A 115343-nucleotide genomic window follows, 5' to 3' on the forward strand; every position below is an offset into this window, starting at 1 on the left:
AAAAAAAGCCCCGTAAAGAGGCTTATATGAATCCGTTCCGTGGAGAATCAACGGCTTGTGCAACGGTTACTTTTGTTATCATTAGTTATTTTTTCTTTACGAGCAATGGATAGACTTCTCCAGAATCATGTTTATCAATTATAAACATGAAATTATCTTTGTAGTTAAGAGATTCAAATCCATTATTCTCATCTATTTTTACTAGAACATCATGAATTGCAATCATCCCTTCACACTTATGTAGTTCAATGATTTCATCATATCCATCAATGGATTCGATATCATTGAATTCATTCATTTCTATGATATCTCCATCTTTCAATCCATCAAAGTCAATATGGTCGTTTGTATATTCTTTAGGTAGGTTATCATGATTTAAACTTTCAAGACTATCAAAAAAATTTAGTCCAATACCTGGGCACGCATAAAAATCTGTTGTGAAGTCATAATCGAATCCCATGTCGAACTTATCAAACTTAACTTGGAAGTCTTTCCATTCCCCAATTCCGAATGCGGTAGCTTCTACATTCTTTTGAAAAAAGTAATCATACTCAAAAAGTATGGCGTATAATTCTTCCTCTTTTTTTATTCCTTTTTCAGGATTTGACCACCAGTCATTTAAATTTTTAAGAATTTCAATCTCCAATTTCTGTTTGTAATCTTCAAAATTGAACTCTTTTAAATTTAAGAGAATAGTTTTTAGTAGTTTGTCTAGATTTGAATTTGACTCAAGAGTAGATAAGTAGCTGTTTCTCTTCTTGACTAAATTTTGCCTGATTGTTTCGTTGTTCATTTTTTGAGCATAATTAATGCTAACGTTTTGCCTAAGCGTAGTGCGGATGTAAGGAAACTTTTAGTTTCCGTCTGCGCACGAAGCTAAAGCTTATTGTTTTGCTTTTTCTTTTTTGTTCCAAAGGCTAAATTTGAATATTTCGCTATCGCGTAATTTTCAATTTAGCGACATTTTAAACATACACAGATCTTTCGGTTTTGCCTTAAAGTCCGTTTTCGTATAGGCTTTGTTGTGATGTTGTTTTTTTATTCTGTTTCACTTTTAATTGCAGGGGGTGGCGGTATATGCGGCACAACTTCCCAAAACGAAATATTTAAAACAATATTAGTTTTCAATGAATCATATTTCATGGCCAACGTATTTACAAAACTTTCAATCCCATCCGTTTTTCCGTCCCGCATAGATTCAATAATTACAAAAAAGTTGTCAGGCTTGTCAGTTGAATTGGATGAATAATAATATGAGAATTCCGTTCGTAACATCGCAGAAAGCGAGTCCAGATTAATTTCCGGTAACATACCTTGGTGATATATTTTGCCCCTGTCGAAAGTCACATAATGTTTTCCTTCAGGGTCAAATATGAACGGTTCACAATATACGGTAGGATAAATATGCCTAACATTTTTTTGTGTTTCAATTACAATTCTAGGGATACTATCATCACAAGTTATTTCATGAATTCGGTCAATAAAATCTCCATATGTAATAAAATCTCCAAGTCTAAGCGACACTTTTGAACTATCATTTTCTTTTTTCGCATAGCCATATTCCTTTAATTCCCTTTTTTGATTTGTACAGGAAGAAATCAGTAATATTAAAATCAATAATTTGACAATATTTAGTTTCATTTCAGGATTTTGTAAATGCACCACAACGCTTGAGCCATGAACAATACGGAAGCAAACTAGAGTTTGTTTTCCGCCACGCACATAGCGAAATCTTTTGGTTTTCTTTTTTCCTTGTCCCGCTAAAAAGCAAAATCCAAAAGATTTTGCGGACTTCATAAAAGTACGCAAACCTTCGCAGTTAAGCCCGAAACCCGTATTGTTTATAGGTTGTGTTGTAAGCAGTTATTTTACGTTCAGATTTATGTTTTTAGGATAAATTTCATCGTACAAAATTGGTATGGAATCTCCAGTTGAAAAAATCATGTAGTTCTCTTTACTCACTCCTATTTGGGTTTGTTTTTCAATTCCATCTTTTAGCTCGTATTTTAATGTAAAATAATAAGAGTAGTGCAATGGCTTACCTCCAAATATTTCCTCTTTCTCCACAATAATTGAATAGGTTTCTATACCCCCAGCTTTAATTCTTGAATTCAAAACATATATGTAAATCGGATAGATTAATGCAAAAAAAACTAGGAGACCAAGTACACCCAATTTTAATTTCCCAGATAGGTCGATTTCTGATTTCTTGACTAGATTCTCTTTCTTTAAATTGTCTATTTGGTCGTTTCTTTTAGCAGGAATAGAATTGTCAGCTTTTTCCTCAACTCGTTCTAAAATTGGAACTGAACTACGAATAGAAATACCAGAACGAAGATACGTACCGCATGAGCATCGAAAGTTGTGATAAAAAGCATACTTCTCTTCATTTTCAACTTTTTCTTCGATACTTTCCAAAGGGCAATCACCACCCAAATATTCCATGATGCCATGGTTGACGTAATTACGCCAGATAGCTATTTTATCAAAGTAATCTTCGGTGTTTAGCACCCTGTTTGGAATTTCACAATAAGTGCAATTACCTTTATCTGACATTTGGTTTATTATAATTGCTTACAACAATTGTATATAGCAACTAGTTGCTATATACCTCTCTATATAAATACAAAGCAACTAAGATACACCCATTAATAAATAGTATCTTACAGCTTAGCGTAAGGTTTTTAACAAAAACGTTAACAGCAATACTTTAGAAATAGGAAACCAAAATTAACAAAGTCTTTGCTCAGGAGTTTTTTCTGTTATATTTTATTGGTTTAATTTTCGTCCTTAAATAAGCGTTTGCCAGTGGTTTTCAATCCACAGGAAAGGCTTAACGGATAATTAAATCTTATGAAAACAGGTATCTCTATTCTATTTCTAACAATAACCTTAATATTTACTTCCTGTTCCACAACTAAAAAAGTTGCAGACACCCCATTGTATAGCTCCCTTTGGGAACTGGAATACCTTTCCGGGCCACGCATTGCGTTTCAAGGGCTCTACCCTGACCGGAAACCACAAATTACTTTTATGGAGGAGACAGGCCGTGTACAGGGTACGAACAGTTGCAATGGCTACTCGGCGCCGTTTACCGTAAAAGGTAACGGAATTTCTTTTGGAGAGCCCGGCCCTACTACCCTAATGTTCTGTGGCCAAGGCGAAAAGTTCTTTTTGAATACGATTCAAAGAATAGACGCCTATAAAATAGATGAGGACGGCAAGCTGGTGCTTTTAATGGACGGTGTTGCCATGATGCGTTTTAAAGCCATAAAAACAGTGGGTCAGAGCAATTAAATTTAAGAATGCTAAAAGAATGGTATATAGTTCTAATATGCCCTTAAGAGGACGTATCCCCAAATAGTGCTTTTCAACTGTTGCGTAGCTTTATGCTCTTTTGCTAAAATAGCCCAATGAGAACTTAGAGCATTTTTCGGGCAGTTACATCATCCTTTTGATAAACCTCCTTAACAATTTGGTACAAATCAGGAATGACGGTCTTGGCCACGGGAGACATATTGTTCAGCAATACACAAATACCTAGATCCGCTTCCGGATAAATGGCTATTTCGTTTCGGTAATTGTTAACGCTTCCACCATGGTGCCAGATGGTTTTCTCAAAATTGCTATCGTCTTCCGTAAACTTATGAATGCGCCATCCAAAGCCGTAATAGGATCGGGTGTGGCCCGGCCAGCGCTGGTAGTATTTGCTGTGCCCGGAAATTTCAATAAACGGGTTAAACGCTTCGTTAATAGCGGAGCTCTCCATAATCTCTGGGTTGTGGCCCAATAGAAACCGCATCCAACGGCCCATGTCATGCGCATTTGAACTGATTCCGCCCGCCGCAACAGCGTTGTAATAGTTATCACGAATATGTGCCGCTCTCCAGCCGTTTCTGATTCTAACGTGGGGCATGGCAATATTCAATTCGTGGGTCAAGGTTTCAAAGTCCGTTGTAGTCGTACACATTTCCAAAGGCTTAAAAAACCGGTCGTCCAAAAGTGTATTTATCTTTTTTCCGGTTGCTTTTTTCATCATCTCACCACAAAGTGCGAACATGGCATTTTGGTAGCTGTACATGATTCCAGGTTTGCTAATGGGCATAACCTCTTTAAAACGTTTGGCTATATCCGTTAGGGGAATTCCCGCTTCTACCAAATTGGTGTAGCTGTGGTAAGGCGTTCCAGAAGTGTGCGAAAGAATATTGGCCAGGGTTACATTTTTTGTATTGGTACCGTCGCCCAACTCAAACTCGGGAAGGTAATCACTTACCCTATCCGTCCAATCTAACTTTCCTTCATCCTTGATATTGGCGGCCAACATTCCAGCAAATCCTTTGGAGAGGGAACCTAACCTAAATACAGTTTCACCATTTACAGTACTGCTCTCCACACTATTTTTTCTCCCGAACCCTTCAGAAATCATAATAGAATCGCCTTTAACGATACTTACACCGGCCCCAACTACATCTCCCTTGGCAATAGCTTTCTTAAAATAGGCGTTTAATGCAGCGTGTAATTCTTTTTGTCTTGAAGCGTACAGATGCGCTTCTTTTTTGTTTCGGGGAGTTTTTTCTACGTTGGTAACAGCGGTTTCCGCTTTTTGGGGAGTATCGGTAGTTTCAGAATGAAATACCCGGGAAGTAAGCGCTGATAAGGTAAAAACGATAAGCGCAGATGCGATCAGTATTTTATATCTCTGCATTGATGAAAGGGTTCTTGGTTGTTTGAGATGAACGAAAATAGGATGAATTGCTTAAATAACGGATGAAATACACTTTTTCTTATGTTTTTTGAGCTCTTTTTATAATGTTTTTAACATTATTCATTAAATGGGCTACTTTTTAAGCATATCTAATGGTCTTTGCCCTAAAAAATAGTAGAGATGTTAGTATTTTTACTTTCTTATCAAAGCTGGCCCTGAATTATTTAGATGAATTTAGAAAAAGAAAAACTTTCACTTCGCGAAGCCCAAAAACTAGTCTTATTATCTCAGCGACTACCGGGCACAAAAGCAACAGGTTCTTCCGTAAATGCAACACTGGAAGCTATAGAGCATTTAGGTTATGTTCAGATTGATACCATTTCGGTAATAGAACGGGCACATCACCATACCTTATATAATCGGAATCCACGCTACCAATCCTCACATTTAGATGCGTTGGTAGTCGATAAAAAAGTTTTTGAATATTGGTCCCATGCCGCTGCCTACCTTCCCATGGAAGAATATCGTTTTAGCCTACCCCGTAAGCACGCCATTTCTACGGGGAAACAAAAACACTGGTTTAAACAGGATACTGCCGTTATGCAATGGGTTTTGGACCGTATTAAAGCCGAAGGTCCGCTAATGGCCAAAGATTTTGATAAAAAGGGAGTGAAACATGGGGAATGGAAAACGGCTCCCAAAAAGCAAGCGTTGGAAAATTTATTTATGCAGGGCGATTTAATGATTTCCGAACGGGTGAATTTTCATAAAGTGTACGACCTAACCGAAAGGGTACTGCCGCTAACCGTAAACACTACCCTTCCAACAGAAATGGAACATGCCCGTTTCCTTGTGAAAAAATATTTGCAGACCAATGGATTGGGAAGACTTTCCGAGATGACGTACCTACTTAAGAATGTGAAAGGTACAGTTGCCAAAGCGTTGGACCTAATGTTTAAGGATGGCGAAATACAAAAAGTACAGGTTTCCAAGACCGATTATTTTGTTTTACCGGAGTCGCTTGAATTATTGAACAGACCGTTAGCTCGAAAAAAACTCAAAATTTTATCACCCTTCGATAATTTGCTTATTCAACGAAAACGAACGCAGGAGATTTTTGGATTTGATTACCTGCTGGAATGTTATGTACCCCAGCACAAACGAAAACATGGTTATTTTACCCTGCCTATTTTATGGAATGGAAAGCTAGTGGCCCGGATGGACAGCAAAGCCGATAGAAAGAAAGGTATATTGAATATCCTTCAGCTGACCTTGGAACCCGATTTAAAAAAAATAGAGGAATTCTCCAGTGCTTTGAACAAAGAGTTACAAGCATTCATGAAATTCAATAATTGCAAAAGTATCCGCCTACATAATACAATACCATCAGGCTTTAAAAAGGAATTTGAGCATAGTTATCCAACCCTGTTTAGGGTCTAATTTTTTGTGATATTCCATTTATAACAATCTCTTTTATTACATATACAAGGTGCCATTTATTTTAACTAACTTGTAAATCCTATCCTTAGATGGGAAACTAAGAGAGTTAAATGTCATGTACAAAAGAGTGATGTTAGCTTTCTTATTAAGAAATTAGAATTTTAAATGGACAACCTTCTTACCTTTTCAATTACTGTGTTCACTGGTTTTTTCGCCATAATGAATCCACTTTCCAACATGCCTATTTTTTTATCCTTAGTTGAAGGAGCGGATAGAAAAACACAACGGAACATTAGCAAAAGAGCCACATTTACGGCTTTTATTATTGTAACCGTATTTCTTGTTTTGGGAAAGTTTATCTTTCTTCTTTTCGGTATTACCATACCTGCATTTAAAATTACAGGAGGTATTTTGGTTTTTGTTGTTGGGTTTGATATGCTGCAATCCAAAAAATCCAATGTAAAGCATTTAAAAGAAACCAATATTGATGAAAACATTGCCATTTCACCTCTTGCGATACCCATACTGGCAGGCCCCGGTACTATAGTGACCGGCATGAACTTTGTTTCTAACGCGGGCTACATTAAAATAGGAATGGTCATACTTATTTTCGGACTCTTATGTTTTATGACCTATTTTACTTTTATGTTAAGTGAATGGTTTATCAAAAAAATCGGGAACAACGTTATATCCGTAATCGGGAAAATCATGGGGCTAATTATTGCCATTATTGGAACGGATATGATTATCCAAGGTATTAAAATATCGTTCTCCCTCTAGCTAAGGGTTATATGCTTTTCAACTTAAATTTTGGGGAATATGAATACTAAAAGGAACAAACAAAATGCCATAGCTTTTTATAAGATGGCCTACGAAGGAAACCCCAAAGCTGCAATTGAAACTTATTGCGGGGGTACTTATATTCAACACAATCCGCATGTTGCCAATGGCCCACAGGGGTTCATTGATTATTTTGAAAGAATGCAACGGGAATACCCTGAAAAATCCATTGAATTTGTACGGGCCGTTGCCGAAGGAAATTTAGTAGCCCTGCACACTCACCAAATTTGGCCGGATAATGATCAGTACGTCACCATGGATTTTTTTCGTTTTGACGATTACGGAAAAATATGTGAACACTGGGATTCCATTCAGCAAATTCCAAAAACATCGGCCAACCCTAACACCATGTATTAATACAGAGCTCTATTGAAACGAGCTTATTTTGTGTCAATTTTAAGAATAGTGAATACCTTTATCACCAATATATTCTTAGTTTTATCTTACCAAAAACACTACAACACATGACCATTGAAATATTACACAAATACAACCTTAACGACCAAGTACAAGTTGAAATTCAAAATTTGTATAAACAACTGAATGACAAGAACAAACAAAGGCCATTGCATCAAATACTTCAAGATGACAATCATGTGATTTTAGCTGCCTGTAAAGACGAAGGTCATATTGTGGGCATTGCTTTATTGGCTACCTATAAGGTAATTTCCGGTTATCGCGGATTGGTTGAAGATGTAGTTGTGGACAGTGAATACCGTGGAAAAGGCATTGGTAGAAAATTGATGGAAAAACTATTGGGCGAAGCCAAGCATCTGAATCTTGATGAGATTATTTTGTTTTCCGGCCACCATAGAACCCCGGCAATTTCGCTCTATAAAAGTCTTGGTTTTACGTTAAGAAATAGCGGTGTTTACAATCTTAAAATAGCAGAATCTTAGATTTGCTTACACTTTTTTAACATGGCGAAGTTGGCTTTTTAGTTCGTCCATAGATTCTTGCAATTGTCTTAATAGTCCTTTTTCCGTTGTAGCATCTTCGCCAAAAGTAATTCTACTGCTTACTTCCCAAATTTCCTGAATTTGAAACGGTTTAATATCGTAAGGTGGATAAGTTTCATTGAGCGAAACCAAGGTTACATTATTAGAATTAGGTCTCCTTTCTACTTTTTTAACCAAGACGGCGTCTTCTAGCACCACAACATACATTTTATTTTGACTCACATCATCTATGTGCTCTACGGCCTTGGCCAATACCCACTCCCCTGACCTAAGATTGGGCAGCATACTATCTCCGTCTACCTGAAACCCGCGATATGTAGCATTTCTAAATTCCGGAATGGGTAAATCAAACGCAGGAAGCTGTTCGTACCAACTTGTATCTTGAATGTTTTGTGGATAACCTGCTGCAGCTTTCGCATTGACCAAAACCATATTATCGTTTCCGGCATTATCTACGGTTACCACTTTTGGAATTACACTTACCTTGGAAGTCTCCAAATATTGGTTTTCGCTATCACCGAACAACCATAGCGGATTAATTTTGAACTGTTTTAGAAGTTCCATCACTACTTTTCCTGAAAGTTTGGTCCGCCCACGTTCAATATCCGCCGTGGTACTGGACACCCCCAAAAGTTTGGCAAACTCGGCTTGCGTATAACCTAGTTCTCGTCTAACATCGGTAAAACGCTTTAAAGTGATTTCATTTTCCATACAATTCTGAATTATCAATGATTGAAGAAAAGATTAGAACTAGGCCATAACCTTTCCTCTTCAAATATACACAATTTGGACATACTCCAAAATATTATTTGGATTATATCCATAATATGGAATTTTTCCATAAATTTGGATTAAATACAAAATTCATATATGTCTTTATCTTTTGACAGAATCAAGGAAAAATTGAACATCCTGGCCGATGCAGCCAAATACGATGTTTCCTGCTCTAGTAGTGGGAGTGTCCGCAAAAACAACATCCAAGGCCTTGGAGATAGCAGTGGTATGGGTATATGTCACAGCTATACCGAAGATGGCCGCTGTGTTTCATTATTGAAAATATTACTTACCAATCACTGTATTTTTGACTGTGCCTATTGCGTGACTCGTAAAAGCAATGATGTTAAGCGGGCCGCTTTCAAAATTCAAGAGGTGGTAGATTTGACCATCAATTTTTATAGACGCAATTATATAGAAGGTCTTTTTCTTAGCTCGGGCATTTTCAAAAGCCCGGATTATACTATGGAAAGATTGGTTGCCGTGGCCAAAAAATTAAGATTGGAGGAGAATTTTAATGGGTACATCCACTTAAAATCCATTCCCGGTGCTAGTGATGAACTTATGCGGGAAGCCGGTCTGTATGCAGATAGACTCTCCGTAAATATTGAGGTCCCTACCATTTCAGGGTTAAAACTATTGGCTCCCGACAAGAAGCACGAAGACTTCACAAAACCTATGCTAAAGGTCAAAAATGAGATTATTCAATATAAATCTGAGAAGAAAATAATTAAAAGCACGCCCAAATATGCTCCTGCAGGACAAAGCACCCAAATGATTGTTGGTGCAACCGGGGAATCGGATAAGGATATCATGTACTCTGCTACCCATTATTATAAAAACTACAATATGAAGCGGGTCTACTATTCCGGTTATGTTCCCGTTGCCGAGGATAGCAGGCTTCCGGCTATTGGAACCCAAGTGCCCATGCTCCGTGAAAACCGCTTATACCAAACCGATTGGCTTTTGCGCTTTTACGGATTTGGTGTTCAGGAAATCCTAAATAACGACCACCCTAATCTAGATATGGATGTAGACCCCAAATTGGGCTGGGCCCTACGTAATATGCAATATTTTCCTGTTGATATAAATAAAGCCGATAAGAGTGTATTGGCCCGTGTGCCTGGCTTAGGAATGAAATCGGTACATAAAATTATTCATGCACGTCGTTTCAGAAAGCTAAACTGGGACCATTTAAAGAAAATAGGTGTGGCCTTGAACAGGGCGAAATACTTTATTGTTTGTGACTCTAATAGATGGGAACACAAGGATATGGAAGGAGCTAAAATAAAAGGACTTATACTTCAAAACTCCGTTGGAAAATTTAGAAAGGAATATAGTAATCAATTGCAGTTATTCAGTTGATTTTTGGTTGACAGAAACAGTTTACGAACAGAACAAAATATAGAACTATGAATGCTACAAAAACTTTAATTTACGATGGAAGTTTCAACGGATTTTTGACAGCTATTTTTGTAGCTTTTGATGAAAAAGTTCAAATAGCGGATATTCAAAAGAACACAGCTTCACAAAGCGGACTCTTTTCTGAAACTGAGACTATTTTTACCCAAATGGACAAAGCAAAACGTGTCTGGAACGGTATTGACAAAAAGAGCCATACCGCCATTAAAGATGTCTATTTTGCTTTCTTAAGCGAAACCAAGGGAATTGAGCTGTTATTGTACCGTTATATTCAAAAGTTATTTGCTTCCGATAGTTCTGTAGCGTCTGATTATTCGGATGGGGTTGTTTTAAAAATTAGCCAGATTGCAAGGTCTGTTGGTCGCGAAAAGCATCGCATGGAAGCTTTCGTTCGGTTTCAGTTGACAAAGGATGATATCTATTTCTCCAACATAGAACCGGATTTTGATGTATTGCCATTAATCTCAAAACACTTCCGGTCCCGTTACGCTGATCAACAATGGTTAATTTATGATGTAAAGCGTAAGTATGGTATTTTTTATGATTTGAACAAAGTAGAAGTTGTGTCTTTGGATTTAGAGGACATCTACACGAATAGCCTAAAAAAGAGTGTTCATTTTACTGATAGTGAGTATGATTACCAAGACCTTTGGAATAATTACTTCAAGAGTACAAATATTAAATCACGCATCAATTTAAAGCTGCACAAACAACATGTTCCCAAGCGTTACTGGAAATATTTAAGCGAGAAAAAAGCGGTCTAATTACACGTTCCAATTTCTCAAATGGGAGTAGCTATTGAAATTGGATTCTATCCAATAAAATTTTACTCCATTTACCCATTATCACCTGCAACCGCACGTTCTTCAATGGTTTCCTTAACATAGATATAAGTAACGGGACTTTCTTTGTTAAAGGTCAAAAACGTACCTTTGCAACTTTGCTATAGAAAATGATAGATTACGAAGAAAATATTGAGGTTCAGGGCGCTCGGGTCCATAACCTTAAAAATATAGATGTTACCATACCTAGGGAGAAACTGGTAGTTATAACCGGTCTTTCAGGAAGTGGGAAGTCCTCACTTGCTTTTGATACGATTTATGCCGAAGGGCAACGGCGTTACATTGAAACGTTCTCGGCCTACGCCAGACAGTTTCTAGGTGGCCTGGAAAGACCCGATGTGGATAAAATTGATGGTCTATCTCCCGTTATCGCCATTGAACAGAAGACCACATCAAAATCTCCCCGTTCCACAGTAGGTACAATTACCGAAATTTACGATTTCCTCCGCTTACTTTTTGCACGTGCCGGAGATGCTTACAGCTATAACACCGGAGAAAAAATGGTGAGTTATAGTGATGAGCAGATAAAGGAACTTATCAAAAAAGATTACAACGGGAAAAAGATAAATGTGCTAGCTCCGGTCATTAAATCCAGAAAAGGGCATTATAGAGAGCTCTTTGAGCAGATTGCCAAGCAAGGTTTTGTAAAGGTTAGAATTGATGGTGAAGTAAAGGATATTACCAAAGGGATGAAAGTGGACCGGTACAAGACCCACGACATTGAAATTGTCATAGACCGCCTTAAAGTAACGGATTCCGAAGAGATGGATAAACGTCTCTCCGAAACCCTAAACACCGCCATGTATAGCGGTGACAATGTTCTTATGGTACTGGAAGAAGGAGAATCTGTGGCACGGTATTTCAGCAGGGACCTCATGTGCCCTTCAACCGGTATATCCTATCCAGTTCCTGAACCGAACACTTTTTCTTTTAACTCCCCAAAAGGTATGTGCCCCAACTGCAACGGATTGGGTCATGTCTACGAAGTAAACGAGAAAAAGATTTTCCCCAATAAGAAGTTATCCATAAAGTCCGGGGGAATTGCTCCGTTAGGGGATTATAAAAAATCATGGGCCTTTAAACAAATAGAGACCATTGCCCAACGGTACGGATTTGAACTTACGGATCCCATTTCCAAAATTTCGGATGAAGCTATTAATATATTGCTTCATGGAGGGCATGAAAGTTTTGAGGTAGACTCCAAGACGTTGGGAGTTAAACGAAACTATAAAATTGACTACGAAGGTATTGCCAATTTTATCAAAAACCAATATGAAGAGGCCGGTACAACAGCTCTAAAGCGTTGGGCCAAGGAATATATGGATAAAGTTTCTTGTCCTGTATGCGAAGGTACCCGCTTGCGTAAGGAATCACTTTATTTTAAAGTTGATGAAAAGAATATAGCGCAATTGGCCCATTTGGATATTGCCGAACTAGCCCTTTTCTTTAAAGGGTTGGAGAAAAAACTGGAAGGCAACCAACTGAAAATTGCCGAAGAGATCATCAAGGAAATCAAAACCCGAATTCAGTTTCTTTTAGATGTAGGCCTAGATTATCTTTCCTTGAACCGAAGTTCAAAATCCCTTTCCGGAGGGGAAGCACAACGAATACGATTGGCTACTCAGATTGGCTCCCAATTGGTGGGCGTCCTCTATATTTTAGACGAACCTAGTATTGGTCTGCATCAACGGGACAATACCCGTTTGATTCAATCGCTGGAAGCACTAAGGGATATTGGCAACTCGGTAATTGTTGTGGAACATGACCGTGATATGATAGAGTGTGCCGATCATGTTATAGATATTGGCCCAAGGGCTGGAAAACATGGAGGGGAGATTATATCCCAAGGTACCCCGGAAGGCCTAAAAAACGAAAATACACTCACAGCGGACTATATAACTGGAAAAAAACAGATTGCTGTTCCCGAAAAACGCAGAAAAGGAAACGGAAAGAAAATTACACTTTCCGGATGCACGGGGAACAACCTTAAGAATGTATCCATATCGCTACCGCTAGGGCAAATGATAGGTGTTACCGGAGTCTCGGGCAGTGGAAAATCCACTTTAATAAACGAAACGCTCTACCCTATTATGAACGCCCACTATTTTAACGGGGTAAAAAAACCTATGCCCTATAAAAAAATAACGGGCCTAGAACATATAGACAAGGTAATTGACATTAACCAGTCGCCAATAGGAAGGACTCCTAGATCAAACCCAGCCACCTATACAGGTGTATTCGGTGAAATCAGGTCCTTGTTTGCGAAAACATCCGAAGCTGCCATACGAGGTTATAAACCTGGTAGGTTTAGTTTTAACGTAAAAGGTGGTAGATGCGAAACATGTCAAGGTGGTGGCCTACGGGTAATTGAAATGAATTTTTTACCGGACGTTTATGTAGAATGCGAAACCTGTAACGGGAAACGTTTCAATAGGGAAACCTTAGAAATACGTTACAAAGGCAAGTCCATAGCAGACGTTTTGGAAATGACCATCAACGAAGCCGTTGATTTTTTTGAGCTCATTCCAAAAATTCATAGAAAATTAAAAACCATTCAAGACGTGGGTCTTGGTTACATCTCTTTAGGCCAGCAATCCACTACACTTTCAGGGGGTGAGGCGCAACGGATTAAGTTGGCTACGGAGCTCTCAAAACGGGACACCGGTAACACATTTTATATTTTGGATGAGCCTACTACAGGTCTTCATTTTGAAGATATTCGTGTTTTAATGGAAGTTTTGACCAAATTAGTAGACAAAGGAAATACCATATTGGTAATTGAGCACAATATGGATGTCATTAAAATGGCCGATTACATTATCGATATTGGTTACGAAGGTGGTCGCGGCGGCGGAAAAGTCGTAGCAAAGGGAACTCCTGAAGAAGTGGCACAAGACAAAAAAAGCTACACGGCAAAATACTTAAGGCCCGAGTTAAACATCCCCGATTGAGGGAAGATTCAATTATAATTGAGCCTAGTTTACGTAGAATGAAATAAAAGCAATAAATTCATTCGCTGTAATAAAAAGAAGAAATAAAAATAACATACACTTAAATCTCTATCAAAACCGTTAGCTGTTTTGTGAAGTGGATTATTTTGGATAAATAATAGGAATTATACATGAGAAAAGAACAACACCATAAAGGTTGGAACGAAATAAAAACTAACGATTCTTGGGCCATTTTTAAGATAATGGGCGAGTTTGTAATGGGATTTGAAAAGATGGGGAACATAGGTCCCTGTGTTTCCATTTTTGGTTCCGCTCGTACCAAGGAAGGCGATAAATATTATGAATTGGCCGTCAGTATTGCTAAAAGTATAGCCGAAGCCGGATATGGTGTAATTACTGGAGGTGGTCCCGGTATTATGGAAGCAGGGAACAAAGGAGCCCATTTGGCAGGAGGTACTTCAGTAGGTTTGAACATAGACCTTCCTTTTGAACAGCATGACAACCCATTTATTGATTCTGACAAGAGTCTGGATTTTGACTATTTTTTTGTTAGAAAGGTCATGTTCGTAAAATACTCACAAGGCTTCGTGGTCATGCCCGGTGGTTTTGGAACCTTAGATGAGCTGTTTGAGGCCATAACACTTATCCAAACCAATAAAATTGAAAAGTTCCCTATTATTCTTGTTGGAAGTGAATTTTGGACGGGTCTTATGGACTGGATTAAAAACACAATGTTGGAAGTAAAAAACATAAGTGCCCATGACCTGGACCTTATTAAAATTGCCGACACTGAAGATGAAGTTGTAGATATTATTGATGCATTCTACAAGGGCCGAAACTTGAGTCCTAATTTTTAATAGTATACTTGAAAATCAAATCCCTCATATTTTATTTTTGCCTTGGAACCGTTTTGTTTAATGGTTGTCAACAATTGGCTGCACAGCATGAAAATGTCCTGACCGCCACTCTTGACGGAGAAAGCAAGGAAATACAAATTCAACAGGAATTTACGTATAAGAACAATTCCAATGTAACGTTGAGCACCTTGTATTTTAATGACTGGGCCCATGCTTATGCCAGTAAAAATACAGGCTTGGCCAAACGCTTTTCGGAGGAATTCAAGAAAAGCCTTCACTTAGCCAAAAAAGAGGAAAGAGGATACACGAGCATCATGAGTGCTGTGGACGATGAATACAGAGGTCTTCATTGGAAACGAACCACTGGTGAGGACATTTTAAAAATTGATTTAAACAGCCCGCTACCTCCCGGTGAATCTGCAAAACTCTTCTTAACGTATACGATTAAACTTCCTGAAAACAAGTTTACGCCCTACGGATATGACAAGAGGAAAAACAGTTACTACTTAAAAGACTGGTATTTAACACCAGCCTATTTTGATGGAGCTTGGCATCTGTACTCCAATAAAAATTTAGAGGACCTATATACCGGTGTAACAGAAACCACGGTAAATTTTGTCTACCCAAGAAACTTGAACTTGGCTTCTAATTTTACCGTATTGGGCAACAACTCCATTTCAAACGGACAAATGGCCCAATTGACTGCAGAACAGCAAAAAAACTGCGAAATTTTGCTTAGCCCGGAGAAGCGATTTATGACTCACGTTACTCCACAAATAACTGTAATTACCGATATTGAAGCGGTCAAGTACGAGGATGTTTTTAAGGGGTTGTCCATTAACAGGGTTACTGAGTTTATAGAGAATAATTTAGGACAATACCCTCATCGTCAGCTTTTGGTAAGCCAGCTTGATTATGAGAAAAATCCACTTTACGGTATCAATCAATTACCGTCGTTTATTCGCCCTTATGAAGAGCAGTTTCAATTTGAAATGAAGTTCTTAAAAACGGCGCTTATCAACATTTTGGAAGAGACTCTTTTCTTAGACCCAAGAAAAGAGCAATGGTTAAGTGATGCTATTGCCAACTATCTTATGATAGAATTTGTAGAGCAGTATTACCCGGACCAAAAATTACTGGGAAAATTATCCAAAATTTGGGGCATACGGAGCTTCAATCTGGCTAAAATGGATTTCAACGAGCAGTATCCGTTCTTATACATGCTTACCGCACGTACCAATTTAGACCAACCGTTAAGTACTAGTAACGATTCCCTTATCAAATTCAATCAAAAAATAGCTAATAAATATAAAGCTGGGCTTGGTCTCGCCTATTTGGCTAGTTATATAGGAAAAGATAAAGTAGATAAGAGTATAAAGACTTTTTACAAGCACTATAGGCTTAGCCAAGTAAAAACGTTGGATTTTGAATCCATCCTAAAAAGGGCCTCGGAAAAAGATATTGACTGGTTTTTTAAGGATTATGTAACCACGGACCGTAAAATAGACTTTAAGATTAAAAAAGTAGAGAAAACCGAAGACTCTTTGCGCATAACCATAAAGAATAAAAAGGGCACCAATGTACCAATTTCCCTGTTCGGGCTTAAGAACGATTCTGTAGTGTCTAAATATTGGTTTTCCGATATTGGCGATATCAAGACCGTTACCATTCCTAAAAATGAGGAAAAGCGTCTTGTTCTAAACTACGACCAGAAAATTCCGGAGTTCAACCAGAGGGATAACTGGAAATCTTTAGGAGGCTTTTTCTCGGGGAATAAAAAGCTGAAGTTTACTTTCTTTAGGGATTCTGAAAACCCGTATTACAATCAGGTTTTTTATGTCCCAATTCTAAACTTCAATATTTATGATGGCTGGACTCCAGGGATGCGCCTGTATAACAAAACATTACTGGAACGCCCTTTCATATACGATTTTGCCCCCTCCTATTCTTTTAGGGAAAAGTCTTTTGTAGGTTCGGGAAGAGTTTCATACCGTAAATATCTTAGCAAAAGCGGGCTTTATCTAGCCAATTACAGCCTAGGAGGTTCAACGTATCATTTTCAAGAAAACTCCAGGTATTCTACCATAACCCCTTCCATCACTTTTGGATGGAGGCCGGCAAACTTGATTTCCAATAAGCGGGAGTTTCTACGTTTTAGATATGTGAATGTTCTGCGGGATAAGGCCGAAGAATTAGGTGACTTTGAAACTCCGCCGGATTATAGCATTCTTAACGTAAGGTACACCAATAGAAACCCTGGGATTATTGACTATGTTTCTTGGTTTGCAGATGCCCAGCATGCAAGTGATTTTACAAAAGTAGCCTTTGAGTTAGAGTACCGTAAGCTGTTTGAAAACAACCGACAGTTCAACTTTCGTTTTTATGCCGGTAAATTTATACGTAATAAAACAACGGATTATGCAGACCCTAATTACTACAGTTTTGCGCTAGACCGTCCTACGGATTATTTATTCGATTATGGTTATTTGGGCCGATCGGAAGACTCAGGAATCTATAGCCAGCAAATAATTATTGCCGAGGGAGGTTTTAAATCCTTTCTCCCTGAAGAATATAGGTTTGCCAATGACTATCTAACCACCATAAACACCAGTGTTAATCTTTGGAAATGGATTGAGGTTTATGGAGATTTAGGTTATGTTAAAAACAAAGGCCTTAGCGGAAAGTTCGTTTATGATTCAGGGGTTCGTTTAAACCTTCTAACCGATTATTTTGAACTTTACTTCCCTTTATATTCCAATAATGGCTGGGAAGTATCCCAACCATTGTATGGCGAGAAAATTAGATTTATTGTTACCGTAAGTCCAAAAACTCTTATTGGCCTATTTACCCGAAAATGGTTTTAGTATTTGATTGTTGAATTCATAATATAATCTCAATTTATCAAACTTCAATTATCAATATACTATTGGTTTCCTTCCTTTTTTAAATATATTTTGATCAACTAAGTTGTGCAAGCATTGTAAAAATGCTAGCAGTTTGCTATTTTTGTAAAAACTCATACAGCTTAATGGATACATCGCCTAAAACCAGTAATGATATTACGTTTGATGATTTCAAGACCCAAATTATAAGCGATTACAAAATTGCTGTTCTTAGTAGAACATGTAGCTTATTGGGTAGGAAAGAAGTTTTGACCGGAAAAGCAAAATTCGGAATCTTTGGAGATGGCAAGGAACTACCACAGTTGGCCATGGCCCGATCTTTCAAGGACGGAGATTTTAGAAGCGGCTATTACCGTGACCAGACGTTTATGATGGCACTGGGCCTTCTTACCCCAAAAGACATTTTTCACGGACTTTACGCCACTACGGATATTGAAAAGGAACCTATGAGTGCCGGTAGGCAAATGGGTGGGCATTATGTAACGCATAGCCTTAATGAGGATGGAAGCTGGAAAAATCTAACCGAACAGAAAAATAGTAGTGCAGATATTTCCTGTACGGCAGGACAAATGCCCAGATTACTTGGCCTAGCACAAGCTTCTAAAATGTATAGGAACCTGAACAATGTAGACGCCACTAACTTTTCCAACAACGGCAATGAAGTAGCTTGGGGCACCATTGGAAACGCAAGTACCAGTGAAGGAATGTTTCTAGAGACCATTAATGCCGCAGGAGTGCTTCAAGTACCTATGGTAATCAGCATTTGGGACGATGATTATGGTATTTCCGTACCTGCGGAATACCACACTACAAAAGAGGATATTTCCGAAATCCTAAGTGGTTTTAAACGAACCGAAGAACAGGAAGGCTATGAGCTATTAAAAGTTAAAGGGTGGGATTACACTGCCCTGATGCATGCCTATGAAAATGCTTCGGATATAGCACGAGAGGAACATGTACCCGTTATTATTCATGTAACCGAGCTTACCCAACCGCAGGGACATTCTTCTTCCGGTTCTCACGAACGTTACAAAGACAAAGCCCGACTGGAATGGGAAAAAGAGAATGATTGCAACAAGCGTTTCCGCGAATGGATTTTAGAAACAGGCATTACTACGGATGATGAGCTTAAGGCTATTGAAAAAACCATTGTACGAGAAGTTAGGTCTGCTAAAAGAGAAGCCTGGTCAGAATACTTGGAAAGTCATAAGACTCTTAAAAAACAATTGGTAGCTATACTCGACAGGGCATCGGCAAAAAGTCAGAATAAAAACTTTATCGCCAAAGTAAAGAATGACCTCATAGCGATAGAAGAGCCCATTAAAAAGGATTTAGCCGTTAGTTCAAGAAAAGCGCTTAGATATCTCATAGGCGAGTCTTTTCCAGAGAAACAAGAACTTGTAGAATGGACGAATACCTTTCTTGCCGAAACACAACCCTTATATAGTGCCGACCTTTATAATGATGGGGCTACAGGGGCGTTAAGCGTAGCCGAAGTAAAACCTAAGTATGCGGACAACACCGAAAATGTTGATGGCCGTATTATTCTCCGGGACAATTTTGATAAAATATTTGAGAAATACCCAAATACCATAGTTTTTGGTGAGGACAGCGGAGCCATTGGAGACGTAAACCAAGGTCTTGAAGGGCTACAGGAAAAATATGGTAAGTTCCGCGTTGCGGATACCGGTATACGGGAAACAACTATTATAGGACAAGGTACAGGCATGGCCCTAAGAGGACTTCGCCCTATTGCTGAGATTCAATATTTGGATTACATATTTTATGCACTGGCAACCTTAACGGATGATGTGGCCTGCTTGCGCTACAGAACCTTTGGAAAGCAAAAGGCACCTTTAATTGTACGTACAAGAGGGCATCGCTTAGAAGGTATTTGGCATTCGGGCTCTCCTATGGGAACATTGATACATTCACTTCGCGGTATGTACATCTTGTCTCCTAGAAACATGACCCAAGCGGCCGGTTTCTATAATACGTTGTTAAAGACCGATGAGCCTGCTCTAGTAATTGAAAGTCTTAACGGCTATAGGCTTAAAGAACCAAAACCGATTAATTTAGGGGAATTCTATACGCCAATAGGAAAAGTTGAAACCATAAAACAAGGAACCGATATTACCATTGTTTCCTATGGCTCTACGCTAAGACTTGTGCTAAAAGCTGCAGAAGAACTAAAAGAAGTTGGGATTGATGCAGAGGTTATAGACGCACAAACATTGTTACCTTTTGATGTGCATCACGATACTCTAGACAGTATAAAGAAGACCAATAGGGTTCTAGTGGTAGACGAGGATGTACCAGGAGGATGTTCCGCTTATATACTCAATGAAATCATAGAAAAACAAGGGGCATATGCTTATTTGGATTCTGCACCACAAACGCTTAGCGCGCAGGCTCACAGACCCGCTTATGGTACGGACGGCGACTATTTTTCAAAACCCAATATAGAGGACATTTTTGAAAAAGTATACGCCATAATGAATGAACTGGACCCTGAAAGCTTTCCTAAATTACGCTAACCTATTCGTAATCAACAGAATTCAAATGTGACGTGTTTTGACAAAAATATTTGTTGCAAATGTATTTGGGCTAATTCATAAAAAAGAATACTTTTATCTTTAATGTAAACTCAAAACAACATGTCAAATTCACTTTTGAAAGATATTGGCTTAGCTCTATTACGAATTGCAGCGTCTGCCATGATGGCTGTTCACGGATATGGAAAATTGCAAATGTTGATCAACGGTGTGGAATTTGGCGATCCAATAGGAATGGGCTCCACTCCTTCTTTATTTTTAGCTGTACTAGCGGAATTGGTTTGCCCTATATTAATCATTTTTGGTTTTAAGACCAGATGGGCTGCAATTCCAACGGCAATTACTATGGCTGTTGCCGCATTTATCGTACACGGTGCGGACCCTTTCCAAAAGAAAGAGCTGGCCCTTATTTATTTTGTAATCTTTGTGGCCATTATCTTATTAGGCCCTGGAAAATACAGTGTAGACAAAAGATAATTTAGATAATCTTTACCAGAAGTTCTTTCAGCAAGTCTTCCTGAGAGTTAACATTGGCCCCTACCCCTTTGGCCTTTAAGTCCATTTCTCTTAAAGCTGAAACGATACCGCTCACCTTTTTCATAGGATAGTTACGTGCGGCTGTCTGAAATTCCCCCACGAAATAAGGATTTATACGTAAGGCACTTGCCACACTTTTGGGCGAATGATCCTTTAACCCGTGATACTGTAAAAGCTGAGAGAAAAAAGTATGTAACAAAGTAACGGTCAACACAAAAGGGTTGTCTTTTGGATTTTGAGCAAAGTAATTTATAATACGTGTTGCCTTAAGTACATTTCTTTCGCCAATGGCTTTTTTTAGCTCAAAATTATTGTAGTCCTTGCTAATACCAATATGAGCTTCAATTTCGGCAGGCGTAATTTCACTCTGCTTTGGTAATACCAACTGTAACTTTTCTATTTCGTTGTTTATTCTACTTAAATCCGTTCCTAGATATTCAGTAAGTAATATGGCCGCTTTGTGAGAAATACTGTATCCCCTGCCCTGCAAGTTTTTCCTTATCCAATCGGAAACTTGGTTTTCATACAGCTTCTTGCTTTCAAAAAGAACACCTGCCTTTTGCACGGATTTATATAATTTTTTCCGCTTGTCCAGTTTCTTATATTTATAACAAACCACCAATACCGTTGTCATTTGGGGGTTGTCTACATAAGCCGTTAAATTCTCTATGGTGCGCACAAGATGCTGTGCTTCCTTAACGATAACGACTTGCCGCTCCGCCATCATAGGATACCGCTTTGCATTTGAAACAATATCGTCTATAGTAACGTCCTTACCGTACAGGACCATTTGGTTAAAACCTTTTTCTTCTTCAGCTAGAACATTTTTCTCAATGTACGAGGCAATGGCATCAATATAATAGGGTTCTTCCCCAAATAAAAAATAAATGGGTTTGATTGTACCGTTCTTAATATCGCTAACTATTTGTTTTGCTTCATCCATCCAAAAAAAATCATCAAATTTGCTATATGGAACCCCTTAATTTTCCGGAGTATAAATTCCGTTTCAAAAGTAGCGAAAATAACGTGCTTATTTTTGACAGTATACGCAAAAAATTTGTTGTGCTACAACCAGAAGAATGGGTAAGGCAACACGTTGTTAATCATTTGCTCTTTGAGAAAAAGTATCCTATCAGCCTTATAAACGTTGAAAAACAACTCATTATTAATAATATTAAGAAGAGGTATGACATTGTTGTTTTTAACTCTGACGGAAGTATTCACATTTTAGTGGAATGCAAAGCGCCTAAAATTACCATAGACCAAACTACCTTTGATCAAATAGCGCGCTATAACCTGCATCTTAAAGCAGATTACCTAATGGTAACCAACGGGCTGGACCATTTTTATTGCAAAATGGATTTTACTTCAGAAAAATATTCGTTTCTCAGGGATATTCCTGATTTTAGCCGTTAATTTGCCATCGTTTTGCGCATTGCTATAGTCATATTAAACTGGAACGGAGAGGTACTTCTTGAAAGATACCTTCCCTCTGTTGTACAGTATTCCCAAGGTGCTGAAATTTACGTTGTAGATAACGCTTCTACAGATGATTCCGTGGCGTTTATAAAAGCAAACTATCCTACTATACAAATTGTTCAGAACAAAGAAAATGGTGGGTTTACCAAAGGGTATAACATTGGACTAAAAAATATAGATGCCGATGTTTATTGCCTTCTAAACTCCGATGTAGAGGTAACCGAAAATTGGTTGCCCCCAATATTGGAAGTTTTTTCGAAAAACAAGGAAGCTGCAATCATACAACCCAAAATTTTGGACATGATGCGTCCGGAATATTTTGAATACGCCGGAGCGGCAGGGGGCTTTATAGATAAATTGGGATACCCTTTTTGCAGGGGGCGCATATTTCAGGAATTGGAAAAAGACAATGGGCAGTATGATGATGTTCTAGAAATATTTTGGGCCACAGGGGCATGTATGTTCATTAGAAAAGAGGTCTTTTGGTCCGTTAACGGGTTTGATGAACACTATTTTGCCCACCAAGAAGAAATAGATCTATGTTGGAGAGCCAAAAACAAAGGTCACAAGGTATTTTATGTTGGTGCTTCTAAAGTTTATCATTTGGGCGGATCTACTTTAAGTAATATGAACCCAAAAAAAACCTATCTGAACTTTAGAAACTCCCTTTTTTCCATAACAAAGAATTTACCCCGGAAAAAAGCCCTGACAATTGTTGGTTTTCGTCTCTTACTGGACGGAATTGCAGCATTACGTTTCATTTTTCAGTTTAAGTTTAACCACTGCTTTGCAATTCTAAGAGCTCATTTAAGTTTCTATAGGAATTTTGGAAAGATGTATAAAGTGAGGGAAAAAGCTAATTTTATCCCAAAGTATTACCTTACGAAGTCCATAGTATGGCAGCATTTCGTACATCATGTAAAGAATTTTAACGATTTAGTAAAACATTAACTAATTTTACAAATACTAAATTTGGCGATTATCTAATTTTGTCGCTTATTGACACTAATTAAAATCAAATAACAATCATTAAATACTTAGTAACTCTCATTATGAAAAAATTAATTTTAGGCTGTTTAGGAGTGACCTTGTTGTTGTCTTCATGCGTATCACAAAAGAAGTATTCGGATTTAGAATCAAAACATAAAGAAGCACAAGATCTTTTGAATTCCGCAACGGTTAAATTGAACGATTGTTTAGAGGAAAAGGCAACTGCCAGTTCTCGTCTAAAAACATTACAAGACCAGAATTCATTCTTAAAAGCTAACAACCAAGAGTTGATCAATAATATGGGCAACTTAACTACTCTGACTTCAAAAGGTGCAGAGAACCTTGAGAAGTCTTTGGAAAGCTTAAAAGAAAAGGATCTTACTATTCGTAAATTACAAGACGCAATCACTAGAAGAGATTCTGTAAACCTTTCATTGGTTCAGAGCTTAAAAGGTGTGTTGGGTAACTTAGATGACGAAGACATTGAAATTAGCGTTGAAAAAGGCGTTGTCTTTGTTTCTATCTCAGATAAGTTATTATTCAGCAGCGGTAGCTACAATGTTACTAGCAGAGCTAAGGAAATCCTTGGTAAAGTTGCACAGGTTGTGAACAACAAGCCAGATTTTGAATTTATGGTAGAAGGTCATACTGATGATGTACCTTACGGAAGACACGGTGTTCTTTTAGACAACTGGGATTTAAGTGTTAAGCGTGCTACAGCAGTTGTAAGAATTCTTCAAAATGATTACAATGTTGATCCTAAGCGTATGACAGCGGCCGGTAGATCAGAATATGTTCCTGTTTCTACTACTGAAAAATCAAAGAACAGAAGAACTCGTATTGTTGTTCTTCCTAAAATTGATCAGTTCTACAGCATGATCGAAGAAGGCATGAACGATCCTGCCATCAATAACTAAACAGTTAATATTAGAGATACAAAAACCGCAACTTTAGAAGTTGCGGTTTTTTTTATATCCTTTTTGTAGTTTCGATTAAATATTTAGAAGATATCCAAACTTCCTTTTCCCTCCCTTAAAACAGTAGGTTCCCCGTCTGACAAGTCTATTACCGTAGATGCCACGTTATCTCCATAACCACCGTCAATTACTACATCAACTAAATTATCCCATTTCTCATAAATAAGTTCTGGATCCGTAGTATATTCCAACAAATCGTCATCATCCCTAATAGATGTAGATACAATGGGGTTACCTAGACCTTCTACGAGCGCTTTTGCTATTGAATTATCTGGAACCCTTATACCTACCGTTTTTTTCTTTTTAAAGTCTTTAGGCAGATTAGTATTTCCAGGCAGAATAAATGTGTAGGGGCCCGGAAGCGCTCTTTTCAAAATTTTAAAGGTGGCCGTATCTATTTGTCTGACATAATCGGATAGATTGCTTAAATCAGCACAGATAAAGGACCAATTGGCCTTAGCAAGTTTAATACCTTTAATACGTGCAATTTTCTCCAAGGCCCTAGAATTGGTAATATCACACCCAAGACCGTATACTGTATCCGTAGGGTAAATGACCAACCCTCCTTTACGCAAAACATCAACAACCCTCTGTATTTCCTTTGGATTGGGATTTTCCTCATATATTCTTATAAATTCCGCCATAGTCTATCACCTTTCGTTCACTCCGAAATTAATACATTTTTTTTTATCCTATTAGCTATCCTGCTTTACATGAGCGCTCTATTAAAAAGCAGCCAAAATACAGAAAACCGTTGGTCTAATTATTTCAATAAAATCTTTATAACATCGTTCAGGGATTTGACAGATTTACATAAAAAACATAAGTGTATGAAATTTTCCTCCCTAATTGCCCTATCTGCATGTTTTCTGCTATTTTTTGTTTCCTGTTCCAAAGATTCCGATGAGACCGAAGAAACACAATCAAAAAGCGACAAGAATGAACTTCTAGAATTTAGCATAAGTATTCAAGACACAAAAAATCAACTGATAATCAATTCTAACGAAATTCGTCACGCATTCCCTTCTACTGTTGACCTTACGAGTTTAACTCCTGAGATCACCATTTCTGAAAAAGCCACAATTTCTCCAAAATCAGGTGTTGCTCAAGATTTTTCCAAGGAAGTAGTTTATACGGTTACCGCCGAAGACGGGTCTACTAACAGATATAAGGTTAATCTTAAGAATGAAGACGAAGCAGCAGAAAATGCACATGTAGCTTTTAGTTTCACGAATCTGCCTGAAGGTAGAAGTAATTTTAATCATGTTAAACAACCGGAAGCTGAGGCTGACTCTATTCAATTTCGTATTCCGTACCTAAGCAATATTCCTGCGTTGAAGCTTCACCTTAATCTGCCTAAAGGAGCTACTAGTGTTCCTGAGTCTGATGAAACCTTAGATTTTACCAAACCAGTTACTTATACCGTTACTTTTAACTCAGGAGACACTAAAAAATATATTGTTAGCGTAGACAATCGTCTTGACCAGGTTGAATTGCCTCCTTTTAGTATAAATATGTTTGCCGATAAAGCACCTGGCGAAACCATTACTTTTAACGCCTATCCTACTAATCCAGTTTTGGACAGTGTTAAGGTCAATTTGATAAACAGCCATACCCGTGAAAGCATACCATTAATTGTTGAAAAAATTGAAAATGTATCCTATAAAAGTGATGCCGTCACAGCAAGGTTGCCGGAATCATATTTAAATGGGAGGTATGAAATTGAGATTTTTATTGAGCATGATAATAGCACAGAAACTAATGATAGTGATCTTCGTTTTACCAAAGGAACACCTAATTTTAGCTATGCTAGTGTTAACGGCAAATTGGACAGGGTTATAAGCCGACCTGGCGCTCATATTTCTGCAAATTTATACTTAGATCATTCTCGTTTAGAAGAATACACTTTTAGCCTCAAAAAAGATGGTATAGTATATGAATTTACGAACGCAACCTATAGCTCTGGGTCTGGTAATGAGAGTTTTGTTCTTACCCTTCCTGACTTAGATTCTGCAGATGCTCCCAATGATATGGATTACAAATTTGCTATTCATCTAGATGGAGAAACATATGAGTACGATCTTATTGACTACTGGGGAGAAGCTATACCAGTGGTTTCCGGAGGAAATCCAAAAAATACATCCATTAATAAAACCATTTACACAAAAGGTGATATGCTAACCGTTACCGGTGAAAACCTATATTTTGAGAATAAGGGGGAATATATATTTAGAGAACTATCTGAAATTGTTTTAATATCTACAGAAGCTAGCGGAAAAGACCTTTTGTATCGCTTAGGAACAGAATCAACTAGCGAAAATAGCCTGAGCGTTCGGATTCCAGACGAAGTTCAAAGTGGTAGTTATGAACTTAGATTAAGAAATAATCTAATTGGATATAATAACAATAACGATGCTGAGACCGGTATAGAAATTGAAGTATTACAACCTGCATCAACACATCCAACTCTAGTTATTACCGAAGCTATAATAGGAATTAAATCCGATAAAGCATTCTACAAACAAGCAAATATAACGTTCAACCAAAATATTGAAGGGCTCCAGGTTAATGAAATTCTTTTTGTAGAAAACTCATTGAGCGTCAAAAACTTCCTTACCCACCCCAACTCAATAGTTACTGGTCAAATAGAAGATCAATACCTAAGTCAAATGGACGATAAAAGTGATGGCAAGGTCTTGGTTACGGATAATGGAGTAACCTATGAAATCCCTTTCTCAATTGTTTTTCAACATTAACATACCCCATTCACATATACATCTATAACAAATAGAAAAGCCCTAAGAATTGACTTTTAGGCTTTTTATTTATTCTAAAATACCTCAAGGCATTTAATCTCAATTATCGAAAAATGATTAAGAATTAACCTACCACCTCCAACTTAGCAAAGCGAAGCAACAATTTTTTTATATCTCCTTTTACAAACTGTATTTCAGCTTTTCGGTCATTACCCATTCCTTCAATCTTTAACACTTTACCTTGACCAAAACGCGTATGGTTAACAATACTGCCTTCGGCTAAATTAGGATCTACCGAATTTGTATTGCCAACAGGCGTAGCTAGTTCTGGTTTTAGCTTTCTTAACTTCCTAAGCTGACTTTCATTAGGCCCTTTCCGGCTAGGAGGTGTACCCCCCACAGGTTTAACCTGCCGTAACTTACTTTTGTCAACTTCACCAAAAATATCACTGTCCACCAGAGGTTTATACCTATAACCCGTATCTATTGGAGTAAGGTTTTCTACATATTTCTCATCAATCTCCTCAAGAAAACGGCTTGGTTCCGCATCTATTAATTTCCCCCATCTATATCGGTTCTGTGTATAGGTTAGGTAGGCTTGCTTTTCGGCACGCGTAAGTGCTACATAAAACAACCTTCGCTCCTCCTCTAGCTCACTACGGGTATTCATACTCATACCGGAAGGAAAAAGGTCCTCTTCCATCCCAACTATATATACATACGGGAACTCAAGCCCCTTAGCTAGGTGAATTGTCATTAGGGCCACACGGTCATCATCACCTTTATCATTGTCCAAATCTGTAGCCAAGGCTACATCCTCTAGAAACTCACTTATACTTCCCGTGGCATCGGCAATTTCTTTTTGCCCTTCAACAAAATCCTTTATACCGTTCAAAAGCTCTTCTATATTCTCCATCTTACCAATACCTTCCGGTGTCCCGTCCTTTTTAAACTCCAAAAGGAGACCGGACTTTTTGGCAACATGTTCGGCCAGAACGAAAGCATCGGTGGTTTCGTTCATGATCTGAAAACTTTGAATCATGGTCGTAAAATCCTGAAGCTTTCTTTGCGTACCCGCGTTGATTTTTAAATTAATTTTGTCCAAATTCTGGATTACCTCAAAAATAGACCGGTTGTAATGATTGGCGGCAACGGTCAACTTGTCCAAAGTGGTTTGCCCAATACCTCTTGCCGGAAAATTAATGATTCGCTTAAGAGCTTCCTCATCTTTAGGGTTTATGACTAAACGCAGATAACTTAATACATCCTTGATTTCTTTTCTTTGATAGAATGACAGTCCGCCATAGATACGGTACGGAATATCCCGTTTTCTCAAAGCATCTTCAATAGCCCTGGATTGGGAGTTGGTACGGTAAAGTACCGCAAATTCACCATTACCCAATTGTTCGTTCATCTTATGGTCCCAAATGGAACCTGCCACGAACCTGCCTTCTTCGGCATCCGTAGTACTCCTATGTATTTTTATGCTACCCCCATCGTCATTGGAAGTCCAAACCACTTTTTCTAACTGCTCTTTATTGTTGGCAATAATGGAGTTGGCAGCGTTTACAATATTTCGGGTAGAGCGGTAATTTTGCTCAAGACGGTACATACCCACATTATCATAATCTTTCTGAAAATTAAGGATGTTGCTAATGTTCGCTCCGCGGAAAGAATAAATACTCTGCGCATCATCCCCTACCACACAGATATTATGATAGCGATCTGCAAGAGCCTTTACAATTAAATATTGCGAATGGTTGGTATCTTGGTACTCATCTACCAAAATATACCTGAAACGGTCTTGGTACTTGGCCAAAACCTCTGGAAAACGGTTTAGAAGTTCATTGGTACGGAGTAAAAGGTCATCAAAATCCATTGCGCCGGCCTTAAAACACCGGTCTACATAATTTTGATATATCTCCCCCATTCTTGGGCGTTTGGCCATAGCATCGGCCTCTACCAAATCTGGGTCGTTTAGATATGCCTTAACCGTAATCAAGCTATTTTTAAAGGAAGATATACGGTTCTGTACTTGTTTGTATTTATAAATATCCTTGTCTAGTCCCATTTCCTTAATAATGGAAGCCAACAAACGCTGTGAATCCTGAGTATCATAGATAGTGAAGTTACTTGGAAAGCCAAGTTTGTCCCCATCATACCGCAGTAATTTGGCAAAAACGGAATGAAACGTTCCCATCCAAAGGTTCTTGGTCTCCGATCTACCTGCAATTTTAGCAATACGCTCCTTCATTTCACGTGCCGCCTTATTGGTAAAGGTAAGCGCCAAAATATTAAAGGGGTCTACCCCTTGCTGCATTAAATAAGCAATCCTAAAGGTAAGCACCCTGGTTTTACCGGACCCAGCTCCTGCAATAACCATTAACGGCCCATCTTTATGTAGAACCGGTGCTCTTTGGGCATCGTTCAATTCATCTATAAAATTCTTCAATGTACTAGAGTGTTTTTTAGAGTCGTGAATTTAACCATAAATAGGCTTATCCTAAAATGATGTTGATTTCTTTTATAAACAAGAAGTTCTGTTATATTCTAAAATTGATAAAGACCACATAAGGCATACCCATGTGGTCTTAAAATCATTGCTGCCCCTAAAGGATTGGCAACATTATTTCTTAATGTCCTAAAACTATACGTTGAACCTAAAGTGCATGACATCCCCATCTTTAACGATGTACTCCTTACCTTCAACACGCATTTTACCGGCTTCTTTTACCTTTGCTTCACTACCATACTGCACGTAGTCATTATACGCAATAACTTCCGCACGAATAAATCCTTTTTCAAAATCGGTATGAATAACACCAGCGGCCTGTGGAGCGGTTGCGCCAACAGGAATGGTCCATGCACGGACTTCCTTAACACCAGCGGTAAAATAAGTTTCCAAATTCAGTAACTTATAAGCTCCACGTATTAACTTGGCAGAACCTGGCTCGTCCAACCCAAGGTCTTCTAAAAACATTTGGCGCTCTTCATAGGTTTCCAATTCGGTAATATCCGCCTCTGTTCCTACGGCCAACACAATTACCTCTGCATTTTCTTGGGCAACGGCAGCTTTTACTTTTTCCACATAATCATTTCCTGTAGCGGCAGCACCCTCGTCTACGTTACAAACGTACATTACGGGCTTGTCCGTTATGAACTGTAATGGTTTTACAAATTCATCCCTTTCATCATCAGATATATTTATGGCCCGTACAGAAGTTCCGGCTTCTAAGCCTTCTTTTAACTTTAAAAGAACGGCTTCTTCCTTTTGTGCTTCTTTATTTCCGGTTTTTGCAGCGCGTTTTACCTTATCTAATTTCTTTTCAACAGTTTCAAGGTCTTTTAACTGCAGTTCCATATCTATGGTTTCTTTATCCCTAATAGGGTCTACGGAACCATCTACATGAACAATATTATCATCGTTAAAACAACGTAATACATGAAGAATAGCATCGGTTTCACGAATGTTTCCCAGAAACTGGTTTCCCAACCCTTCACCTTTACTTGCTCCTTTTACCAAACCGGCAATATCAACAATTTCTACAGTTGCCGGTAGAACTCGCTCTGGATCTACTAAGGACTCTAATTTCTGTAATCTAGAGTCGGGTACATTTACAACACCTATATTAGGCTCTATAGTACAAAAGGGGAAATTGGCACTTTGTGCCTTGGCGTTGGAGAGACAATTAAAAAGGGTTGATTTTCCTACGTTTGGCAACCCTACTATACCTGCTTTCATGTATTTTAACGTTAAATTTTAGACGCTATGGATTTGTTCGGTCTTTTATTTTTTCTTTTTCAGGATGCAAAGATAACGTATAAAGCCATATATAGACCTCAAAAGTTAAGAAACAAAAAACCCGGACTATGTCCGGGTTTTCATTTACAATCCTAAGACCAATACGTTTTTACATATTAACCATCTGGGTGCATGAATTTTTGCTTGGCCAAAAGGGTCTCTTCAGACTCTACATGGTCCTCATCCGGCACACAACAATCTACAGGACATACTGCGGCACATTGAGGTTCTTCATGAAAGCCCATGCATTCCGTACATTTATCAGGTGCAATGTAATATATCTCATCACTGATCGGTTCTTGAACTTCATCAGCGTTTACCGCTTTCCCATCAGGAAGCACTACATCGCCCTCTAGAGAAGTCCCGTCATTATAGCGCCATTCATCGGCTCCTTCATAAATTGCAGTATTCGGACATTCCGGCTCGCAAGCTCCACAATTAATACATTCATCCGTTATAACTATTGCCATATTATTCAATTTAAGCTGAACAGGTCTAAAAGCTGTTCGTTATATTTTCATTTCGTATTCAAAAAGAAAAATCAATTCAGTATTCTTACTTTTGCACAAAGGTACTTCGGAATACAATTTTGAACAAATATATGAACGACCATCATAAAACTTTTATTGCATTTGTTAAACTGGGCCACTTTCTTAGAGAGTTTGTTACATTGGAAACACCAAATGACGAATGGTCTCAAAAATTAGAGGACGCCATTGCGCTGTCCAAACATAAAAATGGTTGGTTTACCCGCGAGAACGTAATCCATGCGTTGGAAAGCTGGGGGCAACTCTTAACGGAAGAAAAACTTTCCGATTGGCTAAAGCCTTACGACCTGGACAAAAACAAGCCTAAAAAAGTAGCGCTTATTATGGCAGGTAATATTCCAATGGTTGGTTTTCATGATTTTCTGTCCGTTCTAATTACCGGTAATAAAGTCCTTGCTAAATTATCTTCAAATGATAATGCACTTATTTTATTTATAAAAGATTATCTTATTTCAATTGAACCTTTACTTAAAGATACGATTGAAATTTCAGATGGTAAAATGGAAGACTTTGATGCCGTTATAGCCACAGGTAGCAACAACACTTCTCGCTATTTTGAGCACTACTTTAGCAAAGTGCCCAATATTATTAGAAAAAACAGAAACTCCATAGCCGTTCTGACAGGAAGGGAATCAAAAGAACAAATCAACGCCCTAGGTGAAGATATTTTTAGGTATTACGGGTTGGGATGCCGCAGTGTTAGCAAAGTTTTTGTGCCCGAAAATTATGATTTTGCTACGCTCTTTGAGGCTGTTTATTCCTATCATCCGATCATAGAGCACGTAAAATATGCCAATAATTATGATTACAATAAAGCAGTTTACCTGATGTCCGAATTTAAAATACTGGACAATGGTTTCCTCATTTTAAAAGAGGATAAGAGTTATAGCTCCCCTATTGCCTCCTTATTTTATGAGCGTTATGACAGTCTAGACAATTTAAAAGAACGGTTATCACAAGACACGAACGAGTTACAATGTATTGTAGGCGAAGGTGTTATTGACACTGAAATTGCTTTCGGAAACACTCAACAACCTTCTTTGACAGACTATGCGGACAATGTAGATACTGTTGATTTCTTGTTGAGAACGTAATAGAATTTTTTGTTAATAGGGAGTTACGTTTCCCTTAAATTCAAGACCTTTATCTCTTAATTTTTTACAAACCTTATGAAAAAACATAATTTTAGTGCCGGCCCCTGTATATTACCTCAAGAAGTATTGTTGAAATCTTCTGAAGCATTAATGGATTTTAATGGTTCCGGTCTTTCCCTTATTGAGATATCTCATAGAAGCAAAGACTTTGTAGAAGTAATGGAAAAGGCGCGCAGCTTGGCCCTTGAACTTTTAGGTCTAGAAGGAAAAGGTTATTCCGCTCTTTTTCTTCAAGGAGGTGCCAGTATGGAATTTCTTATGGTTGCCTATAACTTTCTAGAGAACAAAGCGGGATACCTGAATACAGGTACTTGGAGTGAAAAGGCTATTAAGGAAGCTAAAATATTTGGCGATGTTATTGAAGTTGGCTCTTCAAAGGATAAAAACTTTAATTACATTCCCAAAGGATATACGGTGCCTAACGACTTGGATTACCTTCACCTTACCTCCAACAATACCATTTTTGGAACCCAGGTAAAGGAATTTCCAAGAACCAATGTACCGTTGATATGTGATATGAGTTCCGATATCTTTTCTCGTCAACTTGATTTTTCTCAGTTTGATTTGATTTATGCCGGAGCACAAAAAAATATGGGCCCTGCCGGAACAACCCTTGTGGTCGTAAAAGATGATGTACTTGGAAAGGTATCCAGAAAGATTCCTAGCATGCTAGATTACCAAGTGCATATTTCAAAGGATAGTATGTTCAATACCCCACCTGTATTTGCCGTTTACACCTCTATGTTAACATTGGAGTGGCTTAAAAATTTAGGAGGGATATCCGCTATTGAAGAAATTAACGAAAAGAAAGCTCGGTTACTGTATTCTGAGATTGATTTAAACCCTGTTTTCAACGGGTTTGCCAACAAGGAGGATCGTTCTAACATGAATGCTACCTTCAATTTAGCCGATGATCGATTAAAAGATACTTTTGACGCACTTTGGAAAGAAGCGGGTATTAACGGCCTTAACGGTCACCGTTCAGTTGGTGGGTACAGAGCATCCATGTACAATGCCCTTTCATTGGAAAGCGTAGGCGTGCTTGTAGATGTAATGAGCGAAATGGAAAGAAAAGGGTAACCTGCCCAATTCATTAAACATAAGAATTCGTCCGTTGGCCAACCGCTAACGGACGCTATTTTAATATACTATAGTACTAAATAAATTTTCCGAATAGAATGAAAATACTTGCAAATGACGGATTGGCCCAATCAGGAATAAAAGCGCTTGAAAACTCTGGTTTTGAAGTGATAACTACACGGGTTGCCCAAGAACAGTTACAAAATTTCATAAACGAAAACGGAATAACCGGATTATTAGTAAGAAGTGCTACCCAGGTAAGAAAGGAACTTATTGACAATTGCCCTAGCCTTAAACTCATTGGAAGAGGCGGTGTTGGCATGGATAACATAGATGTGGTACATGCCAAAGAAAAAGGTTTACACGTAATAAATACCCCTGCAGCCTCATCATCTTCAGTGGCCGAACTGGTTTTTGCACACCTTTTTGGAGGGGTTCGCTATTTACATGATGCCAACAGAAATATGCCACTTGAAGGGGATAGCAATTTTAAACAACTAAAAAAATCATACGGGTCGGGGACCGAGCTTCGCGGCAAGACTTTAGGTATAATCGGTTTTGGAAGAATTGGCCAAGCTACCGCAAAAATAGCACTAGGTGTTGGTATGAAAGTTATTTACCACGACCCCAACCTAGATAAAGCTTCAATTGAAGTTCCTTTTTTTGATGGACGATCCATAACTTTTGATTTTGAATCAGAAAGCAAAGAAACGTTGGTTTCCACATCGGACTTTATTACGCTGCACGTGCCCTCACAAAAGAACTATATTTTAGGAAAAGATGAGTTTGAAATGATGAAACCGGGTGTAGGCATCATAAATGCTGCCCGTGGCGGTGTTCTTGATGAAGTTGCCCTAGTTGATGCCCTAGAGAACGGAAACGTAATTTTTGCAGGGCTTGATGTATACGAATCCGAGCCTAAACCGGAAATTAGAATTCTTATGCACCCCAATATTTCATTAACTCCACATATTGGCGCAGCTACCGGTGAAGCACAAAACCGCATAGGAACGGAATTAGCGGAACAGATTATCACACTTTTAAAGTAGCCTTACTTTATAACCATATCAAAACCTCGTTGAACAGATAGTTGCACAACGAGGTTTTTTGTTTTTTATATCTGTGCACAAACTCGTTTAGTTTTAATTAAAAAATTTAGATAAAAATACATAACAAGCTGTAATTTAACAACATAACAGTAAATCAATTTGTTTTTTTTATTGCGCTATTAAGCGGTTCTTTTTTAATAGCTTCACCGTTTTGACCGAATCTTTTTTGTAAATTGTTGTCCAATTATAAAACACTAAACATTATGTCAGGATTATTAGACCTACTAGGCAGCCCAATGGGCAAACAATTAATAAGTGGTGTAGCTGGCCAGACCGGTAATTCTACCGATCAAACCGGAAGCGTATTAAGCATGGCCTTGCCTATCTTAATGGGTGCAATGAAGAAAAATGCAGCAACACCAGAAGGAGCCCAAGGGTTAATGAGTGCTTTATCAGGAAAACATGACGGTAGCATCTTGGATAACCTAGGCGGACTTTTTAACGGAGGAGTTGACCAATCCGTTATGGATGACGGCGCTGGAATACTAGGTCACGTTTTAGGCGGAAAACAGGCTACCGTAGAAAATGCACTAAGTCAGAAATCAGGAATGGATGCAGGTTCTATTTCTACCATATTAAAAGTAGCGGCCCCTATTCTTTTAGGATATTTGGGCAAGCAAACCAAAGAACAAAATGTTAGCGACTCTAACGGAATAGGTAATCTTCTTGGCGGTCTTATGGGTGGCGGCGATTCCGGCAACCAACAACAATCCCTTATAGAATCTTTCTTGGATTCAGATGGAGACGGCAGCATTCTTGATGATGTAGCCTCTATGGCCCTTGGCGGTAACAAAGGAGGTATTGGCGGTCTTCTAGGGGGCTTATTTGGCAAATAGAATCCTGATTACAAAATAGTATACCTAAGCCGCTTGTTGATTCAAGCGGCTTTTTTTTGTAAATTGGAATAACAGGTCTCAATAGCTATATAAATGAAAAGAATATATACCATATGCAGTGCAATCGTGCTTGTAGCAACTGTAATAGCCAGTAGTTGTTCCAGTACAAAAGAAACGGTTACTATTTCGGAAGATGAAAAATCAGCTTTTCATCAAAAAGAGGGCGATACCGTAAAAATTTCGAGTGAAGAAACGGAGTACGAAATAATAATTATTGAGCCAGGCTTTAATTTTTGGCTCCAAAGCATAGCCAGACCCCGTAATTTCTATTCGCAATCGTATATGGAGAACCGAAATCAAATTTTTGTCACCAATTATAACCAAAGAGTGATGCAACCTTTAAGATATAACCCCGACCTTTATGAACTGCAAATTAACTATGACCCCCACACGGACTATGGTTATGAGTTAAATTACAAACTTTACAACTACTTCATTTATTTTCAACGAAAATACAATCAACGCTTAGGACCTTTTGTACCCCGCATATAAAAAGTATATTTGCCGAATTCAATAATTACCATGCAGAAATTAAAAGAGCGCTGGGACGTTACCAGCAATTTTCAGTTGATTATCATCTTTATCGTTTTCGCCATTACCGGCTCTTCTTCCGTATATGTAGCAAAACCCTTTTTAAATTTAATTGGCTTACATCAAGCAAATTTCTCCGATTCTTGGTGGGGAAGCACACTTTATTGGATTTTACGAATTCTACTTATTTTCCCCTTTTATCAAGTGTTATTGGTAATTTATGGCTGGTTGTTCGGGCAATTTAAGTTTTTTTGGGCCTTTGAAAAAAAGATGCTTAAGAGAATTGGGCTTGGTTTTCTATTTTAAATAGTTTTGTTAGGTCTTATTTAACACTCAGTTCTACTTCTTTTAGTATTTTTGCGCCGTGAAGAGTTCAATATTTAAATATTTCTCTGTACTTGTATTGTTTAGCCTTATACTTGTTAAGGTTACTTCTTTTCACGTCTACATTCACCAAGATGACCCGGCCGATACTATAGAAAACTGTAGTATTTGCGATGTGGCCATTCAGAATCAAAATTCTGAATTCACTTTCGCCCCCACTTTCTTGGTATTGATTCTTTTACCCCTCATCATTCTTACGGATAAAAAAATTTCGTCTTTAGTTTCTTCTAAGACTTCTTCATTTTACGTTCCGTATACCAGTTTTGGCAGGCCTCCTCCTTGTCAAAATTAGAACGCCACATCCTTAAAAAATAAATCGATTTATAGTCTTAATCGATATCTTTTTCGTGCAAAACTTATATATGAAGTATTATTTATTTGTTTTTGCAATCTTTTGCAGTTGTATTATTTACGCACAAGATTGCAATTCAATATTACTAGGAGAAATAGTTGATTTCCATGACAACAGTCCGCTGAGTGGCGCAACTATTTCTATCACTGGAAAAAACGTTTCCACTGTATCCAGAGAGAACGGAAAGTTCAGCTTTAAAAATCTCTGTGATGGTGTGTTGGAATTGGAAATATCTCACCCAGAATGTACCACAAAATTTCATGTGGTTACCGTAAATGGCGATACCTATTCAGAGATTAGACTTGAACATCATTTAGAGGAGCTAAAGGAAGTAAAAGTGGTAGGCAATGTACACAAAAACACAAACTCCGGTCAAGAAAACACCCTTTCCCAAAAAGATGTTGAACGTAACAGTGGTAATAGTTTAGGTGATGCCCTAAAAAAGATTTCCGGGGTATCTACCTTAAATACCGGTGGTAACATTGTTAAACCCGTTATACAGGGGTTAAATGGTAGTAGAATCTTGATTCTGAACAACAACGTTAGAATGCAGGATATGGAATGGGGAGAAGAACATGCTCCCAATGTAGATGTAAACGCAAACCAGAACATCAGTGTAATTAAAGGTGCTGCCGCCATTGAGTATGGTGGTGATGCCATTGGTGGGGTTATTGTTTTAGAACCCTTACCCATTATTAGAACCGATTCTTTATTTGGAAAAACACAACTGAACCTTTTCTCCAATGGTCGTGGCGGTAATATCACATCATCCATTACAAAGTCTTTTGAATCCGGTCTCTACATAAAAGCACAGGGCTCTTACAAAAAACTGGGAGACTTAGAAGCTCCGGAATACCTTTTATCCAATACGGGCATAAGGGAAAGTGGATTCTCCTTAAACATTGGAAAACGAGATTTTGTACAGGGCTGGGAAGGATATTACTCCTATTTTAATTCTGAAATAGGAATCTTAAGAGCTTCCCATATTGGTAATGTAGATGATTTAATATTATCCATAAATAGCCAGAAACCCAGTATTGTAAACGATTTCACTTATAATATAATCCACCCCAACCAAGAGGTAAGCCATCATTTGGCAAAACTAAATTACTATAGAAGGTTTGAAGGTTTTGGAAAATGGACCATTCAATATGATTTTCAAAAAAACAGAAGATTTGAGTATGACATTCGCGTAGGAGACGATGCGGACAAAGCTTCGTTAGACCTCCAACTAACCACACATTCTGTTTTATCCAACTTAAAGTTGGATGCAAAACAAGGCTTAGATGTAAAAGTTGGGGTCATGGGAAGGATTCAATCCAATTTTGCAAATCCGGATACCGGAGTTAGAAGATTGATTCCTGATTATGATAAATATGATTTTGGATTATTTGCCATTGGAAGCTATGAACTAAATACCGATTGGACCTTAGATGCGGGAGCACGCTACGATTTTAGTCGGATTGATGCAAAAAAATTCTATAGGGAATCTCGCTGGCAAGAAAGAAGTTATGATTTGGATTTTGCCGATATAGTACTAGAAGATCTAGGAACCCAGTTGCTTACCAATCCGGTATTTGATTATCATAATTTTTCGGGTACGGCAGGTTTTCACTATGAAATTAACCAAAAGAACCATTTACGGTTTAATTACGCTTTTTCACAAAGAGCTCCTAACCCATCCGAACTATTTAGTGATGGCCTGCATCATTCCGCTGCTCGTATAGAACTTGGCGACCTTAGAATCAAAAGTGAAACATCATCCAAGCTCTCAGCCTCTTTGGAAAGAAACACGGACAAATGGGGGTACACTTTAGCACCTTACTTGAATAACATTAGTGATTTTATATTATTAGAGCCTACAGGGGTTGAATTCACAATTAGAGGAGCATTCCCTGTATGGAGTTATCGGCAAACCAATGCCGTATTGGTAGGAATTGATGCGTCCTTATACAACAATTGGTCGTCCCATATAAGAACGGACCATAAATTTGCCTGGGTAAAGGGTACGGATAAAGAAAAGGACATCCCCCTAATAAACATACCTGCTGCCAATTTTACTAACAGTATTAGCTATACGAATCCTAAATGGAACAATTTTTTGGTGAGCTTAGAGAGCCAATTTGTATTTGAGCAAACTAGGTTCCCACCTAACATAGAGGTGTTTTCACCACAACAACAAGAAAATGTGGTTTTAGATATAAACACCCCTCCAAATGCTTATCATCTATTGTCTTTAAATACAGAGGCATCTTTTACTCTTAAAAACACAAACGATTTAACCGTAGGCTTAAGTACCGCCAACCTGTTGAATACCAAGTATCGTGATTACTTAAATCGCCAACGATATTTTGTGGACGATATGGGCAGAAACATAAGCCTGCGCCTAATTTTCAACTATTAATATAATTAAACCAAAAAGTAACAACTATGAAAAGTAACAACGTATTAAAAACAGTTCTAGCACTAAGCTTAATGGCATCAGTAATGACATCATGTTCTAGTGATGACAACAACCCGGATGCCGTAGATGAAGAAGAGGTAATTACCACAATAAAGGTGGCCCTTTCAAGTGAAGGTGGAGACACTGCTTCACTTCAATCTCAAGATTTAGACGGAGACGGCCCAAACCCTCCAGTAATTACAGTGGATAATCTAATGGCAAACACCACTTACACCGGTACCATAGAATTATTGAACGAAACGGAAACACCTGCAGAGGATATTACCGCTGAAGTAAATGAAGAGGCAGATGACCATCAGTTTTTCTTTGATGTAGATGGATCTATTACATCAACTTCATATGGAGATACTGACGAAGATGGAAACCCACTTGGCCTTTCCTTTACCCTAATGACTGGTGATGCCGGCGAAGGAACCTTACAGATTACATTGCGCCACGAGCCTAAAAAACCAAACGATGGTACTTTGGCCGATGCTGGTGGGGAAACTGATATTGCACAAACCTTTACTGTAACGGTAGAGTAAAACACTTTTATCAAAACAAAAAAAGCCTTTAGATCAATCAATCTAAAGGCTTTTTCTCTTTGTATCTAAAACCATGAACCATTTGCCCTAGAAAGGTTTTAGGCATTTTAGTATCACCTTCATACCCCAGTGGAACAAGACCGCTATCTTCAGGAATATAGTCGGTTTTAAAAAGGTAATCCCACATACTGAGACTAATACCATAATTTACCCCGTTCTTTCTGTCTTCAGGAAGCTCATAGGCATGATGGTACAAATGCATTACAGGATTGTTGAAAATATATTTTAATGGTCCCCAAGTTAATTTGATGTTGGCATGATTTAAATGACCAATGGCAATTGCGAAAAAATGGACAATATAAGCCTGCTCAGGCTCAAATCCTCCTAAAACCATTACAGCAAATGTTTTTAGCGGTTTGTAAAAAATATTTTCCATCCAATGGTATCGCATGTGAGCGGCAAAACCCATTTCCTTTACACTGTGGTGCACTTTATGAAACTCCCATAAAAACGCATACCTATGAAGTAACATATGGGTAAACCACTGTACAAAATCCAAGACCACAAAAAACACGAACAATTGTAAAATAGATGGCCATTCCGATAGGTTTATAAGAGCTAAAGAATGTATTGCAACATTAAACTCTAAAAACAACAATTCCAAACACTTATAAAATCCACTTATAGCAATTGTGAACAAGAAAAAATTAAAAAATATATAGAACGCATCCAACCAAAAATCTTTTCTAAAAATAGCTTGATTTTTACGCCACGGGAACGCTATTTCCAAAAACCATACTATTAGTGAAAGTAGAATTATTCCGTAAAAATAATTGGTATACCAAGGAACTTCAAACACTATAGATTTATGGGTCCAACTTAATGTACCCATAAAGGAATTTACAAATGCATCAAAGTATTTTTCCATTACTCTCTGGCTTGCCAAACATTGGTCGGCAAAAAGTACTTAATCTTTCAACTCATACCAATCAATATCGGTCAGAACTTCCCTTCTACCCTTCTTCTTTGGAGGATAATTGGTAACGAGATAGTCAATAATGACATCTTCGTTCGCTCCCAAATCCCAAAGGTTTTGGGTTTCTTGCATCCATTTTATGGTAGTCTTCCACCTTTCTTTGTTCATACGGTTCTGCATAACCAATTTAGCGGAATGACAATTGGTGCAGTTTTGAACGGTTTCCATCATCCCTGGAGCATCAATAAAACCGGTACGTATGTGAATCCCATTTTCTACTTTATCATAGTTATCATCATCAACTGGCACAGCAACCAGTCCCGTATCCGTTTTTTTACTTTTAAAAGAAGTTAAATTAGGGTCTACCATTAGGTAAACCATGGCTACGGAAAAAAGAGCTACGATTACACAGGAAAGGACCAGTATTCTGTAGAACCCCCGAAACTCATGCTTCAGTTTGTCGTGATTTTCCTTTTTCATCTATGCAATTTTTACGGCTATCCTATGACATGCATTGTTTAAATATCCTTTAGGGTTCCAACCGGGCAATAACATAGGCTGAGCAAACCCGTTGGAATCCGTGGCCTTTGCCCAAACCTCGTAATAACCTTCTTGAGGAAAGTCTACTTCTGCAGAAAAATGCTGCCATGCCAAGCGATTTACTGGCTTTTCTAGTTTACAGGTTTTCCAAGTGGAACCAAAATCTATGGAATACTCCATTTTAACTACTTCCAACTCACCTGCCCAAGCGTGTCCTCTAATGTTTAATTTTTTTCCTTTGGGAATCGTTGCTCCGGATTTTGGATAAGTAATAAGGGATTTTACCGGCATAGACTCTATAATGCACATATCTTCGTCGGCCACTTTTTCACCAGGAGCTACAGGTTTACAAGGCACCCTGTAGGCAGTACCCGTCATTTTAGTGCCGTCGTGCACTATATTTCTAATACTTATGCGTTGCAACCACTTACCGGATACCGAAGCAGGCCAGCCACCAGCAATTACACGAAGCGGATAACCATGTGCCAAAGGAATATCTTCTCCGTTCATCTTAAACGCCAATATCGTTTCATCTTGAAGCGCTTTTGCCATTGGAGCTCCCCTGGATATAGGTTCTTTAGAAGGGTCCCTACTCAAATGAATATCTGCCGCGTGGTAACCAAAATAAACGGCATCATCCTCTATTCCCACATCTTCTAGAACATCCCTAAGTCGTATCCCTGTCCAAGTTGCACAATATACCGCACCAACCGTCCACTGGTTTCCTTTTGCAGGTGGATCAAACTCACTTCTGCCGTTGCCACCACATTCCAACGTTAACTGGTATGTATGTTGTTTAAACTTTGATTTAAGCTCTTCTAAAGTATAGGTCTTTTTTTGTTTAACGGATTCACCATCTATGGTAAGCGTCCAGTTTTTTACATCTATTTCTTCCGGTATGAGTCCATTGTTACGAACAAAAATGTATTTGTTGGGCGTAACCTTATCATCCAATAAATGAGCTTGGGCCTCCATATTCCATGGCTTGTCATTTAAGACAACCATTTCCTTGTCCTTATTGAACAATTTAAATGGATCAGGGTCTTGTAGAGCTAACGGAATATAATTAGCTGACATTTTGGAGCCATAAACAATATCAGCTCCTACAATACTGGCCAGAGAGGCAAGTGCAGCTTTTCCAATAAACTTTCTTCTTTGCATAAAATTTTGGTCTGGGTTTAAACCAAAGTTAGAGATATTTGATGTACTCCTCTATGCTATTTTATGAATTTAATTTTTTTTTAAGGGTTTGGTTGGTGTATTTACAATAAAGCTTAAACAAAATTAAGAAGTAAGGCCAAGCCCTTTAAACAAAGGGTTTCCCAGCATCGCCATGGTGCTTCAACTTAAACTACTAGAAATGAGATTTGTAGAAAATCCCTACTAATTCTATAGATTTTTAAGACCATTCTTGTTCCGTTAAATCAAGGCCCTTATTTATCTTTTAAGATAAATTAAACATTTACCTCTATGGTTTCCGTTTCACTGGATTTTTTAAAAACATAGGTATACAACCACATTAAAGTAAAAGTGGGTATTATATCTAATCCAGGCACAATTTCCTCCAAAAAAGTAATAAGTCCGGCGCCCTGCCCAATTTTGCCCTTATACATACGGGTCATAAGCCAACCGGCCAGTGGTGCCCACACAATATCCGAAAATTCACCTACAAACGGAATAGCAAAAGAAAGCATGCCTATTCCATCAAAAAGCAAACCTAGAAGTAGTTTTTTATATTTATCGTCTTTAGTTTTTGACATAATGAAAAGTATTTATTCCTACTATCAAAAGCAATAAGAATGCCAAAAAACAATCCAAAAAGTACCGTTTTGCAGAAGCCGATAAAAAGAAGCCTCTTACGATAGGTCCGAACTGATTAACTTAAGGAATTCATTCCTAGTTTCCTGTTTCTCAAACTGCCCCCTAAATCCAGAGGTTGTTGTAACCGAATTCTGCTTTTGAACCCCACGCATCATCATGCACATGTGCGACGCTTCAATGACCACAGCAACACCTTTTGGTTTTAACGTATTATTGATACATTCCAAAATATCATGTGTTAAACGCTCCTGTACCTGTAAACGACGAGCAAAAACATCTACCACACGCGGAATTTTACTTAACCCTACAATATGCCCATTGGGAATATAAGCTACGTGGGCTTTTCCAAAAAACGGCAACATATGATGTTCACAAAGCGAATACAGTTCAATATCCTTTATGATAACCATATCATCATAATCTTCCTTGAACATGGCTCCTTTAAGTATCTCTACCGCATCTTGCTGATAGCCCTGTGTAAGAAAGAGCATAGCCTTGGCCGCTCTCTCAGGTGTTTTTACCAACCCTTCGCGAGTAACGTCCTCCCCTATTCCATCAATAATTTTTGAAAACCGGTCTTTTACCTCTGTGGTAATTTCCAAATTGTACTCTTCTAAATTTCTATAGGGTGCCATAAAGCTATCTTGTTTATTGTAATGGTAAAAATAGTGAACAAAAGTACGGTTTTCTGTACCAAACTGCCAATTTAATCTTTTTGGGCCAGAAAATGGTTTTTCCTTCTATCGGTTCGTAAACATCAATTTTCATTACTTTTACGATTCATAAATTTCCTGAACAAGATTCGATATATGATCAAAGCCAATAATATTAAAAAGTTTTACGGTGATTTGGAGGTGCTTAAAGGTGTTGATCTTCATATTAAAAAAGGCGAGGTCATTTCAATCGTGGGTGCTTCCGGAGCGGGAAAAACCACTTTACTGCAAATATTGGGAACGTTAGATGTGCAATCCAACCCATCCGATAGTAGTCTTTTGATAAATGATACCGAAGTAACGCAATTGTCCGATAAAAACTTGGCCAAGTTCAGAAATGAACATATTGGTTTTATTTTTCAGTTCCATCAACTACTACCGGAATTTACAGCTCTGGAAAATGTATGTATTCCTGCTTTTATTAAAAATACACCAAAGGCCCAAGCTGAAACAAAGGCTAAAAAATTATTGGACTTTTTAGGGCTTTCTGCCCGTTATAACCATAAGCCCAGTGAACTTTCCGGTGGAGAGCAACAACGTGTGGCCGTAGCCAGGGCTCTTGTAAACGACCCATCAATTATTTTTGCCGATGAGCCCAGTGGAAATTTAGATTCCGAAAGTGCGGATAATCTTCATAAATTATTTTTTGAGCTTCGGGATGAATTTGGACAGACCTTTGTTATCGTTACCCACAACGAGCAATTGGCCGATATGGCAGACCGTAAACTAACCATGGTAGACGGTCTTATAGTTAACAAAGAAGTAGTTATTGATACTTTGGAACACTAAGAATTTATTTTTCAATCCATATTTGATGAATCGCACAGAACTAAAGCAGTTTTTAGACGCCAAGGTATTGGAATATGAACACCCAAAATTCTTGGAAACCGACCCGATTCAGATTCCTCATAAATTTTCCCGAAAAGAAGATGTTGAAATCAGTGCTTTTCTTACGGCAACCATTGCTTGGGGCAACAGAAAGAGTATCATTAACAACGCCAATAAGTTAATGGGCCTCCTGGGCAACTCACCTTATGATTACGTTTTGGAGTATACTGAGGATAATAATGAAGAGCTCTCAACCTTCGTACACCGGACATTTAATGGTGAAGATCTAAACTATTTTATACGAAGCTTGCAAAATATTTATGTTAACCATGGAGGATTGGAAGCTGTTTTTGCAAAGCATGCCCAAGAGCAATCTATGCAACTTGCTATATCGGCCTTTAAAAAAGTTTTTTTTGAGCTTTCCCACCCATCACGCACGCAAAAGCATGTAAGTGATCCTTTAAAAGGTTCTGCTGCAAAGCGTATAAATATGTTCTTGCGATGGATGGTCCGCTCCAACGCTACTTCAGTAGATTTTGGCCTCTGGGAGCGAATTTCCCCCAGTCAATTATCCTGCCCTCTGGATGTGCATTCCGGAAATGTGGGTAGAAAATTAAAATTACTTTCTAGAAAACAGAACGACGCAAAGGCACTGGCCGAACTGGATAAAAATTTACGGAAACTAGACCCCAACGACCCGGTAAAATATGATTTTGCCTTATTTGGCCTTGGCGTTTTTGAAAAGTTTTAGGCTTCTCTTTTTATCAACCTTAAACTCCCTATAAATAGCGTTCCTTAAACTCTAAAGGGGTGGTTTGGTTCTTTGCCTTAAATACCCTTGAAAAATAGGCGTAATCTTCATAACCCAATGATTCCGCAACTCGGGACAAGGGATTTTCTGAGTGTACAATAAGTCGTTTTGCTTCTAAAAGAATACGTTCCGTTATCAGTTCAGTAGTAGTTTTTCCTAAGGTTGTTTGTGTTACGCGGTTTAAATGTTTTGTTGTAACATTCAGTTTATCTGCATAAAAATGTGCTTTTTTTTCAGTTTTATAATAGCGTTCAATAGCATGTTCCAAATCTGAAAGGATTTTTAAATAGGTAGACGAAAGTGTACTTTCAGAGACATCAAAAGCGTACAGCCTACTCAAATCAATGTAAGTCAGATTGATAAGACTGGCAAGCTTTTGCTTTTTGTAAACCCCACTACCTTGGTATTCTACATTAATTTCCTTAAACCTAGTTGCTACTCTCTCCTGTTCCGAAGTTGATAAATTTAGATGCGGAGGGTTCTTATAGGAGTAATAGAATGGAAATTGATTCAACTTTACATCAGCAACACTTAATTCAAAAAATGATTGGGTATGAAAGAAAATATAACCTTGCGGCGGAGCATTGAATGACCAACTATGGGTTTGTCCCGGTTTAAGGAAAAACAGACTTCCATCATTTATAGGATACGAACTGAAATCTATTTCATGAGTGCCATTTCCCTTTTCAAACAATACACAAAGAAAAAAGTCGTGCTTATGTGGCCTGTGCACTATTTTTCTGTTTGTTTCTAGATGCTTGGACAAATTATTACTATAAAACTCAACCAAAGCATTTTCTTCTTTGAATTGCTCTATATGTAATACCGGTACAATTTGCATAAGACTTAATTATGTCCTAAAAGTACAAAAACCTGCGATAATTTAGCATGGATATAACATGGGGAAGTCTTTAAATTTGTGCAGTGACAGAACAATCTCTATCACAAGTGACAATTATAAGGTTTTAAAAGTGCAATAAAACCTTTTAAACTAATTACAAATAAATTAAGAAAGAGCATATGGAACTTTTAAAAGGCACTAAAGTGTATAGCATATTTACGGGAACCTGTCCCGTTTGCCAAAATGAAAGCATGTATCTGGAAGCCAATCCTTATAAAATATCCAAAACTCTAAAAATGAAGGAGCGTTGCAGCCATTGTCACACCAAATACAAAATAGAACCTTCATTTTTTTATGGAGCTATGTATGTTAGTTATCCTGTGGGTCTCATTTTTGCCAGCGTAGCCTTGTTTCTTTGCTTCTTTATCTTTGATATGGGCCTACTGAACACCTTTTTTGTTATTGTAATAGAAATGATATTGGTTCTACCCATAGTACTACGTTTATCCAGAAATATCTGGATAAATTTTTTCATGCATTACGGCGAACACCTAAAAACTAAGCAAAGGGCTTAAAAGTTAGGAGAGACGCTATTCAAGAAGTAAATTTTCCAGTATTTCCCTAGTGTTCTTAGAATTCCAGTCAGTTGAGCCTGTTTCTTTAACCACTATAGTACCCTCTTTATCAATAATATAATTAGTAGGTATGCTTTTTTCAAAAAGTGCTTCTGGAGCACTCATTTTGGGAATATACACAGGTAAATTGAACTCCTTCTTATGTAGAAATTTTGTTATAACCTCTGGCTCTTCGTTAGTTAACAGTATAAAGTTGACCTTATCTCCATAATCATTATACAACTTCTGAATACTGGACATTTCCGCAATGCAAGGCGGACACCAAGTTGCCCAATAACTTATAAAGGTTACTTTATTTTTTCCTATACCCAAAGTAATATTCTTTCCATTCAAAGTTCTTACCGAGTAGTTAAAAGGCTGTATAACTTTCCTATCTTCCTTTTCTAATACAGATGGAGAAAAAAACTGTAATTTAATTTGGTTCAATGCAACTTGGATGGGCTTTCTAGTCTGCGGGATAAGCAATAGCAATAAAAAAACCAGTAGCAGAACATCACCAAAACTTAATTTTCTTTTTTTCATTTGAACTACTTCTGAAGGGAAAAATGAAATTCTGCGGACACTAATTTAAACTATGGCTATTATTATTGATTGGATTCGTTCAACTTTTTGAACTGCCTATAAATCCACTGTTTTTCCTTTAGCGAAAATTCCTTGTTCTCAAACCAATCGTGAGCTGCTATTTTCTCATTTTCTATTTGCGCCTTTCGTATGGCCTCAATGGAAACCAAGTGCCAATGTACCCCTTTTTGACGATTGACCGAATAACCAATGCTCTCGGTTATGTACGATATTTTTGGTCGATTAATCAGCTTTACGCCATTCCTTAAAACGGCTAAAGTTTTAGTGAGCTTAACGACTTCCGAAAAGGAATATCGCACAAAATCGTTAAAACCTTCTTGCTTAGTGTTATATAGTTTGTCGCCTACTTTAAGTTCTTCCATGGTCTAAAAAGCAAGTAAAATTAATGGCTTCAAATGGTTTTCAAAGAATTAGAATGTCAGAAATTATCAACAATTCCTGCTGAGAGAAATTTTAACATTTACCCAATAACATGCCACAAAAAAAACCACCGTCAAATGACAGTGGTTCTATAAATAAAGTATGTGTTTTTCTAATGGAAACCAAATTTTTTCAAGCCCTTGCGGCTTACTTTAATAGCCTCCAAAGGTTCCATTTTAAAGGTTTTATCCTGCTCTACCATATAGTACTTCATACCCGAAAGCTTCTTTTGTGCTAGAATCCGAGCGAAATCAATACTGCCCGTTCCTACGGGTGCAAACCACCCCTCCTCGTTCATGTCTTTAACATGCCAAATCTTAAACCTTTTTGGATACTTTTTAAAGTAAGCTACTGGGTCTGCTCCCGCTTTTGTAACCCAAAATAAATCCATTTGAAAATTCACCAACTTAGGGTTACAATTTTCTAAAAGATAATCAATTACCACTACTCCATCATCATCTGCCTTAAACTCAAAATCATGGTTATGATAAAGAAGTTTTAACCCTGCTTTTTTACATTTAGCACCTAATTCATCAAGAATGTTCGCTAAGTTTTCAGCTCCTCCGGTCATTCCCATTTTCATACCTTCTTCTTCAAAAGTAAAAAGTCCCATTGGAGGGATAGGAATAACAAAATATTTAAAACCTGCCGCTTTTACATCTGCTATCATAGCATCTGCATTCTCAAGAGTTACTGTTGATTGATGACTGCTTATTGGCTTTAAACCCATTTCTTTAAGAGTGCTCTTGAATTCCGCAGGGGTCATTCCATAGAACTTTCCGTCATTATAACCTGCGGCTTCAATGTATTTATAGCCTGCATCCGCTACGGCCTTAAGCGTAGTTTTTGCGTCTGAGGCCATATCATCCCTTAAGGTATATAAAGCCAAGCCTCCATAAGTGTCTTGAGCATTGATAATCGTAGTCGCCCCCATAAGAAGACAAAAAAGTAATAACTTAATTTTTTTCATTATTGTTTGTGTTTTGTGTAGCCGACTAATATACTATATCTCTTCAAAAATTTAATGGCTAGGGATGCTAAAATGTTTTAGGTCCTAATTAATTTAAGAAATTGTATGTAAGTCTAATTATATTAGCTCCTAAAAGGCAAAACCCATAGCCTTAAAGAAGCTACAAATGAAATGTCCTTGCAACCCTAATGTAATGTACAGTGTTTGCTGTCAAAAAGCTCACGCAAATATTAGCAGTGTGGCTACTGCCGAAACCCTTATGCGATCGCGCTATAGTGCCTTTGTACTTGCTAATATAGATTACTTGCAAAAAAGTCACCATAGTCTAACGCGTCCCAGTAAATCCGAAAAGCGTAAGATTGAGGCTTGGGCAAAATCCGTTAACTGGGTGAAATTAGAAATCTTACATACGTCAAAAGGAACGAATAGCGATACAGAAGGTACTGTAGAGTTTAAAGCGTATTATATAGAAAACGTACAAATGGGAGTCATTCACGAAAACTCAAATTTTAAAAAAGAAAATGGGCGTTGGACCTATATAGACGGCTTGCATAAACCGTAGTAATTCTAGAGCTTAAAAGTTTACATAGCGCTGCCTACCTTAAATCTATGTATTTTTTCATTAAACAGAGTTATACATCTTCTATACAACACCGTATTTGACCAATATAGACTATCAAAAACTAACCACATCTCCTAATTTTAAAAGACCAATAAATTTGTCTCTTTTAAAATGAAAAAGTTCATCTATTGCATTCTATTCTTACAACTGTTCCCTACGGGCATTTTAGCACAAGAAGCCCCCAATATCTTATGGATTATAACGGACGATCATCGGCCAGACGCCATTGAAACGTACAACCAAGCTACAACTGGTAAAAGTGAAAGCCCTTTGGGCTATGTATCCTCACCCAACATAGATAAATTAGCAGAGGAGGGTACAATGTTTGTAAACGCTTTTTGTAATTCCCCCGCTTGCGGCCCTTCTAGAGGTTCGATAATTAGTGGAAGATATCCATTTAGAAATGGGCATTATGCATTTGAACAAACACATCAAAACCCAGATTTTGTAAAGCCCACCTTCCCACAAACACTTCAAAAGGAAGGTTACAATACAGCCGTTTTTGGAAAAACCGGTTCCTACATTTACAAATGGGGACCAGGGCAGGGTTTTAGGGATGCAGGTCACTACAATTATATGATGCACTTTAAACATAGTTTGCAAAAAAATGGCGTTGGAGACCTTTGGACCGTTAGCCCCTATAAAGTGGTTAATGGTAAAGGAGTGTACCAAGGTGTGCATGAGCATGTGAAATTTGCAGATGGAAGAACAGAGCGTTACTACCTTTCCAAAAAGGAGGGTGCTATTACCAATGAAGATATTGCCAAACGTAAAGCAGTAGAAAAAGAACTTGGCATTTTACGTTCATACACTAGGTATAACAAAAACCTTATTATTGGCGGGCAGAATCCTATGCCTGCCGGACAAACGGTTGATGCGAAAATTGTGGGAGAATTCAAAAAATATCTTTCTAATAGCAACTCAAATTATATTACCAGCTATGGGGAACAAGTAAAAGGTGCAAACAATCAGAAACCCCTTATGGTCAATTTAGGATTTCATCTGCCACATACCCCAATTTTGCCACCAAAAAGCTATCGTGATGAATTTCGTCAAAAAACCTACAAGGTGCCTGAATTTGATGAAAATGAGCTGGAAAAATTTACTCCACAGCTAAAGCAGTTACATAGAAATTTAAATATGTCACAAATGACCGATGCCGAAAAGCAACAGGCCATTCAAGATTACTATGCATTTTGTGCTTATGGCGATGCTCTGATCGGTGAAGCGGTTGAAGCCTTTAAAGAATATTGCAAGAAGAATAGTCAGGAATACTTAATCGTCTTTACCGTAGGTGACCATGGTTGGCAGTTGGGCGAACAAGGTATAGAGGCCAAATTTGGGCCTTGGAAACAATCTACCAATGGAGCCATAATTATGGTATCATCAGACAAAAACAAGGTTCCAGCAGGAAAAATCAGTCAGCAGTTAATAGAATATGTTGATATTGCCCCAACCCTACTTTCTACCGCCGGAATAGACATTCATAAAAGCGAATACGATTATCTAGATGGACTAAACCTTCTTGATTTTATTAAAGACCCTAAAGAAAAGCGAGATTATAGTGTGGGAGAAATTAATTTAGTTGCCGGACCAAGAGCATATATGAGAAGTGAAAATTTCTCATTTTCTATGCGAACTAGACCAACGAACAGAATAGACCTAAACAAAGACATAAAATGGGCATTAGAGTGCCCTGCCGAAAAAGCCGAACTTGCTTTGTACGACCTTAGAGTAGACCCATTGGAGCGGAATAACATAGCTATGAATGGAGATTACCGGAAATTGGCTAACTGGTTTAGAAACAAATTAGGAAGTATTGTACTAGGAGACGGTCGTGTGGAGTGCGATTGGTCTAAAGCCAATACTTACGACATAAGCAACTTTGCAAAAGGAGCACATGACCGCCGTCTAAACATACCCAAAAAGTTGATTCCGAAATTGTAGATGACCAGTATTCAACAACTTAATCCTTTTGCAATAAACTAACGTTTGCAAAAACCAGTTTTCTACATAATAAAGAAAACCCCGTAAACGTGAGTTTACGGGGTTCTTTATGCGGAGAAAGAGGGATTCGAACCCCCGGAGGTGTGACCCTCAACAGTTTTCAAGACTGCCGCATTCGACCACTCTGCCATTTCTCCTGAGTGCCTCATCAGGTATTCCCTGAATGCGGGTGCAAATATAGCAACCTTTTTCTAGTTGGTAAAATGTTTTTTTATTTTTTATTCTGAACAATCAAAAATGGGCATCAATTTTCCTAAATTGCCACCTATGCAACAGCCCCTTGTTAGTATTCTTATCCCTTTTAAAAACACGGAATCATTTCTAAGTCAGTGTCTTAACTCCATAGTAGAACAGGAATACAGGAATTGGGAGGTGCTAGCGGTAAATGATAAAAGTTCAGACGGCAGTCGTAATTTGGTGAATTCGTACGCAAAAAATGACCAGCGCATACAGCTCTTTGATAATGAGGGAAGTGGCATCATTGAAGCGCTAAGAACAGCATACAAACATAGTAAAGGAGAGTTTATTACTCGCATGGATTCTGATGATATTATGACAGCGGAAAAGCTAAAAGTCATGGTAGAAGCGCTTTTAAATCACGGGGAAGGACACGTAGCTCTGGGGCAGGTACGCTATTTTTCTCATAGGGGTATTAGCAACGGATACGAACGTTATGAAAAATGGTTAAACAGCTTAACTGAAACGGGTAACAATTATTCCGAAATATATAAAGAGTGTGTTATCCCCTCCCCTTGCTGGATGGTTCATAAAGATGACTTGGACCTGTGTGGTGCCTTTAGACCCAATCTCTACCCTGAAGATTATGATCTTACTTTTCGGTTCTATGCGAACGGCCTTAAGTGCATACCTTCTTCTAGACTATTGCATCTATGGCGTGATTATGACACCAGAACTTCTAGGACCAGTGAACATTACGCTCAGAATTATTTTCTACAAATTAAACTTCATTATTTTTTAAAACTTAATTATGACCCCAAACGACCATTGACGGTATGGGGAGCCGGTGCCAAGGGAAAAGAAATTGCAAGGGCATTACTGGAACAGAATATAAATTTTTATTGGGTTTGCGACAATCCTAGGAAAATTGGGAAACATATTTACGATAAAGAAATGTTTCATTTTAGTAAATTAAAAGAGCTTCCTAACGCCCAGAGCATTATTAGTGTTGCAAATGCAGATGCACAGACCTATATAAAAAAGTTCTTCACGGGCCTTGACCATAAACCAATGAAGGACTATTTCTTTTTTTGCTAAAAACTGAGTATCAGGCTTAATTTATCGTTTCTAAAAATGAAGTAAAATATCTTTTTGACTACCGTAGCAATAAAGTATGAAATGCCTATCTTTGGCAACACAATTCAGGAAATGCAGTTTAAATATCCAGAACTCTTTTGGGCCCTTTTTCTTCTCCTGATTCCTATTTTCATTCATTTATTTCAATTACGTAGGTTTAAGAAAACACCTTTTACGAACGTTAAGTTCCTAAAAAAGGTCGTCTCGGAATCCAGACAAAGCAATACGTTAAAAAAATGGTTGCTTCTTTTTACAAGAATGCTTCTACTCGCTGCATTTATTTTTGCTTTTGCACAGCCATTTTTTGCTAAAGAAACAGCATTGAAGTCAAAGGAAACGGTTATCTATCTAGATAACTCGTTTAGCATGGAACTAAAGGACGATGGTGCTACACTTTTAGAAAACGCCGTTCAAGAACTGATTAAGACCCTACCCAAAACGGAGCGTTTCACACTTTTTACAAATACCAAAACATTCAGAAATACTACTTTATCAGAAGTTCAGAATGAATTTTTAGCTCTTGCCGCGAGCAATAATCAGTTGCAACTAAACGAAATTTACTTAAAGGGAAACACCTTATTTTCTACGGATAATTCTACCGAAAAAAATCTGATAGTGCTATCGGATTTTCAGCAAAACATGGTCGGTTCACAGTTAGATAGCCTGCAAAATGTGAACGTCCATTGGGTAACCTTACGTGCTGAAGAAACAACAAACGTTGCCGTTGATTCCGCTTATATAGAATCTGAATCTTCTGAAAACTTGAATCTTTCGGTTAAGCTCTCCGGGTCTGGAAAGATAACCAACATTCCGGTTTCTTTGTTTAATGGCGATAAGCTTGTTGCCAAAACATCTACATCCTTCAACGAGTTCAAAAAAGGAACGGCCAATTTTTCCATTCCTAAAAACGAAGCTTTTGACGGTAAGATTGAAATAACAGATTCCGGATTAACATATGATAACTCGCTTTATTTTACGATTGCTGAAAAGGAAAAAATTAAAGTACTCGCTATAGGTGACACCCAAAACACTTTCCTTAACCGAATTTTTACAGAAGATGAGTTTGTTTACACTGCGAGCGAATTGAAAAGCCTCAATTACAGCAACCTGCCAACTCAAAATTTCATTGTCCTCAATAATTTGGAACAAATTCCCTCATCATTGACTACTAGTTTAAAAGCGTTTACTGATAACGGTGGCCATTTGACAATTATTCCATCTACAATTAGTAATATAGACTCCTATAATGCACTGACTAGCAACTACGGCGCAACCGCTTTTTTACAAAATATACGGGATGAGCGAGAAATAACCAACATCTCATTTTCTCACCCTCTGTATCGGAATGTTTTTGAAAAAAACGTAACCAATTTTCAGTATCCAAAGGTTTCAGCATATTACAAAATTAAAACCGTTGCCCCTACCGCACTGGCTTTTCAGGATAATGAACCCTTCTTAATAGGTAACAATACGTTTTATTTGTTCACCTCGTCCCTATCAACTGAAAACTCCAACTTTATTAATTCCCCAATAGTAGTCCCAACCTTCTATAATATGGCTTCGGGAAGTCTTAATTTACCCCCTTTATATTCGGTTTTAGGACAGTCTGTTTCAGTAGATGTCCCTACCTCCTTAGCTCAGGATGATATTCTTAAATTAAAGAAAGGGTCTTATGAGTTTATTCCACAGCAACAATCGCTCAGTAACAAGGTTTCACTTTCATTTAACGAGAGTTTGCAGGAAGATGGTACTTATGAAATACGGCAAGACGAAAAAACTATAAAGAATATCAGCTTTAATTACGATAGAAACGAGAGCAATCTCACTTATTTAAACATTCAGGACCAAAAAACCGCATCTACATCAACTTCTATTTCTTCCTTGTTCCAAACCATTGAAAAAAACAGCACGGTAACCGAGCTTTGGAAATGGTTTGTTATTTTAGCGTTGGTGTTGCTGTTTATTGAAGTACTTATTCAAAAATATCTTAAATGAACATTCTCTTAAAATCGGCAAAAATAATTGATAAGCATAACGAATCGCTTCATTTAAAGACTCGTGACATTCTTATTAAAGACGGAGTAATAGCTAAAATAGCTGCAAAAATAGAGCCCGATAGTAAAACCCAGGTGGTAAAACACAAAAACTTACATGTTTCCATTGGTTGGTTTGATAGTAGCGTTTCTTTTGGCGAGCCGGGTTACGAGGAAAGGGAAACCATAGAAAATGGATTACGCACTGCAGCCTTGAGTGGCTTTACGGATGTTGTACTTAATCCAAGTACGCACCCCTGTCCGGATAGCAGTTCGGATATTGTATACCTTAAAAATGCAGCAGCTGGGCAACTCACCAATCTTTATCCACTAGGTACTTTAACGATGAAAGCGGATGGTAACGATTTGGCCGAGTTGTACGACATGAAAAATGCTGGAGCAGTGGGCTTTTATGATTACAAACTTCCCATGACCAATGCCAACCTCCTAAAGGTTGCCTTGCAATATGTACAAAATTTTAGTGGATTGGTTTATTCCTTTCCCTTGGATACCAAAATTGCGGGAAAAGGCATTGTAAACGAAGGAGCGGTCTCTACCCAATTGGGATTAAAGGGAATTCCGGCTTTGGCAGAAGAACTCCAAGTAGCCAGAGACCTTTTTATTTTAGAATATACCGGAGGTAAATTACATATACCTACAATTTCTACGGCCACTTCTGTTAAACTCATTGCAGATGCGAAGAAAAAAGGATTGGACGTGAGTTGTAGTGTTGCCATTCATAACCTGGTCTATACAGACTCCATTTTAGAAGAGTTTGATTCTACGTATAAGGTGTTGCCGCCTTTGCGCACAAAACCTGATACCAAGGCACTTTTAAAAGGTCTAAAAGACGGTACTATAGATTTTGTAACCAGCGACCATACCCCTATGAACATAGAGGAAAAACGAATTGAGTTTGATAATGCTTCTTACGGAACTATTGGTTTAGAAACCGCCTTTGGCAGTCTTAACCAGCTTTTAGATATAGAAGCTGTAGTTAACCTTTTAACCAAAGGACGCGAGCGTTATGGCCTAAAATCACCTGAAATAAAAGAGGGGGTAACCGCTTGTTTAACACTTTTTACCCCGGAAGGAAGCTCTACCTTTAATGAAGAAGATATTGAGTCTACATCCAAAAACAGTATGTTTTTAGGCTCTGAAATGAAAGGTAGCGTATACGGAAGCATCAACAATAGCATACACCTAACCACCAATACGAAATAACACAAAACAACAACATTATGGACCACAACACCATTGAAGAAGGGAAAACCATGGCCATCATAAGCTACGTAACGCTAATTGGAACACTTGCAGCTTATTTTATGAACAGGAATCAGAAAAATGAATTTGCCACTTTTCATATAGGCCAAGCACTTAGAGCATGGATTACAGGAATAATCGTATCATTTATAGCCGCCTTGTTGATTATGTTTACTGGAATTGGTGCGTTGAGCTATTTGCAATATGCAGGCTTGATCTTAGCAATCATTGGCGCCATAAATGCAATGAACGGTAAAGTGGAAAAAATTCCTTTAGTAGGGAATATAGGCTAGATGACCTAAATTAAACCATTCACAAAGAGACTCGAAACAGGCTCTCTTTTTTTTGTGCAAGACTACAGCTTAGATTAACTTTACCGCCATGAACACAGCAAAGGAAGGAAAAACAGCAGCTATAACGGCCTATTTTACTATAGTAGGTTCGCTTATTGCCATTAGCATGAACTCTGAAAGCAGAAATGAGTTTGCTCGTTTCCACATTAGACAAGCATTAGGATTACATTTATTTTTTATAGGATTTGCCCTATTTTTAAGCCAATGGTTCAATGAGTATGCTTGGTACGGCTTGTACGTTTCTTATTTTGTGCTATGGTGGTATGGCTTTATAGGTGTACTAAAAGAAGTAAAACAATCCGTTCCACTTGTTGGCGCTTTTTTTCAAAAATGGCTTAAATTTATCTAATGACTACGGCTCCCCTTTCCTTAGAACACCTGATCAGACCTTCCACAGTAAAAGAAGGCAAAGCCCCGGTTTTATTTATGTTTCATGGCTACGGAAGCAATGAAGAAGATTTGTTTTCCTTTGCCCCGGAACTACCAGAAGAACTCTGTGTAATTTCAGTTAGGGCACCCTACCCTATGGAACCTTATGGTAACGCTTGGTACGCCATTAATTTTGATGCGGAACAAGGCAAATGGAGCGATGACGAACAAGCAAAACAGTCTAGGGATAAAATCATAGCCTTTATTGATGAAGCCTGTAACACTTATGGCTTTGATGCCAGTAATGTGACTATTCTTGGTTTTAGCCAAGGCACCATATTGAGCTATGCCGTAGCCCTTTCCTATCCCGAAAAAATTAAAAATGTAATTGCCCTAAGTGGCTATATTAACGAAGCAATTTTAAAAGAAGGCTACAAGGAAAAGGAGCACTCCCAATTAAAAATATATGCGTCCCACGGTCAAGTAGACCAAGTGATTCCTCCGGAATGGGCGCAGCGGGCACCAGAGTTCCTTAAAAATTTGGGTATTGACCATGTTTACGAAGAATTTCCAGTAGGCCATGGTGTAGCCCCTCAAAACTTCTATTCTTTTAAAAAGTGGCTGGAAGACAAAATTTAATTATTGGCTTCGTGTGTACAGTAGGTGGTCAAGCAGGGTGAAATCTACACCTAAATCATCTTTAAGCTCATACTTAATAAGAAGCTCTCCCCAGTATTTTCCATCGGAGAAATCGGTTAAAATCCATTTATGATTTAAAACCTTTATTTTATTTATTTTGAAGTCGTTCTCCATACCTTCATAAGGCACAAGGGGATTATTACCTTTAGTTTCATTAGTTTCCAACAATTTATCAGCAATGTATCTAGATGGGTCATTAAGATCCAAGTGATCATAATAAGCCAATGCATCGTCATTGTTTTCTAAAGAGAAATATTGCATTTCCAGCACCTTTAACTGCGTGTTCTTTACTGAATCTTGCAACTGAACTATTTCTGCTTCCAGCTTAGCAATACGTTCATCCTTTACGTTTGCCATCTTTCCGTTACTTACAAAAAGGTAAAGACATATAAGAGATATAAAGATTAACAGGTAAAAAACTATTCTACTTTTCATAAATGAATGTGGTTTGTACTTTAAACTGTAATGGTTAGATTATCGTATGCCAAATGTACATTTTTAGGCAATTTTTTCTCAACTTCCTCATGAAAACCCAGCATATGGCTAATATGCGTGAGATAAGCCGTTTCCGGTCTTACTTGTTCTATGAAAGCCAAGGCTTCTTCTAAATTAAAATGCGAGTGGTGTGGCTCCTCACGTAATGCATTAACCACCAGTACTTTTGAGTTTTTTACTTTTTCCATTTCCACAGATGTCATGGTCTTTACATCCGTTAAGTAGGTTAAATCCTTAATTCTAAAGCCCAAAACTTTTATACGATTATGACTTGCCTCAATGGGTGTCACCTTTATTCCTCCAATAGAAAAGGGGTGGTCCTTATCAATAAGGTTTACAGCTACTGCAGGTGCTCCTGGATACCTATTTTCATCGGCAAAAATATAATCAAATCGTCTTTTTAGGGAATCTGCAACACGTTTATGGGCGTATATAGGTACATCTCCCTGTCTAAAAAAGTAAGGCCTAATATCATCCAGGCCGGCCGTGTGATCAGAATGTTCGTGGGTAAATAAGATACCGTCTAATTTAAGCACCTCATTTGTAAGCATCTGTGCTCTAAAATCAGGACCGCAATCTATTACATAATTATAGTCCTCCCATGATACCAGAGCGGAAACTCTAAGTCTTTTATCTTTTGGGTCAATACTCTTGCAAACCGGGTGATTGCTGCCTATTACTGGGATTCCCTGCGAAGTGCCCGTACCCAAAAAAGTAATTTTTAACGTATTGCTCATCTAGAATCAAATTTATAACTAAAAAATTTAATAGGTAACCCGAACTTGTTAACTTTGTTAAAAGCAAAATCGACCAAATGGCTTCAGTTTTAAAACGAGACACTGTATTTGAGAATATCCCTTCAATCAAAGCCAAGACTTTGAGAATCAACTTAAATCCAGACATTTACGGAACGTTTTCCGAAATAGGTGCCGGCCAGGAAACGGCGCGTCATTTCTTTCGCTCCGGAGGTGCGTCAGGCACCATTGCCAAGGCAATGAGCGCGTATGACAAGGATTTTAGCGATGCCATTTATGGTATTGAAGATGATGGGCGTTATGTAACACAATCGCGATTAAAAAAGATGCTTTCGCATGAGATGACACTCATGGAAGAACGTATTAGCCGTGAAACACACCCAGAGCGACTTTTCTTTTCGTACGCTAACACTGTGGCTACTATAGATTTCTCCAAAAGATATAAAGGCCATGGCTGGGTTGGAATTCGATTTCAATTAGACCCCAACCAAAAAGAGCTTGATGAAATTATACTTCACATTCGTTTTAAGCAGAACGAAGCGCGTTTACAGCAAGAAACTCTTGGTATACTAGGTGTTAATCTAATTTATGGTGCTTTTTACAAATACCATAAACCCCGAAAAATGCTGAAATATCTTTATGACCATATTGATAAGGATACCGTGGAGATTGATATGGTGAACTTTTCTGGGCCTAACTTTAAAGAAGTAGACAACAGGTTGATGAGTCTTCAGCTGATTCGTAACGACATGACCGATGCGGTTATGTTCGGACCTGACGGCAATAACTTTTTACCTGCCGCAGCGCTTTACAAAAAGAACATTTTGGCATTGCGCGGAAGCTTTAGACCGGTTACCAAGGTAAATATGGATATGTTCCATAAGTCTTATGACATATTTGTTCGCGATCCGGCCGTAAACCAAGAAAGTACCATGGTTATTTTTGAAATAACCCTTTCTAACCTAAAAGCATCCGGAGAAATTGACGAACAAGATTTTATGGATCGTGCCGAGCTATTATGTTCTTTAGGGCATACGGTAATGATATCTAAGTTTCAAGAGTATTTTAGACTTGTGGAATACTTCAACAGGTACACCAAGGCCAAAATTGGCCTTACTATGGGCGTCAACAATTTGGTAGATATATTTGATGAGAAGTATTACAGACATTTATCCGGAGGTATTTTGGAAGCTTTTGGAAAACTGTTCTTTAAAGATCTTCAGGTTTACCTTTACCCGATGAAAAATGCGGAAACCGGTCAGATTATGACTAGTAACAATATTAAGGTTCATCCAAGAATGAAAGAGCTTTATAAGTTCTTTAAGTATAATGGCAAAGTAATGGATATTATAGATTATGATCCTGAAATTATGCATATTTTCTCTAGGGATGCCCTTAAAAAACTGATAAACAATGAAGAAGGATGGGAAGAAATGCTTCCTGAAGGTATACCTCAGATAATTAAGGATGAAAACCTGTTTACCAGGAAATTACTTAAATCAGAAAAAGAAGATAAAGTAGAATAAAAAAAAGGGGCAAGCCCCTTTTTTTTATCTTTTAAAGTAGCAACTAGCTCTCCAGTAACTGGGCTGCGTGATCTTTGGTCTTTACTTTATCTATTACTTTAGTAACAGTAGCCTCTGCATCTACTACAAACGTTTTTCTGTGAATACCATCATATTCACGCCCCATGAATTTTTTGGGTCCCCAAACACCAAAAGCATTTATTACCGTATGGTCTTCATCTGCCAATAGTGGAAATGGAAAGTTATATTTGTTCTTAAAATTGGTTTGTCTTTTTTCAGAATCGGCACTTACTCCTAATAGTTCGTAACCGTGAGATTGGAGTTCCTCATAATTGTCTCTCAAATTACACGCCTCAGCGGTACAACCAGGCGTACTTGCTTTGGGGTAGAAAAAGACAATTAACTTCTTGCCTTTATAATCGGATAATTTAATTGTATTGCCATCTTGGTCTTTAGCTGAAAAATCGGGTACTTTGTCTCCTACTTGCAATGTGTTCATAGCACTTCTTTTTTTGTGTTTCAATTTTCATTGCTAAAATTAGACAAAAATGACAAAAGCGGAAAAGGTTGATTTTACTATTAAGACCCTAAAAGAAATTTATCCCATTATACCGGTTCCTTTAGACCACAAAGACCCCTATACTTTATTGATCGCGGTTTTATTATCCGCCCAGAGTACAGATGTTAGGGTCAACCAGATTACGCCATTGTTGTTTGAAAGAGCAGACAATCCTTATGACATGGTAAAACTATCGGTAGAAGAAATCCGGGAGATTATAAAACCCGTTGGGCTTTCACCTATGAAATCAAAAGGAATTCACGGGCTATCTAAGATGTTGATTGAAAAATACGAGGGTATAGTTCCGCAGGAAATAGAACTTTTAGAGGAGTTTCCTGCCGTTGGGCACAAAACCGCAAGCGTTGTGGTGTCTCAGGCTTTTGGGATTCCGGCATTTCCTGTAGACACCCACATTCATAGATTAATGTACCGCTGGGGCTTTACGAATGGAAAAAATGTAGTGCAAACAGAAAAAGATGCCAAACGTCTGTTCCCAAAAGAAATTTGGAACGACTTGCATCTTCAGATTATTTGGTACGGTAGAGAATATTCTCCAGCCAGGGGATGGAATTTAGAAAATGACATCATTACCAAAACTATTGGAAGAAAATCCGTCATAGACGAATATTACAAAGCAAAAAAGACCCGTTAAAATCGGGTCTTATATATTTAGTTCAAGCTATTTTCAAATTGAAAATTCTTGTACTCAACTATGTGAAATTGCTTTGAAAAACTAAGCAATAAGTTGATTGTTTCTTTTGTGGCTTGAATAGTTGCACCTCTTTCAAGATTCTCAGAGTAAATTTTTTCCATAATAGTAGTATTGTTATACAAAGGATAACGCAACTAGAATGGAAATATTGTTATGTATTATTAGTGATCTATTAATTAGTTAACACTATGTTATTCTTGTCTATGATTTTTCTAAGGTTAATTAACGCGTAACGCATTCTACCTAAGGCAGTATTGATACTTACTCCAGTATTTTCGGAAATCTCTTTGAAGCTCATATCTTTATAGATACGCATTACTAAAACTTCTTTTTGATCATCCGGTAATTCTTCGATCAAGTGCTTTAAGTCAGATGTTATCTGGTCTTTAATTATCTGTTTTTCAGCATTTAATTTATCATCACCTATTACAGAAAAGATGTTAAAATCATCACTACCTTCAAACATTGGCATTCTTTTGTTCTTTCTGAAATGGTCAATAATTAAATTGTGTGCAATACGCATTACCCATGGTAAAAATTTACCTTCTTCACTATAAGACCCTCTTTTTAAAGTTTTGATTACTTTAATAAAGGTATCTTGAAAAATATCTTCAGTAACATCTCTATCTAAAACCTTAGAGTAAATAAAGCTAGAAATTCTTTGGTTATGACGGTTAATTAAAACTTCAAGCGCTTTTTCATCGCCGCTAATGTAATCTCTTACTAGTACTGAATCTTCGATCTGTGAACTCATGGTGTAGGGTTTTTAGTTTTAGACTTGAGACTTTCTAAAGAAAGGCTTTTGTTATTTAGTTCTTTTTGAGTGTTTTGTTATCCTTTGGTGGATGACCTTGTTGTTAATTATGATATAAAACTAGATAATAGAGGCCTCTAGAAAAAAACATTGTTGTAAAACCGCTAGTTTTTGATGTGAAATGCTACTTTTCTATTTTTCTGCAAAATAAAATGGATTGAAGTGCGTTAGCCACACAAAATCAGCTCTCTGTAGAATACCTCAGAACTACCTTGCTAATGCCAACGAATGTTACTAATAGGACATAACGTATACCTTACGCTATAAAAACAGCTATTTACACTAGTTATTTCCTACAAAAAAGCCCTGCCAATTTTCATTGACAGGGCTCTATATACTTTAAAGGAACTAAGCTTAGTTCAAATTAGATTCAAATTGTAGGCCGTTTGCTTCCGTAATTTCTAAAGCTTTTGAATAATCCAATAGAAACTTTACTGTTGAAGGTTTTGCTTTAGCTAATCTACATTTGTCCGATTCTGTAGCGTAAATTTTTTCCATATTTATTTTAGTATTGTTACAATGGTATAACGGCACTAATATAAATATAATGAATAGCTTCGACCTATCGCCTATTAATTCGTTAAAACAATATTGTGCTGATCTATTATCTTCCTTAGGTTAATAAGGGCATAGCGCATTCTCCCTAATGCCGTGTTTATACTAACACCGGTATTTTCCGAAATCTCCTTGAAACTCATATCCTTATAGATACGCATAATCAACACCTCTCTTTGGTCTGCAGGTAATTCTGCCACCAGCACCTCTAGGTCACAATCTATTTGATCTTTTATCAATTGGCGTTCTGCATTAAGCTTATCATCGCCAATCAAAGAAAAGATATCAAAACTATCCGCTCCTTCAAACATAGGCATGCGACTACTTTTTCTAAAATGGTCTATAATAAGGTTGTGGGCAATACGCATTACCCAAGGCAAGAACTTACCTTCTTCATTATACGCTCCGCGGCGTAATGTTTTTATAACCTTAATAAAGGTATCTTGAAAAATGTCTTCAGTAATATTACGGTTGTTCACTTTAGAATAAATGAAACTACTTAACCGCTGATTGTGCTTCTCAATCAGAATTTCCAATGCTTTTTCATCACCGGAAACGTATTTTTTAATAAGAAGGGAATCTTCCGTCAATATATCCATAACAATTACTTTAATGGTTAAAACGAGACGCCTTCCCTATGGAAAGGTCTTGTAGATAATGTTTTAAACTTTCTAAAAGTAATTTTTTGCTATAGGCGTATTAACATTTTATTGGGGCTCAAATATAGAAAAAATTAAATGACTTTAGAAAATTTCTATTGTTATGCACACATTTTTTAATGCCATTCATACAATTTTAGTTATTGAATTCTCCATATTGTATCTTTGCATACTTAGATATGAAAATGGCCGAAATAGTAGATGTAAACCCCAAGCACAACATAATAATAAAGGGTGCAAAGCTGCATAACCTAAAGAATATAGATGTTGTTATACCCCGTAATAAATTAGTTGTTATAACCGGTCTTTCCGGATCAGGAAAGTCTAGTTTGGCTTTTGACACACTCTACGCAGAGGGTCAAAGACGTTACGTAGAGAGTTTATCCTCATACGCCAGGCAGTTCTTGGGTAAACTTGACAAACCTAAAGTGGACTATATAAAAGGTATAGCCCCGGCCATTGCCATTGAGCAGAAGGTAAATTCTACAAACCCGCGATCTACCGTGGGTACCACTACGGAGATTTATGATTACTTAAAATTGCTATACGCCCGTATAGGACGTACCATATCCCCTATTTCTGGCCGTGAAGTAAAGAAGGATACGGTTACAGACGTTGTGGACCATGTAAAGAAATACGAAGAAGGAACCAAATTACTGTTACTGGCCCCTATAGTTATTGATGAAAATAAGGAACCTTTAAAATCACTTCAATTACTTTCCAAACAAGGATATGCTAGGATAAAATATAATGATGAAGTCTTACGCATAGATAATGTGCCGGAAGATATTGGCAGAAATTTTGAGTTAGTGGTTGATAGAATAATTGTAAAAGACGATGAGGATTTCTACAACCGATTGGCCAATGCCGTTGACACCGCTTTTTTTGAAGGAAAAGGAGAATGTGCTATAGAAGAACTGGCCACAGGAGAAAAAATTCCGTTTAGTAACAAGTTTGAACTAGATGGTATGTCTTTCTTAGAACCTAACGTGCATTTGTTCAGCTTTAACAACCCTTATGGAGCATGCCCAAAATGTGAAGGTTACGGAGATGTAATTGGTATAGACGAAGACCTTGTTATTCCAAATACCGCCTTATCCGTTTATGAAAATGCCATATTTCCATGGAGAGGTGAAAGTATGGGGTGGTATAGAGATCAACTCGTAAACTCGGCTTATAAGTTTGATTTCTCCATTCACAAACCTTGGTTTGAGCTTTCGGACGAGCAGAAGCAATTGGTTTGGAACGGCAATGACCACTTTATTGGACTCAACAAATTTTTTGAGCAGCTAGAGGAAAAAAGTTATAAAATACAGAATAGGGTAATGCTTTCCCGTTACCGCGGCAAAACAAGATGTAATGTTTGCCATGGGAAACGGTTACGGAAGGAAACCGATAATATTAAGGTTAACGGAAAAAACATTTCCGATTTGGTGGAGCTGCCCATTAAAAAATTGATCCCGTTTTTTGAGGAGCTGGTTTTGGATAAAACCGATGAGAAAATTGCTTCTCGCTTATTAAAGGAAATCAAAACCAGGTTAGGCTTTTTAAATAAAGTAGGTTTAAGCTATTTGACTATTAACCGAAAGTCCAATAGCCTATCCGGCGGAGAGAGTCAGCGTATTAATCTAGCAACATCATTGGGCAGTAGCCTTGTGGGAAGTATGTATATCCTAGATGAGCCCAGTATAGGTTTGCACCCTAAGGACACAGAGAACTTAATAGATGTTTTACTATCCTTGCGCGACCTTGGCAATACGGTTATTGTTGTTGAACATGATGAAGATATCATGAAAGCAGCGGATGAAGTTATTGATATTGGTCCAGAAGCAGGTACACATGGCGGAGAAGTTGTTGCGCATGGGACTCTTAATGATATTTTAAAATCAACCTCCTTAACGGCTCATTATTTGAACGGAACAGAAGAAATTCCCGTTCCCAGTAAAAGAAGAACTTCTACAGATTACATAACTATTATAGGAGCTCGGGAAAATAATCTTAAGAATATTAATGTAACGTTTCCGCTTCATATGCTTACCGTGGTAACTGGTGTTTCCGGTAGCGGAAAAAGCACTTTGGTCAAAAAACTGTTGTATCCCATTATCTTGAAAGAAGTTGGAGGCTATGGAGAAAAAGCGGGACAGTTTACCAAAGTTGAAGGGAAATACAAGACCATCAAGCACGTTGAGTTTGTAGACCAAAATCCAATAGGGCGGTCATCACGCTCAAACCCGGTAACCTATATTAAAGCATATGATGACATTAGGAGTCTTTTCGCTGCGCAAAAACTTAGTAAAATAAGAGCATATCAAGCCAAGCATTTTTCTTTTAATGTTGATGGTGGCCGATGCGAAAAGTGTAAAGGTGAAGGTGAAATTACTGTAGAAATGCAGTTCATGGCAGATGTTCACTTGGAATGCGACACCTGCGGAGGAAAACGTTTTAAAAAGGAAGTGTTAGAGGTCAAATTTGAAGATGCCAGCATAGATGACGTCTTAAACATGACCATTGACGATGCCATTGCCTTCTTTGAAAAGTACAAACAAACCAAAATTGTTACCAAACTGAAGCCTTTACAAGATGTAGGTCTTGGCTATGTAACCTTGGGGCAGTCCTCTTCTACCCTATCAGGTGGAGAAGCACAGCGTATTAAACTTGCGTCATTTTTAGTAAAAGGCACCACAAAAGACAAGGCGCTCTTTATTTTTGATGAACCTACTACAGGTTTGCATTTTCATGATATTAAAAAGCTTTTAAAGTCTTTTGATGCTCTTATCTCAAAAGGGCATTCTGTAATTGTTATTGAGCACAACATTGAATTGATTAAATGTGCAGACTATATTATAGACCTAGGCCCCGAAGGTGGTGAAGGCGGTGGAAACTTATTAGCAGAGGGTACTCCTGAAGAGGTTGCAAAAAGTAAAACTTCTTTTACGGCTACCTATTTAAAAGAGAAACTATAGGAGACTCAAGATTATACCTAATAGAATACAAAAGACCATATTTTCTGTAAAAAAGGAAATATGGTCTTTTACTTTTTCACTTTTTCAAACCTATCTAAAAGCAAACACTTCTTTTTACATCGACCTTAAAACTTATAATTAACTCATTATAAGATGCTTGTATGCACCTTCTGTTTTTTGGCACGCTGTTTGTTTATTACAATTCGAATGTAAATAATTACACTCAGGAATTTAAAACCTTATATCATGAGAAACTTACTACTCTTTTTTTCGGCCCTAATTTTTAGCACTTCTGGTGTTATGGCCACAGGTACAGTTGAAGATAAGGTTGCAGAACGCAATGCTTATAGATACAACGACTCATTTATTTTTGTTGAGAATGGCATTACGTTTTCGGTATACCCAGATGGTGAATTCGATTTTTACATAGACAGTCGTGTAAGCGGCCGTAGAAACGGGGTTACCTTTAATTCGGGATTTGATTATAGTCCGTATGCCCAGTACGATGATTACGGTGCTGTAATACAAGTTGAGAATGTACCTATTTATTATGATTATTATGGTCGTGTTACACAAATAGGAGATGTAGATATTAGCTATAATAACAATCGCGTACGTAGTGTAGGTGGAATGTATGTGTACTATAACCGTAGAGGTTTATATGATTATCACACCGGATATATCAATATTTATAATAGAAATTATGTGTACAGACCTTTTCATGCATTCTTTGCAAGACCTACATTAGGATTTTGTTTAGTGTTCAATAGACCTTATAGAAGATTTTACAGCCCTATTCGTTACACCTATTACAATCCTTATAGATATAATACTAGACGTGCTTATGCCAAAATTGGAAGAACGCATAGATATAATAAAGTAAGAAATGATAGGTCTAGAATCTATAGAAATGACAGAAGAGTAGCAGTTAGAACAAATAACTCAAGAAACAACAGGTCTGTTTCAAAGAGAAATTACGCTACTACCCGCACGAACAGGTCGGTTGCAAATCGTGATAATTCAGCAAGAAGAACTGTTTCAAGAAGTAGTGCCACACGTTCTAATAATACGAATCGTAAAATTACGAACCGTAGCAGAACGGTGAAATCTAGAGCAAATACCCCATCTAGAAATAGTTCGGTAGCGCAGAGGTCTACTGCAGTAAGAAAAGCCAATGGCAATACGGTGAGCAAAAGAACAGTAACCAGATCACCACGTAGCACGACGGTAAAAAGAAGTACGACTACTTATAGAAGTCCCCAAAATAACAGGAGTACAAATAGAACTGTTAGAAAAGCTCCTTCGCAAAGTAGAAGTAACGTTAGTACAAGAAGTTCTTCTAGAAGGTCTGTAACTAAGGCCCCATCTAGAAGTAGTAGAAATAATACATCTTCAAGGGCTACAACATCAAGAAGTTCAAGAAGATATTAAGATAGTTTTTAGGTTGGTTAGTTGTTGCCCCCGCAGTAGATTTATTTGCTGCGGGGGTTTTTCTTTTTAGCACAGAAATTAGCCCACCTTTGTTACAGTAACTTTTATGGATTTACTAATTGGCGTTTTACTTTTATCCGCATACTGATCATGAGGAATAAGAACATTGGTCTCTGGATAGTACGCTGCCAAATCCCCGCAAGGGATATTGTAAGGCACCACTAAAAACTTATTTGCCGTACGCACCTCACCATTATATGAACTGCTAATATTTATAACGTCTTTTTTCTTAAGCCCCTGTTTTTCCATATCCTCCGGATTCATGAACAATACCCGTCTTTCATTATAGATTCCGCGGTACCTATCATCCATACCGTAAATAGTGGTATTGAACTGGTCATGAGACCTAATTGTCATTAACATGAACTCCTCTTCCTTTAAGTTATGTTCCGGCAAAGGGTTAACGGTCAATTGGGCCCTGCCATTAGGAAGCATACTAAAATCAAGGTTACGGACATTGTTGGGTAAATAGTAGCCTATACCCTTAGATCTCTCTTTTGTATTTTCAAAGCCCTTAACTACCTTATCTATGCTTTCCCTAATAAGTTCGTAGTTCTCGCCCATAGCTTTCCAATCTACAGAGTGTCTACCACCAAAATAAGTATGGGCCAATTCAGCAATAAGTTCAGGTTCACTTTTAATGTTATCTGAAGTCGGTTTTAAAAGTCCACGAGATTGTCTCACCCGCCCCATACTATCTTCCATAGTCTGATAGCGTAAGGTGCCATCTTTCATATCTTTTTCAGATCTACCAAAAGTGGGCAATATAAGTGCCGTTTTTCCAGTAACCAGATGAGAGCGATTCAACTTTGTACTTACCTGTACAGTAAGTTCACAATTTTGCATTGCTTGTGCAGTATACATAGTATCCGAAGCGGCCATCAGAAAATTTCCGCCTAAACAAATAAACACTTTACCTTTTTCATCGTGCATGGCCTTAATAGCTCCCACAACATCTACACCTTCTTTATCCGGAGCAGTAAACCCTAAGTGTGTCTTTATACGCGCGTTTAGTTCTTCATTCACAAAATGCATAATACCCACAGAGCGATCCCCTTGCACATTGCTGTGACCACGCACCGGGCAGGTACCTGCATTAGGTTTTCCCAAAGACCCTTTTAATAACAATAGGTTTAAATATTCGCATATGGTAGCTACCCCATTTTTATGCTGAGTCAACCCCATGGCCCAACATACTACGATGTTGCTACTTGTTGCCAAAAGGGCTACCGTTTCATTAATTTTTTCGTTACTAACACCACTCAAGGCTAGTAGTGATTCCTCATCATAATTCTTAAAGTCCGAAATCAAGGATTCATAACCATCTACATATTTAACCATAAAATCATGGTCAAAAACCTTTTGCCCGCTCTCATCCAAAGCGGCAAGTCTCATTAAGATGAGCTTCATTAAAGCTATATCTTGATTGATGCGGACTTGCAAATGAATATCCGTTAGGTCTTCCCCACCACCAATTAAACCATTTAAATGTTGTGGATTTTTAAAATTTATTAGACCGGATTCCTCCAAAGGGTTAATACTAATTATCTTTCCCCCATTCTTCTTGCATTTCTCCAATGCCGATAGCATCCTAGGATGGTTCGTACCTGGGTTTTGACCTGCAACAATAACGACATCCGCACCATATAAATCCTCCAATTTCACTGAACCTTTTCCAATACCTAAAGTTTCCGAAAGTGCTACACCACTAGATTCGTGGCACATATTGGAACAGTCGGGCATATTATTGGTCCCAATAGCACGCGCAAACATACCGTATAAATAAGCTGCTTCATTACTTGACCTACCTGATGTATAGAAGATAGCGTCGTCCGGTGAATTTAATTTATGTAGCTCTATAGAAATAAGTTCATAAGCCTCTTCCCAAGAAATAGGTTCATAGTTTACACTTCCTGTTCTTAGCACCAACGGTTCGGTAATTCTACCAAATTTGTTCAGTTGATATTCCGTTAATTTGGAAAGTTCCTCTACAGAGTATTTTTTAAAAAAATCACGACCAATTTTGTCCGTAGTGGCCTCATCGGCAACAGCCTTTGCCCCATTTTCACAGTATTCTGCAATAGACGAAGGGTGTTCTGGGTTGGGCCAAGCACAACTTGGACAATCAAAACCATCTTCTTGGTTAAGTTCCAAAAAGGCACGCATAGAGCGTACTATACCCATTTCTTTAAATCCGTGACGTAAAGCCTCGGTAACCCCTAATTTCCCTGCTGCATACTTAACAGGTTCTGTAATCTTAATATTTGAAAAATCTTCGGAACCTATTATTGTAACATTCCTTTGATTGTCTTTATGTGACATACTTAACTTCTATTTCTAGTGTTTCAATTTCGGGTTAGGGTAATTATCGGATTCATCTTCTCCCCTGTCTTCTAGACAATTGAAATCCTTTTCTACCAAAAGAGATAGAGTTTTTCCATCTTTAAGAGGTACTAAATTACTAAACCCTACCTTTTTACTGCTTTCCCAACCCTGAATCATTTCCGAAGGTAAAATCAAAGTAATTTTATCATTCTCAAAACTAGCCGTAAGCGAAGTTGCTCTGGTTTGGCTGCTTAAAGCATATGTAAATGTGCTATTTACAAATTGTGTTTCTTCTTGAATATATCCTTCTTTACAAAGTTGTGACACTTCTGTTTTGGTAATACGCACACGTATAGAGTTACCTTTTATCCGTATTTTCATTGAGGTACTTGTTGATACTGACTAGTAGAAATAGCCCGAAATTATAATTAATGCTAAATATACAAGTCAATATTGAAACAGCGCAGAATATTTTTTCTTTCTTCCGTTCTACCTACCGCTCTTTTCTCTTCATATAACAAAATACCATCAGAAGTTGTAATTTTAAAATAGACACCAGGCCCGGGCATGGAAGAAATAGGAGTTTCTATACTTATAAGTGGAGATAGAAACGTTTGCATATAATCTATACTCGTATAGTCAATCCTAAATTTTCCAGTTCTATCCGTTGTGGCACTCCCTAATAAATCATCTTTAACCCAATCCACATCCATAGCTGATACAACTACCCCTTCTACAGCTGTTTTCCTATCTTCAATAGACTTAACACTTCCTATAATGGTCCAAATATCAAAATGATGCCTTACTTGGCTCCACAATTGAAAACCAAAACTGTAATTCCAACTAAATTCTTTAAGTTCACCATTATTCCTCCATACAGGCATTAACCGTTTGACCGTGAAATGGATAGTGTCTATTTTTTTCTTTTTACGTGCTTGTTTATCCTTTACGACGAGGTCTATCTCAATGGCACCTTCATTGTACGAATCGCACACATCAACTACATAATTTCCTTCTGAATCTGTAAAACCACTTCCCAAAATATTTTTAGATTTATTTAAAATGGCATCGGCAGATAATATGTGTAGTTCATTTTTGTAATCGTGAGTAACTTTTGAACCACTATTTACTTTGTAGATTTTTACTTCTACATGTTCCAAAGATTCATAGAGGTCCAAATGCAGACAAGCTCTAAGATTACCTTTAACCATGTAGCTCATTTCATTTAACATTAGAAGGTGACAAAATAAAAAATAAAAGTCTATCCAATAGACCGTTACATGCAACTAGGGAGCTTTCTTTTAAAGAAGCTGAGTGTTAAGATATAGTTATTGACCTTTCTTTCCAAATACTTTTGAAAGCACTTGAAAAACATCTTCCGAGATTTTAAACTTATATAGAACCCCAACATAGAGCAAGGTTATCCCCAAACTTTTTATCATAATGCTTATGATAGGATGAAAAGGTAGGTGGATAAAATAGAAAGTAAGCAAGGTAATGGCCAACAATACCGAAATTTGAACGGTTTCTTTAGTAAAGGGTAGCATGTTGAATTTCATCTTAACATAAATCAATTTTACCGTGTTATAGATGAAAAAAGCTGAAAAACTGGCAATTGCGGCACCATCTAGACCATAAGCAGGAATAAGCCAAACATTGAGCAATACGGTTACAATTGCCAAAAATATTCCCATATATAAAACCGCCCTGTAATAATCCGAATTATATAAAATGGAATTGTTATTCCCCAACAAAGCATCATAAAGCTTTGCCAGGCCCAACCATACAAAAATTATATATCCATTACGATAAGCATCTGGCAGGAGTTCATAAAGGTCATTGAGATTCAAAAATATAAGTGCAAACAAAAGTCCGGATATAATATATAGTGTTAGCGAGCTTTTTTGATAGAGCCTGCTTAATCCCGCCAAATCATTCTTGTTCATAAGCTCCGCTGTAAGCGGATACATTATTTGATGCATGGAACGTGAAGGCACGGCTATCACCAAAGCTATAAAGCTGGCTACGCTATAATAGGCTACGTTTTCAATTTTTATAAATTGATTGATCATTACCTTATCAATCTCTAAAAGAACAATAGCAACTGAGCCACCCAAAATAATCAATGCACTATACACCAAAATTTTACGTGTGTTACTAGGGAAATCAAAAACCAATCTGGGCCTGTACAAGGTATATGCGTAGATTTTCATAAAAAGCATCCGCAGTACATATACCACCACTAGGCCATCTATAAAGGAGGTTACTGAAATTACGTCAAAATACAAAAGCACCAAAAGAACGGATTGCCCTACCCGACCGAAAATTTCTTTCATAAAATTACCAAAAACCGATTTCATATGGACTCTGGCCCAAGCATAAAAAACTTCAAAATAGGCCATGGTCATAGCTACAAAGAAAATATGCCAGACATACCCTCTTACAATTGGGTTTTCCTTGGATAAGAAGTTTGAAATACTATCGTTCACTACATAGGTTATGCCCGCAATGGGTAGCATTAATGCCAATGGCAAGAAAAGCATAAGAGTAAGAAAACCATCTTTTGATTTAACATCCGTGAAACCACTATAAAACTTTACCAAGGTATTGGGTACTCCAAAAGCAAGTAATGGCATTATAACTACTGAAGCCGATAACACAACCTGTAGCAACCCATAATATTCGGGTTCCATAAAACGTAGATAAAGCACTAAAGTATTTAGTGCCCCAAGACCAAAACCCAAATACGTAATGATCGAATTGTTCAGTGATTGTTTAAATACCACTCCCATTACAGTAATTTTGAAAGTTCTTGAGTAAGTGCCTTTCGGCTGTACTTCTCAATATGAATAGATTCTGAAGTAATTGTCCCTGTTTTAAAGTCGTTATACCAGTTAAGTATGGTTTTTTTCAGTTCTGCATCGGCATCATAATCAAATACCTTTCCAGCCACGGTCCGTTCTATAATCTTACCTGCCTCCCAATTCTTTGGCCCCACCGCTAAAATAGGCCTTTTGGCAACCATGTATTCAAAAAGCTTGCCCGGTATAATTCCCTTAGTTTCTTCACTGTCTATTTCTATCATAAGTAGTAGCTGAGACCTTTGCTGTCTTCGTTGGGCTTCGGCGTGAGAGCCATACCCTCTCATTTTTATATAAGGACCTAACTCATATCTATACATTAAATCCATTACATCCTGACTTACTACCCCCATAAACTCCAATTGAAGGTCTCCACGGAAAACGGCATTTTCCGCAGCAATTTGAGATAATACCTTCCATAGGTTTTTAGGGTTTCTGCCCGTTAACAAGGACCCAATGTGAGAAATTGTAAAATTATGATCTAAATCCGCATCATTCTCATAATCGGAATCATACCCATTGGTAATTACAGAAATAGGCTGTTTTGTAATTTGTTCAAATTCTAATTTGGTCGTAGCACTGGTCACAAGAATTCTATCCGCTTCGTTCAACACGGCATACTCCAACTCCTTGTGTTTTTTTTCGGAACTTTTGGTCAGTTTTAATTCTTTGTGATACCCAATAGAAGTCCATGGGTCCCTAAAATCGGCCAACCAAGTTACCCCTTTATCCTTTTTTAATTGTCTACCGATCAGATGAACACTATGCGGTGGCCCAGTAGTAATTATCGTCTCAATCCCTTCTTTAGCAATGATATCCGACAAATATTTTACCGAAGGCTTAATCCAATATTTTCTAGCATCGGGAATAAAAAAATTTCCTCTAACCCATAGCATGGCCTTTTCAAAAAACGATTGGTTCTTGGTTTGAATAATACCAGAGCTAATACGTTTTGTTTTTTTTGAGGACAACACCTTTGCCAATCCATAAGGTTCAAAAAGGGGCTGTGAATAGATTGTAATGTCCTTAGGAACTTCAGCAATTAGAGTGGCATCCTCTATTGGGTAATGCGGATTTTCCGGAATGTAAACTATGGGTTCCACATTAAAATCGCGAAGGTATTTTACAAACTTTAACCACCTCTGCACACCTGGCCCACCAGCAGGAGGCCAATAATAGGTGATAATGAGGACTTTCTTCATAAGCTTAAATTACTAGATGTAAGATTGGGGAACCTGTACAAACTATTTTTTAACTTCTTTCTTTTCTTGACCTTCGTCCTTCTTTGAACTATAGAATGTAAAACCTATTCCGCCTAAAACTATAAGCACCAAGACAATGGAACTTGCTAGCGTAATCTGGCTTCCTATCCTTACCACTTCAGGTTCAAACTTGAATTCTATGGTGTGCTCCCCACTTGGAACCTGTATGGCCCTTAGGGTATAATTTACCTTAATATGGTCTTTTAACTTTCCATCTATATAAGCATTCCATCCGTTTTGGTAATACATTTCGGAAAAAACAGCAAGGCCATCATTAGAATTTTTAGACTTATAAGTTAAGTGATTAGGAGCATAATCCGATAAAACTATAGCAGCTGTAGAATCTACCTTAAATTCAAAATTGTTCAAATTTTTAACCTTGGCCACGTTTAGGACAGCTTCGGTTCGCGTATCCAATTTATCCAAAGCCTGAATTTCTTCATCTGCAGAATTCACTTTTACTACATGGTTTACAAACCAAGCATTGCCATTGGCGTTAGGGTTTACAGCTGGGTAACTTTTACCTTCTTCATCCTGCTGAATTACATACTTTACGTTTAACATGTTCAATACTCCCATGTTACCTTTATACACGTAAAAACTGAAAAGGTCTTCCAGTCCGGCTGGTTTTGCCGCATGATACCCACCAATAGATTGATGATAGTAAGATGTACGCGCACCATTAATACCTTCATTGGGATCATACACCCTATAGATACTCTTATCCTTACTTATTTCCTTGTCCAAAGCAGTTTCAGGAAACGGCTGTGTCATTTTCCTTTTAGAAACAAAATTCTCGGAGTCAACATAGCGTAAACCAACACCAACCAAATCAAAAATAATCAATGCCCCAATTGCAACTATGGCTATGTTCTCTTTAAGTTTTCCTTTAATATAGAACCAAAGTGCCAAGGCCGCCAAAAGGACAAATATCATAGACCGTAAAAGGTCTGAGTTATATACGGCTTTCCGGTCTGCTTGAATTAAAGAAACCAGTTCATCCCCATAATTTCGTTTTAGAAAATCGTCACTAGGGCCTTCAAAATCAAAACCGGCTTTAAAGATGAACAAAGCAACACTTAAACCCAATACCGTAAAAAATGATATCTTAAGTGCATTCAGCTTTTCGGAAACATCAACCGTAGATTTAAAAAGTTCGCGCAATGCTAGAATAGCTAACACTGGAGCACACAACTCCAAAATGACCTGTATAGAAGAGACTGCCCTAAACTTATCATATAACGGAAAATAGTCAATCATGAAGTCCGTCAAAAAGCTAAAATTCTTTCCCCAAGACAGAAACAGAGACATTAGCACGCCTCCAAGAAGCCACCATTTGGCTTTTCCCTTCACTAAAATAAGCCCTAAGATAAACAGGAAAAAGATAATGGCACCAATATAAGCAGGACCTGACGTTCCGGGCTGATCGGCCCAATACAAGGGCAAACCACTAGAAAAATTCAATGCTTGGCTACGAGACACACCTTGATCTATTAAGAAGTCATAACTTTTAGAGTTTTCTCCCAGGTTCTCGTTATTTGACCCCCCAAACAAACGGGGTACAAATAGGTTCAATGATTCTGTAATACCGTAGCTCCATTGGGTAATATATGACTTCTCCAGCCCTCCCGTATTTTCTTTTGTCGAGCCATCTGGATTAATGGTTAGTTCAGATTTACCACGGGTGCTCCAATCCGCATATTCCTTTGTAGCCATTAAACTAGTTGCATTAGCGGCAATCCCCAATGTAACCGCAACCAGGAGTAGGCCTACAGAACTAAAATAATGTTTTAGCTTTTCTGTTCGTATGGCATCTACCAAGTAAACTACACCTAAAATTAAAACCAAAAGCATGAAATAATAGGTCATCTGATAATGATTGGCCCGTATCTCCAATGCCATTGAAATTGCAGTTAAAATAAATCCCCAGAGATATTTTTTACGGAACACCAATACAATGCCTCCTAAAAGCATGGGCAGATACCCCAAGGCATGGGCTTTTGCATTATGCCCAACACCAAGAATAATGATGAGATAGGTTGAAAAACCGAAGGCCAAGGCACCAACTATGGCTAATCTATAATCTACTTTCAGGCAACAAAGCAAGATATAGAAGCCAATAAAATATAAAAACAAATAATCTGCCGGTCTAGGTAAAAACCGGATTAGATTATCCAATTTCTTAACGTAATCGTGAGGATAATACGCGCCTAACTGATAAGTTGGCATGCCTCCAAAGGCACTATTTGTCCAATAGGGCTCTTCCCCCGTTTTCTTTCTAAAATCGTTCTGCTCCTTGGCCATACCCGTAAACTGAACAATATCTGACTGTTCTATTACCTTGCCTTGAAGCACGGGATGAAAATAGGCCAAAGTAGCAATCACAAAAAAAATAGTAACAAAAAAATGTACGAAGAAGGCCTTCAATCCTTTTTGCATAATGGGATTTATCGGTTGTTTCGGCTAAAATAATGAAGTTATCTCTACTTTCGAATTTGTTTTGAACTTAACTTAAAAGATAGTCATAAGTTTTAAAAACATAAACGCCTATTGCAAAGCTTTTATAAGTTCAAAAAGTATTCGATTTTAAAGTATAAAAAAAGAACTAGTGTAGTACAAAGAAGTTTACTCTACTTCCTCAAAATCAATATAATCACCCACCTGATTGTTTGAAGTATTCTTTCTTGACGGTTTCTTATCAATTATAACATCTCCTACCCGTTCCTTTTGATTTTGGCCATTTGTTTGCTGTGCAAATTCACCAAACTTTTCATTAAAATGTTCTTGGGTTTTCCGAGCGGCATACCCGAATATTTTGGGGGCAAACATCTTCACTAAGATCTTAAAAAGATAATAGACCAATAAAATTATTAAGATTGTCTTTAAAAATGCCATACTTTTTTCAAAATGATTATATCAAAAATACGATTCTAACGTTGTAATAACTGTGTAGAAGTGCTAAAATATTATTAAAGTAGTTTCTATGAATTCATATTTTGGATTCCCATGTAGAGATAAACCACTGAAAACAAAGGCTTACTAGACGTTTTTGTTTTAAAAATGGTCTTATGCATACGATAGATTTTAGATTTTTTACACAAAAAAGAACAAGCCTGAATTAATTAATCAAGCGGCCCAAAATGAAAAAGTATCTATTAACTCTCCTTTTTACGCTACCTATGGTAGCCACAGCACAATATACAGATGTAATTAATTCTAACCGCCCAGGTATGTCCGTTAGTGCATACGCAGTTGGTAGAAATGTGTTGCAATTGGAGGCCGGTATTCTTTACGAACAGCGAGACCATACTCTTTTGGACACAAAAAGTAATATTTGGGGTTCTGATATTTCACTACGGTACGGTCTGTTGTTCGAGCAATTAGAAATAAATTATGAAGGCACGTATGTAAACCAGAACATTACTTATAACAGTTTGAACGTTTCTGAGAATTTAACTGACTTTTCAAGAAATCGGGTTGGTCTTAAGTACTTGATTTATGACCGATATAAAAACCCGGAACGTAATAAACCCAATTTATATAGCTGGAAAGCCAATTATGGTTTTAAATTTAAAAACTTAATTCCCTCTGTTTCCCTCTATGGCGGCGCCACTTTTAATCTAGGCGATAACCCTTTCTACGTTGGTGACCCAACCGTGTCTTACCGCGGAATGATCGCAACCCAAAGTAGATTAACTCCGCGATTTGTACTTATAACCAACATTGCATACGATAGAATTACCACGGATTATCCTGAATTAAGTTACCTAGTTTCCATAAGCCATGCTTTTCGCAATCCCAAATGGAGTGCCTTTATAGAGAATCAAGGTATACAGAGCGATCGTTATTCAGATGCCCTTATACGTGGTGGTGTGGCCCACTTACTTGCGGATGACCTACAGGTTGATTTTAATTTGGGTGCCAGCTTTAAAAACACACCTTCCAGAATATTTATGACCGTTGGCGGGTCTTACCGGTTTGACTTTCACAAAGACAAGCTCATATCAATTGATGAGCAAAGTGCCGGTGAAAATGGCGGCCCTATTAAAAAGAACGCCATGAAGAAGAAGGAAAAAGAGGATCGTAAAAAAAATAAGAAAAGCGGTGGCGCCGAGGATATCGATTTAGGTCCATCTAAGAAACAACTCAAAAAGCTTAAAAAGGAAGAGCGAAAGAAACGCAAAAACAAAGACCGTGATAACGGAGCTATAGATTTTTAAGCCAAGACAACTCATTCATTATTCATAAAATTAAGTTTCATAATTTTATTCTAACCCTATTTATCCCTAATATTGACCTTACAAAAAGAATTGTATGGTCACCCTTAAAGAAGCGATTTCAAAAGCAGAGCTAAAAGAGTTCGTGAAATTTCCATTTTCGCTTTATAAAGGCTCCTCTTATTGGGTACCACCTTTGATTGCCGATGAGATGGCTACTTTTGACAAGGATCAAAACCCAGCTTTTCAAAATGCGAGTTGTTGGTTCTATCTGGCCTATAAAAACAATACGCTTGTAGGAAGGGTCGTAGCTATAATCAACCACCTGGAAGTGAATGATCAAAACGTAAAAAAAATGCGTTTTGGCTGGTTTGATTTTATTGATGACCCAGAAGTTTCGGAAACCCTTCTAAATAAAGTTGCAGAAATTGGAAAAGCGCATGATCTAGAGTTTATGGAAGGCCCTGTTGGCTTTTCCAACTTAGATAAGGTTGGTGTGCTTACGGATGGTTACGATCAACCGGGAAGCATGGTGACCTGGTACAACCACGCCTATTACATTAATCATTACGAACGTTTGGGTTTTGCTAAGGAAAAAGGATATGTTGAAAACAAGTTCCCGGCCAGTAACGCAGATCCGGCTTTGTTTACCAAATTGAACGAACTGGTAAAAAGACGCTACGGCTTACGTGAAATAAACTTTAAAAAAACTAGCGAAGTATTACCATTGGTAGACCAAATGTTTGACCTGTTCAACCAAACCTATTCCAAATTATCCTCTTTTGTTCCTATAACCGATGTTCAAAAGGAATATTTCAAGAAAAAATACATAACCTTTATAGACCCGGAGTATATTAAGTTTATTGTAGATAAGAATGACAGCCTAATTGCGTTTGCAATTGTTATGCCCTCGTTCTCCCATGCATTACAAAAAGCTAAGGGAAAGTTGTTTCCTTTTGGTTTTTTACACCTTCTTCGTGCGAAAAAGTATAATAAAGATGCCGTTTTTTATTTGATAGGTATCCACCCGGATTATCAAAATAAAGGAGTTACGGCCATCATTTTTAATGAATACTACAAAACATTCAACAAGCGCGGTATTCAAATGTGCTATAGAACCCCGGAACTAGAAGATAATATTGCCATCCGTCAAATGTGGAAGCATTTTTCCCCAAAAATTTATAAGCGGCGTGCCACCTACAAAAAGAGTCTATAGCCGCAAAGGGCTACTTCCCTACTCTTCATTCGCTCACTCTAAGAAATAATCGAACTCCCTATAAAAAACAAAAATGCCCCATTTAAAATGAGGCATTTGTTTCATGAAGATTATTTAAGCCGATGTTACTCGCCCATAGCCGCAGCAACCGCAGCGGACAATCTTTTATAAGTACCATTCTCCAAACGGTCCCTAATAGCAGAGAATGCATCTAATGTTTCTTCTATATCCTGCATAGTATGCGTAGCGGTAGGAATCATACGTAAAAGTATCAACCCCTTTGGTATCACTGGATACACTACAATTGAACAGAAGATACCGTAATTCTCACGTAAATCCTTTACAAGGGCCATAGCCTCTGGAATACTACCGTTCAAGTACACTGGAGTTACACAAGTATTGGTACTTCCAATATCAAAACCTCTACTCTTAAGTCCGTTTTGAAGTGCGTTTACGTTCTCCCATAACTTAGCCTTAAGCTCAGGCATAGTACGCAACATGTCCAATCTTTTTAAGGCACCTTTCACATAAATCATAGGTAATGACTTAGCGAACATTTGTGACCTTAAATTATATTTTAAGTAGTCTATAATCTCTTTATCTGCAGCTAAAAACGCTCCAATACCGGCCATAGACTTTGCAAAGGTTGCAAAATATACATCTATATCCTTTTGTACGCCCTGTTCTTGTCCTGCACCTGCACCAGTGGCACCCAAGGTTCCAAAACCATGTGCATCATCTACAAATAAACGGAACGTATATTTTTCTTTAAGGGCAACTATTTCTTTTAGCTTTCCTTGCTCACCACGCATTCCGAAAACACCTTCGGAAATAACCAATATTCCTCCACCGGTCTGTTCGGCCATTTTTGTGGCGCGCTCTAAGTTTTTCTCTAAACTATCAATATCATTATGCTTAAACGTAAAACGTTTTCCCATATGTAGCCTAACACCATCAATAATACAAGCATGGGCATCTACATCATAAACAATAATATCGTCCTTTGATACAAGGGCATCAATAGCAGAAACCATACCTTGGTAACCAAAGTTCAGCAAATAAGCAGATTCCTTATCAACAAATTCGGCTAATTCTTTTTCTAATTGCTCATGAAAATCAGTATGGCCGCTCATCATTCTTGCTCCCATAGGGTAAGCCGATCCATATTCTGCAGCGGCTTCGCCATCTACCTTCTTAACTTCAGGTAGGTTAGCAAGACCCAGATAATCGTTAATACTCCAGGTAATTACCTCTTTTCCCTGAAACTTCATTCGGTTAGAAATTGGCCCTTCCAACTTAGGAAAAACGAAATATCCCTCCGCCTGTGAAGCCCATTTTCCTAATGGCCCCTTGTTCTCAATAATTCTATCAAATAAATCTCGCATTTAGGTGTACTTTGGATTTTAGTGCAAAAGTAAGATTTTAAGAGCAACATTCATAAAATATTATTCTCTAACAAAAAAGCAACAACCTTTACGATTATTGCTTTCCCACTTTTACAAACTTGTAATTTATTCTTTTATGTATTGTACCTTTTGAGTTTCGCTTACTTCATTGGTATCAAAGAAGCCTTGATCCTCCATCCATTGATCACTATATACTTTACTCATATATCTTGAACCGTGATCTGGAAAGATAACAACAACATTATCTTTAGGACCAAATTCTCCTTCTTCGTTCAATTGCTTCAATGCTTGCATAACGGCACCACTGGTATATCCTGCAAAAATACCTTCGGTTCTTGCCAATTCACGAGCTGTGTGAGCACTTTCTGAATCCGTAACTTTAATGAACTTGTCTATTACATCAAAATCCGTTGCTCCAGGTATAAGGTTCTTTCCTAACCCTTCAATTCTGTACGGGTAAATTTCGTTGGAGTCAAACTCTCTTGTTTCGTGGTATTTTTTCAACACAGAACCAAAAGCATCAACACCTATTACCTTAACATTGGGGTTTTGTTCTTTTAAGTATTTGGCAGTTCCGGAAATAGTACCTCCAGTACCACTACATGCAACAAAATGTGTGATTTCACCTCCGGTTTGCTCCCATATTTCAGGCCCGGTACTCTCATAATGGGCATGCATGTTGAGCTCATTAAAGTATTGGTTGATATAAATAGAACCGTTAGTTTCTTTATGCAACCGTTTTGCTACTTCATAATAAGAACGTGGATCGTCTGCACTTACGTGAGCTGGGCAGACATATACCGTAGCTCCCATTGTACGAAGCATATCGATTTTATCTTTTGATGATTTTGAACTAACCGCCAAAATACACTTATAACCTTTTATAATACTCACCATGGCAATACTAAAACCGGTATTACCAGAAGTTGTTTCTATAATGGTACTTCCTTCGGTTAAAATACCTTTACGTTCAGCTTCCTCTATAATGTGCATTGCGATGCGGTCTTTAGAGGAGTGACCTGGGTTAAAGGATTCTACTTTTGCATAAAAGTTGCCGGTAAAGCTTTCGGTTATTCTATTTAGTTGTACTAGCGGTGTGTTTCCTACAAGTTCTAGGATATTATTGTAAGCCTTAATTTTGTTTTCCATAAAGGATGTCTGGTTTTGGGAACTATTGATAAAAAGATAAGTTTCCACAAAATTACTTGGACAAAATTACTATTTTTTTTGAATATGTCATTTTATCATGCAAAATACCTCCAAAAAATGAAGATTTTCATTCATAAACCATGATTTGTTAACGTTTCATTAGCATAATTGCCCTAATCTAGTCAATTCTGAAGTGGTCATAAGGTTCCTTTTTATTCCCTACTTCTATTAGATTCAAAAAATTACCATATATACAGTATGCTTATTTAGCCTTCCCCTCTAAGTCCAACAGAAAGGCATACTCTTTTGCTACTTCTTTTAAGGACTCAAAACGGCCCGAAGCACCTCCGTGACCCGTATCCATATTAATGTCCATCATCAATAGGTTATGATTAGCTCTCAATTCCCTCAATTTGGCCACCCACTTTGCAGGTTCAAAATATTGAACTTGAGAATCATGCAGACCTGTAGTAACCAGTAAATTAGGATAGTCCTGTGCTGTAACTTGATCATATGGGGAATATGATTTCATATATTCATAATACGTCTTGTCATTTGGGTTTCCCCATTCATCGTACTCGCCCGTGGTTAACGGAATGGAATCATCTAACATAGTAGTTACAACATCTACAAACGGTACAGCGGCAATAACCCCGTTATATAATTCCGGAGCCATATTAATGATGGCGCCCATAAGAAGGCCTCCTGCAGAACCACCCATAGCATATAGGTGCTCAGATGAAGTATAGCCTTCTTGTACCAAATGCTTGGAACAATCTACAAAATCCGTAAAAGTATTCTTCTTTTTGAGCAGTTTTCCATCTTCGTACCAAGGTCTCCCCAGGTACTCACCTCCTCTTATATGTGCTATGACATAAACAAAACCTCTATCCAAAAGACTTAGTCTTACCGTTGAAAAATAAGGGTCTATCGTATGACCGTATGAACCATAAGCATATTGCAAAACAGGAGTGCTTTCATTGAGCGGCGTGTCTTTATGATAAACAACGGACATAGGGACTTTTACACCATCTCGGGCCGTGGCCCAAATACGTTTCTCCTTATAGTTGTCCTTATGAAATTTACCGCCCAAAACTTCTTGTTCCTTCTTAACTTCCTTCTCCTTGGTTCGCATATTAAAATCAATGATGGAGCTAGGAGTTGTCATGGAATTATATCCATAACGAAGAATCTCAGTATCAAAATCCGGATTACGGCCTACACCAGCAGTATAGGTTTCGCTTTCAAAAGGAAGGTAATATGCATTAGTACCATCCCACCTATTAATTTGCACACGATTAAGGCCATTGGTTCTTTCGGAAATAACGTAATAGTCTTTAAAAATATCAATGTCCTCTAAAAGCACATCATCTCGGTGTGGTATAAATTCTTTCCAACTGTCTGAGGAAGTATTGTTCTCATCGGTTTTCATCAATTTAAAATTGGTTGCACCGTCTTTATTGGTCAACACATAGAAATGATCACCGTAATGCGAAATACCATACTCTACTCCCCGCTCCCTTGGAGAAAACATCTTTAATTCCCCGTCCGGATTGTCCGCTCGTAAAAATTGATATTCAGAAGTTAGGGTACTGTAAGAACCAATGATGATATATTTTTTTGATTTTGACTTGTAGACATACGTTCCAAACGTATCATCCGTTTCATGAAAAACCAACTGATCATCCTCTGCAGACGTACCAAATTTATGCTTCAGAATCTGGTCCGATCGTAAAGTAACTTCATCTTTTTTGGTATAAAAAAGTGTTCTATTGTCATCTGCCCATACTGAGCCTCCTGTAGTATTTTCTATTTTATCCTTATAGATTTCACCCGTTTCCAAGTTTTTGATACTTATAGTGTATTGGCGGCGAGAGACTGTATCTACCCCAAAAGCTGCAAGTTTATTATCAGGGCTAATGGCTATACCACCAATACTAAAGAATTCATGCCCTTTAGCCATTTCATTACCGTTAAACATAATCTCCTCAGAAGCATCAAGAGTTTCTTTTTTACGGGCATAAATGGGATATTCCTTACCAATCTCATATCTAGTAATATACCAATATCCGTTTTGTTTGTAGGGTACCGATGTATCATCTTCTTTAATTCTGGACTTCATCTCATTAAAAAGATCATCCTGAAATTCTTTGGTATGTGCAGTAGAAGCATCATAAAATGCTTTCTCCGCTTCAAGATAAGAGATAACCTCCGGGTTTTCCTTATCGTTCAACCAATAGTAATTATCTACCCTAACATCACCATGCTTTTCTAAATTATGTGGAACCTTCTTTGCTATTGGTGCTTTTACTTCACTCATATGTATTTCTTGACTTTGTACTAAAGGCACAAATGTAAGGCATAAGGCAAGAACGAATTTCTTTTTTTTACATAGCTTCATTAGTAATGGGTTTTCTTACACAATTTAGTAATTTTGTAACCTAATTCAATTTTTAAAATTAAACTTATGTTTGGAGACATGATGGGTATGATGGGGAAACTAAAAGAGACCCAACAAAAGGTAGAGGCCACAAAAAAACGGATGGATACGGTAACCCTTGAAGAAGCTTCTTCCGAAGACTTACTAAAGGTGACCATAACCGCGAACAGAGAAATTAAAAAGATCCAAATTGATGATAGTTTGTTGGAGGACAAAGAGCAATTAGAAGATTTTCTGATTCTTACCCTTAACAAAGCAATTGCAAAAGCAACACAGGTAAACGAGACAGAACTTGCTGCTGTGGCTAAAGAAGGTATACCCAATATTCCAGGTATGGATTCGTTATTTAAATAATGGCAAGCTATTTGCTTTTATTTAAAAAAAAATCGCTCATGAAGTTTTTGCTTTTTCTTTTGCTACCTCTTTTTCTAGTTGGACAGAATGATACTTCCAACACTGTCGATTGGTTGAAAGACTATGACACGGCCATAAAAGTTTCAAAAAAAGAAAACAAAAATGTTTTGGTTTATTTTACCGGAAGTGATTGGTGCCCGCCTTGCAAAATGCTTAAACGCGACCTATTTGATACAAATGAATTCTCTGAATTATCTAGCAATTATGTGTTATTGTATATAGATATCCCCAGAAATAGGGATCTGTTAAGCGAAGAGCAATGGAACCACAATCAAGAACTTTTTAAAAAATTGAACAAGAAAGGGGTGTTCCCCATGCTTGCCGTAGTAAATGAAAAGGGAAAAATGCTTGATGAATATTCCGGTTATGGTATGACCGGAGAAATTAAATATCACATAGACTTCTTGAAAAAAAACAAATAAAAAAGCCCCATATATGGGGCTTTTAATTTTTAGGGGATTATAGTTTAGTTATTTATCAACCTAAACTCCGTTCTTCTGTTTACGGCATGCTCTCTTGCTGTACAAGAAACTCCATCTTTACATCTGTTCTTAAGTTTAGTCTCACCATATCCGTTAGCTACCAAAAGACTAGAATTAATGCCTTTAGAAATTAAGTATTGAGCTACGGACTTTGCTCTACGTTCCGATAAATCTTGGTTAGAAGAAGCACTACCTTGAGCATCTGTATGAGAAGCCAACTCTACCTTAACTCCAGGGTTTTGAGCCAATACCGGTAGTAATCTTGTATCTATAATGGATTTAGCCTGAGCGGTTAAAGTAGCGCTACCCGAGTTCCAGTTTATAGGAAGTGCCTGATAGGTAACTAACTCACATTTAACCTCTTTCCAAGTGGTAAGCCCACCTTTTTCCTTCAACACCTCTTTTGTATAGGATTTTGTTACCGGTGGCACCATTTCCTCAACAGTGTAAGCATCTTTATCTAAGACTGTTCTTGTAATTTCATCATAAACGGCGGGAACAACTTCCTCAACAACCTTAGCTGGAGAAATAAGTACTCTTTTCGTATAGGTAGCACTCTTTTCCGGAATAGCCGTTTTACTAGTACTTGCATCACTGGCAAGCGTTGATGTCTCTATTGTCTGGAATTCTGCAGGGTACCCTTTGTAGCACCAGTATCTACAATCGTCCGGGTTTCCAGAGTCACAGTCCGGAGCAGATGCTCCCAATTCCCATTGGGCATAGGCAGGTTTCACCTCTATGGTCTGCGATGCACTTCCAAAACTAGCTGGGATAACATTTAAGGAGTTACCACCTTCTTTAGAAACGTAGGTCACTTTCTCGGTACCCCACTCTTCAGGAATAATTCGTAATTTCTTACTCTCTTCTTTAACTAGGACACGCTCTGTAACAGTTTTATACGTCGCAGGGACAGTTTTTAGAACCTTGTAACCCGGTTTTACGGTAATAGTTACGGTTTCGTTTACATAAACGTCAGGAGTAGTACATCGTACATAACATTTTCCTGGTTCAGGGTTTTCGGGCAGGTCTTGCGCCATACCAAATGTAGCCGTAAGCACGGCAATTGAAAAAAGAATTTTCTTCATAATACGGTTAATGTTTAATGTGTTTATTATAGTTGCTTTAAAGTTAAACTTTTAATGTTTTTTTAACAAGCCCTTTCCTGTTAAACATTAAAATGATCGATGAACTACATCATATTAACCAAAAAATGCACTAAATGACAGCACTAGCATAGAATAGCTCAATTAAAAATAATGATTAAGATTAGACAGTTATTTTTCTATGGAAGGAAGGGTTTCGAGCTTTAAAAACGATGTAACATTTAAATACAACTACACATATAACTGTTCCTGTTATTTTGTATCTTTTACCTAAAAATTACAAAGTGATAGAAATAGTTGCCCTACCAAATTCCGATTTTCAGTTTCACGTCAAATCCAAAAGTGGTTCCATTTTACTCACTAGCAAGGACTTTGATGACAAAACAGCACTAGAAGATACGCTGTCCCGTCTTAACAATCTTGAAATTGCACGTGGCAATTTTGAACGAAAGACTAATCATCAAGGAAAATTTCTATTCAATTTTAAAGATGAAAACGGCAATCTACTTGGTTCAAGCCAGTTATATGACTCCGAAGCAGGAATGGAGAACGGTATAAAAAATTTACGTAACCGCTTAAACGAATTAAGGGAGTTATAAATTTTTCAAAATATTCAAGAAAGCATTGTGCATTGTATCTGTATAATCTAAATGGGTAACTATCCTAAGCTTTCCTTGCCCCATATCAATTATGGACACATCTTTTTCTTTTAGTTTTTCAACAAAAGTATCTCCCGTCATAAACTTTTCATCAATTTCAAAGATGATGATATTAGTTTCAATAGGCTCTACTTGTTTTATATAGGTTAGCTTACTCAACACCTCCCCTATTTCACGCGCTTTTTGATGATCTTCTAGCAAACGTTCTATGTGATTGTCCAATGCATAAATTCCCGCAGCCGCAAGAAAACCTGCCTGACGCATGCCTCCTCCAAAGATCTTGCGTACGCGTAGCGCTTGTTGCATCTGTTCTTTACTACCCACGAGAACGGAACCTACGGGGCATCCCAACCCTTTACTTAGGCAAACACTAATAGTATCGAACAAGGTCCCGTACGCTAAGGCGCTTTCATTCTTTTCCACCAAAGCGTTCCACAAACGTGCACCATCAAGATGATAAGCCAGTTGGTTGGTATTACAAACCTCTTTTATTTTCTTTAACTCCTCAATATCCCAACAAGCACCACCGCCTTTATTGGTTGTATTTTCAACACACACCAAAGAAGTTAACGGACTATGGTAAAAATCCGGTGGATTTATAGCCCCTTCTACCTGTTTTGCCGTAATCATTCCTCGCTCTCCATCTATCAGTTTACACGAAACCCCACTGTTAAAACTGACGCCACCGCCTTCATAATTGTAAATATGGGCATATTTATCGCATATTAACTGGTCTCCAGGTTGTGTATGAAGCTTTATTCCTGTCTGATTTGCCATAGTGCCAGAAGGAAAAAAAAGAGCGGCTTCTTTGCCGAACATTACCGCTACTTTTTCTTCAAGGGCGTTTACCGTTGGGTCAGTTTTAAACACGTCATCTCCCACTTTGGCGCTCATCATAGCATCTAACATTCCTTGGGTGGGCTTGGTTACGGTATCACTAATAAGATTAATATGCATGTAAAATATCTATTGTTAAATTCTAATATTCAGGTTTTTTAAGAAGTGTTAACCTCTTTAAGAATAATCTACAATATCTAAGTAAATACCGCAAAAAAACACACTTATTTACTCATGTTTAAAATCAAAATATCAAACATTCACGCCATTTAATACATAAATGATAAAATTACATTTCGATTATTGTAGTATTCTTTCCACAAAAAAGGATGAAAATAAATAACTTAAGTACAAACAAATATACTATGGTAAACTTAGAAAATCAGATTTTTTCATCCTACCAAAGAAACCCTAATTTATTTGACGAAATCTTTGATGAAAAAGGACACGTTAAGGACGTATATTCTAAACTTTTTAACCTCTATGGAGAGCATTCTATTAACGACTATGTTAATCTAAATGAGAAGGCTAAATCGTCTTTTTTTAACCAAGGAATTACTTTTCAGGTATATGATAAAAAGAAAACTCAGGAAAAAATTTTTCCGTTTGATCTTTTCCCAAGAATTATTCCTCCTGAAGAATGGAAAGTAATAGAATCTGGCTCCATACAGAGAAGTAGGGCCTTAAACCTTTTTTTATGGGATATTTACCATGACAAAAAAATCATAAGACAGGGAATTATACCCATGGAACTTATAAGTTCCTCAGCCAACTATCTGGACCAAATGAACCACCTTGATCCTCCCGGTGGCATTTATAACCATATTTCCGGCACCGATGTTATCAAGCATACGGATGGACAGTATTATGTGCTGGAAGACAATATAAGGTGCCCCAGTGGTGTGAGTTACGTAATCTGCAATCGTACCGCTCTTAAAAGGGCTCTTTTTGGAGTGTTCAATCACTACAAAACTTACTCGGTAACCAACTACGCCGAGAACCTATTGGATTTACTTGAGACCGTAAAACCCAAAGGTGTAGACGTACCAAATGTAGTTGTAATTACTCCTGGCATGTTCAATTCTGCTTTTTACGAACATTCCTATTTAGCAAAAACAATGGGTGTTGAACTGGTTGAAGGCCGTGACCTTTTTGTTGAAAATGACTTTGTTTACATGAAAACCATTCAAGGTCCACAAAAAGTAGATGTGATATATAGAAGGATCGATGATGCTTTTATTGACCCATTAGAGTTTAGACCTGATTCATCCTTGGGTGTTCCGGGGCTTTTTGCTGCCTATAAAAAAGGCAATGTTACCCTGGCCAACGCTCCAGGGACTGGAGTAGCAGATGATAAAGCGGTTTACACCTATATGCCGGAAATAATTAAATATTACCTTAACGAAGAACCTATACTCAATAATGTACACACCTATCATTGTAGCAGACCCAAAGAACTAAAGTATGTTCTGAACAACATAGAGAACTTGGTTATAAAACCTGTTGACGAAGCGGGTGGATACGGTATATCTATAGGTAACCGATTAAGTAAAAAGGAGGTTGAAGTAGTAAAGGCTCAGATACTGTTGAATCCTAGAAAATATGTGGCTCAACCAATCATGTCTCTTTCGGTACACCCAACTTATATTGATAAAAGCGAATCTTTTGAACAACGCCATGTAGACCTTAGAACATTTACCGTATTGGGGAAAGATAAGGATTTTGTCCTAAAAGGAGGTTTAACCCGTGTAGCTCTAAAAAGAGGCAATCTGATCGTGAATTCCTCTCAAGGAGGGGGCTCAAAAGACACTTGGGTTCTAAAAACTTAATACGTAATCTCTAAAATCCAATATCATTTTTTACGGAACACTAATATTTAAAAAATGCCTATGCTAGCACGAGTAGCCAATAATCTTTTTTGGATGGGACGTTATATTGAACGTTCGGAACACATTGCCCGATACCTTAGGGTAAATTATTTTTCGTCACTCGATGCTCCTAACCAACTATCTCAATCCAGACAATTTGTACTACGCTCTATGCTAACCATGATTGGAGACCCTGTAGCTAACGAGTCTCAAACCCTTAACGAAGAAGAAGTGCTCTATAAAATTGGTTTGGATCCGGATTACACTTCGTCTATACTAAATAACGTGAGAAGTTCAAGAGAAAATGCTAATAGTGCCCGGGATTTAATATCGACTGAATTGTACGAATCCATTAACAAATTCTACCACTTTATCTCTAACTATGATGCCCAAGCTTATAGCAAGAACGGGCTCCACGATTTTACCCTCACCGTAACCGAGATGTCCGCTATCTTAAGAGGCAAAGTGCGAAGTACGCTCATGCATGATGAAATTTATGCTATTATAATGATGGGGGCCAACATTGAAAGGGCAACCCAGATCATACGTATAATAAACGCCAAACATAATGACGCTCTTAAAGCTCAGGGCAGTTATGGCGATAAATTCAAGAACAGCTTTGAATGGACTACCCTATTAAAGTGTACGGAATCTTATGATATGATGCGCAGGTTTTATAAAAAAACACCAAACAGTATATCCACCTTGGAGTTTCTAATCCTTAACCCAGATTGTCCAAGGTCTATAATGAACAGCCTAAACCAAGTCTGCAAGCACATAAAAATACTAGATTCCAATAAGAAACCTTGCCAAAATTCAACCGCCTTTTTAGTGGGGAAAATAAGGGCGGAATATGAGTTTAAGTGTATTGTTCAGATTGAAAATGACATTCAATCTATAATAGACAGTACTTTAAATAGTCTTTATGAAATTAGTCAGAAAATGGAAGAAGAATTTTTTAGTTACTAAAAAAGTAGACATAATCCGTTTAAAATAAAACATATCCAGAACCAACTTATCCAACTATACCATGCCTTTAGAATACTCTATTACCTACAAAGCAAAAAACACCTATGAAGAAGCGGTGCATGAAGCATATTGGCAATTTTTGATAATCCCCCAGGAAAATGAGTCGCAACAATTTATTGGAGTGGACTTTGCAAACACCATTCAAGCCAACAATGAATACTCCATTAACGGTTATGGCTTTAAAACCATACGGGTACACCCCAAACAAAAATTTAATGACATTGGTTTTGAAGCCAACTTCAAATTAATAAAGAAGGAAATCAACCCTTTTGATTTTGAACCGGAACAAAACATAGAAAGATCCTATAAAAAAATTCAAGAACTAGATTTTAAAGTAGACCACGAGGCCTTTTTAAAAACAACTCATTTTACGAGTATTCCGGAGCAGAAGACACCCCTTTTTCAGTGGAATACAAGCGAATCCATTTTTGATAATATACTTAGGCTTAACGAATATACCTATAGCTATATTCGTTTTAATGCAGATGCCACAGATGTCCACACTACACTTGCCGAAATTCTAAAAATCCGTCAGGGCGTTTGTCAGGATTTTACACATTTATTCTGTGCATTGGTACGCATGCACGGCATTCCGGCTCGCTATGTTTCAGGATATCTACACCAAGGAAATGGCTATTTTGGAGATTCCCAGATGCATGCTTGGGCAGAAGTCTTCGTTCCTTATGTAGGCTGGCACGGTTTTGACCCTACAAACAATATACTGGCCGGCACCAATCATATAAAAGTTGCCCATGGCAAGGATTATAAGGACTGTTCACCTTTAAAAGGCGTGGTATATACCGCAGGAAAGAATGAAACCGTTCATTCCGTACAAGTTAGCAGTCAAAATCAGCAATAGCTCTTTTCAACTTATAAAAACCTAAAAGACATATCCATAAGAATAGCTTATTCCTAAATATAAACAATCAACTATTTACTGCAGAATAGATAAAAAAGAGTAGTATTTTTGTTTATAAAACAGAATACAATGACAATTACTACAGACCTGTTTAAAGGTCTACAGGATCGCCTTGGTGCGTTAAGGAGGTATCTTTGACGTTGATGCTAAGCTTATAGAAATAGAGAACGAACAGGAGAAAACTTTGGCTCCTGACTTTTGGGACAACCCACAAGAGGCTCAAGCTCACATGAAATTCATACAGTCCAAAAAACAGTGGGTAAACGATTATAATGTTGCCAAAACACTAGTGGACGACTTGGAAATCTTATTGGAATTCCAACAAGAGGGAGAAGATAACGAAGCGGAAGTAACGGCTCAGTACCATAAGGCATTAAGCAAATTGGAGAATTTGGAGTTCAAGAACATGCTTTCCGAAGAAGGAGACGAACTCCCCGCTGTACTGCAAATTACAGCAGGTGCAGGAGGTACGGAAAGTTGTGATTGGGCATCTATGCTTATGCGCATGTATATGATGTGGGCCGAGAAAAACAAGTACAAGGTAAAGGAGCTCAACTATCAAGAAGGAGATGTTGCCGGTATAAAAACCGTAACGTTGGAGATAGATGGCGATTTTGCATTTGGTTGGTTAAAAGGTGAAAATGGTGTTCACAGATTGGTGCGTATTTCACCGTTTGACAGTAATGCCAAACGCCACACTTCATTTGCATCTGTATATGTATACCCTCTTGTAGATGACAGTATTGAGATTGATGTGAACCCTGCTGATATTACCATTACAACGGCACGGTCCAGTGGAGCGGGTGGTCAGAACGTAAACAAGGTAGAGACCAAGGTACAATTGGTGCATCACCCCACAGGCATCCAAATTTCTTGTTCGGATTCTAGGAGTCAGCATGACAATAGGGCTACGGCCATGAAAATGTTGAAATCCCAACTGTACGAAATTGAGCTTCGGAAGAAAATGGAGGCCCGTCAAGAAATAGAATCCTCTAAAATGAAGATTGAATGGGGTTCTCAAATTCGAAACTATGTTATGCACCCGTACAAATTGATTAAAGATGTACGAACGGCAGAAGAAACAGGAAATATAGATGCCGTTATGGATGGCGATATAGATATGTTTTTAAAAGCCTATCTAATGATGATGGGGCAGAAAGATGAAGATTAGACTTACTGCATAAATTAAAATTTAAAATCAAATAACAAATGATCAAGATATACCACAACCCAAGATGCCAAAAATCCCGAGAAGGATTGAAAGTGTTGGAAAATTCAGGTAAGGAATTTGAAGTTATAAAATATCTAGAAGAAATTCCAACTAAGGAGGAGCTACGTAAGGTCATAGACTGTTTAGGAATAACTCCAGAAATGCTTGTTCGTAAAAACGAGCAAATTTGGAAAGATAATTTTAGAGGTAAGTTGCTTTCAAGTGAAGAAGTTTTGGACGCTATGATTCAGCACCCTAAATTAATTGAAAGACCAATTGTAGTAAACGGTGGAAAAGCCGTTATTGGCAGACCCGTTAATTTAATTGACGATATTATTTAAATTTAAGGGTGCTTCTTAGCATCCATGCAAAAAGTAAGCATTTCGTTGATTTTCAACGGAATGCTTACTTTTGTTTTATTAAGTTTCCGTCTTCAATAATTTGGTACATTTGTTGCTGTTTCGTTTTAACAAAGCTTTAACCATAATGGGTTAAACCAATCGTAAAAAATACAATCATATAAACTGATATCGTCATGAAAAACAATATCCCATACGTTATTTTATTTTTTGTTCTATTGCTCTCAAGTCCAGAATTAGTGGCCCAATACGGCTACGGTGGCGGAGGTTATGGTTATGGTGGTGGCGGCTATGGTGGGTACGGAAGACAACGTAGTGCCATTCCGCAAGTTCAGGAAACCCCAAAAGAACCAGAACCAAAGACCGCTGAGCAAATTGTGAATGATGAGATGCCCAATATTGCAGCTGTATTGGAACTTAACGAGTTTGAGTCCGCTGTAATGAGTTCTGTGTTAAAAAAGTATCTGCAAAAGCGAATTGAAATGCAGATTTTACAACTTACACCCGAGCAAATGCGCGAGGGAATGGAAAAGATTACAAAGGCACAGGACGAAGAGTTAAAAGCTGGGCTCCCTATTGAAAAGTACGATGCTTTTGTAGAAATGCAGAAGAAAGGGATGCAGAAGACCAAGAAAGAAAAGAAGCGAGAGAAAAAACGAAAGAAGAAAAAATCCAAAGACTGACATGAATAAAACGTTCTTGATTGCCCTGTTACTGTTATCGCTAAACACATTTGCACAACGGCCGCAGCGGCCCCAAAGTCAAGAACAACAACCCATTAAAATTACCGGCACCGTTCTGGATAAGGATAACGGCCTCCCTCTTGAATATGCCACTTTAGTACTTCATAGTGTAAAAGACCCGAAAAAAGTAACCGGTGGAATTACTGATTTAGACGGTAAGTTTGAAGTTGAGACCCTGCCAGGCAAATACAATATAAGTGTAGAGTACATCTCCTATAAAACCTATAAACTAGCGGAACAGGAGCTCACACAATCCACAGATTTAGGCACTATAAAACTCGCACTTGATGTTGCCCAACTAGAAGGTGTAGAAGTTGTTGGCGAGAAAACCACGGTAGAAGTTCGCCTTGACAAAAAAATCTATAACATAGGTAAAGACCTTACCACTAGCGGAGCAACCATAAGCGACGCCCTTAACAATGTACCTTCTGTAAATGTAGATGTAGAAGGGGCTATTAGCTTGCGAGGCAACGAAAATGTTAGAATTCTAATAAACGGAAAACCTTCCGCCTTGGCGGGTTTTGGATCTACGGATGCCTTACGGGAATTGCCGGCAGATGCCATTGAAAAGGTTGAGGTAATTACAAGTCCCTCCGCTAGATATGATGCAGAAGGTACGGCAGGTATTTTGAACATTGTTTTGAAGCGGGAAAAAACACTAGGATTTAACGGTTCCGTAAATGTAAATATAGGGTACCCTTCACAAAGTAGTATGTCCGTAAATGCTAATTTAAGGACGGATAGGTTTAACGTATTTAATACGTTGGGCTATAGATACAATGAATCTCCTGGTCATGCTTTTTATGAAAATTCATACAACAATGGCCAATATGATCAAATTAATGAAAACCGAGATTATACCCGATCAGGCAAGGGTTTTAACAATAATTTTGGCGTTGAATATTTCTTTAACGAAAAGTCATCGCTTACGGGAAGTTTCTTTATGCGTTTTCAAGATGGAGACGACTTAACCGAAAACTATAGCGATTTTTTTGAAAATGGACTTTTAACAAGACAGAGCTTTAGGGAAGAAATTGAACTTGAGGACGAAGAAAATTATCAGTTCTCATTAAATTATGTAAATACTATTGATGATGACGGCCAAAAGCTTACCGCAGATTTACAGTATTCCAATGGTGATGAAGTAGAGAATTCTACAATTGATGACAACAATACTTTTCCCAACACCAGTCTTAACACGCTTGAAAGCGTCTATCAAAACGAAATTGACGACGAATATTTGGTTCAGGCCGATTATGTACTACCTATGGGAGATGCACAGTTTGAAGTAGGTTACAGAGGTACTTTTGAAAGAGAGATTACAGATTACAAACTAGACTCTTTAGATAGGTCTACCAATCAATTTGTAACCAATGAAGATTTGACCAACAAATTCAATTACCAAGAAAATGTAAATGCCCTATATACCCAATACGGTAATAAGTTTGGGAAGTTTTCTTTCTTGGCAGGTTTGCGTTTAGAAAACACGCAATTAAAGGGAGAAGTAACTTCGGACTTTGACACATCTGCCATAGAAGATGCCTTAGGCGAGGATATAGATTTAAATTTTGACAAAAACTATCTAGGCCTCTTCCCTACTCTTAACCTTATATTTGAAATTGGTGAGATGGAAAATGTCTCTTTGGGTTATAACAGAAGAATCAATAGGCCTAGAGGGCGTTTTATAAATCCATTTCCCTCTAGATCCAGTAGAGCCAATATTTTTCAAGGAAATCCAGATTTGGACCCAGCTTATTCAAATTCGTTTGATTTAGGTTATTTAAAACGTTGGGACAAGCTTACGCTTACTTCATCTGTATATTACAAACGTGAGACAAATTCATTTGAATACATACAAGAAGCCACAGGACAAACAACAACGGACAGTGTGCGAATCATTAGATCCTTACCCATTAATTTATCCTCTAACGAAAGAATAGGTGCCGAAGCCGGTGTGCTTTACAATCCAAAAAAATGGTTGCGCCTAAACGGTAGTGTCAACTTCTTTCAGTTCTCCAGTGAAGGAGAACATAATGGAACGGATTATGGAACGGATAATACCAGTTGGTTCGCCCGCTTTAGCTCTAAAGTAAGTCTCCCTAGGAAAATAGAATGGCAGACGAATGCTTTTTACATGGGGCCCCGCCAGAATGCACAGACTGAAACAAAAAGTATGCTATCCATAAACTTAGCTTTCAGCAAAGACATTATGAAAGATAAAGGCACGGTATCACTGAACGTAAGTGATCTTTTGAATTCAAGAAAAAGACAATCGTATACCGTTTCCGATGATTTTACCTCTAGAAGCGAGTTTCAGTTTAGACCTAGGTCGATTAACCTCTCCTTTAGGTATAGAATCAACCAGTCAAAAGAACGAGATCGCAAAAATGGCAGAGGCGGAAATGAGAATGGTGGTGGAGAAGATGAAATGGAAGGTTAAAAGAACAGTCTCAATAAAAAATCCCTGCTAATTTAATAGATTAGCAGAGATTTTTTATTCGATTAGGTGCACAAAAAAGCAGGAAAACGATAATTCATCTTCCTGCTTTTATATGGTTACTAGCGTTAAACGCTACGTTTTGCTTTCTTTTTATCTCTCCACTCTTTATAGAGTTCCAAGATATTTCCTCCCAACCAATAAGGTACAACAAAGGTCAACAAGAAAATCATTAACCAAAACCCAATGGTCAAAATGGTTAAAAATGCTAAAAATCCAAGGTACTGATCAAATTCCATCTTCTAAATTTTGCTATACAAAGATACTTTAGAAAGAATGAAAATTGCAAATCGAAATCAAAAAAAATAGCATAACTTAAAAAACCTAAAATTTTAAAGTCCCAAAGAGGATATAAAATGGTGAAATAGTACCTTTGTTAACTAACGTAATACTACCATAATGAGCTTTAGAATCGAAAAAGATACCATGGGCCAAGTAGAGGTGCCCAGTGATAAATATTGGGGTGCCCAAACTGAGCGTTCTAGAAATAATTTTAAGATAGGCCCAACGGCATCTATGCCTTTAGATGTGGTCTACGGATTTGCTTATTTAAAAAAAGCTGCCGCTTATGCCAATCATGAACTTGGTGTTCTTGCCGTAGAGAAAAGAGATCTCATTGCCCAAGTTTGCGATGAAATTTTAGAAGGTAAACATGATGACCAATTTCCATTGGTTATTTGGCAAACAGGATCGGGTACACAGAGTAACATGAACGTTAACGAGGTTATCGCCAATCGTGCCCATGAAATTGCCGGAAAGAAGATTGGAGAGGGCGAGAAAACCATTCAGCCTAATGATGACGTAAACAAATCGCAATCTTCCAACGATACCTTTCCTACAGGTATGCATATTGCAGCCTATAAAAAGATAGTTCAGAATACAATTCCGAGTGTTACCCAATTACGGGACACTTTGTATAAAAAATCCAAGGATTTTGCCCAAGTAGTAAAAATTGGTAGAACGCATTTAATGGATGCTACCCCCCTAACCTTGGGGCAAGAGTTTTCAGGTTATGTATCGCAGTTGGATCATGGCTTAAAAGCACTTAAGAATACATTGGATCATTTAAGCGAATTGGCTTTAGGTGGAACTGCTGTAGGAACCGGATTGAATACTCCAAACGGCTACGATGTAGTGGTGGCCAAGTATATTGCAGAATTTACGGGACTACCTTTCCGTACTGCAGAAAATAAGTTTGAGGCCCTTGCTGCGCACGATGCTATTGTTGAAAGCCATGGCGCTCTTAAGCAACTCGCGGTTTCCCTAAATAAAATAGCCAACGACGTACGTATGATGGCTTCCGGACCAAGATCTGGTATAGGCGAAATTATTATTCCGGCAAATGAGCCAGGTAGTTCAATTATGCCCGGCAAAGTGAACCCAACGCAATGTGAAGCAATGACCATGGTTTGTGCCCAAGTAATGGGTAACGATGTAGCTGTTTCTGTTGGCGGGACACAAGGCCACTATGAACTGAATGTTTTTAAGCCTATGATGGCCGCTAACATTCTTCAGTCCGCTGAATTGATCGGAGATGCCTGTGTAAGCTTTGACGTTAACTGTGCGACCGGTATTGAGCCAAACCATGAGGTAATTAAAGAACTCCTGAACAACTCTCTTATGTTGGTTACTGCCCTGAATACAAAAATTGGGTATTACAAAGCCGCAGAAATTGCAAATACGGCTCACAAAAACGGAACAACATTAAAAGAAGAAGCCGTTAATCTAGGTTATGTTTCTGCAGAAGATTATGACAATTGGGTAAAACCGGCAGATATGGTAGGCAGTCTTAAATAGACCAAAAACAGAAATAACAGAATAAAAAAAGGGGCAATCTTCTAGATTGCCCCTTTCCATTTATATATAATGGATAGTGTGTATACTAATTATTTTAAAGTGAACTTAGAAGTTCCCAATAATTTTAATCTATCGTCATAAACATTCACCATATAGTTTCCATCTTTGAAATCTCCTGCAGGCTTGCTAATGTAATCGCAAACATCTAAAGATTTATTCTCGTAGTAGAAACCTGTTCCTTTGCTATATGTTACTGAAGCCCCAGAATCATTAGTTTTAGAGTAGCTCTCACCCAAAACGTTACCTTGTGGATCAAGAACCTCTATGAAAAATTCTCTGTCTCCAGCCTGAGCAATAACGTTATCGGCAACTGTAAAACAAATTTTAAACTTATCTGTTCTTTTAGCTCTAGAAGTAGATACCAATTTACCACTGCTTCGCTCTTTAACGGCATCAACACTAAATTTAGATAAGTTAAGCGCAGAACCTTTCTCTACAACGTCTGCCAATTGCGTGTTTTGTACAACCAAAGAATCGTTAAAAACGGTTTGTTTCTCTAATTCAGTATAAGTACTGTCTCTTTGCATTGCAATAAAAGTATTCGACTTTGTAAGTGAATCTACTTGCTTAAGTAATTGCTCTCTCTCCTGCTTTAAAACACTTACTTGTCTTCTGTATTTAGAAAGAGAAGAAATATCAGCTTTCATGTTTTTTACAGAATCAATGTATTTTGCAATGTTATCTCTAGCTGAAACCAACTCTTCGTTGGTTGCGTTGCTTTCTAGAATAGCTTTATCGTATTCAGATTTTAAACTGTTTAAATCCTCAACTACCAATTGCTTTTCTTGAGTAAGAGCGGTTTCATTCTTTTTCTTCTCTTGATAAAGGCTAACTGTGTATATGATGGTTCCCAAAAGCACCACACCTAGCAGTCCCGCCAGTACTTTTAATCCATTGTTGTTTTTTGTTTCAGTCATAATGTTAAGGTTTATTACTAGTAAGAATTATTTGTTTGTATCGCTGTATATACGGTAAGATTTTCTTTTTAGATTTTTTGATGTAAAAAAATCGATTATTAAGACAATGAAAAGATTATGATATATTAACTTTAATGTATAGTTCAATTTTTTCAAAAACACATGTCCATTAAAATTACATCTTTTAAACCCGCGTATGCCCCCGTATTTAAAGAGCTCAACAAGAATTGGATAGAACAATACTTTTCCATAGAACCTTTGGATATTTCTGTATTGGAAAATTGCCAAGAATATATAATAGATAAAGGCGGATACATCTTTTTTGCTCAAAAGGAAGACAATATAATAGGATGTTTTGCTCTTTTAAAAGTAAACAGTACCACATATGAGTTAGGAAAAATGGCTGTTTCAACAGAATTTAGAGGCCTCAAAGTGGGTCAGAAATTGTTGTCATTTGCTGTAGATTTTGCCAAAGAACAATCTTGGGAAACCCTTATTCTATATTCAAGCACCAAATTAGAGAACGCCTTACATATTTATAAAAAATTTGGTTTTAGAGAAGTACCTATGGAAGCACATGTAGAATACGCTCGAAGCAATATAAAAATGCAATTAACCTTATAACACTGTCATGAAAAAATTATTAATCACACTTATAAGCTTTTCCGCCCTCTGTATGGGATGTAAAGAGAGTAAAAAAGAAACTGTAATTAACAAAGAGAATACGCTGGAGGTCAACACTTCTACAAAAGCGCTTTCTACTGATAATACTAAAGCTTCAGAGGTAAGAATAATTCCTATTGAACATGCAACCGCGGTTTTAGAATGGAAGAATATCACCATTTACGTAGACCCCGTTAGAGGTCTTGATGCTTTTAAAGGTCAAAAATCACCTGATTTAATATTGATTACAGACATACATGGAGACCATTTTAACCTAGAGACCCTTGAAGCCCTAGGGACGGACAAAGCTAAAATAATAGTACCGCAAGCCGTTGCCGATAAACTTCCTAAAGTTTTCACCCCTCAAATAGACGTTTTAAATAATGGAGAAAGCAAAGAACGTTACGGAATAACGGTTGAAGCTGTACCTATGTACAATTTACGAGAAGAAGCGCTGAAGTTTCATGAAAAAGGTCGTGGCAATGGTTATATCCTAAACTTTGACAATCAACGTGTTTATTTTTCAGGTGATACCGAAGACATTCCAGAAATGAGAAGTTTAAAAAATATAGACAAAGCTTTTATTTGCATGAACCTGCCATACACTATGACTCCTGAAAGTGCCGCTGATGCTGTATTGGAGTTTAAACCAAAAGAGGTCTACCCTTATCATTACAGGGGAAAACCAGATGTTAGCGATGTTTCCAAGTTTAAGGAATTGGTAAACGCCGGTGATAAAAATATTAAAGTAGTTCAACTGGATTGGTATCCTAATGAGGATTACTAGAAGTAACGAAAAAAACATAAAAAAAGCTCTTGAAATTATTCTTCAAGAGCTTTTTTTTATTGTTAAAATCAAATCTATTATCGAATCAATTTCTTGTATTTTATTCGCTTAGGAATTAAATCTCCGCCTAAACGTTTCTTCTTGTTTTCTTCATAATCCGAGAAAGAACCTTCAAAGAAATACACCTGAGAATCGCCTTCAAAAGCCAAAATGTGCGTACAGATACGATCTAAGAACCAACGGTCGTGAGAAATAACAACAGCACAACCCGCAAAGTTTTCAAGACCTTCTTCCAATGCCCGTAAAGTATTCACATCTAAGTCATTAGTAGGCTCATCTAAAAGCAATACATTACCCTCTTCTTTTAAGGTCATTGCCAAGTGCAAACGGTTACGTTCACCACCGGAAAGCATGTTTACTTTCTTATTCTGCTCACTTCCCGAAAAGTTGAACCTGCTTAAATACGCCCGAGAATTTACTTGTCTACCACCCATCATAATAAGCTCTTGCTCATCACTAAAGTTTTGCCAAATAGTTTTCTCCGGGTCTATATTGGAATGACTTTGATCTACATAGGAAATTTTTGCGGTCTCCCCTACTTCAAAATCACCTTTGTCCGGCTGCTCCTCGCCCATGATCATTCTAAAAATAGTGGTCTTACCAGCTCCGTTCGGGCCAATTACACCAACAATACCTGCCTGTGGAAGTTTAAAGTTCAAATCTTCGTAAAGCAATTTATCATCATATGCCTTACTTACTCCTTTCGCCTCCAATACATTTGTTCCTAAACGTGGTCCGTTTGGAATATAAATTTCAAGTTTCTCGTCAAGCTGTTTTTGATCTTGACTCATTAACTTATCGTAATTCTTCAAACGCGCTTTCTGTTTGGTCTGACGCCCTTTAGCACCTTGACGCACCCAGTCTAGCTCGCGCTCCAATGTCTTTTGTCTTTTGGAGGCCGTTTTGCTTTCATCTGCCAATCGTTTGGATTTTTGATCCAACCAGCTAGAGTAGTTTCCTTTCCAAGGAATACCTTCTCCGCGGTCAAGCTCTAAAATCCACCCAGCAACGTTATCCAAGAAATATCTATCGTGCGTTACGGCAATAACGGTTCCTTTGTATTGGGCCAAGTGGTGTTCCAACCAGTGTACAGATTCGGCATCAAGGTGGTTAGTAGGTTCATCCAATAATAATATTTCAGGCTCTTGAAGAAGTAAACGGCAAAGTGCCACTCGTCTTCGCTCACCCCCTGAAAGCACCCCTATCTTTTTATCCGGATCCGGAGTACGGAGCGCATCCATAGCTATTTCTAGTTTTGTATCCAGTTCCCAAGCATTAGATGCATCAATTTTATCTTGAAGCTCAGCTTGCTTATCCATCAACTTCTGCATCTTGTCCGCATCTTCATAAACTTCAGGAAGACCGAACATGTCGTTTATTTTATTGTACTCATCCAGTATCGCAACCGTCTCACTAACACCTTCCTTTACAATCTCAAGAACGGTTTTATTCTCATCCAACTCCGGCTCTTGCTCCAAGTACCCCACTTTATATCCTGGGGAAAAGACAACATCACCTTGAAAATTTTTATCCACACCCGCTATGATTTTAAGCAAGGTAGACTTACCTGATCCGTTAAGACCAAGAATACCAATCTTAGCTCCGTAAAAAAAGCTTAGATATATGTTTTTAAGAACGGGCGTATTTGCGCTCTTATATGTTTTGGTGACTCCGGACATGGAGAAAATCACCTTCTTATCATCAGACATAAAATAATATTAAGTAATTTATATAAGGGATATTACACTGTTTATTTAAACTCTTCCTTTAAGTGCATTGAACACCCAAGCAATAGCAAAAAATCCTATTCCCACGGAGGCAAAGCCCCAACCCGCAACTTCATCGTATCTAAAAGCGCCTAGGGCTATCAGGGCTAGACCCACAAAAATCATTATAAAAGTGGCCCATGCCAGTACGGTATTTTTATTCATTCCCATGGTATATTGGTTTCAATTTTGGTAACTTCAAATATCGTAATTTTTATAGTATTCTAAGGCTCTACACCTTCTTTTTGTTGTTCAAAAGGAAAAATAACTCCTGTTTTCTGTCGTACTTGAAACAAAAGATCTGCTAAATCCTTACTATTTTGATGACGCCACAGTTTACTTTCTAGTTCACAGGATGCCAAACAAGCATGAACTTCTTCAATTTCATAGGTATATCCTTTACCGTGGGTTGGTAGCTCATAGTTAGTCAACTCGCTATCTTTTTCTACCGAATAGCCTTGTGCTTCATGCCATCTTGGCTGCAGAAAAATACTGCCTTCACTCCCCGAAATTTCGGCCTTCATCTCAGATTTGGAGTTCAAACCACTATATAAAATAGCTTGCGCCTCCTCGTATTCAAAAATCATTGATGTCTGCATTTCTATTCCCGTTTTAAATAAACGAGAAGATGCCTGAATGTTCTTGGGCATTCCCAAAACTAAATAGGACAGAAAAATAGGATAAATACCTATATCCAATAAAGAACCACCAGCTAAATTTGGGTTCAACAACCTATTTTTTGGGTCTCTTCCCAAAGCATAAAACGCAAAGTCTGCATGAATGAACCCTACAGAACCAATTTCACCCTGCTCTACCAATTGTTTTGCTTTTTGAATAGATGGATTAAAACGACTCCAAAGCGCCTCCATTAAGAAGACTTTGTTCTTTTTTGCGGATGCAATCATCCTTGATACTTCTTGGGGGTTAACGCCCATTGGTTTTTCACAGAGCACATGCTTGCCATTTTCCATGGCCTTAATACTTAAATCTTCATGCAATGTATGTGGCGTTGCTATGTATACAACATCAACTTCAGCAGACTTAAATAAGGCTTCATAACTATCAAAAGTATGGGGCGCCCCATATTCATCTGCAAACTCTTTTGCTTTGTCCATGCTTCTTGAGGCAACACCAGTAAGCCTTCCTCCAGAAACCAAAGCCAAATCTTTAGCAAAACTATGTGCTATGCTTCCCAAGCCTACAATTCCCCAACGTATTTCCTGTGCCATATGATTTTCGATTTTTTCAAATGTAAACAATTTTACTCCTTATCTTTAAGCATTGAAATGTCAAGGCAAAAAAATGGATTTAAAATTTAACAAGAACGAAGATCACAATAAATTACTCCTAAGCGACCTGAAAAGAAGGTTGGCCAAAGTAAAATTGGGCGGTGGAAAAGCACGTATTCAAAAGCAGCACGACCAAGGCAAAATGACGGCTCGTGAACGCATAGACTATCTATTGGACGATAATACGGATAGTCTTGAAATAGGTGCTTTTGTAGGCGACGGCATGTACGAAGAACATGGCGGATGCCCCTCCGGAGGCGTTGTTATTAAAATTGGATACGTATCCGGCAAACAATGTATTGTGGTGGCCAATGACGCCACGGTAAAAGCCGGGGCTTGGTTCCCCATTACGGGAAAGAAAAATCTACGTGCGCAAGAAATTGCTATGGAGAACCGCTTACCCATCATCTATTTAGTGGATAGTGCCGGTGTTTATCTTCCTTTGCAGGACGAGATTTTTCCGGACAAGGAACATTTTGGGCGCATTTTTAGAAACAATGCCGTAATGAGTAGCATGGGTATCACACAAATTGCGGCCGTCATGGGCAGTTGTGTGGCCGGCGGGGCCTATCTACCTATTATGAGCGACGAAGCCTTAATTGTGGATAAGACGGGAAGTATTTTCTTGGCCGGAAGCTACCTTGTTAAAGCGGCCATTGGCGAGAGTATAGATAACGAAACCCTTGGTGGCGCCACTACGCATTGTGAAGTTAGTGGGGTGACCGATTACAAAGCCAAAGATGATGCGGATGCACTGAATACCATAAAAAATATTATGGATAAAATTGGTGATTTTGATAAGGCTGGCTACAACAGAAAAGAGGCCGCAAAACCCAAAGACAACCCTGATGATATTTTTGGAATTTTACCCAATTCCAGAACGGACCAGTACGATATGGGCGAGATTATAAAACGTCTGGTTGACAATTCTGAGTTTGAAGAATATAAAGAAGGCTATGGAAAAACCATACTTACAGGATATGCGCGTATAGATGGTTGGGCCGTAGGTATAGTGGCCAACCAGCGTAAAGTAGTCAAAACCAAAAAAGGTGAAATGCAGTTTGGAGGGGTTATTTACTCGGATTCTGCGGATAAGGCCACCCGGTTTATTGCCAATTGCAACCAAAAGAAAATTCCCCTTGTATTCTTACAGGATGTTACCGGTTTCATGGTGGGCAGCAAAAGCGAACATGGAGGCATCATTAAAGATGGCGCCAAAATGGTGAATGCCGTTAGTAACTCCGTTGTTCCCAAATTCACTATCGTAATCGGCAATAGCTATGGGGCCGGAAACTATGCTATGTGCGGCAAGGCATATGACCCCAGACTCATTGCCGCTTGGCCAAGTGCCGAATTGGCTGTGATGGGCGGAAATTCCGCGGCTAAAGTACTTTTACAAATTGAAAAGGCTTCTCTTAAGAAAAAAGGTGAAACAATCACCGAGAAGAAAGAAGCAGAACTTTTCAATAAAATAAAAAGCAGGTATGATAATCAAGTTTCTCCCTATTACGCCGCTTCACGTCTTTGGACCGATGCCGTAATAAACCCTCTAGATACCCGTAAATGGATTTCTATGGGAATTGAAGCCGCAAACCATGCTCCAATTGAAAAAGATTTTAATTTAGGTGTTATTCAGGTATAATCTAGTTTCTGGATTACTACAGAAGTTATAAGGCGACCTTTTTCAAGGTTGCCTTTCTTTTTATTTTTCCGCTAGACGTCTCAACAAAAGCGTCTACCGTAAAAATTTCCTTAGGTATTTCATATTTTTTAAGCGAACCCAGATTTGCTATTTTTTCTTTAAGTGCGGCTATTTCAGGAATTCCTTCTACGAGCAAAACTAATTTCTGACCAAGGTTTTCATTGGGTACGCCTGCCACAAAAAACCTATTTTCCATAACTGCGGCCAGCTTTGCTTCCACCTGTTCGGGAAATAGTTTTACACCTCCTGAATTAATTACATTATCCAAACGCCCCAACCACTTAAAGGTTTTTTCCGAAGTTAAGTGTACCATATCATTAGTATGTATAGTTTCGTTAGCAACCAATGGCGCATCAATTACCAAACACCCCCTATCATCTGTGGCAATCTTCACATTCGCTAAGGTTGTAAATACGTCCAAATCTATATCCGTTTCAACTAATGCCGCCAATAATGGCTTCACCGCAATATGCGTAATAGTTTCGGTCATGCCGTATGTTTCGTAGACGTTTGTTCTTAGTGATGCTATAAGAAACTCCTTCTTCAACTTATAAGAAACTGGAGCCCCACCCACAATAAGTTTTTTCACCCTGTCCAATTCATTAAACGAACCCCCAAACTGCAAGGGAACCATAGCAACAAAATCATACGAAGCCGAAGTTTCCAATAAAGGATTTGACGAAGGAGCAACACAATCTATGGATAGCCCTAAAACCATGGCCCTTACCAACATCATTTTACCCGCTATAAAACTCACCGGAAGACAAAGGAGAGCCGTATCCCCAGGTTTAAGATTGAAGAAATCACCAGTAGCAAAAGCCGAATTTACCATGTGCTGTTTTCGTAGAACAATAGGCTTGGGGACTCCTGTAGAACCCGAAGTGTGTACGGTTACGGTAGATTCATTATTCAACCAGTCTATGAGAAAATCACCAATTTCCTTTTCAAAGGCTTTCCCCTCTTTTACAAAACTATAGGCTACTTCTTTTAGCTCTTCCTTAGAATACGAAATTCCGTTTAACCTAAACTGTTCGTGAAGTTTTTTATAGGTCCGTTCGTTCATCATTCAGGGCTAAAAATGTTTCTTTAGAGGGTACATCTCCCGTTAAACGCTCTTTCCAATCGGACCAATTGTACTTTTTGGCAAAGACAAAAAGTAAAATAGGATAAATAACAAAAACAGGTACTAATACATCCCAACCCAAAACAGGGTCGGAAACGTCACGATATAAGGAATCAACTTGAAAAGCTGTCCAATCCGCTGTTACCAAAAGTGCCGCGGTAAGATTATTAGCGGCGTGAAACCCTAAAGCCAGTTCCAATCCTTCGTCCATCAAGGTTAAAATTCCAAGAAAAAAACCGGTTCCTATATAGAATACCAAAATACCATACCCCATTTTAGCGACCTCTGGATTAAAAATATGCATGATTCCAAAAAGTAGGGAAGTCACCGCAAGTGGCACCCAACGGTTCTTTGCCATAATGCCCAAACCTTGCATCATATATCCCCTCATATAATATTCCTCCATGCTAGTCTGTAAGGGAATCATCAAAACAGAAATAATAGCAAGAATTACAAAGGGAACAAGGTTAAAATTGAACTCATAATCTTCAGGTGAAAGAGCAATATCTACAAATGTAAATGCCGACGAAACTAAAGCCCAGATGGCAAACGCAAAAAACACCCTTTTAAAATCAATTTTCTTTCTAGACGTAGTAAGCTGCGTTATTTTTTGTTTATGTACTATGATTGTATAAACAAACAGCGCTATGAGTCCAATGACAAATGTCAACAACATAAAGAATAACAATGTATTGGAGCCCAAAACATTGGCCATAGCCCCCATGTCTCCAGAACCTAAAACCGAAAGATTATCTGCCTCTACCAAAAGCGCAATAATCAATGGGATTCCCCCTATAAATTGCCAAACAAAAAATATGGCAACAAGGCCAAGAATATATCTCCAAGGGTCACTTAAACCATTATAGGCCTGTGCTATATACATAAGTCTTCTATTAAGTTATTCTTCCATTTTTTATTACCGTCATAAAACAACTGTCCGTTTAGGACCGTAAGCGGTGATTCTAAATTATTGGTATACAAACTACCGGTTCCCAAACCTTGTGGCATGGAGCTTTTTAAGGTATAAGTCCATTGTGCTATGGCATTCAGCCCAATATTACTTTCCAAAGCGCTGGTAATCCACCAGCCAATGTCCATTTTCTCAGCAAGTTCAATCCATTCCTGGCATCCTCTGAACCCTCCTACCAAACTAGGCTTAAGAATTATGTACTGAGGTTGTATGGTTTGTAGTAATTCTTCCTTTTTCGTTACATCAAAAACCCCTATTAATTCCTCATCAAGAGCAATAGGCAAAGGTGTAGTTGCACATAATTCCCTCATGGCTTTATATTGACCTTGTTTTATGGGCTGCTCTATGGAATGTAATTCGTATTCACTCAAATCTTTAAGTCTTTGGAACGCTTTATCAGCTGAAAACGCTCCGTTGGCATCTACGCGCAATTCAATTTGCGAAGCATCATATTTTTCTCTAATCGACTTTAAAAGAGCTATTTCAGCATCAAAATCTATAGCCCCTATTTTCATTTTAATACACTTGAAGCCTTCTTCTAACTTCTGATCTATTTGCTTATGCATAAACGTTTCTTCGCCCATCCAGATCAAACCGTTAATCTCAATAGGTTGTTGTTTTTCTATAAATGCCGATGGATATAAATGAAATGGATTGGCTGCCCGAAGTGATAAAAATGCCTGCTCCACGCCAAATTGTATGCTAGGAAATTCCATTAATGCCTCCCACAAAGCCTCTTTACCAAGATGAATATTATCACAGGTCCATTTTAGCTTTTCTTCATACCCCCTCACATCATCAATACTGAGTCCTCTTAGAATACCGCATTCCCCAATTCCTTTTTTACCGTTTTCATCAAGGATAAGAAACCAAGTTTCCTTTTGTGTCAATACGCCTCGTGAAGTACCACTAGGACGCTTAAAATCTAAAATATACTTTCTGTAGATTGCTTGCATAACCAAATTCAAATTTAGCTATATTTTACCTTTTAATCCTTGTAAAAAGGCAAGCATAAACAATAAACCGGTTTGATACAGGTAAGACGTTTTAAACAAGGGAGTTGTGGCACTCCAAGCACTTAAAATAAAAATCTAAGAAAAGTTTTTTCTAGCAGAAATTAAACCAATAACGTACACCGTCCTCAGCAGTTTTATCAATATTCAAAGTAGTTTGAAGCTGGTTTGCCAAACGGTTCATTAGTCTTATTCCCATTGAAGAATTGGCTCGCTCATCTGTGTCTTCGGGAAGGCCGATTCCATTATCCGAATATTCAAAATATCCTTCTTTCTCTCCAATTTTACGAATATGAATGTAAATCTTTCCATTTTCGTCGTTCTCGGGAAAAGCGTATTTAAAGGAGTTGGAAACAAGTTCGTTGAGCATTAAACCAAACGGAATAGCACGATCAATATCAAGCTCCACACCTTCGGCATCAACAGTTATATTAATATTGTGACCACCCTTTTTGTAAACGGATTGCACACTATTGATAAGACTCTCTATATAACTCTGCATTTCAATAACCGAAAGATCTTCGTTCTGATATAATTTTTGGTGAATCAATGCCATTGCCTTAACCCTACTCTTCCCTTCTTCCAAAGCTTCTATTGCCGCTTTACTTCTGGTATTCTTGGTCTGCAAGCTCAGTAAACTGGAAACCATCTGCAGGTTGTTCTTTACCCTATGGTGAATCTCTTTTAAAAGCGAATCTTTTTCTACCAAAGAGTTTTCTATAATGTACTTCTGTTCTGCAATGAGCCGTTGGTTTTTAATACTCTTAAGATATGCATATACCAGTCCCGCAAAGCCTACAAGTGTGAACAATAATGAAATAAGAACCAAATTAATGTTCCTTTCTTTTGCCATCATATCTACACGAGATTTTTCCAAAGCTAATTTTTGCTCTGCCAACATGGTTTGCGACACAGCTAAATCCTGCCCCATAACGGTTGCCAATTGTTGCTTTCTTAATTCGGATTGATTATCTAATATAGAGTCTCTTACGCGTATGTTCTTTTTAAGGTAAAGTGCTGCATTTTTGTAATCCTCGGTTTTGTCATAGTACAAGGCCAATAATCTATTCTTGCGCAATAAGTTCTCCGTGGTACTGGTCTCTAGATTGTCACTTAAAAAATCAGTAGCCTTTTCGTAATCTTGAAGCTGTAAATAACATTCGCTTATAGCCAGACTATTTTCGGTTATCTCTGAAGAAAGTTCTTTACTCTTATATTTTTTAAGGGTATTAATGGCACTTTCTAGATGTGGTATAGCTTCTTTATATTGCTTTAGCTCAACATGGCACTTTCCTATATTACCCTCTATAATACCTTTTAAAAGATTAGCTTGTTCAACTTCTTCTTCTGATTTTTTTCTGGTAATAAGGTTCATAAAAACATCTATGTAACCTTTTGCTTTTTTATAATGACTTAAGGCGGTGGGCGCCGATTCATCTAACCTGAGATAATTTCCTAAATTGTTGTAATATTCAGCTTGGGCATAGAAGTCATTCTCTTCAATGGTCTTCTTAACATTATCAATATAATGCTCCATTGCCTTTCTGTACATTCCTAAATTGGCATAGATATCGTAAAACGCAACGTTCTCATTAATACCAAGTTCTCTCTGTTCTTTACGGATTTCAATCTGTTCGGTATACATGGTCAACTGGCCATAGTTGTCGTCCATTATATCCAGCAACTTAGATTTTAGATAAATATCTAATTCCTCTTTTTCTCCATAAAGTTCTTTTGCAATAGCTAAACTCTTATCGTAGTCCCCTAAATCATAATAGATTCTGGCTTGTATAAGTTTAAAGCGTACAATTTCGTCGGCGTCTTCATCCTTAATTGCAGCATTAAGGTATATGGTAACCTCGTCTAACCAATCGTAAGTAGAGGTTTCTTTGTAAAGGTCCGGAGTATTAAAGAAAAAGGTGAGTTTTTCGCTTGCATTCTCAATATCCATGAACTGCTGAAAAGGATTCTTATCAGTAGCTTCTTCTTTCTGGGCCGATCCTACGGAACAGATAAAGAATATTGCGCAAACAAGGATAGTATTTTTAAAGTAAATGTTGTTCATATATCTAAAGGGAACAAAATCAAAAAAAGATATTCTGTTCTATTTATACTAGGTTCTTACATTAGCTTATGGCCTCTCGTCTTAACAGACACGAAAACAACATTTTAATCCCCCAAAAGACTTTTCTAAGCTAATCTATTTAATTGGTTATTTAGTCCATTTACTTATAAAATTATGAAAAAGGACTGTAAGAAAATAATCTATTCTAATAACAATTGAAAATAAGTACGCTAGACAGATTCAATACAGCTATTCAGAGTTTTTTTCTTAAAGTAAAAATACCATTAACATACAGAGAAGGGGTCATTATTGTTGTGAAACTAGGCGTAGTTGTTGTGAAACCGTGCTCTTGGAACCTTTTTTCAGTGCGCAATTTTATTCAGTATAAAATAGTATGGCTTGCGTTTTCTTACAAATATGCCCTAACTAAAAAGGAACCTAATCTTGGCAGATCAGGCTCCTTTACGAGAACACTATATGAAAATGAAAATTTGTAAATTCTTTTTCTTAAATACACTGGCAAAGTATTGCTTTGATTGCGAAAAAGGAAAATAATGTTGTGAAACCGCCAAAAGTTGTGGTGAACGTCATTTTATGAAAACAAAAAAGAGGGAACATTAAAAATGCCCCCTCTTTTTATAATTCTAATTTTATTTTCTAAGAATTCATTGCGGATATAATGAACTCTTTAAAATCTTTTGAAATAGGTATCAAAGTATCCTTAATCATGATATCCTTTGAATTGATTGCATCTATATGATCCACATTTACGATATATGACTTGTGGGCCCTGTAAAACTTGTTCTTAGGCAGTTTTTCTAGGTAATCCTTTAAAGGAGAACGCACCAAGAACTTCTTATCTACCGTGTTCACTTCTAAATACACGTTATCTGCTTTGATAAAGCGAATATCGCTAAACTGAATTCTATAATAAAGATGTTGCTTCTTTACAAAGATTGAATCCTTTAGCACGGTATTGGACATAGGAACGTCTTCTTGGTTCTCCACTACCGCAGCAGATTTATCCGATCTTGTAAAGTTAGAAAGTGCTATTTCTATAGAAGTATATAAATCTTGCTGTTCAAAAGGTTTTACCAAATAACCGTTTGGTTTAACTGTTTTTGCGTTTTCTACCGTAGCCCTATCCGAGTTAGAGGTTACAAAAATGAAAGGGATATCATAGTTTTCGCGAATATGCTTTCCTAAATCGATTCCTGTTTTATCCGAAGCTAAGATTATGTCAATTAAAACAAGATCAACATGTTGTGTTTTTAAAACTTCTTCGGCTTGTTCATAGACAATAACGTTATCTACAATCTCATACCCTATTTCCTCAAGCATAGATTGCATATCATCTGCGATGATAACATTGTCCTCTACGATTAGAATTCTGATTGGTTGTTCCAAAATGGTTATTATTTAGTAGGTTTATATTCTAAATTTACAAAAAAATATTACAACTGATGTAAATCAGTACTGACAAAAAGAAAGTGCTTAACGCCAATTTCTTTAACTCAGGATCTATTTGATCATTTCTATCTGTGGCATGCACTCTTTTTAAATGCAAGAAAATAGGTATAAAGGCAATTAAAGGTAAAAAAAATAGCGCACCTTTTAAATTCAAAACTGAAAATGCCAGTATACACAAGAAAGCCGTTATTAATAGTGCATAATGGTAGATTTTACCCTTCTGAAAACCAATAAACACTATAAGTGTATTTTTATTCGCATTCTTGTCCGATTCATAATCCCTTAAATTGTTGAGATTTAAAACCCCTGCACTCAATAGACCAATTGCTATGGCCGGCAATAGAGACATAGCATACAACTGCTTTGTATACAACACCATTGAACCCATAACGGCCAATAATCCAAAGAAGAGAAAAACAAATAAATCTCCCAGACCCCTGTACCCATAGGCAGAAGCGCCAACGGTATATTTTATTGCCGCCCAAATACTTGCCGCTCCCAAAATCAAAAACAAAATGGGATATAACATATCTTCAAAGCCAAAAGCAAAATACACAAGGGCAACCACCAAAATAACATCTATAATTATGCTGAAAATTATGCCCTCTTTCAGTTCTTGCCTGGAAATATTCCCACTTTGGAGTGCCCGCTTAGGGCCTATTCTTTCATCATTATCGGTTCCCTTTACACCATCACCATAATCATTGGCAAAATTGGAGGTTACCTGAAAACCTATTGTAGTTAGCAATGCCAATACAAAGACTATCGTATCTTCAAAACCATATAAGTTAGCTAATGCCGTGCCTACTACTATACCTGAGACGGATAGTGGTAACGTTCTTAACCTAGCAGCACTTATCCAAGGATTAATGTTTCCCAAAATTATTCTGCGGATTCAATTTGAATTCGTTTTCCTTCTTTGTAAGATGCCACAAAGGCGTCTTGAAATCCTAAATCTACCAATTGTTCACGGAATTTCTGCGCTTCTTCCAAAGTTTCAAAATTACCTAACGAATATGAGTAAAACGGATTGGTCTTAACGAACATGGTATTGGTTAGTGCTTCCGAAGCCAACGTAATATTGTTATCTACAAACGATTTTATCTGTACGGAATATATTTTCTCCTTTTCCAAAAACTCCTTGGCCAAATAGAATTCCCTTACCAAACTTAATTCCTCGTTCTGTTGCTTTAGGTTGTCTATCCTAGATTTAATTGCGTCCAAACTATCTATTGAAACCAGTAAGTTACTAGGACTTTCAAAATTATTGGAAACATTTCTTCCTGCCGTGAAAGAAAAAACAATCAACGCCCCAATAAGGAATAAGCCCGTTACACCGGCCAGTAGGTTACGCTGTAACTTCTTTTTTCTTATCTCCTTATTTTTAAACTTGATTTGATCTAGAAGACGTTCATTAATTATCTGCGCCTTGTCTATATCTTTGTGCAACTCTAGTAAGTCGCTTTCTTCTATAAATGGCATATAATTATTTTTTCGAGGTTACACTGTTAAAGTTAACCAAAATACCGAAAGATCGATGAAATGCACTCTCGGAATGTTGCGAAATTACCATATTCTGTGGTATAGCGAATTAATAGCGATGTTAAAAACTTACCGTTCATCGATTAATTCATAGTAACGCATCTATAAAGAACCTCATTTTCAATTAGACAGCGTGTATACCATCGTCCTTAATTTCTATTTTTCGTTCCCTATATAATGTTCCAACCCCTTTTTTAAAGGTTTTTTTACTCATTTGAAGTTCCCGCTTAATAAGTTCTGGATCAGATTTATCGTGAAGTGCCAAATATCCGCCATGAGCCATTAACTTTTTGTAGATAGCTTCTGCTGCAGGTTCCAGTAGTTTTTCCCCAATGGGCTGCAATGAAATATCTAGTTTATTGTCCGGCCTAATATTTTTAATGTAGCCCTTGGTCCTATCTCCTACGGCCACATGCTTATAGATTTCATTGGAATACACAAGACCTTTATGCTGGTCGTTTATAATAACTTCCCAACCTAAATCCGTTAATCTAGTAAAAAGTAAGTCTACCTCTTGCCGTTCACGAACGGTAAGTTTGTCATTGCTTAAAAACTTATCAATTTTATTGGAACCCACCAAACGAAAAGAAACTTCGTCCATATAACAGCGTACTACGTACCACTGCCCTTCTTTCATCTTATCCCTTTGCTCACTAAAGGGCACAAGCAAATGTTTTTCAAGGCCCCAATCCATGAAAGCCCCTATCTTGTTTACTTCCGCTACTTGTAGAAATCCAAACTTGTTTCTTATAACACTAGGAGTCAATGTGGTGGCAATAGGTCTTTCTTCATGGTCCAAATAGCAGAATACCTTTATCATATCACCAATGTCTATTGTCTTTGGCACATACTTATTTGGTAAGAGAATTTCCGTACCAGTGGTACTCCCTAAAAAGAGGCCCACACTAGTATCTCTAAGTACCTCTAACTCATTATAATTTCCCAGTTCGATCATGGTGCAAAAGT

At 37.7% G+C, this 115343-nt stretch carries 106 protein-coding genes and 1 tRNA gene; 56 read left to right on the forward strand and 51 right to left on the reverse strand.

The window, feature by feature from the left end; translation table 11 throughout:
* Positions 1-85: 85 nt before the first annotated feature.
* The 3 genes from Q4597_RS16165 to Q4597_RS16175 all read right to left on the reverse strand — a co-directional run bounded on the left by Q4597_RS16165 (position 86) and on the right by Q4597_RS16175 (position 2556).
* On the reverse strand, positions 86-793 hold the full coding sequence (locus tag Q4597_RS16165; protein WP_303407148.1) for a hypothetical protein: 708 nt from the start codon (positions 791-793) through the stop codon (positions 86-88).
* 245 nt (positions 794-1038) lie between these two features.
* Positions 1039-1797, reverse strand: a complete 759-nt coding sequence (locus Q4597_RS16170) for a hypothetical protein (RefSeq protein ID WP_303407149.1) — start codon at positions 1795-1797, stop codon at positions 1039-1041.
* Between the two features lie 66 nt (positions 1798-1863).
* Positions 1864-2556: a hypothetical protein gene (locus Q4597_RS16175; RefSeq protein ID WP_303407151.1), complete on the reverse strand. Its 693-nt coding sequence runs from the start codon at positions 2554-2556 to the stop codon at positions 1864-1866.
* A gap of 297 nt (positions 2557-2853) precedes the next feature.
* Here Q4597_RS16175 and Q4597_RS16180 point away from each other — a divergent pair, with 297 nt between their 5' ends.
* Complete coding sequence (locus Q4597_RS16180) at positions 2854-3297, forward strand: META domain-containing protein (protein ID WP_303407152.1); 444 nt, start codon at positions 2854-2856, stop codon at positions 3295-3297.
* A gap of 124 nt (positions 3298-3421) precedes the next feature.
* Here the strand turns inward: Q4597_RS16180 and Q4597_RS16185 are convergent, their stop codons facing one another.
* On the reverse strand, positions 3422-4705 hold the full coding sequence (locus tag Q4597_RS16185; protein WP_303407154.1) for a serine hydrolase: 1284 nt from the start codon (positions 4703-4705) through the stop codon (positions 3422-3424).
* Between the two features lie 228 nt (positions 4706-4933).
* Here Q4597_RS16185 and Q4597_RS16190 point away from each other — a divergent pair, with 228 nt between their 5' ends.
* From Q4597_RS16190 to Q4597_RS16205, 4 genes are all read left to right on the forward strand, one after another.
* Positions 4934-6145, forward strand: coding sequence for a winged helix-turn-helix domain-containing protein (locus tag Q4597_RS16190; RefSeq protein WP_303407155.1), 1212 nt, complete (start codon positions 4934-4936; stop codon positions 6143-6145).
* 165 nt (positions 6146-6310) lie between these two features.
* Positions 6311-6925, forward strand: coding sequence for a MarC family protein (locus Q4597_RS16195; protein ID WP_215440474.1), 615 nt, complete (start codon positions 6311-6313; stop codon positions 6923-6925).
* 39 nt (positions 6926-6964) lie between these two features.
* Entirely contained in the window at positions 6965-7342 is a 378-nt protein-coding gene (locus tag Q4597_RS16200) for a nuclear transport factor 2 family protein (RefSeq protein ID WP_215440475.1), read from the forward strand.
* A gap of 107 nt (positions 7343-7449) precedes the next feature.
* Positions 7450-7884, forward strand: coding sequence for a GNAT family N-acetyltransferase (locus Q4597_RS16205; RefSeq protein WP_215440476.1), 435 nt, complete (start codon positions 7450-7452; stop codon positions 7882-7884).
* Positions 7885-7890: 6 nt separating this feature from the next.
* Here the strand turns inward: Q4597_RS16205 and Q4597_RS16210 are convergent, their stop codons facing one another.
* Complete coding sequence (locus Q4597_RS16210) at positions 7891-8655, reverse strand: LexA family transcriptional regulator (protein WP_215912313.1); 765 nt, start codon at positions 8653-8655, stop codon at positions 7891-7893.
* Positions 8656-8814: 159 nt separating this feature from the next.
* Between Q4597_RS16210 and Q4597_RS16215 the strand changes: the two genes are divergently transcribed.
* The 7 genes from Q4597_RS16215 (at position 8815) to Q4597_RS16245 (ending at position 20725) form a co-directional block, all read left to right on the forward strand.
* On the forward strand, positions 8815-10083 hold the full coding sequence (locus Q4597_RS16215; RefSeq protein WP_303407158.1) for a putative DNA modification/repair radical SAM protein: 1269 nt from the start codon (positions 8815-8817) through the stop codon (positions 10081-10083).
* A 47-nt stretch (positions 10084-10130) separates the two neighbouring features.
* Complete coding sequence (locus Q4597_RS16220) at positions 10131-10904, forward strand: TIGR03915 family putative DNA repair protein (RefSeq protein WP_303407159.1); 774 nt, start codon at positions 10131-10133, stop codon at positions 10902-10904.
* A gap of 188 nt (positions 10905-11092) precedes the next feature.
* Positions 11093-13933: an excinuclease ABC subunit UvrA gene (gene uvrA / locus Q4597_RS16225; protein ID WP_303407161.1), complete on the forward strand. Its 2841-nt coding sequence runs from the start codon at positions 11093-11095 to the stop codon at positions 13931-13933.
* A 170-nt stretch (positions 13934-14103) separates the two neighbouring features.
* The gene (locus Q4597_RS16230; RefSeq protein WP_215912309.1) at positions 14104-14790 is read left to right on the forward strand and encodes a TIGR00730 family Rossman fold protein; all 687 of its coding nucleotides are present in this window, start codon (positions 14104-14106) and stop codon (positions 14788-14790) included.
* Positions 14791-14798: 8 nt separating this feature from the next.
* Positions 14799-17654, forward strand: a complete 2856-nt coding sequence (locus Q4597_RS16235) for a metalloprotease (protein WP_408065843.1) — start codon at positions 14799-14801, stop codon at positions 17652-17654.
* Between the two features lie 164 nt (positions 17655-17818).
* Complete coding sequence (locus Q4597_RS16240; RefSeq protein WP_303407163.1) at positions 17819-20230, forward strand: thiamine pyrophosphate-dependent enzyme; 2412 nt, start codon at positions 17819-17821, stop codon at positions 20228-20230.
* Between the two features lie 120 nt (positions 20231-20350).
* The gene (locus Q4597_RS16245; RefSeq protein WP_215912307.1) at positions 20351-20725 is read left to right on the forward strand and encodes a DoxX family protein; all 375 of its coding nucleotides are present in this window, start codon (positions 20351-20353) and stop codon (positions 20723-20725) included.
* Position 20726: 1 nt separating this feature from the next.
* Here Q4597_RS16245 and holA read toward each other — a convergent pair whose 3' ends face one another.
* Positions 20727-21728, reverse strand: coding sequence for a DNA polymerase III subunit delta (gene holA, locus Q4597_RS16250; RefSeq protein ID WP_215440484.1), 1002 nt, complete (start codon positions 21726-21728; stop codon positions 20727-20729).
* Positions 21729-21754: 26 nt separating this feature from the next.
* Here holA and Q4597_RS16255 point away from each other — a divergent pair, with 26 nt between their 5' ends.
* The 3 genes from Q4597_RS16255 to Q4597_RS16265 all read left to right on the forward strand — a co-directional run bounded on the left by Q4597_RS16255 (position 21755) and on the right by Q4597_RS16265 (position 24171).
* On the forward strand, positions 21755-22201 hold the full coding sequence (locus Q4597_RS16255; RefSeq protein ID WP_303407167.1) for a type I restriction enzyme HsdR N-terminal domain-containing protein: 447 nt from the start codon (positions 21755-21757) through the stop codon (positions 22199-22201).
* Between the two features lie 12 nt (positions 22202-22213).
* Positions 22214-23215 (forward strand): glycosyltransferase family 2 protein, encoded by a 1002-nt coding sequence (locus Q4597_RS16260; RefSeq protein WP_303407169.1) that lies wholly within the window; start codon positions 22214-22216, stop codon positions 23213-23215.
* A 101-nt stretch (positions 23216-23316) separates the two neighbouring features.
* Positions 23317-24171: an OmpA family protein gene (locus tag Q4597_RS16265; protein ID WP_215440487.1), complete on the forward strand. Its 855-nt coding sequence runs from the start codon at positions 23317-23319 to the stop codon at positions 24169-24171.
* Between the two features lie 83 nt (positions 24172-24254).
* Here the strand turns inward: Q4597_RS16265 and Q4597_RS16270 are convergent, their stop codons facing one another.
* A complete protein-coding gene (locus Q4597_RS16270) occupies positions 24255-24875 on the reverse strand; it encodes an L-threonylcarbamoyladenylate synthase (protein ID WP_215440488.1) in 621 nt (206 codons plus the stop codon).
* Between the two features lie 186 nt (positions 24876-25061).
* On the opposite strand from Q4597_RS16270, the gene Q4597_RS16275 reads away from it, so the two are divergent.
* On the forward strand, positions 25062-26987 hold the full coding sequence (locus tag Q4597_RS16275) for a DUF5018 domain-containing protein (protein WP_303407172.1): 1926 nt from the start codon (positions 25062-25064) through the stop codon (positions 26985-26987).
* A 124-nt stretch (positions 26988-27111) separates the two neighbouring features.
* On the opposite strand, the gene Q4597_RS16280 is transcribed toward Q4597_RS16275, so the two are convergent.
* The 3 genes from Q4597_RS16280 to Q4597_RS16290 form a co-directional block, all read right to left on the reverse strand.
* Complete coding sequence (locus Q4597_RS16280; protein WP_303407174.1) at positions 27112-29439, reverse strand: ATP-dependent helicase; 2328 nt, start codon at positions 29437-29439, stop codon at positions 27112-27114.
* Between the two features lie 195 nt (positions 29440-29634).
* Positions 29635-30729: a redox-regulated ATPase YchF gene (ychF, locus tag Q4597_RS16285; RefSeq protein ID WP_303407177.1), complete on the reverse strand. Its 1095-nt coding sequence runs from the start codon at positions 30727-30729 to the stop codon at positions 29635-29637.
* Positions 30730-30905: 176 nt separating this feature from the next.
* The gene (locus Q4597_RS16290) at positions 30906-31259 is read right to left on the reverse strand and encodes a 4Fe-4S dicluster domain-containing protein (protein ID WP_215440497.1); all 354 of its coding nucleotides are present in this window, start codon (positions 31257-31259) and stop codon (positions 30906-30908) included.
* Between the two features lie 131 nt (positions 31260-31390).
* On the opposite strand from Q4597_RS16290, the gene Q4597_RS16295 reads away from it, so the two are divergent.
* The 9 genes from Q4597_RS16295 to Q4597_RS16335 all read left to right on the forward strand — a co-directional run bounded on the left by Q4597_RS16295 (position 31391) and on the right by Q4597_RS16335 (position 39831).
* The gene (locus Q4597_RS16295) at positions 31391-32431 is read left to right on the forward strand and encodes an acyl-CoA reductase (protein WP_303407180.1); all 1041 of its coding nucleotides are present in this window, start codon (positions 31391-31393) and stop codon (positions 32429-32431) included.
* Between the two features lie 75 nt (positions 32432-32506).
* Positions 32507-33571, forward strand: coding sequence for a 3-phosphoserine/phosphohydroxythreonine transaminase (gene serC / locus Q4597_RS16300; RefSeq protein WP_215912299.1), 1065 nt, complete (start codon positions 32507-32509; stop codon positions 33569-33571).
* A gap of 98 nt (positions 33572-33669) precedes the next feature.
* Positions 33670-34620, forward strand: a complete 951-nt coding sequence (locus tag Q4597_RS16305) for a D-2-hydroxyacid dehydrogenase (RefSeq protein WP_303407181.1) — start codon at positions 33670-33672, stop codon at positions 34618-34620.
* Between the two features lie 263 nt (positions 34621-34883).
* A complete protein-coding gene (locus Q4597_RS16310) occupies positions 34884-35516 on the forward strand; it encodes a DUF937 domain-containing protein (protein WP_215440504.1) in 633 nt (210 codons plus the stop codon).
* Between the two features lie 93 nt (positions 35517-35609).
* Entirely contained in the window at positions 35610-36068 is a 459-nt protein-coding gene (locus tag Q4597_RS16315) for a DUF6146 family protein (protein WP_303407183.1), read from the forward strand.
* Between the two features lie 30 nt (positions 36069-36098).
* Positions 36099-36413 (forward strand): DUF6787 family protein, encoded by a 315-nt coding sequence (locus Q4597_RS16320; protein WP_215440508.1) that lies wholly within the window; start codon positions 36099-36101, stop codon positions 36411-36413.
* A gap of 58 nt (positions 36414-36471) precedes the next feature.
* Entirely contained in the window at positions 36472-36783 is a 312-nt protein-coding gene (locus Q4597_RS16325) for a hypothetical protein (protein WP_303407184.1), read from the forward strand.
* A gap of 70 nt (positions 36784-36853) precedes the next feature.
* Positions 36854-39247, forward strand: a complete 2394-nt coding sequence (locus Q4597_RS16330) for a TonB-dependent receptor domain-containing protein (RefSeq protein WP_303407185.1) — start codon at positions 36854-36856, stop codon at positions 39245-39247.
* Between the two features lie 26 nt (positions 39248-39273).
* Positions 39274-39831 carry a type 1 periplasmic binding fold superfamily protein gene (locus tag Q4597_RS16335; RefSeq protein WP_303407187.1) on the forward strand — a complete coding sequence of 186 codons (558 nt, stop codon included), beginning with the start codon at positions 39274-39276 and terminating at the stop codon, positions 39829-39831.
* Positions 39832-39868: 37 nt separating this feature from the next.
* On the opposite strand, the gene Q4597_RS16340 is transcribed toward Q4597_RS16335, so the two are convergent.
* The 5 genes from Q4597_RS16340 to folE all read right to left on the reverse strand — a co-directional run bounded on the left by Q4597_RS16340 (position 39869) and on the right by folE (position 43803).
* Positions 39869-40759 (reverse strand): sterol desaturase family protein, encoded by an 891-nt coding sequence (locus Q4597_RS16340; protein ID WP_303407188.1) that lies wholly within the window; start codon positions 40757-40759, stop codon positions 39869-39871.
* Between the two features lie 39 nt (positions 40760-40798).
* Positions 40799-41287: a monoheme cytochrome C gene (locus tag Q4597_RS16345; RefSeq protein ID WP_303407189.1), complete on the reverse strand. Its 489-nt coding sequence runs from the start codon at positions 41285-41287 to the stop codon at positions 40799-40801.
* Positions 41288-42508: a sulfite oxidase gene (locus Q4597_RS16350; RefSeq protein ID WP_303407190.1), complete on the reverse strand. Its 1221-nt coding sequence runs from the start codon at positions 42506-42508 to the stop codon at positions 41288-41290.
* A gap of 293 nt (positions 42509-42801) precedes the next feature.
* A complete protein-coding gene (locus Q4597_RS16355; RefSeq protein WP_303407191.1) occupies positions 42802-43107 on the reverse strand; it encodes a hypothetical protein in 306 nt (101 codons plus the stop codon).
* 96 nt (positions 43108-43203) lie between these two features.
* Positions 43204-43803, reverse strand: a complete 600-nt coding sequence (gene folE / locus Q4597_RS16360; RefSeq protein WP_215440519.1) for a GTP cyclohydrolase I FolE — start codon at positions 43801-43803, stop codon at positions 43204-43206.
* A 174-nt stretch (positions 43804-43977) separates the two neighbouring features.
* Between folE and Q4597_RS16365 the strand changes: the two genes are divergently transcribed.
* Positions 43978-44670 (forward strand): ABC transporter ATP-binding protein, encoded by a 693-nt coding sequence (locus tag Q4597_RS16365; RefSeq protein WP_215440520.1) that lies wholly within the window; start codon positions 43978-43980, stop codon positions 44668-44670.
* Between the two features lie 25 nt (positions 44671-44695).
* Entirely contained in the window at positions 44696-45460 is a 765-nt protein-coding gene (locus Q4597_RS16370; protein ID WP_303407192.1) for a TIGR02757 family protein, read from the forward strand.
* 28 nt (positions 45461-45488) lie between these two features.
* Here the strand turns inward: Q4597_RS16370 and Q4597_RS16375 are convergent, their stop codons facing one another.
* Positions 45489-46361 carry an AraC family transcriptional regulator gene (locus tag Q4597_RS16375; protein WP_303407193.1) on the reverse strand — a complete coding sequence of 291 codons (873 nt, stop codon included), beginning with the start codon at positions 46359-46361 and terminating at the stop codon, positions 45489-45491.
* A 179-nt stretch (positions 46362-46540) separates the two neighbouring features.
* On the opposite strand from Q4597_RS16375, the gene Q4597_RS16380 reads away from it, so the two are divergent.
* Positions 46541-46936: a DUF983 domain-containing protein gene (locus tag Q4597_RS16380; RefSeq protein ID WP_303407194.1), complete on the forward strand. Its 396-nt coding sequence runs from the start codon at positions 46541-46543 to the stop codon at positions 46934-46936.
* Between the two features lie 15 nt (positions 46937-46951).
* Here Q4597_RS16380 and Q4597_RS16385 read toward each other — a convergent pair whose 3' ends face one another.
* The 3 genes from Q4597_RS16385 to Q4597_RS16395 all read right to left on the reverse strand — a co-directional run bounded on the left by Q4597_RS16385 (position 46952) and on the right by Q4597_RS16395 (position 48968).
* Positions 46952-47518: a TlpA disulfide reductase family protein gene (locus tag Q4597_RS16385; protein WP_303407196.1), complete on the reverse strand. Its 567-nt coding sequence runs from the start codon at positions 47516-47518 to the stop codon at positions 46952-46954.
* Between the two features lie 62 nt (positions 47519-47580).
* Entirely contained in the window at positions 47581-47940 is a 360-nt protein-coding gene (locus tag Q4597_RS16390) for a pyruvate kinase (protein WP_215440530.1), read from the reverse strand.
* Between the two features lie 170 nt (positions 47941-48110).
* Positions 48111-48968 (reverse strand): sugar phosphate isomerase/epimerase, encoded by an 858-nt coding sequence (locus Q4597_RS16395; protein ID WP_303407197.1) that lies wholly within the window; start codon positions 48966-48968, stop codon positions 48111-48113.
* Between the two features lie 166 nt (positions 48969-49134).
* Here Q4597_RS16395 and Q4597_RS16400 point away from each other — a divergent pair, with 166 nt between their 5' ends.
* Entirely contained in the window at positions 49135-49530 is a 396-nt protein-coding gene (locus tag Q4597_RS16400; RefSeq protein WP_303407198.1) for a YchJ family protein, read from the forward strand.
* A 171-nt stretch (positions 49531-49701) separates the two neighbouring features.
* Positions 49702-51537: a sulfatase-like hydrolase/transferase gene (locus tag Q4597_RS16405; RefSeq protein ID WP_303407200.1), complete on the forward strand. Its 1836-nt coding sequence runs from the start codon at positions 49702-49704 to the stop codon at positions 51535-51537.
* Positions 51538-51649: 112 nt separating this feature from the next.
* On the opposite strand, the gene Q4597_RS16410 is transcribed toward Q4597_RS16405, so the two are convergent.
* Positions 51650-51734, reverse strand: a tRNA-Ser gene (locus tag Q4597_RS16410).
* A 130-nt stretch (positions 51735-51864) separates the two neighbouring features.
* Here Q4597_RS16410 and Q4597_RS16415 point away from each other — a divergent pair.
* From Q4597_RS16415 to Q4597_RS16440, 6 genes are all read left to right on the forward strand, one after another.
* Entirely contained in the window at positions 51865-52872 is a 1008-nt protein-coding gene (locus Q4597_RS16415; protein ID WP_303407202.1) for a glycosyltransferase family 2 protein, read from the forward strand.
* 54 nt (positions 52873-52926) lie between these two features.
* The gene (locus Q4597_RS16420; protein ID WP_303407204.1) at positions 52927-54906 is read left to right on the forward strand and encodes a BatA domain-containing protein; all 1980 of its coding nucleotides are present in this window, start codon (positions 52927-52929) and stop codon (positions 54904-54906) included.
* Positions 54903-56168, forward strand: coding sequence for a dihydroorotase family protein (locus Q4597_RS16425; protein ID WP_303407206.1), 1266 nt, complete (start codon positions 54903-54905; stop codon positions 56166-56168). Before Q4597_RS16420 ends, Q4597_RS16425 begins: the two co-directional genes overlap by 4 nt.
* A 17-nt stretch (positions 56169-56185) precedes the next feature.
* On the forward strand, positions 56186-56500 hold the full coding sequence (locus tag Q4597_RS16430; RefSeq protein ID WP_215440541.1) for a DUF4870 domain-containing protein: 315 nt from the start codon (positions 56186-56188) through the stop codon (positions 56498-56500).
* 88 nt (positions 56501-56588) lie between these two features.
* Positions 56589-56909, forward strand: coding sequence for a hypothetical protein (locus Q4597_RS16435; protein ID WP_215912281.1), 321 nt, complete (start codon positions 56589-56591; stop codon positions 56907-56909).
* Positions 56909-57568 carry an alpha/beta hydrolase gene (locus Q4597_RS16440; protein ID WP_303407209.1) on the forward strand — a complete coding sequence of 220 codons (660 nt, stop codon included), beginning with the start codon at positions 56909-56911 and terminating at the stop codon, positions 57566-57568. Before Q4597_RS16435 ends, Q4597_RS16440 begins: the two co-directional genes overlap by 1 nt.
* Here the strand turns inward: Q4597_RS16440 and Q4597_RS16445 are convergent, their stop codons facing one another.
* Positions 57569-58063, reverse strand: coding sequence for a hydrolase (locus tag Q4597_RS16445; protein WP_303407211.1), 495 nt, complete (start codon positions 58061-58063; stop codon positions 57569-57571). It abuts the gene before it with no gap.
* 20 nt (positions 58064-58083) lie between these two features.
* Entirely contained in the window at positions 58084-58860 is a 777-nt protein-coding gene (locus Q4597_RS16450) for an MBL fold metallo-hydrolase (protein WP_303407213.1), read from the reverse strand.
* Between the two features lie 77 nt (positions 58861-58937).
* Between Q4597_RS16450 and Q4597_RS16455 the strand changes: the two genes are divergently transcribed.
* The gene (locus Q4597_RS16455) at positions 58938-60404 is read left to right on the forward strand and encodes a TonB-dependent receptor (protein ID WP_215440548.1); all 1467 of its coding nucleotides are present in this window, start codon (positions 58938-58940) and stop codon (positions 60402-60404) included.
* A 43-nt stretch (positions 60405-60447) separates the two neighbouring features.
* Here Q4597_RS16455 and bcp read toward each other — a convergent pair whose 3' ends face one another.
* Complete coding sequence (gene bcp / locus Q4597_RS16460; RefSeq protein ID WP_303407215.1) at positions 60448-60903, reverse strand: thioredoxin-dependent thiol peroxidase; 456 nt, start codon at positions 60901-60903, stop codon at positions 60448-60450.
* A 49-nt stretch (positions 60904-60952) separates the two neighbouring features.
* On the opposite strand from bcp, the gene nth reads away from it, so the two are divergent.
* Positions 60953-61615 carry an endonuclease III gene (gene nth, locus Q4597_RS16465; RefSeq protein ID WP_303407216.1) on the forward strand — a complete coding sequence of 221 codons (663 nt, stop codon included), beginning with the start codon at positions 60953-60955 and terminating at the stop codon, positions 61613-61615.
* A gap of 232 nt (positions 61616-61847) precedes the next feature.
* Here the strand turns inward: nth and Q4597_RS16470 are convergent, their stop codons facing one another.
* From Q4597_RS16470 to Q4597_RS16480, 3 genes are all read right to left on the reverse strand, one after another.
* The gene (locus tag Q4597_RS16470) at positions 61848-62429 is read right to left on the reverse strand and encodes an RNA polymerase sigma factor (protein ID WP_215440554.1); all 582 of its coding nucleotides are present in this window, start codon (positions 62427-62429) and stop codon (positions 61848-61850) included.
* Between the two features lie 414 nt (positions 62430-62843).
* Positions 62844-62987 carry a hypothetical protein gene (locus Q4597_RS16475; RefSeq protein ID WP_215440556.1) on the reverse strand — a complete coding sequence of 48 codons (144 nt, stop codon included), beginning with the start codon at positions 62985-62987 and terminating at the stop codon, positions 62844-62846.
* A 74-nt stretch (positions 62988-63061) separates the two neighbouring features.
* Positions 63062-63643: a sigma-70 family RNA polymerase sigma factor gene (locus tag Q4597_RS16480; RefSeq protein WP_303407217.1), complete on the reverse strand. Its 582-nt coding sequence runs from the start codon at positions 63641-63643 to the stop codon at positions 63062-63064.
* A gap of 245 nt (positions 63644-63888) precedes the next feature.
* Here Q4597_RS16480 and uvrA (Q4597_RS16485) point away from each other — a divergent pair, with 245 nt between their 5' ends.
* Both uvrA (Q4597_RS16485) and Q4597_RS16490 read left to right on the forward strand, forming a co-directional pair.
* A complete protein-coding gene (gene uvrA / locus Q4597_RS16485) occupies positions 63889-66666 on the forward strand; it encodes an excinuclease ABC subunit UvrA (protein WP_303407218.1) in 2778 nt (925 codons plus the stop codon).
* Positions 66667-66912: 246 nt separating this feature from the next.
* Positions 66913-68097, forward strand: a complete 1185-nt coding sequence (locus Q4597_RS16490) for a hypothetical protein (RefSeq protein WP_303407219.1) — start codon at positions 66913-66915, stop codon at positions 68095-68097.
* 78 nt (positions 68098-68175) lie between these two features.
* On the opposite strand, the gene Q4597_RS16495 is transcribed toward Q4597_RS16490, so the two are convergent.
* From Q4597_RS16495 to Q4597_RS16525, 7 genes are all read right to left on the reverse strand, one after another.
* Entirely contained in the window at positions 68176-70479 is a 2304-nt protein-coding gene (locus Q4597_RS16495; protein WP_303407220.1) for an FdhF/YdeP family oxidoreductase, read from the reverse strand.
* Between the two features lie 15 nt (positions 70480-70494).
* Positions 70495-70863, reverse strand: a complete 369-nt coding sequence (locus Q4597_RS16500) for a DUF7009 family protein (protein ID WP_215912272.1) — start codon at positions 70861-70863, stop codon at positions 70495-70497.
* Between the two features lie 53 nt (positions 70864-70916).
* Complete coding sequence (locus Q4597_RS16505; protein ID WP_303407221.1) at positions 70917-71702, reverse strand: hypothetical protein; 786 nt, start codon at positions 71700-71702, stop codon at positions 70917-70919.
* 108 nt (positions 71703-71810) lie between these two features.
* Entirely contained in the window at positions 71811-73274 is a 1464-nt protein-coding gene (locus Q4597_RS16510; RefSeq protein ID WP_215912270.1) for a lipopolysaccharide biosynthesis protein, read from the reverse strand.
* Positions 73274-74545 carry a glycosyl transferase family 1 gene (locus tag Q4597_RS16515; protein WP_303407222.1) on the reverse strand — a complete coding sequence of 424 codons (1272 nt, stop codon included), beginning with the start codon at positions 74543-74545 and terminating at the stop codon, positions 73274-73276. The genes Q4597_RS16510 and Q4597_RS16515 overlap by 1 nt, the downstream gene beginning before the upstream one ends.
* A 42-nt stretch (positions 74546-74587) precedes the next feature.
* Positions 74588-77044, reverse strand: a complete 2457-nt coding sequence (locus Q4597_RS16520; RefSeq protein WP_303407224.1) for a YfhO family protein — start codon at positions 77042-77044, stop codon at positions 74588-74590.
* A gap of 186 nt (positions 77045-77230) precedes the next feature.
* Positions 77231-77500, reverse strand: a complete 270-nt coding sequence (locus tag Q4597_RS16525; RefSeq protein WP_215440572.1) for a DUF4834 family protein — start codon at positions 77498-77500, stop codon at positions 77231-77233.
* A 245-nt stretch (positions 77501-77745) separates the two neighbouring features.
* Here Q4597_RS16525 and Q4597_RS16530 point away from each other — a divergent pair, with 245 nt between their 5' ends.
* Positions 77746-78825: a transporter gene (locus Q4597_RS16530; RefSeq protein ID WP_303407226.1), complete on the forward strand. Its 1080-nt coding sequence runs from the start codon at positions 77746-77748 to the stop codon at positions 78823-78825.
* A 94-nt stretch (positions 78826-78919) separates the two neighbouring features.
* Entirely contained in the window at positions 78920-80038 is a 1119-nt protein-coding gene (locus tag Q4597_RS16535) for a GTP cyclohydrolase (protein ID WP_215440574.1), read from the forward strand.
* A 125-nt stretch (positions 80039-80163) separates the two neighbouring features.
* Here the strand turns inward: Q4597_RS16535 and Q4597_RS16540 are convergent, their stop codons facing one another.
* The 3 genes from Q4597_RS16540 to Q4597_RS16550 all read right to left on the reverse strand — a co-directional run bounded on the left by Q4597_RS16540 (position 80164) and on the right by Q4597_RS16550 (position 84913).
* The gene (locus tag Q4597_RS16540) at positions 80164-81423 is read right to left on the reverse strand and encodes an aminotransferase class I/II-fold pyridoxal phosphate-dependent enzyme (protein ID WP_215440575.1); all 1260 of its coding nucleotides are present in this window, start codon (positions 81421-81423) and stop codon (positions 80164-80166) included.
* Positions 81424-81549: 126 nt separating this feature from the next.
* Positions 81550-82593: a PLP-dependent cysteine synthase family protein gene (locus Q4597_RS16545; RefSeq protein WP_215912264.1), complete on the reverse strand. Its 1044-nt coding sequence runs from the start codon at positions 82591-82593 to the stop codon at positions 81550-81552.
* A 262-nt stretch (positions 82594-82855) separates the two neighbouring features.
* Positions 82856-84913 (reverse strand): S9 family peptidase, encoded by a 2058-nt coding sequence (locus Q4597_RS16550; protein WP_303407229.1) that lies wholly within the window; start codon positions 84911-84913, stop codon positions 82856-82858.
* Between the two features lie 147 nt (positions 84914-85060).
* Between Q4597_RS16550 and Q4597_RS16555 the strand changes: the two genes are divergently transcribed.
* Both Q4597_RS16555 and Q4597_RS16560 read left to right on the forward strand, forming a co-directional pair.
* Entirely contained in the window at positions 85061-85387 is a 327-nt protein-coding gene (locus Q4597_RS16555) for a YbaB/EbfC family nucleoid-associated protein (protein ID WP_215912262.1), read from the forward strand.
* A 38-nt stretch (positions 85388-85425) separates the two neighbouring features.
* The gene (locus tag Q4597_RS16560) at positions 85426-85869 is read left to right on the forward strand and encodes a thioredoxin family protein (RefSeq protein WP_215912261.1); all 444 of its coding nucleotides are present in this window, start codon (positions 85426-85428) and stop codon (positions 85867-85869) included.
* Between the two features lie 44 nt (positions 85870-85913).
* On the opposite strand, the gene Q4597_RS16565 is transcribed toward Q4597_RS16560, so the two are convergent.
* Positions 85914-87014, reverse strand: coding sequence for an OmpA family protein (locus Q4597_RS16565; protein ID WP_215912260.1), 1101 nt, complete (start codon positions 87012-87014; stop codon positions 85914-85916).
* 302 nt (positions 87015-87316) lie between these two features.
* On the opposite strand from Q4597_RS16565, the gene Q4597_RS16570 reads away from it, so the two are divergent.
* On the forward strand, positions 87317-87631 hold the full coding sequence (locus Q4597_RS16570) for a YegP family protein (protein WP_215440581.1): 315 nt from the start codon (positions 87317-87319) through the stop codon (positions 87629-87631).
* Here Q4597_RS16570 and Q4597_RS16575 read toward each other — a convergent pair.
* On the reverse strand, positions 87626-88648 hold the full coding sequence (locus Q4597_RS16575) for a low specificity L-threonine aldolase (protein ID WP_303407234.1): 1023 nt from the start codon (positions 88646-88648) through the stop codon (positions 87626-87628). The two genes, Q4597_RS16570 and Q4597_RS16575, sit on opposite strands and share 6 nt — an antisense overlap.
* Before the next feature lie 245 nt (positions 88649-88893).
* Between Q4597_RS16575 and Q4597_RS16580 the strand changes: the two genes are divergently transcribed.
* The 7 genes from Q4597_RS16580 to Q4597_RS16610 all read left to right on the forward strand — a co-directional run bounded on the left by Q4597_RS16580 (position 88894) and on the right by Q4597_RS16610 (position 97096).
* Positions 88894-90357 carry a circularly permuted type 2 ATP-grasp protein gene (locus Q4597_RS16580; RefSeq protein ID WP_215912259.1) on the forward strand — a complete coding sequence of 488 codons (1464 nt, stop codon included), beginning with the start codon at positions 88894-88896 and terminating at the stop codon, positions 90355-90357.
* 60 nt (positions 90358-90417) lie between these two features.
* On the forward strand, positions 90418-91365 hold the full coding sequence (locus Q4597_RS16585; RefSeq protein ID WP_215440586.1) for an alpha-E domain-containing protein: 948 nt from the start codon (positions 90418-90420) through the stop codon (positions 91363-91365).
* Positions 91366-91426: 61 nt separating this feature from the next.
* Positions 91427-92284: a transglutaminase family protein gene (locus Q4597_RS16590; protein ID WP_303407237.1), complete on the forward strand. Its 858-nt coding sequence runs from the start codon at positions 91427-91429 to the stop codon at positions 92282-92284.
* A gap of 129 nt (positions 92285-92413) precedes the next feature.
* Positions 92414-93515 (forward strand): peptide chain release factor 2 gene (gene prfB, locus Q4597_RS16595; protein WP_252735658.1). Its coding sequence is split into 2 segments (ribosomal slippage): positions 92414-92479 and positions 92481-93515, totalling 1101 coding nucleotides; the frame shifts between segments, so codons are not numbered across the junction.
* A gap of 38 nt (positions 93516-93553) precedes the next feature.
* Positions 93554-93895, forward strand: coding sequence for an arsenate reductase (glutaredoxin) (arsC, locus tag Q4597_RS16600; protein WP_215440590.1), 342 nt, complete (start codon positions 93554-93556; stop codon positions 93893-93895).
* 194 nt (positions 93896-94089) lie between these two features.
* Positions 94090-94596: a hypothetical protein gene (locus Q4597_RS16605; RefSeq protein ID WP_215440592.1), complete on the forward strand. Its 507-nt coding sequence runs from the start codon at positions 94090-94092 to the stop codon at positions 94594-94596.
* Position 94597: 1 nt separating this feature from the next.
* Positions 94598-97096: a TonB-dependent receptor domain-containing protein gene (locus Q4597_RS16610; protein WP_303407242.1), complete on the forward strand. Its 2499-nt coding sequence runs from the start codon at positions 94598-94600 to the stop codon at positions 97094-97096.
* 125 nt (positions 97097-97221) lie between these two features.
* Here the strand turns inward: Q4597_RS16610 and Q4597_RS16615 are convergent, their stop codons facing one another.
* The gene (locus tag Q4597_RS16615; RefSeq protein ID WP_162857241.1) at positions 97222-97392 is read right to left on the reverse strand and encodes a hypothetical protein; all 171 of its coding nucleotides are present in this window, start codon (positions 97390-97392) and stop codon (positions 97222-97224) included.
* A 160-nt stretch (positions 97393-97552) separates the two neighbouring features.
* On the opposite strand from Q4597_RS16615, the gene fumC reads away from it, so the two are divergent.
* Positions 97553-98950 carry a class II fumarate hydratase gene (gene fumC / locus Q4597_RS16620; protein ID WP_303407246.1) on the forward strand — a complete coding sequence of 466 codons (1398 nt, stop codon included), beginning with the start codon at positions 97553-97555 and terminating at the stop codon, positions 98948-98950.
* A gap of 89 nt (positions 98951-99039) precedes the next feature.
* Here the strand turns inward: fumC and Q4597_RS16625 are convergent, their stop codons facing one another.
* Positions 99040-99927: a hypothetical protein gene (locus tag Q4597_RS16625; RefSeq protein WP_215440597.1), complete on the reverse strand. Its 888-nt coding sequence runs from the start codon at positions 99925-99927 to the stop codon at positions 99040-99042.
* A gap of 162 nt (positions 99928-100089) precedes the next feature.
* Here Q4597_RS16625 and Q4597_RS16630 point away from each other — a divergent pair, with 162 nt between their 5' ends.
* Together Q4597_RS16630 and Q4597_RS16635 are read left to right on the forward strand one after the other, a co-directional pair.
* The gene (locus Q4597_RS16630; protein WP_303407248.1) at positions 100090-100551 is read left to right on the forward strand and encodes a GNAT family N-acetyltransferase; all 462 of its coding nucleotides are present in this window, start codon (positions 100090-100092) and stop codon (positions 100549-100551) included.
* Positions 100552-100558: 7 nt separating this feature from the next.
* Positions 100559-101377 carry an MBL fold metallo-hydrolase gene (locus Q4597_RS16635; RefSeq protein WP_303407250.1) on the forward strand — a complete coding sequence of 273 codons (819 nt, stop codon included), beginning with the start codon at positions 100559-100561 and terminating at the stop codon, positions 101375-101377.
* Between the two features lie 77 nt (positions 101378-101454).
* Here the strand turns inward: Q4597_RS16635 and ettA are convergent, their stop codons facing one another.
* Genes ettA through Q4597_RS16650 form a run of 3 tightly spaced genes read right to left on the reverse strand, consistent with a single transcriptional unit; the run spans position 101455 to position 104432 of the window.
* A complete protein-coding gene (gene ettA, locus Q4597_RS16640; RefSeq protein ID WP_215440603.1) occupies positions 101455-103146 on the reverse strand; it encodes an energy-dependent translational throttle protein EttA in 1692 nt (563 codons plus the stop codon).
* Between the two features lie 45 nt (positions 103147-103191).
* The gene (locus Q4597_RS16645) at positions 103192-103374 is read right to left on the reverse strand and encodes a CAL67264 family membrane protein (RefSeq protein WP_013995358.1); all 183 of its coding nucleotides are present in this window, start codon (positions 103372-103374) and stop codon (positions 103192-103194) included.
* A gap of 53 nt (positions 103375-103427) precedes the next feature.
* Positions 103428-104432, reverse strand: coding sequence for a Gfo/Idh/MocA family protein (locus tag Q4597_RS16650; protein WP_303407252.1), 1005 nt, complete (start codon positions 104430-104432; stop codon positions 103428-103430).
* A 73-nt stretch (positions 104433-104505) separates the two neighbouring features.
* Here Q4597_RS16650 and Q4597_RS16655 point away from each other — a divergent pair, with 73 nt between their 5' ends.
* On the forward strand, positions 104506-106134 hold the full coding sequence (locus tag Q4597_RS16655) for an acyl-CoA carboxylase subunit beta (protein ID WP_303407254.1): 1629 nt from the start codon (positions 104506-104508) through the stop codon (positions 106132-106134).
* A gap of 25 nt (positions 106135-106159) precedes the next feature.
* Here the strand turns inward: Q4597_RS16655 and Q4597_RS16660 are convergent, their stop codons facing one another.
* The 8 genes from Q4597_RS16660 to Q4597_RS16695 all read right to left on the reverse strand — a co-directional run bounded on the left by Q4597_RS16660 (position 106160) and on the right by Q4597_RS16695 (position 115332).
* The gene (locus Q4597_RS16660; protein WP_368506688.1) at positions 106160-107260 is read right to left on the reverse strand and encodes an AMP-binding protein; all 1101 of its coding nucleotides are present in this window, start codon (positions 107258-107260) and stop codon (positions 106160-106162) included.
* On the reverse strand, positions 107238-108200 hold the full coding sequence (locus tag Q4597_RS16665) for a CPBP family intramembrane glutamic endopeptidase (protein ID WP_303407256.1): 963 nt from the start codon (positions 108198-108200) through the stop codon (positions 107238-107240). Before Q4597_RS16665 ends, Q4597_RS16660 begins: the two co-directional genes overlap by 23 nt.
* On the reverse strand, positions 108191-109243 hold the full coding sequence (locus tag Q4597_RS16670; protein ID WP_303407258.1) for an o-succinylbenzoate synthase: 1053 nt from the start codon (positions 109241-109243) through the stop codon (positions 108191-108193). The genes Q4597_RS16665 and Q4597_RS16670 overlap by 10 nt, the downstream gene beginning before the upstream one ends.
* A 151-nt stretch (positions 109244-109394) precedes the next feature.
* On the reverse strand, positions 109395-111365 hold the full coding sequence (locus Q4597_RS16675; protein ID WP_303407259.1) for a sensor histidine kinase: 1971 nt from the start codon (positions 111363-111365) through the stop codon (positions 109395-109397).
* A gap of 657 nt (positions 111366-112022) precedes the next feature.
* Complete coding sequence (locus Q4597_RS16680) at positions 112023-112772, reverse strand: LytTR family DNA-binding domain-containing protein (protein ID WP_215440610.1); 750 nt, start codon at positions 112770-112772, stop codon at positions 112023-112025.
* 34 nt (positions 112773-112806) lie between these two features.
* Positions 112807-113715, reverse strand: a complete 909-nt coding sequence (gene menA / locus Q4597_RS16685; protein ID WP_303407262.1) for a 1,4-dihydroxy-2-naphthoate octaprenyltransferase — start codon at positions 113713-113715, stop codon at positions 112807-112809.
* Positions 113716-113717: 2 nt separating this feature from the next.
* On the reverse strand, positions 113718-114317 hold the full coding sequence (locus tag Q4597_RS16690) for an SPOR domain-containing protein (protein ID WP_215440612.1): 600 nt from the start codon (positions 114315-114317) through the stop codon (positions 113718-113720).
* A gap of 184 nt (positions 114318-114501) precedes the next feature.
* Positions 114502-115332, reverse strand: a complete 831-nt coding sequence (locus Q4597_RS16695) for a S1 RNA-binding domain-containing protein (protein ID WP_215440614.1) — start codon at positions 115330-115332, stop codon at positions 114502-114504.
* Between the last annotated feature and the right edge of the window lie 11 nt (positions 115333-115343).

The organism is Zobellia sp. 1_MG-2023, assembly GCF_030549125.1.
GTDB classification, from domain to species: Bacteria; Bacteroidota; Bacteroidia; order Flavobacteriales; family Flavobacteriaceae; genus Zobellia; species Zobellia russellii.

Coding starts and splice junctions, on each gene's coding strand:
- Q4597_RS16445 (WP_303407211.1), bottom strand. CDS start 58,063: ATGAAAAGTAGAATAGTTTTTTACCTGTTAATCTTTATATCTCTTATA.
- holA (WP_215440484.1), bottom strand. CDS start 21,728: ATGGATGAAGCAAAACAAATAGTTAGCGATATTAAGAACGGTACAATC.
- Q4597_RS16365 (WP_215440520.1), top strand. CDS start 43,978: ATGATCAAAGCCAATAATATTAAAAAGTTTTACGGTGATTTGGAGGTG.
- Q4597_RS16275 (WP_303407172.1), top strand. CDS start 25,062: ATGAAATTTTCCTCCCTAATTGCCCTATCTGCATGTTTTCTGCTATTT.
- Q4597_RS16470 (WP_215440554.1), bottom strand. CDS start 62,429: ATGAGTTCACAGATCGAAGATTCAGTACTAGTAAGAGATTACATTAGC.
- Q4597_RS16215 (WP_303407158.1), top strand. CDS start 8,815: ATGTCTTTATCTTTTGACAGAATCAAGGAAAAATTGAACATCCTGGCC.
- Q4597_RS16480 (WP_303407217.1), bottom strand. CDS start 63,643: ATGGATATATTGACGGAAGATTCCCTTCTTATTAAAAAATACGTTTCC.
- Q4597_RS16180 (WP_303407152.1), top strand. CDS start 2,854: ATGAAAACAGGTATCTCTATTCTATTTCTAACAATAACCTTAATATTT.
- Q4597_RS16630 (WP_303407248.1), top strand. CDS start 100,090: ATGTCCATTAAAATTACATCTTTTAAACCCGCGTATGCCCCCGTATTT.
- Q4597_RS16530 (WP_303407226.1), top strand. CDS start 77,746: ATGAAAAAGTATCTATTAACTCTCCTTTTTACGCTACCTATGGTAGCC.
- bcp (WP_303407215.1), bottom strand. CDS start 60,903: ATGAACACATTGCAAGTAGGAGACAAAGTACCCGATTTTTCAGCTAAA.
- Q4597_RS16305 (WP_303407181.1), top strand. CDS start 33,670: ATGAAAATACTTGCAAATGACGGATTGGCCCAATCAGGAATAAAAGCG.
- serC (WP_215912299.1), top strand. CDS start 32,507: ATGAAAAAACATAATTTTAGTGCCGGCCCCTGTATATTACCTCAAGAA.
- Q4597_RS16400 (WP_303407198.1), top strand. CDS start 49,135: ATGAAATGTCCTTGCAACCCTAATGTAATGTACAGTGTTTGCTGTCAA.
- Q4597_RS16395 (WP_303407197.1), bottom strand. CDS start 48,968: ATGAAAAAAATTAAGTTATTACTTTTTTGTCTTCTTATGGGGGCGACT.
- Q4597_RS16255 (WP_303407167.1), top strand. CDS start 21,755: ATGGAACCCCTTAATTTTCCGGAGTATAAATTCCGTTTCAAAAGTAGC.
- Q4597_RS16385 (WP_303407196.1), bottom strand. CDS start 47,518: ATGAAAAAAAGAAAATTAAGTTTTGGTGATGTTCTGCTACTGGTTTTT.
- Q4597_RS16340 (WP_303407188.1), bottom strand. CDS start 40,759: ATGGAAAAATACTTTGATGCATTTGTAAATTCCTTTATGGGTACATTA.
- Q4597_RS16605 (WP_215440592.1), top strand. CDS start 94,090: ATGAAAAACAATATCCCATACGTTATTTTATTTTTTGTTCTATTGCTC.
- Q4597_RS16240 (WP_303407163.1), top strand. CDS start 17,819: ATGGATACATCGCCTAAAACCAGTAATGATATTACGTTTGATGATTTC.
- Q4597_RS16435 (WP_215912281.1), top strand. CDS start 56,589: ATGAACACAGCAAAGGAAGGAAAAACAGCAGCTATAACGGCCTATTTT.
- Q4597_RS16535 (WP_215440574.1), top strand. CDS start 78,920: ATGGTCACCCTTAAAGAAGCGATTTCAAAAGCAGAGCTAAAAGAGTTC.
- Q4597_RS16350 (WP_303407190.1), bottom strand. CDS start 42,508: ATGCAAAGAAGAAAGTTTATTGGAAAAGCTGCACTTGCCTCTCTGGCC.
- Q4597_RS16315 (WP_303407183.1), top strand. CDS start 35,610: ATGAAAAGAATATATACCATATGCAGTGCAATCGTGCTTGTAGCAACT.
- Q4597_RS16655 (WP_303407254.1), top strand. CDS start 104,506: ATGGATTTAAAATTTAACAAGAACGAAGATCACAATAAATTACTCCTA.
- Q4597_RS16510 (WP_215912270.1), bottom strand. CDS start 73,274: ATGGGAGTGGTATTTAAACAATCACTGAACAATTCGATCATTACGTAT.
- Q4597_RS16170 (WP_303407149.1), bottom strand. CDS start 1,797: ATGAAGTCCGCAAAATCTTTTGGATTTTGCTTTTTAGCGGGACAAGGA.
- Q4597_RS16670 (WP_303407258.1), bottom strand. CDS start 109,243: ATGCAAGCAATCTACAGAAAGTATATTTTAGATTTTAAGCGTCCTAGT.
- Q4597_RS16545 (WP_215912264.1), bottom strand. CDS start 82,593: ATGGAAAACAAAATTAAGGCTTACAATAATATCCTAGAACTTGTAGGA.
- Q4597_RS16290 (WP_215440497.1), bottom strand. CDS start 31,259: ATGGCAATAGTTATAACGGATGAATGTATTAATTGTGGAGCTTGCGAG.
- Q4597_RS16245 (WP_215912307.1), top strand. CDS start 20,351: ATGTCAAATTCACTTTTGAAAGATATTGGCTTAGCTCTATTACGAATT.
- Q4597_RS16220 (WP_303407159.1), top strand. CDS start 10,131: ATGAATGCTACAAAAACTTTAATTTACGATGGAAGTTTCAACGGATTT.
- Q4597_RS16450 (WP_303407213.1), bottom strand. CDS start 58,860: ATGAGCAATACGTTAAAAATTACTTTTTTGGGTACGGGCACTTCGCAG.
- Q4597_RS16580 (WP_215912259.1), top strand. CDS start 88,894: ATGGTAAACTTAGAAAATCAGATTTTTTCATCCTACCAAAGAAACCCT.
- Q4597_RS16380 (WP_303407194.1), top strand. CDS start 46,541: ATGGAACTTTTAAAAGGCACTAAAGTGTATAGCATATTTACGGGAACC.
- Q4597_RS16165 (WP_303407148.1), bottom strand. CDS start 793: ATGAACAACGAAACAATCAGGCAAAATTTAGTCAAGAAGAGAAACAGC.
- uvrA (WP_303407161.1), top strand. CDS start 11,093: ATGATAGATTACGAAGAAAATATTGAGGTTCAGGGCGCTCGGGTCCAT.
- Q4597_RS16455 (WP_215440548.1), top strand. CDS start 58,938: ATGGCTTCAGTTTTAAAACGAGACACTGTATTTGAGAATATCCCTTCA.
- Q4597_RS16500 (WP_215912272.1), bottom strand. CDS start 70,863: ATGAAAATACGGATAAAAGGTAACTCTATACGTGTGCGTATTACCAAA.
- Q4597_RS16335 (WP_303407187.1), top strand. CDS start 39,274: ATGAAAAGTAACAACGTATTAAAAACAGTTCTAGCACTAAGCTTAATG.
- Q4597_RS16690 (WP_215440612.1), bottom strand. CDS start 114,317: ATGCCATTTATAGAAGAAAGCGACTTACTAGAGTTGCACAAAGATATA.
- uvrA (WP_303407218.1), top strand. CDS start 63,889: ATGGCCGAAATAGTAGATGTAAACCCCAAGCACAACATAATAATAAAG.
- Q4597_RS16565 (WP_215912260.1), bottom strand. CDS start 87,014: ATGAAGAAAATTCTTTTTTCAATTGCCGTGCTTACGGCTACATTTGGT.
- folE (WP_215440519.1), bottom strand. CDS start 43,803: ATGGCACCCTATAGAAATTTAGAAGAGTACAATTTGGAAATTACCACA.
- Q4597_RS16650 (WP_303407252.1), bottom strand. CDS start 104,432: ATGGCACAGGAAATACGTTGGGGAATTGTAGGCTTGGGAAGCATAGCA.
- Q4597_RS16200 (WP_215440475.1), top strand. CDS start 6,965: ATGAATACTAAAAGGAACAAACAAAATGCCATAGCTTTTTATAAGATG.
- Q4597_RS16230 (WP_215912309.1), top strand. CDS start 14,104: ATGAGAAAAGAACAACACCATAAAGGTTGGAACGAAATAAAAACTAAC.
- Q4597_RS16635 (WP_303407250.1), top strand. CDS start 100,559: ATGAAAAAATTATTAATCACACTTATAAGCTTTTCCGCCCTCTGTATG.
- Q4597_RS16205 (WP_215440476.1), top strand. CDS start 7,450: ATGACCATTGAAATATTACACAAATACAACCTTAACGACCAAGTACAA.
- Q4597_RS16370 (WP_303407192.1), top strand. CDS start 44,696: ATGAATCGCACAGAACTAAAGCAGTTTTTAGACGCCAAGGTATTGGAA.
- Q4597_RS16405 (WP_303407200.1), top strand. CDS start 49,702: ATGAAAAAGTTCATCTATTGCATTCTATTCTTACAACTGTTCCCTACG.
- Q4597_RS16625 (WP_215440597.1), bottom strand. CDS start 99,927: ATGACTGAAACAAAAAACAACAATGGATTAAAAGTACTGGCGGGACTG.
- Q4597_RS16185 (WP_303407154.1), bottom strand. CDS start 4,705: ATGCAGAGATATAAAATACTGATCGCATCTGCGCTTATCGTTTTTACC.
- Q4597_RS16190 (WP_303407155.1), top strand. CDS start 4,934: ATGAATTTAGAAAAAGAAAAACTTTCACTTCGCGAAGCCCAAAAACTA.
- Q4597_RS16415 (WP_303407202.1), top strand. CDS start 51,865: ATGCAACAGCCCCTTGTTAGTATTCTTATCCCTTTTAAAAACACGGAA.
- Q4597_RS16660 (WP_368506688.1), bottom strand. CDS start 107,260: ATGATGAACGAACGGACCTATAAAAAACTTCACGAACAGTTTAGGTTA.
- Q4597_RS16390 (WP_215440530.1), bottom strand. CDS start 47,940: ATGGAAGAACTTAAAGTAGGCGACAAACTATATAACACTAAGCAAGAA.
- Q4597_RS16675 (WP_303407259.1), bottom strand. CDS start 111,365: ATGAACAACATTTACTTTAAAAATACTATCCTTGTTTGCGCAATATTC.
- Q4597_RS16590 (WP_303407237.1), top strand. CDS start 91,427: ATGCCTTTAGAATACTCTATTACCTACAAAGCAAAAAACACCTATGAA.
- Q4597_RS16330 (WP_303407185.1), top strand. CDS start 36,854: ATGAAGTATTATTTATTTGTTTTTGCAATCTTTTGCAGTTGTATTATT.
- Q4597_RS16430 (WP_215440541.1), top strand. CDS start 56,186: ATGGACCACAACACCATTGAAGAAGGGAAAACCATGGCCATCATAAGC.
- Q4597_RS16585 (WP_215440586.1), top strand. CDS start 90,418: ATGCTAGCACGAGTAGCCAATAATCTTTTTTGGATGGGACGTTATATT.
- nth (WP_303407216.1), top strand. CDS start 60,953: ATGACAAAAGCGGAAAAGGTTGATTTTACTATTAAGACCCTAAAAGAA.
- Q4597_RS16475 (WP_215440556.1), bottom strand. CDS start 62,987: ATGGAAAAAATTTACGCTACAGAATCGGACAAATGTAGATTAGCTAAA.
- Q4597_RS16440 (WP_303407209.1), top strand. CDS start 56,909: ATGACTACGGCTCCCCTTTCCTTAGAACACCTGATCAGACCTTCCACA.
- Q4597_RS16525 (WP_215440572.1), bottom strand. CDS start 77,500: ATGGCATTTTTAAAGACAATCTTAATAATTTTATTGGTCTATTATCTT.
- Q4597_RS16695 (WP_215440614.1), bottom strand. CDS start 115,332: ATGATCGAACTGGGAAATTATAATGAGTTAGAGGTACTTAGAGATACT.
- Q4597_RS16610 (WP_303407242.1), top strand. CDS start 94,598: ATGAATAAAACGTTCTTGATTGCCCTGTTACTGTTATCGCTAAACACA.
- Q4597_RS16645 (WP_013995358.1), bottom strand. CDS start 103,374: ATGGGAATGAATAAAAATACCGTACTGGCATGGGCCACTTTTATAATG.
- Q4597_RS16310 (WP_215440504.1), top strand. CDS start 34,884: ATGTCAGGATTATTAGACCTACTAGGCAGCCCAATGGGCAAACAATTA.
- Q4597_RS16295 (WP_303407180.1), top strand. CDS start 31,391: ATGAACGACCATCATAAAACTTTTATTGCATTTGTTAAACTGGGCCAC.
- Q4597_RS16490 (WP_303407219.1), top strand. CDS start 66,913: ATGAGAAACTTACTACTCTTTTTTTCGGCCCTAATTTTTAGCACTTCT.
- Q4597_RS16425 (WP_303407206.1), top strand. CDS start 54,903: ATGAACATTCTCTTAAAATCGGCAAAAATAATTGATAAGCATAACGAA.
- Q4597_RS16270 (WP_215440488.1), bottom strand. CDS start 24,875: ATGGCGGAATTTATAAGAATATATGAGGAAAATCCCAATCCAAAGGAA.
- Q4597_RS16210 (WP_215912313.1), bottom strand. CDS start 8,655: ATGGAAAATGAAATCACTTTAAAGCGTTTTACCGATGTTAGACGAGAA.
- Q4597_RS16175 (WP_303407151.1), bottom strand. CDS start 2,556: ATGTCAGATAAAGGTAATTGCACTTATTGTGAAATTCCAAACAGGGTG.
- Q4597_RS16615 (WP_162857241.1), bottom strand. CDS start 97,392: ATGGAATTTGATCAGTACCTTGGATTTTTAGCATTTTTAACCATTTTG.
- Q4597_RS16495 (WP_303407220.1), bottom strand. CDS start 70,479: ATGTCACATAAAGACAATCAAAGGAATGTTACAATAATAGGTTCCGAA.
- fumC (WP_303407246.1), top strand. CDS start 97,553: ATGAGCTTTAGAATCGAAAAAGATACCATGGGCCAAGTAGAGGTGCCC.
- arsC (WP_215440590.1), top strand. CDS start 93,554: ATGATCAAGATATACCACAACCCAAGATGCCAAAAATCCCGAGAAGGA.
- Q4597_RS16320 (WP_215440508.1), top strand. CDS start 36,099: ATGCAGAAATTAAAAGAGCGCTGGGACGTTACCAGCAATTTTCAGTTG.
- Q4597_RS16540 (WP_215440575.1), bottom strand. CDS start 81,423: ATGCGAGATTTATTTGATAGAATTATTGAGAACAAGGGGCCATTAGGA.
- ychF (WP_303407177.1), bottom strand. CDS start 30,729: ATGAAAGCAGGTATAGTAGGGTTGCCAAACGTAGGAAAATCAACCCTT.
- Q4597_RS16375 (WP_303407193.1), bottom strand. CDS start 46,361: ATGCAAATTGTACCGGTATTACATATAGAGCAATTCAAAGAAGAAAAT.
- ettA (WP_215440603.1), bottom strand. CDS start 103,146: ATGTCTGATGATAAGAAGGTGATTTTCTCCATGTCCGGAGTCACCAAA.
- Q4597_RS16505 (WP_303407221.1), bottom strand. CDS start 71,702: ATGAGCTACATGGTTAAAGGTAATCTTAGAGCTTGTCTGCATTTGGAC.
- Q4597_RS16520 (WP_303407224.1), bottom strand. CDS start 77,044: ATGCAAAAAGGATTGAAGGCCTTCTTCGTACATTTTTTTGTTACTATT.
- Q4597_RS16515 (WP_303407222.1), bottom strand. CDS start 74,545: ATGAAGAAAGTCCTCATTATCACCTATTATTGGCCTCCTGCTGGTGGG.
- Q4597_RS16550 (WP_303407229.1), bottom strand. CDS start 84,913: ATGAGTGAAGTAAAAGCACCAATAGCAAAGAAGGTTCCACATAATTTA.
- Q4597_RS16265 (WP_215440487.1), top strand. CDS start 23,317: ATGAAAAAATTAATTTTAGGCTGTTTAGGAGTGACCTTGTTGTTGTCT.
- Q4597_RS16665 (WP_303407256.1), bottom strand. CDS start 108,200: ATGTATATAGCACAGGCCTATAATGGTTTAAGTGACCCTTGGAGATAT.
- Q4597_RS16195 (WP_215440474.1), top strand. CDS start 6,311: ATGGACAACCTTCTTACCTTTTCAATTACTGTGTTCACTGGTTTTTTC.
- Q4597_RS16555 (WP_215912262.1), top strand. CDS start 85,061: ATGTTTGGAGACATGATGGGTATGATGGGGAAACTAAAAGAGACCCAA.
- Q4597_RS16355 (WP_303407191.1), bottom strand. CDS start 43,107: ATGTCAAAAACTAAAGACGATAAATATAAAAAACTACTTCTAGGTTTG.
- Q4597_RS16575 (WP_303407234.1), bottom strand. CDS start 88,648: ATGCATATTAATCTTATTAGTGATACCGTAACCAAGCCCACCCAAGGA.
- Q4597_RS16560 (WP_215912261.1), top strand. CDS start 85,426: ATGAAGTTTTTGCTTTTTCTTTTGCTACCTCTTTTTCTAGTTGGACAG.
- Q4597_RS16345 (WP_303407189.1), bottom strand. CDS start 41,287: ATGAAAAAGGAAAATCACGACAAACTGAAGCATGAGTTTCGGGGGTTC.